The organism is Streptomyces sp. NPDC021012 (assembly GCF_044333355.1).
GTDB lineage: Bacteria > Actinomycetota > Actinomycetes > Streptomycetales > Streptomycetaceae > Streptomyces.
The window spans coordinates 392,314-501,446 of sequence record NZ_JBIRQU010000004.1; the positions used below are offsets into that span (position 1 = coordinate 392,314).

The following is a 109,133-nucleotide window of genomic DNA, read 5'->3' on the forward strand; positions in this document are numbered from 1 at the left end:
GGACACGCTCGCCGTGCTCGACATCAAGATCGGCCATTACGGGACCGCAAGCGGAGGAACACCTTCATGACCAGCGTGACCAGGATCGACACCGTACGCCTCGGCCAGGGCGGACCCGAGATCGGCGTCCAGGGCTTCGGCGCCATGGGCATCAGCGAGTTCTACGGGGACACCGACGAGGCGGCGGCCCGCGACACCCTCGACGCGGCCCTGGAGGCCGGCGTCACCCTGATCGACACCGCCGACATCTACGGCAGCGGCGCCAACGAGGAGTTCCTCGCCCCCTTCCTCGCCGCCCACCGCGACGAGGTCACCCTCGCCACCAAGTTCGCCATAGAGCGCCGCGCCGACGACCCCACGTACCGCGGCGTCCGCAACGACCCGGCGTACATCAAGAAGGCCGCCGAGGACAGCCTGCGCCGCCTCGGCATCGAGACCATCGACCTCTACTACATGCACCGCCGCGACCCGGAGATCCCCTTCGCCGAGTCCGTCGGCGCGATGGCCGAGCTCGTCCAGGAGGGCAAGGTCCGCTTCCTGGGCCTGAGCGAGGTCACCGGGCCCGAGCTGCGCGAGGCCCACGCGGTGCACCCCATCGCCGCCCTCCAGTCGGAGTGGTCGCTCTTCTCCCGGGACGTGGAGCGCAGCGCCGTCGGCGCCGCCGCCGAGCTCGGCGTGACCTTCGTGCCGTACTCGCCGCTCGGCCGGGGCTTCCTGACCGGCGCGTTCGCGGACGCGGGCAAGGACCTGTCGGGCGGCGACTTCCGCAAGTACCAGCCCCGCTTCACCGGCGAGAACGCCGAGCGGAACGCCGTCCTCCTCGACCCGGTCCGGAAGATCGCCGCCGCCCACGGCGCGACCCCGGCCCAGATCGCCCTCGCCTGGGTGCAGCAGCGCGCCGCCGTCCACGGCCTCACCGTCGTCCCCATCCCCGGCACCCGCAAGCGCTCCCGCCTCCTGGAGAACGCGGCCGCCACCCGCATCACCCTCACCGCCGCCGAACTCGCCGAACTGGAGCCGATCGCGGGCCTCGTGGCGGGCGACCGCTACCCGGACATGAGCTCCACGTCGGCGGCCCGGGAGGTCTGACATCTAGGCCAGTCCCAGGGCGAAGACCGCGAACCCCGCCGCCAGGACACCCGCCAGGGCGCGCCTGGCGGTGCCGGTCTTCGCCCACGGGGACTCGAAGACGCGCGCGTACCGGCCGATCAGGACGAGGAGCCCGGCGAAGACCGGCATCCAGGCCAGCCGGGCGAGGATCCAGCCGACCGAGTCCGGCGCGCCGACCAGGCCGGCGACCCCACCGGCGTACGAGGCGGGGATCGCGGCGGTCAGCATCGCCGTCTGGTGCCAGCACAGGACCGTCATCGCGGACAGGTTGATCACGACGACCGGCGCCCACAGCGCGGGCCGCTTCAGGAGCCGGCCGAGCCGGTCGCGGAGCAGGATCGCCGCACCGCTCTGCGCGGCGGCCAGGGCGAGGACGAGCAGCGACGGCGGGTGCGAGTTGGTGCGGGCCTCGCCGGGCACGCCGACCATCGACGCCGGGTAGCCGAAGACGAGGAGCAGGGCCGCGAAGAGCGCGGCGCCGCCGAGCAGCAGCCCCCACGCGTGACGCCGGCCGACCCGGCCCTCGCCCCAGGAGACGCCGAGCTGGTACGCGAACAGCCAGCCGGGCAGGATGTTCAGCAGGCTCAGCCAGGACGGCACGGCGTCCGCGTACGGCCCGTACCGCAGGAAGTCGACGACGGCGACCGAACCGAGCAGCGGCGCCGCGGCCCACACCCCGAGACGGCGGGCCGCCCGCACGCACAGCGGGGTCAGCGCGGTGACCACCGTGTACACCCCGACGAACCACAGCGGCTGGATCACCAGCGTGGAAGCCGTCCGCAGCGTGTCCACGGGCACCCCGAGACCGAGGTGCAGCACGGGCAGCAGCGCCGCCCACACGGCGGTCACCCCGAGCACCGGACGCCCGAGCCGGGCGAGCCGGCCCCCGAGCCACGCGCGCGTGGAGCCCTTCCGCCGCCGGTACGACAGCACCGACGCGTACCCGCCGACCAGGAAGAAGATCCCCAGCATCTGGAGGACCCAGCTGACGGGCGCGAGCCCCGCGAAGGCGCTCAGCGGGCTCGCGTTGTGGATCGCGCCGTCGGCGGAGAGCGTGAACCCCCCGAGCAGCCAGTGCCCGGTCGGCACGGCGAGCAGGGCGAGGGCGCGCAGCCCGTCGACCGCCCGGTCGCGATGGGCGGGCGTGGACGCCTCGATCTTCCGGACCAGGGCCTTCATCGGACGTCCCCCTCGGCGATGCGGGCGAACGCGCGGAGCGAGGAGGTGCCGGGCGCGAAGTAGCCGCCGTGCCCGGCGGCGTCCCCGGCCGGGATCCGGCGCGCCCCGAAGGCCGGGTCGGTGGGGTCGGCGCCGTGCCCGAGCCCCGCGAACTCGACGTTCGGGACCCGGTCGATCCAGTCGGTGGGATCCTTCGCCGCCCAGACCCGGGCGGAGGTCCCCAGCTCGGAGACGTTCTCGGCGCGCATCCCGGGGGAGCCGAAGACCACCAGGTCCTTGGCCTTCAGCCGGTGGGCGGCGAGCCCGCAGACGACGGAGCCGTAGCTGTGGCAGAACAGGGACGGCTCGGCGGCCCCCACGGCCGCCAGCCCCTCGGTGAACCGGGTCAGGCGCTCCGCCCCGGCCTCGGCGAGCCGGCCGGTGGCCGCGTCCAGGCCGACGCCGACGGGCGTCGTGTACCCGGCCCAGGCGACGACCGCCGTACGCCCGCCGGTCGCCCGCCGCAGCTCGCCCGCCATGTCGGCGAGCGGCTTCACGTGGTCCGCGTCGACGTCGGAGCCGGGCACGATCACGGCCACGTGCTCGGCCCGCGCCAGGTCCCCGTACACCAGGGCCACCTGCCCCCGGCCGCGCGGATCGTGGGCGAGGACCCGAGCCCCGCCGAACTGCCCCCGCACGGACCGCGCGTTGGCCTCGTACCGCAGCTCCAGGGGCGCCCCGTCGAGGTTCCCGACGACCGTCGGGTGCGTCCGGGCCAGCTCCTCCCGCCGTACGGGACCCAGCCCGGCGAAGAACCGCGCGACCCCGGCCGGGTCCATCCGCCCCGGGTCCGGCAGCCCCGCGGCGAGCCACGCCGCGGTCCCCGCCGGCGCCCCGGTCACGGCCTCCTGGCCGCTCCCGGACGCCCATCCGGCCGTCCCGGCGATCACACCGGCCACCACGGCCGCGGTGGTCAGGGTCCTCGAAATGCGGCGCATCGGCCCGCCCTCCCTCGCTCTCGTCGTCAGCGGGAGGAAGGTAGGAAGACGAGGGGTGACGGCACGTCACGCCGGGGAGCCAACTCTCCCCTGATACCCGGGTAGGGGGTGGAGGAGCAGACAACCCGAGGGAGGGGGTGGGGTTTTCCCCCGGGGGCCGGCGGGAGTGCTCGCTCTAGGCGCCGGGCGTGACCAGGCCCGACTCGTACGCGAAGACCACCGCCTGCGCCCGGTCGCGCAGGTCCAGCTTGGCGAGGACCCGGCCGATGTGGGTCTTCACCGTCTGCTCGGCGAGGACCAGGCTGTCGGCGATCTCCTGGTTGGACAGGCCCCGGGCGATCAGCTCCAGGACCTCCGTCTCGCGCGGGGTGAGCCCGTTGAGGCGCAGCGCCGTGGTGTCCCGGCGGGGAGCGGGCCGAGAGGCCGCGAAGTCGGCGATGAGACGGCGGGTCACGGACGGGGCGAGCAGCGCCTCGCCCGCCGCCACCACCCGTACCGCCGCGATGAGATCGGCCGGCGGCGCGTCCTTGAGGAGGAAACCGGAGGCGCCCGCGCGCAGCGCCTCGTACACGTAGTCGTCGACGTCGAAGGTGGTCAGCATCAGCACCTTCGGCAGGTGCGTGACCCCGATCGGCGGGTGCAGGATCTCCCGGGCGGCGGCGAGCCCGTCCAGCTCCGGCATCCGTACGTCCATCAGGACCACGTCCGGGTGCGCCGAGCGCGCCACCTCCACGCCCTGCCGCCCGTCCGCCGCCTCGCCGACCACGTCGATGTCGGGCTGCGCGGCGAGGAGCGCGGCGAAACCGGCCCGCACCATGGCCTGGTCGTCGACGATGATCACGCGGATGGTCACTCGGTGTCCTTCGTACGCAGGGGGAGCCTGGCCGCGACCCGGAAGCCGCCGTCCGGCAGCGGCCCGGTGTCCAGCGAGCCGCCGGTCAACCGTACGCGCTCCCGCATCCCGACGAGCCCGTGGCCGGTGCCGGGGACGCCCCGCTCGACGGAGGAACGCTCCTCCAGGGAGGGCCCGTTGACGACGAGAACGGTCAGCCACCCCTCCTCGGCGCGCACGGAGACACGGGTCGAGGCCCCGGGCGCGTGCCGCACGACATTGGCCAGGGCCTCCTGCACGATCCGGTACGCGGACAGGTCCACCGCCTGCGGCACGTCCCCGAGGTCGGCGGCGAGCCGCAGTTCGGCCGGCACGCCCGCGCGTACCGTCGCCTCGACGAGCTGCTGCACCCGGTCGAGGCCCGGCTGCGGGGCCCGCTCGCCCTCACTGCCGTCACTGCGGAGGACGGAGAGCAGCCGCCGCATCTCGGCGAGCGACTCGCGGGCACTCGCCGCGATCGAGGTGAACTCCTCGCGGGCGGCCTCGGGCAGTTCGGGAATGCGATACGGGGCGGAATCCGCCTGCACGGTGATCACGGACATGTGATGCGCCACGACGTCGTGCAGCTCGCGCGCGATCCTGGCCCGCTCCTCCAGGAGCGTCCGGCGGGCCCGCTCCGCCTCGCTGATGGTCTCCTGCTCGGCCAGCCTCCGCTGCGCGTCGCCGCGGGCGCGGATCGCCGAGGTCAGCAGCAGCAGCACCCCGCTCAGGACGAGCAGCAGCAGGTGCAGGCTGGTGAACCGGGCGGGCCGGAACGCCTCCAGCGCGAACCCGGCCGCACCGGTGGTCAGCCACACCCCGAACAGCGCCCGCCGGGACTCCCGCAGCCCCAGCGCGACCATCAGGGCGCAGTAGCCGATGACCACCGGCGGCGTCCACGGCCACATCTCCGCCTTCGGTCCGTCCGAGCCGAGCAGCACGAGCGCCCCGAAGACATCGGCGGCGAAGACGATCCACCAGGCCTGGAGCGGCCGGGTCACGGCGAGCAGCATCGGCGCGGCCTGCGCGGTGCCGAGCGCCCCGGCAAGGGCCCCGTTGACCCCGTAGTCATTGATCAGCAGCAGCACCGTGGAGGGCAGCAACGCCGCCCCGAACGCCACCGCGACCACATACGGCAACAGCCGCACCCACCGCCCCGACGCCCCCGCCAACAGCGCCTCCCCAGGCCTGCTCGGCGTCGTCAGCGCCGCCCCCACCCCCTGAACCATCCCCCCGACCCGACGCCGGACCCCCGACCACAACTCAGCAAGCGACCCCAGCCGCGATACCCCAGCCATGATCCCTCACCCTAAGCACCCCCTCCCCCTCAGCCGTCACACCGAGGACCGGACTGCCCTGTACTACCGGGGTATGACCCCCCACCCCCGCTCTGGGCCCGCGCCCGCTGGGGCGGTACCCACCCGCCGCCCCCGTTGTGGGCAATCGTTCCGCCGGGGCGGTGCCCACCCTCAACGGCCACCGCCCCCCGTTGTGGGCAATCGTTCCGCTGGGGCGGAACGGGTGGGCACAACGGACCCGCGCCCTGCCGGCGCCAGAGGCTTACGCGCCTGAACCCGCACCCGGTGCACAGCGCACAACGGGTGCGGGTCCAGGCAACGGAACGCGGAGGCGCCGCTAGAGGGCGCCGTCCCGTGTGCCCACCCGTCCCGCCCCAGCGGGACGATTGCCCACACGGCAGCGGGGGCGAAGCCCCAGGCGGGTGCGGCCCCCACACGGGCGCGGGGGCGAAGCCCGGGGGAAGCGCACCGCCCCGGAAGGGCGCGGGACCGCTCAGAGCTCCGCCAGCAACTCCGCCTTCTTCGCCGAGAACTCCGCATCCGTAACCAACCCCGCCCGATGCAACTCCCCCAAATGCCGAATCCTTTCAGCCACCACCCCCGGCTCCCGCCGCCCCGCCGCAACGGACACGGACACAGGCACCGGCGCCGGGACGGGCACCGGCACCCGATCCCTGTCCCGGATCGCCGCAAGCACCGCCGCCGCGAAGGTCAGCGACTCGTACACCGGCCCGTAGCGCCCGAAGACGACGCACGCCGGGTCCTGATCGGGCCGCTCGACGGGGGACGGGGGCCCGCCCCGGGACACCAGCCGCAGGTACCCGTCGACCCCGTCCGGCGAGCGCCATTCGACCCCGCAGAGGTCCCGTACGGGAAAGACCTGGTCGCCGGCCTTCCACTTCTCGGAGGACGCCCCCGTCCGGGACCAGCGGAACGCGACCTCGGAGGTCCCGTCGAAGCAGGCCTTCCCGTCGTACGCCTTGAAGGACTGCGGCCCCGACGGCGGCGCCACCAGGAACCGGTCGGCGGGCGCGACGCCCTCGAAGGCCCCGTCGTACCCGGCGGCCCCCGCGGCCCCCGGGCGCGACGCGAGGAGCGCCTCCAGCTCGTCCCGGTAGCGCCCGGCGAGCGTCTCGCGTTCCGCCGGAAGCACCAGGCGGTACGGATCGCTGCCCTCCTTGAGCTGCCCCGCGGCCGCGTCCATCAGCGGATCGGCACCCGGTCTCGGCACGGCGTGCAGCACGACGGTGCCCCGCTTGCCGGGCGTGAGCGTCACCGACGCCAGCGCCTCGTGCGGTACCCGTCTCTCGCGCAGCGCGGAGTACAGCTTCGGTGTACGGATCCCCCGGTCGAAGCGGATGACGAGGGCGTCGCTCTCGAGCTCCCAGGTGGCATGAATTCCGGCCAGCACATCACCCATACGCCTCATCGTAAGCGGCGTGTGCTCGTGCGTCGCCCCTGTGAAAGGTCCCGAAATTGCGTGATCTACGCGCGTCAGGGCCCTTCCGCGCCGGATATTCCGTCGTGGCAAGCGCTGTCGGCACGTGCGCAGACCAGCCGCGGGTAGTCCCCGACGCCTATCGCGGCGAAGTTGCCGAGGCTCTCCGTCCCGGGCTCGAAGTAGCCGCTGTGGCCGAGCGCCCCGCGCGCGGAGAGCAGCCGGGCGCCGAACTCCGGCGCGACCGGGTCCGCGCCGTGCCCGACCCCGCCCACCTCCAGGTGCGGCACGTCCGCGATCCAGTCGTCGGCGTCCCGCATGGCCCACACGCGCGCGGGGCTGTCGAGTTGGGCCGCCCGCTCGACCCGCATCCCGGGGCTGCCGGCCACGGCGACGTCGGTCACCCGGTCGGGCAGCCGCGGGGCGGCGACGCCGCAGAGCACGGAGCCGTAGCTGTGGCAGAAGAGCGCCACGCGCGCGCGTGGGGGCAGCGATTCGGTGAGGCCCACCAGGCGTACGGCTCCTTCCTCGGCCAGTCGGCCGGTCATGGCGTCGATGCCGACCCCGACGGGCGCGGTGTAGTCGGCCCAGGCGATCACGGCCACGCGCGCGCGGGGCGCGGTCCGCCGCTCGGCCGCGTAGAGGGCCTGGGCCATGCCGGCGGGGGCGCCGTACCGGCCGTGGGTCTTCTGGAAGGTGAGCAGGTTGGTGTCGACGCCGGGCACGATCACCGAGACGCGCCGGGCGTGCTCCAGGTCCCCGAGGACCTCGGCGGTCCGTCCCGCACCGGACGGGTCGAAGGCGAGGACCTGGCGCCCGGGCCGCAGCAGCGAGGCGAAGCGGTCGACCCGGCGCCGTGCCTCGTGCCGGCCCTCGGGGGAGAGCCTGGTGTCGTCGACCCGGCCGCGCTCGGCGGCGTACGCGCGCGTGAGGGTGATCCGGTTGGCGCGGTAGCGCAGGGCGACCGGGGCGCCGTTGAGGTTGCCGACGACGAGCGGGTGCCGGGCGGCGAGCAGGGCGGAGTCCGCCGGGCCGAGTCCGGCGAAGAAGGCGGCGACGGTACGGGCCGGGGCGGCGGGGTCGGGCAGCGGCCGGTGGTCGATCCGGTCCCGCGCCCAGGCGGCGAGTGCGGCCTCCCGGGACGGCCAGGGCATGGGCCGGTGCCGGATCGTGGTCCACCCGGTGGTCGCGAGGAGGACGAGCACCACGGCGAGCACGAGGAGCGTGCGCGTGGCGACGAGGGAGGGCGAGGCATCGGCGGAGGTCACGGGCGGCCACCCTACGGGGCGGGGGTGACGGCACCGGACCTGCGGGGGGTATTAGCGCTCCCGGTCCCGCCAGTACGGGGCGAGCGCCGGGCCGAGGTGGTCGAGGTACTCCTCGGTGAGCGCGCGGATGGCCTCCAGGCTCTGGTCCGTGCCCCGGCCCCACATCTGGCCGGTCACCCGCATCACGCCGCTGAACGCCGCCACCGCGATCCGGGGGCGCGGGTCCTCGTCGACGTCGAGGCCCTCGCGCGCGGCGATGATCCGGGCGATGGTCTCCTCCGTCTCGGTGGAGCGGCGCAGATGGACGGCGAGCAGCGCCGGAGTCGACTCGATCATGCGGTACGCGCGCAGGTACAGCTCGACGGGGACGACCTCGGCGATCGCCTCGCCGATGGTGTCCCAGGCGCTCAGGACGGCGTTGCGCATCGCGTCGAGGGGGGCCTCGTCCGGGGGCCGCCGCCCGAGGGCGCTCACGAAGCGCTCCTCCACCATCTGCTGGACGGCGAAGGCGACCTCCTCCTTGGAGGAGAAGTACCGGAAGAAGGTGCGCTGGGAGACCTCCACGGCGTCGACGATCTCGTCGACGGTGGTCCGCTCGTACCCGTGCTCGGTGAAGAGCTCCAGAGCGACCCGGGTCAACGCGTCGCGCGTGCGCTGCTTCTTCCGCTCGCGCAGTCCGGGCGGGGACACGGGCACGGTCACGTAGGGGTCCTCTTTTCCGGCATTTCGTCCTGCTCAGCGTACCTGTGAGTTACGTGACAGTTACCGACGCATGAATGGCTTTGTCAATTGTCAGTGACTGTCATTAGCCTCGTTCCATGACTAGTCAGACCACCGTGGAAAAGGCCCCGCAGGGTCAGGGGGACGCCCGGGAACCCGCACCGGTCCCGGCGAAGGGACTGCGCGGCCACCCGTGGTTGACGCTCTTCGCCGTTGCCGTGGGCGTGATGATGGTCGCGCTCGACGGCACGATCGTCGCCATCGCCAACCCCGCCATCAAGGACGAGCTCGACGCCAGCCTCGCCCAGGTCCAGTGGATCACCAACGGCTACCTGCTCGCGCTCGCCGTCGCCCTGATCACCGCCGGCAAGCTCGGCGACCGCTTCGGCCACCGGCAGACCTTCCTCATCGGCATCGCCGGCTTCGCCGGAGCCTCCGGCGCGATCGGCCTCTCCCACTCCATCGGGGCCGTGATCGCCTTCCGCGTCCTGCAGGGCGTCTTCGGCGCGCTGCTGATGCCGGCCGCGCTCGGCCTGCTGCGCGCGACCTTCCCCGCCGAGAAGCTGAACATGGCGATCGGCATCTGGGGCATGGTCATCGGCGCCTCCACGGCGGGCGGCCCGATCCTCGGCGGCTTCCTCGTGGAGCACGTCAACTGGCAGTCCGTCTTCTTCATCAACGTGCCGGTGGGCGTCGTCGCGCTCCTCCTCGGCCTGCTGATCCTCAAGGACCACCGCGCCGAGAACGCGCCGCGCTCCTTCGACGTCCTCGGCATCCTGCTGCTCTCCGGCGCCATGGCCTCCCTCGTCTGGAGCCTCATCAAGGCCGGCGAGTCCTGGGGCTGGTCCAGCGGCAAGACCTGGGGCTGCCTGATCGGCGCGCTGGTCCTCTTCGCGGTCTTCGCCTTCTGGGAGACCAAGGTCGAGGAGCCGCTGATCCCGCTGGGCATGTTCCGCTCCGTGCCGCTCTCGGCCGGCGTGGTCCTGATGGTCCTGATGGCCTTCGCGTTCATGGGCGGCCTCTTCTTCGTGACCTTCTACCTCCAGGGCGTGAAGGGGCTCGGCCCGGTCGACGCCGGTCTCCACCTGCTGCCGCTGACCGCGATGATGATCGTCTCCTCGCCGCTGGCCGGCGCGCTGATCACCAGGTTCGGGCCGCGCGTGCCGCTCGTCGGCGGCATGGTCTGCACGGCCGTCGCGATGTTCGGCATGATCTCGCTCACCGCCGGGACCGGCACGCTCACCATGTCCCTCTGGTTCGCCCTGCTCGGCCTCGGCCTCGCCCCGGTCATGGTCGGCGCCACCGAGGTCATCGTCGGCAACGCGCCGCTCGAACTCTCCGGCGTGGCCGGCGGTCTGCAGCAGGCCGCCATGCAGGTCGGCGGCGCGCTCGGCACTGCGGTCCTCGGCGCCGTCATGTCCTCCAAGGTCTCCGACTCCTTCGCGGGGAACTGGAAGGCGGCCGGTATCCCGGTCCCGGCCGACCCGCGCCTGGAGCAGGCCGCCGAGTTCGGCATGGCCCCGCCGGAGCTGGCCCAGGCGCCGGGGATGACCCCCGACCTCCTCCAGGTGATCACCAAGGTCATCCACGACACCTTCCTCGACGGCATGGGCCTCGCCTTCGCCGTCGCCGGTGGCGTCGCCGTCGTCGCGGCCCTCGTCGCCACGCTCACCAAGCGCGGCGAGAACGCGGAGGCGGGCGGCATGGGCGGCCACATCTGACGCTCGTCGGGCCGGCGCCCGTCAGGGTTCCCGTAGGGGGCCGTCACCCGTTCGCGTGAACGGGGGCGGCCCCTCTTCCGTCGCCGGGATACCTCCGCCATTCTTTTGATTACAGAGAGTGACGAAACGGGGGTTCATCAGCATGTATACGAAGACCGTCCTCACCGGCGCGGCCATCACGGCCCTCCTCCTGACCGCCCTCACGGCGGCACCGGCGGCACCGGCGGCACCGGCCGCGCCGACCGCACCGGCGGCCGCGACCGCCGGGGGTACCGCGCTCGGGGCCTGCGGGCCCGGCCGGCTCTGCCTCTGGCCCAAGCCCGACTTCAAGGGCAGGCCGTGGACGCACGAGCTGGCGACCACCGACATCGACAGCTGCGTCCCCCTGCCGCCCGGCACCTCGGCCCAGTCCCTCGCGAACCGCACGGGGCGGCCGGTGACCACCTACCAGTCGGCCGAGTGCGGGGAGACGGGGGAGTTCGAGACCTACCCGGGGCGGGGGACCTGGGTGCCGCAGATGCCCTACGAGGTCAGAGCGTTCAAGCTCTGGGAGCGGTAGGCGAGGGGACCTCGTGCGGGCCGTCCGGCCCGGGCGGCCCATACGGGCCCGGCGGCTCGTGCGGGCCAGGGCCCGGCGCGGCCGAGAGCCGGGCCACCTCGGCGCGCAGCTCCCGGACCTCCAGGGTGAGCGCCTCCAGGAGCTCCGTCTGCCGGCGCTCCACCGCGTCGTCGCGGTCGAAGCGGGAGATGAACCAGGCCGCGATGTTGGCCGTGACGACACCGAGCAGGGCGATGCCCGAGAGCATCAGGCCCACCGCGAGGATCCGGCCGAGGCCCGTGGTCGGGGCGTGGTCGCCGTAGCCGACGGTGGTCATCGTGGTGAACGACCACCACACCGCGTCCCCGAGCGTCTTGATGTTGCCGTTCGGGGCGTCCCGCTCCACGTGCAGCACGGCCAGCGAGCCGAACATCATCAGTCCGACCACCGCGCCCGCCACATAGGTGGTGAGCGTTATCTGCGGGGCCATCCGGGCCCGCCGGCCCACGAGGAGGAGCGTGGAGACGACCCGCAGCAGCCGCAGCGGCTGCACCATCGGAAGTATCACCGCGAGCAGGTCCAGCGGATGGCCGCGCACGAACTGCCAGCGGTCCCGGGCGAGGCCGAGACGGACGAGGTAGTCGAGCGCGAAGGCGCCCCAGACGACCCACTCGACGTGGGTGCACAGCCGGTGCACCCACGGCTCGGCGCCGGGAGCCACGATCGGCACCGCGTAGGCGACGCCGAAGGCGACCGCCAGCACCAGGAGCGGTGTCTGGGTGCGCTCCTCCCAGCGGATCTTCATGACGGGCATGACTGGCATCGTAAGGAACGGAGGAAACGCCGAAGGGCGGCGGGACCACGTCCCACCGCCCTCACCAGCCGAAACGGACTACCGGCTGAAGCGACCCATCAACCGTCGCCGTCAACCGCCGCCGTCGGCCCTCGCCGTCGGCCCTCGCCGTCAGGCGTCGCCGCCCGCGGCGCCCGGGTCGGCGGCCGCCACGTCGAGCAGCTGGTAGCGGTCCACGGCCTGCTTCAGGGCCGAGCGCTCGACCTTGCCCTCGCGGGCGAGCTCGGTCAGCACGGCGAGCACGATCGACTGCGCGTCGATGTGGAAGTAGCGGCGGGCCGCACCGCGCGTGTCCGCGAAGCCGAAGCCGTCCGCGCCCAGCGAGGTGTACGAGCCGGGCACCCAGCGGGAGATCTGGTCCGGCACCGTGCGCATCCAGTCCGAGACCGCGACGAACGGGCCCTGGGCGCCCTGGAGCTTGCGCGTCACGTACGGGACGCGCTGCTCCTCGTCCGGGTGGAGCAGGTTGTGCTCCTCGACGGCCACGGCCTCGCGGCGCAGCTCGGTCCAGGAGGTCGCGGACCAGACGTCAGCCCTGACGTTCCACTCCTCGGCGAGGATCCGCTGCGCCTCGATCGCCCACGGCACGGCGACGCCCGAGGCCATGATCTGCGCCGGGATCGTGCCGGCCTCGGCCGCCTTCAGGCGGTGGATGCCCTGGAGGATGCCGTCGACGTCCACGTTCTCGGGCTCGGCCGGGTGCTGGATCGGCTCGTTGTAGACGGTCAGGTAGTAGAAGACGTCCTCGGCCTCGGGGCCGTACATCCGGCGCAGACCGTCCTTGACGATGTGCGCGATCTCGAAGCCGAACGCCGGGTCGTAGGCGATGCAGGCCGGGTTGGTGGAAGCGAGGAGGTGGGAGTGACCGTCCGCGTGCTGGAGGCCCTCACCGGTCAGCGTCGTGCGGCCGGCGGTGGCGCCGAGCACGAAGCCGCGCGCCAGCTGGTCGGACATCTGCCAGAACTGGTCGCCGGTCCGCTGGAAACCGAACATCGAGTAGAAGACGTACACCGGGATCAGCGGCTCGCCGTGCGTGGCGTACGCCGAACCGGCGGCGATCAGCGAGGCCGTGCAGCCGGCCTCGGAGATGCCGTCGTGCAGCATCTGGCCGGTCGGCGACTCCTTGTAGGCGAGGAGGAGTTCGCGGTCCACCGCCTCGTACTGCTGGCCCAGCGGGTTGTAGATCTTGGCGCTCGGGAAGAACGCGTCCATGCCGAAGGTGCGGTACTCGTCGGGGGCGATCAGCACGAAGCGCTTGCCGATCTCCTTGTCCCGCATGAGGTCCTTCAGGATGCGGACGAAGGCCATCGTGGTGGCGATCGACTGCTGCCCCGAGCCCTTCTTGGCCGCCGCGTAGGCCTTGTCGTCGGGGAGGGCCAGCGGCTTCGCCCGCACGACGCGGGTGGGGACGTACCCGCCCAGCGCCTTGCGGCGGTCGTGCATGTACTGGATCTCCTCGGAGTCCCGGCCCGGGTGGTAGTACGGCGGCAGGCCCTCCTCCAACTGCTTGTCCGTCACCGGGATGTGCAGCCGGTCGCGGAAGCGCTTGAGGTCGTCGACCGTCAGCTTCTTCATCTGGTGGGTCGCGTTGCGGCCCTCGAAGTTCGGGCCCAGCGTCCAGCCCTTGACGGTCTGCGCGAGGATCACGGTCGGCTGGCCGGCGTGGGCCTTCGCCGCCGCGTAGGCCGCGTAGATCTTCTTGTGGTCGTGGCCGCCGCGGCCCAGGTGCAGGACCTGCTGGTCCGACATGCCCTCGACCATGGCCCGCAGCCGGTGGTCGTCGCCGAAGAAGTGGTCCCGGATGTAGCCGCCGGTCTCCGTGGCGTACGTCTGGAACTGGCCGTCCGGGGTGGTGTTCAGCTTGTTGACCAGGATGCCGTCGCGGTCCTGGGCGAGCAGCGGGTCCCAGGAGCGGTCCCAGATCAGCTTGATGACGTTCCAGCCGTTGCCCCGGAAGATCGACTCCAGCTCCTGGATGATCTTGCCGTTGCCGCGGACCGGGCCGTCGAGCCGCTGGAGGTTGCAGTTGACGACGAAGGTCAGGTTGTCCAGTCCCTCTCGGGCGGCGATGGAGAGCTGGCCGAGCGACTCGACCTCGTCCATCTCGCCGTCGCCGAGGAAGGCCCAGACGTGCGACTTGGAGGTGTCGGCGATGCCGCGCGCCTCCATGTAGCGGTTCATCCGCGCCTGGTAGATCGCGCCGAGCGGGCCGAGGCCCATCGACACGGTCGGGAACTCCCAGAAGTCCGGCATCAGCCGCGGGTGCGGGTACGACGAAAGGCCGTTGGGGAACTTCGACTTCTCCTGGCGGAAGGCGTCGAGCTGCGTCGCGTTCAGCCGGTCGAGGAGGTACGCGCGGGCGTAGATGCCGGGGGAGGCGTGCCCCTGGAAGAAGATCTGGTCGCCGCCGTCGCCCTCGTCCTTGCCGCGGAAGAAGTGGTTGAAGCCGACGTCGTACAGCGAGGCCGAGGAGGCGAAGGTCGCGATGTGACCACCGACGCCGATGCCCGGGCGCTGGGCGCGCGAGACCATCACGGCCGCGTTCCACCGGGTGGCGTTGAGGACCTTGCGCTCGATCTCCTCGTTGCCGGGGAAGAAGGGCTCGTCCTTGGTGGCGATGGTGTTGACGTAGTCCGTGCTGCGCATCTCGGGCACGGCCACGCGCTTCTCGCGGGCCCGCTCGATCAGGCGGAGCATGAGGTAGCGGGCCCGCTCACGGCCCCGCTCGTCGACGGCCGCGTCGAGGGAGTCGAGCCATTCCTGGGTCTCTTCCGGGTCGAAATCCGGGACCTGGCTGGGAAGGCCGCCAATGATGATCGGGTTGCGATCGGATCCGGGAGCCACGCTCTTCCTTCGCTGTTCGGTGGTGCCCACGGGGCGGCCACGGGCTGGTCGGGGTGTCCATCGTGTACCCCGCCGACGTCAGACGTCACATTTACCGGGGAGTAACCCCCGGGGTGCCTCGCCCGCCTTCCAGGTGTCGGAGTGTGGTCAAATCGCAACCTTACGCCCAACCCGCGCATGCGTTTCGTGCGGGCGTTCGGCAGACTGAAACCGCAGAAGCCAATGAACCGGGACGAATCATGTGTGCCTGATCACCGAGGAGGGTCCGACAGTGCCGGAAGTTGCGGCGAGACGGCCCCAAACGTCACCGTTTCGGCGGTCTCGGGGGCCGGGTACTTGCGCGATCCGCCCCGGCACGTGTGGACTACGGCCAGCGCCACGCGCATACGCGTGGCCCACAAGCATTTTCCGAATGAGCAGGAGGCAAGCCGTGAGCGCGACCGCGGACCACGCGGAGGAGCGGACCAACCCGGCCGTCAGGCTGGGGTTCGAGCCCGGACAGGTGGTCCAGGAGATCGGCTACGACGACGACGTCGACCACGATCTCCGTGAAGGCATCGAGTCCATCATCGGCCAGGACCTCGTGGACGAGGACTACGACGACGTCGCCGACGCCGTCGTGCTCTGGTTCCGTGACGAGGACGGCGATCTCACCGACGCCCTGGTGGACTCCATCGGTCTTCTGGAGGACGGCGGCGTGATCTGGCTGCTGACGCCGAAGACGGGCCGTGACGGCTACATCGAGCCGTCCGACATCAACGATGCCGCGCAGACCGCTGGTCTCTCCCAGACCAAGAGCATCAGCGTCGCCAAGGACTGGGCGGGCGCCCGCCTGGTCGCCCCCAAGCGCTGATCACCACGCTGCGAGAAGCCCCCGCCGGCCCGCCGGCGGGGGCTTTCGTGCGCAGGCCGTAGGGTGGGGTCCACCCGGGTTCACCGAGACGGCCCAAGGCGAGACGGCCAAGGCCCGGGGCCCGTCGGAAGGGACGCGTACGCGATGGCGATCGAGGTCGGCACCCAGGCCCCGGATTTCGAGCTCAAGGACAACCACGGGCGGACCGTGCGGCTCTCCGGCTTCCGCGGCGAGAAGAACGTGGTCCTGCTCTTCTACCCCTTCGCCTTCACCGGGGTCTGCACGGGTGAACTGCGCGAGCTCCGCGACAACCTCCCGGCGTTCGTCAACGACGACACCCAGCTCCTCGCCGTCTCCAACGACTCCATCCACACCCTCCGCGTCTTCGGCGACCAGGAGGACCTGGAGTTCCCGCTGCTCTCCGACTTCTGGCCGCACGGCGAGGCCTCCCGCGCCTACGGCGTCTTCGACGAGGAGAAGGGCTGCGCGGTCCGCGGCACCTTCGTCATCGACAAGGAGGGCGTCGTCCGCTGGACCGTCGTGAACGCCCTGTCGGACGCCCGTGACCTCGGCGATTACCTCAAGGCCCTCGAAGCCCTCTGAGCTCCGCGGGACCGGGACGGGATCGACACCCCGGGAATCACCGGGCGAATCGACTGTTTCGACCGGGAACCCGTCACTAGGATCCAGACGTTGATCCGATGCCAACGCACGACTGGGGGCGCTGCCCCTGGAAACCTATGGAGGGACTCGTGGGAGTCAGCCTCAGCAAGGGCGGCAACGTCTCGCTGACCAAGGAGGCCCCTGGCCTCACCGCCGTGACCGTCGGTCTGGGCTGGGACGTCCGCACCACCACCGGTACGGACTTCGACCTCGACGCCAGCGCCATCCTGGTGAGCGAGGCGGGCAAGGTCCGCAACGACCAGGACTTCGTCTTCTTCAACAACCTGAAGAGCGCCGACGGCTCGGTCGAGCACACCGGTGACAACCTCACCGGTGAGGGCGAGGGTGACGACGAGCAGGTCAAGGTCAACCTCGCCGGTGTCCCGGCCGACGTGGCCAAGATCGTCTTCCCGGTCTCGATCTACGACGCCGAGAACCGCCAGCAGTCCTTCGGCCAGGTGCGCAACGCGTTCATCCGCGTCGTGAACCAGGCCGGCGGCGCCGAGATCGCCCGGTACGACCTCTCCGAGGACGCCTCGACCGAGACCGCGATGGTCTTCGGCGAGCTGTACCGTCACGGTGCGGAGTGGAAGTTCCGCGCCGTCGGCCAGGGCTACGCCTCGGGTCTGCGCGGCATCGCGCAGGACTTCGGCGTCAACGTCTGAGTCGAACCGTTCGAACCGTCCGGCGCCGCACCTCACGTGCGGCGCCGGACGTGCCTCATCACCACCGGGGAGGAACCGAATCATGGGCGTCACGCTCGCCAAGGGGGGCAACGTCTCCCTGTCCAAGGCCGCACCCAACCTCACACAGGTCCTCGTGGGACTCGGCTGGGACGCGCGCTCCACCACCGGAGCCCCCTTCGACCTCGACGCCAGCGCCCTGCTGTGCCAGGCCGGCCGGGTACTCGGGGACGAGTACTTCGTCTTCTACAACCAGCTCCGCAGCCCCGAGGGCTCCGTCGAACACACCGGCGACAACCTCACCGGCGAGGGTGACGGGGACGACGAGTCCCTCATCGTGGACCTCACCAAGGTGCCGGCCCACTGCGACAAGATCGTCTTCCCGGTGTCGATCCACGACGCCGACAACCGTGGCCAGAGCTTCGGCCAGGTCAGCAACGCGTTCATCCGCGTCGTGAACCAGACGGACGGTCAGGAACTCGCCCGGTACGACCTCTCGGAGGACGCCTCCACGGAGACCGCGATGATCTTCGGCGAGCTCTACCGCTACAACGGCGAATGGAAGTTCCGGGCGGTGGGACAGGGGTATGCGTCCGGTCTCCGGGGCATCGCTCTAGACTTCGGGGTCAACGTTTCGTAAAGCCATGTAATTTCACGATGGGGTAGACAGTGATTCTGAAAACCTTCGGCTGGTCGTTCGCGATCACTGTGATCGGCTTGGCCGTGGCCGTGCTCTACGGGGGGTGGGAGGCGTTCGGGATCGTCGCGATCCTCTGCGTCCTCGAGATCTCCCTCTCGTTCGACAACGCGGTGGTCAACGCCGGAATCCTGCAGAAGATGAACGCCTTCTGGCAGAAGATCTTCCTCACGGTCGGTGTGCTCATCGCCGTCTTCGGCATGCGCCTCGTCTTCCCCGTCGTGATCGTCGCCATCAGCGCGAAGATCGGCCCCATCGAGGCCGTCAATCTTGCGCTCAACGACGCGGACCGGTACCAGGAGCTGGTGACCGACGCGCACCCGTCGATCGCCGCCTTCGGTGGCATGTTCCTGCTGATGATCTTCCTCGACTTCATCTTCGAGGAGCGTGACATCCAGTGGCTGCGCTGGATCGAGCGCCCGCTGGCCAAGCTCGGCAAGGTCGACATGCTGTCGGTCTGCATCGCCCTCATCGTCCTGCTGATCACCTCGATGACCTTCGCGACCCACGCCCACCAGCACGGCGGCGCGCACGTCGACAAGGCGCAGACGGTCCTGGTCTCCGGCATCGCCGGCCTCATCACGTACCTCGTCGTCGGCGGTCTCTCCGGCTACTTCGAGAACAAGCTGGAGGAGGAAGAGGAGCGCGAGCACGAGGCCGAGGAAGAGGCCAAGCGCACCGGCAAGAAGGTCACCGTGATCCAGCTCGCGGGCAAGGCCGCCTTCTTCATGTTCCTCTACCTGGAGGTCCTCGACGCCTCCTTCTCCTTCGACGGCGTCATCGGCGCCTTCGCCATCACCAACGACATCGTCCTGATGGCCCTCGGCCTCGGCGTCGGCGCCATGTACGTCCGTTCGCTGACGGTCTACCTGGTCCGCCAGGGCACCCTCGACGACTACGTCTACCTGGAGCACGGCGCCCACTACGCGATCGGCGCCCTGGCCGTGGTCCTCATGGTCACCATCCAGTACGAGATCCCCGAGATCGTCACCGGCAGCATCGGCGTCCTCCTCATCGCCTGGTCCTTCTGGTCCTCCGTCCGCCGCAACAAGGCGCTCGCGGCGGCCGAGGGCAGCTCCGGCTCCTCGGGCGACAAGACCGAGGTGCCGTCCGGGGTGTGACACCCCCGGCAGCGAGGAATGCTTCACTGCGGGGCGGCCGGTGCACCGGCCGCCCCGCAGGCATGTGCGCGGTGTGGGACGAGCAGTGGGGGGTGAAGGCGACATGGCCTTCTGGGACAACCTGTTTCCGGGGAGGGCGGCGCATTTCGACTCGGGCAGCGCCGCTTCGAACGCGATCGACCTGACGAAACGGCGTCCGACCGTCTCGCTCACCAAGCAGGGCGCCGCCACCGGCAACCTCCGGGTGAACCTCTCCTGGCGGATGCGGACCTCCGACATCGAGGGCCGCTCCCGCCAGAGCGGACGGCTGCTCCGCAACCCCTCCCAGCTCTTCAAGCCCGAGGTCGTCCAGGCCCACACCCAGGGCATGGTCAACGTCGACCTCGACCTGGGCTGCCTCTACGAGCTCACCGACGGCAGCAAGGGCGTCGTCCAGCCGCTCGGCGGCTTCTTCGGCGACCTCAACGCCGCCCCGTACGTGAAGCTGAGCGGCGACGACCGCTTCGGGGGCTCCTCGGGCGAGACGCTCTTCGTCAATCTGGACCACCGGGACGAGATCAAGCGACTGCTGTTCTTCGTGTACATCTACGACCAGACGCCGGCCTTCGACCGCACCCACGCCAAGGTCACGCTCTACCCGAGCAACGGGCCCCGGATCGAGATCGAGCTCGACGAGCGCGCCCCGCAGGCCCGCTCCTGCGCCGTCTTCTCCATGGAGAACGTCAAGGGCGAGCTGACCGTCCGCCGCGAGGTGCGGTTCGTGTACGGCTTCCAGGCCGAACTGGACCGGCTGTACGGCTGGGGACTCCAGTGGGGGCGCGGCTACAAGACGAAGGCGTAGCCCTCGCCCGTGGGCCGAGCCCACGGCCTCGGCCCACGGGCTCGGCCCACGGTCTCAGCTCCGGACGAACTGGGGGCCCATCGGCGGCATGCGGAACTCCGGTGCCGGGTTCTGCTCGGGGGCGCCCACCGGCTGCGGATAGCCGTACGCGGGGGCCGGGGCGTTCGCCGGCGGCTGCGGGTGGCCGTAGGAGGGCGCCCGGTCCGGCATGGGCGGCACCGCCGGCTGCGGGGGTACGGGGGTGTGGACCACGGTCGCGTCGAGATCGGGGCTGTGGGAGCCGGTCGCGGCGGCGGGCGCCCCGGCGGCCTCCTGGGTCCCGGAGCCGCCGTCGACGCCCTGAGCGGCGCCCTGGGCGGTGTCCTGCGCCGCGTCCTCGTCGACCGAGATGCCGAAGTCCGTGGCGAGCCCCACGAGCCCCGTCGGATAGCCCTGGCCCACCGCGCGGAACTTCCAGCCGTCCCCGCGCCGGTACAGCTCGCCGCAGATGACCGCCGTCTCCTCGCCGGTCTCCGCCATCACGTCGAACAGCGCCAGCGGCTCGCGGTCCGCCCCGGCCACCGCGTCGTACAGCAGGATCCGCAGGTCGGAGACGGACCGGAAGGTGCCGCCGTCGGAGGAGGCCGCGATCACCACCCGGTCGACCGAGGCGTCCAGACCGGCGAGATCGGCCTCCACGGTGTCCGTCAGGCCCTCGGAGACCCGCTTCTTCGGCAGCCGCCGCACCAGGCCCGAGGGGTGGCGCGGCTGGTTGTAGAAGACGAAGTCCTCGTCGGACCGCACGCGCCCGGACGGCCCGAGGAGCAGGGCGGAGGCGTCCACGTCGGGGACCCCGGAGCCCGGGGTCCAGCGGAGCACGGCCCGTACGGCCGCGGTGTCGAGAGGGACGTTGGAGCCCTTCAGCATCGCGTGCGTCATGACCGCAATCCTGCCCTCCCGCCCGACCCGCGGACAACGCGGGGGCGCCACCGATACCGGGAAGGGGTGACGGATGCTGACGAGTTACCTGAATTTCATGCGGAGAGGGAACTAAGGACACCCGTACCTACGTACTATTACCGGCCACATGTCATCAGGGCCGGAGAGGCAGACGGGGGACTCACATGCGTCATTTCGGGCACATCCCGTCCGCGGTGCGGACCGGGCTGTTCCACCGCGAGCCGGCCGACTTCACGCCCGACTCGCCCGCCCGCCTGCTCGCCGTGGCCCTGGGCGCCACGCTCTACAGCCCCGCCACCCGGCCGCGGCTCGCCGACGCCGTGCGCAAACAGGCCGCCCGCGGAGTGGTCTCCATGGTCCTCTGCCTGGAGGACTCCATCAGCGACGCCGAGGTCGAGGCGGGCGAGGCCAACCTCGTCGAAACCTTCGCCGACCTCGCCGCCGACGGCTCCGGCGTCCCCCTGCTCTTCATCCGGGTCCGCGAACCGCGCCAGATCACCGACCTCGTCGACCGCCTCGGCGCCTCCGTGAGCCTGCTGTCCGGATTCGTACTGCCCAAATTCACCGAGGCCCGCGGCCACGGCTTCCTCGAAGCGCTCACCCAGGCCGAGCGGACGAGCGGCAGGCGGCTTTTCGCCATGCCCGTCCTGGAGTCCCCCGAGCTCCTCCACCTGGAGACCCGGGCCGAGACCCTCGCCGGGATCGCCTCGATCACCGACAAGTACCGCGACCGCGTCCTCGCCCTCCGCCTCGGCGTCACCGACTTCTGCTCCGCCTACGGGCTGCGCCGCTCGCCCGACATGACCGCCTACGACATCAAGATCGTCGCGAACGTCATCGCCGACGTCGTCAACGTCCTCGGCCGCTCCGACGGCACCGGCTTCACCGTCACCGGACCCGTCTGGGAGTACTTCCGGCCCGGCGAGCGCATGTTCAAGCCCCAGCTGCGCCGCAGCCCCTTCCTGGAGGGCCGCGCCGAGGACCTGCGCACCGCGCTCATCGAGCACGACCTCGACGGCCTGCTGCGCGAGATCGAACTCGACCGGGCCAACGGCCTGCTCGGCAAGACCTGCATCCACCCCACCCACGTGGTGCCGGTGCACGCCCTCTCCGTCGTCAGCCACGAGGAGTGGAGCGACGCCCAGGACATCCTGCGGCCCGAGCGGGACGGCGGCGGAGTGCTCCGCTCCGCCTACACGAACAAGATGAACGAGGTGAAGCCGCATCGCTCGTGGGCCGAGCGCACCCTCCTGCGCGCCGAGGTCTTCGGCGTCGCCAACGAGGACGTCGGCTTCGTGGATCTGCTCACCGCCGGCCTGGCCGGCAGCTGACGAAGGGACGTCGATGACGTGGTGTGGACCGGAACGTGGGTCGCGGAGCGGCTGGGCGTCGAATTGATCGGCGACGAGGAGCTGCCGGCCCTGCTGGGCCTCGCACTGCGTCGCAACCCCAAGCGCGCGCACCTGCTGGTCTCCAACGTGCTCGGCAAGCACGTGCCGCAGCGCCCCTCCGTCGTGTACGGCTCGGGCTTCGGCCTCGGCCTGCGCGTCCGGGAGCTCCTCGGTGACGCGGAGGCCGCCCGGTCCGTCGTCCTCGGCTACGCGGAGACCGCCACCGCCCTCGGGCACGCCGTCGCCGACGGCCTCGGCCTCGCCCCGTACCTCCATTCCACCCGCCGCCCGGTGACCGGCGTCGCCCGCGCGGGCGGCTTCGAGGAGTCCCACTCCCACGCCACCTCGCACCTCCTGCTCCCCGAGGACCCGAAGCTCCTCGCCGGCGACGGCCCGCTGGTCCTCGTCGACGACGAGTTCTCCACCGGCAACACCGTCCTCAACACCGTCCGCGCCCTCCACGAGCGCTACCCGCGCGAGCGGTACGTCGTCGTCGCCCTCGTCGACATGCGCTCCGCCGCCGACCTCGGCCGCCTGGACGCCTTCGCGGCCGAGATCGGCGCCCGCGTCGACCTGATCACCGCCGCCACCGGAACGGTCCACCTCCCGCCCGGCGTCCTCCAGAAGGGCCAGGCCCTGGTCGCGCGACACGAGACCCCGCCCCCCGTCCCCCGCGCCCCTCACCAGGCGCCGGTACGAGTCGAGCTCACCTGGCCGACAGGCCTCCCCGACGGCGGCCGACACGGCTTCACCCCCGACCACCGGGCGCTCCTGGAGACGGCCCTCCCGGGCATGGCGGACGCGATCGCGGAGGCGCTCCCCGCACCGGCCGCCGCGGAACGGCCCACCACCCCCGCACCGACCCACGAGGCTCCAGAGGCCAGGGAGGCCAGGGAGGCCAGGGAGGCCAGGGAGGCCAGGGAGGCCAGGGAGGCCAGGGAGGCCAGGGAGACGCGGGAGGCCCCGGCCGCCCCGGAGTCCCCCGCCCAGCCGCCCGCAGGGGCCCAGCCGCTCGCAGGGGCCCAGCCGCCCGCAGGGGCCGGGCCGAGGCCCGGGCCCCGCATCCTCGTCCTCGGTTTCGAGGAGCTGATGTACGCGCCGCTGCGTCTCGGCACCGCCCTGGAGGACGCCGGGCACGACGTCTCGTACTCCACCACCACCCGCTCGCCCGTCCTCGCCGTCGACGACCCCGGCTATGCGATCCGCACCCGGCTCGTCTTCCCGGCCCACGACGACCCCGCCGACGGGCCCGGCGAGCGCTACGCCTACAACGTCGCGGGCGCGGGCTTCGACGCCGTCGTCCTCGTCGTCGACTCCGCCGCCGACACCCCGGCCCTGCACGCCCCGGACGGCCTGCTCGCCCAGCTCGCCGCGCACATCCCGCGCGTCGTGCTCGCGGTGGTCCCGTCCTACACCCCCACGGCCTCCGCCATCGAAGCTCCCGAAAGGAGCTCCATGCTGCCCGAGCCCCTCCGCGGCCCCGCCTTCTCCTCGTACGCGCCCGAAGAGGTCGGCTGGCTGCTCCAGGACCTCTCGGACGTCGAACTCGAAGCCCCCACCGAGGAACGCGAGGAGGCCATCCAGAGCGGCGGCGCCCACTACGCCGAGTCGCTCCCCGTCGAGTACCAGCCCAGCGAGCGCTACCAGCAGCTCTTCCAGACCGCGCTGGAGAGCTCCGCCGACCGCATCGCCCGCGCCGTCGGCACGGTCACCGAGACCGTCCTCGCCGAGCGGTCCGCGCGCCCCGTCCTGGTCTCCCTGGCCCGGGCCGGCACCCCCGTCGGCGTCCTCATGCGCCGCTGGGCGCAGGCCCGCCACGGCCTCGACCTCCCGCACTACGCCGTCTCCATCGTGCGCGGCCGCGGCATCGACGCCAACGCGCTGCGCTGGCTCGCCGCCCACCACGACCCCGCCGACGTCGTCTTCGTCGACGGCTGGACCGGCAAGGGCGCCATCACCCGCGAACTCGCGGAAGCCCTCAAGGAGTTCGACGGCTTCGACCCGGAGATCGCGGTCCTCGCCGACCCCGGCTCCTGCGTCCGCACCTACGGCACCCGCGAGGACTTCCTCATCCCCTCCGCCTGCCTCAACTCCACGGTCTCCGGCCTGATATCGCGTACGGTCCTCCGCGCCGACCTCGTCGGACCCGACGACTTCCACGGCGCCAAGTTCTACCGGGAACTGGCCGACGCCGACGTCTCCGAGGCCTTCCTCGACGCCGTCACGGCCCGCTTCGACGAGGTCGCCGCGAGCGTCGACACGGACGTCAAGGAGCTCCTCGCCGCCGACCGCACCCCCACCTGGGAGGGCTGGGCGGCCGTGGAGCGGATCAGCGAGGAGTACGGCATCCACGACGTCAACCTGGTCAAGCCGGGCGTCGGCGAGACCACCCGCGTCCTGCTCCGCCGCGTCCCCTGGAAGATCCTCGCCAAGCGGGGCGCCGACGCCGACCTCGCGCACGTCCGGCTGCTCGCCGAGCAGCGCGGCGTACCGGTCGAGGAGGTCGACGAACTCCCGTACAGCTGCGTGGGCCTGATCCACCCCCAGTACACGAGGGGCGCGACAGGCGCCGACGGAAAGGCGGTGGTGTCCCAGTGACCACGCCCGCGAGCACGAAGACGCTGGTCGCGAGCGACCTCGACCGCACCCTCATCTACTCGACCGCGGCCCTCGCCCTCGGCATGCCGGACGCCCAGGCGCCCCGGCTGCTCTGCGTCGAGGTCCACGAGTCCAAGCCGCTCTCGTACATGACCGAGGACGCGGCCGACCTCCTCGCGCGGCTGACCGCCGAAACGGTCTTCGTACCCACCACGACACGGACGCGCAAGCAGTACCAGCGCATCCAGCTCCCGGGCACCGCACCGGCGTACGCGATCTGCGCCAACGGCGGGCACATCCTCGTCGACGGCGTCTCCGACCGCGACTGGCACGAGTCCGTCGTCCGCAGGCTCGCCGACGAATGCGCGCCGCTCTCCGAGATCCGCGCCTACCTCACCGCCACCACGGACCTGTCCTGGGTGCGCAAGCACCGGGTGGCCGAGGACCTCTTCGCGTACCTCGTCGTCGAGCGGGAGCGGCTCCCCGAGGACTGGCTCGACCGCTTCGCCGGCTGGGCGGGCGACCGCGGCTGGACCGTCTCGCTCCAGGGCCGCAAGGTGTACGCCGTACCGAAGCCGCTCACCAAGAGCGCGGCCGTCCGCGAGGTCGCCCGCCGCACCGGCACCACGCTCACCCTGGCCGCGGGGGACTCCCTCCTCGACGCCGACCTGCTGCTCGCCGCGGACCGGGCCTGGCGCCCGGGCCACGGCGAACTGGCCGACAGCGACTGGACGGCCCCTCACCTCGACGTCCTCGCCGAGCGCGGGGTGGCGGCGGGTGAGGAGATCCTCCGCCGCTTCAGAGCGGCGGCGGAGGTCCAGGGCTCAGCGGCGGCGGAGGCCTAGGGACCAGCCACAGCTGTCCAGGGATCAGCCGCAGCGGTCCAGAGATCAGCCGCCGCGGTCCATGGATCAGCCGCAGCAACCCCCGCCACAGCAGCCGCCACCGCCGCCACCGCCCTGAGCGGGGGCGGCGGAGCCGCTTCCGCCCACGGCGACAGCGGACAGCAGCTTCACGGTGTCGTCGTGCCCGGCGGGGCAGGCGGCGGGAGCGGAGGACTCGGCCATGGGGCGGCTGAGCTCGAAGGTGTCACCACAGGTGCGGCAGCGGTATTCGTAACGAGGCATGGCACCAGGCTAACGGCGGGACGAGCCGTACCTCAGTGCCCGCCGCCCCGCTCCTCCCGGATCCGACCGACGACGTGCGCGGCGGCGGACCGGACGGCCTCCAGCTCGGTGAGGAAGTGCCAGTAGTCAGGGTGGCGACCTTCCAGTCCCTCCACCGCCCGGTCGAGGCGGGCGACGGCCTCGTCGAGGGGCCGGGCGTGCCGGGGGTCGGGCGTGCTCCGCCCCGCCATCGCGAGCCGCTGGGCGTCCCGTACGGCGAACCGGGTCCGCTCGATCTCCGCCTTCGGGTCCTTCGCGACGGCGTCCAGGCGGCGCAGCCGCTCCCCGGCGGCCGAGACGGCCTCGTCGGTGGAGTCGAGCAGCGCACGGGCCGTGGAGAGCAGCGAGGTCGCGTCGGGCCACTGTTGCTCGGCCCGCGCCTTCCCGGCCTCGGCGAGCCGCTCCCCGGCCTGCCGCAAGGTCGCGGCGGCCTGCTCGGGCACGTGCTGGAGGTCCTGCCAGCAGGCGGCCGAGTACCGCCGCCGCAGCTCGGAGAGGACGGGTTCGACGCCCCCGGCGCGGGTGGTGAGCGCTTCGATGCGAGTACGCAGCGACACCAGGCGCTTGTCGATCTCGGCGGCCCGCTCGGGCAGCCGCTCGGCCTCGGCGCGTACGGCCTCGGCGTCCCGCAGCACCCGGTCGGCGCGCTGGAGCGTCTCGGCGACGCCGTGCCGCCCCGCGCCCTCGTTGAGCAGGGTCAGCTCGGGCCCGAGCCGGGCGAGCCGTACAGCGAGGTCATCGGCGCGCAGCCCACCCTCCCGGGCGCCGTCCAGCGCGCCGCTCGCACCCCGCAGCGCCTGCCGGGCCCGCTCGACGGCGGGCGCGAGGCGGGCGAGCTGCGTCTCGGCGCGCCCGAGGAGCGGGGCGAGCCCCTCCTCGAACCGGTCCAACTCGCCCTTGACGCGGTCGAGCTCCTCCTTGGCACGGGTGAGATCGGCACGCGCGCGCGAGGCACTGCCCGCGTCCAACTCGTCCCGATCGAGATCATGCGCGTCAACAGCACCGATGTATACATGGCTGACCTCGTCGATCCGCCGCCCGAGCGCCTCGAACCCCTCGACGGCACGACGCGCCTCCGGGGAACCGTCCACTGCGGTGATCGTCTCGATGGAGATGCGCAGCCCGCGCTGGGCGGTGTCGAGCTCGTAGAAAGCGGCCGCGGCGGCGTCCTTGGCGGCCTGGGCCTCGGCCCGCTGCCCCTCTCCGCGCCCGCCGAACCAGCGGCGCGTCCCCCCACCAGCGAAGGCGCCCGGCAGCAGCGCGCCCACGAGCAGAGGCAGCGCGAAGGCCAACCGGAACGCGGACGGAGGCCTGGGCGCCGAAGCACCCCTCACATCACTCGCCGCCACGTACTTCTCCCCGTGCTGTGTCCGCCGTGCCCGGTCAGGCTTCATTCTCCCACCGGGCAAAGACGAACACACGGCCCGGTCAGTTCACCGTCCGCGCGACGACGTCCCCGTCGTCACTGCGCAGGCTCACGACGTGCCCGCTGCCGGCACGCAGAGGCACGTCGATACGAACGTCCCCGTCATCACTGACACCGGACGCCTCGTACTCGCCCTTCGGCACGGTCACGGCGACGTCGCCGTCCTCGGTGACGACGTCGACCCTGCGGGGAACGGCGGCGAGACTGACCCGTACGTCCCCGTCATCGGCCCGGACCACGACAGAGGGCGAGCGAACGGAGTCGTCCACGCTCACATCCCCGTCCTCGCTCGCGAGATCGAGCTCCCCACTCGCCTTCCGCACCCGCACGTCCCCGTCGTCGGTCCGCACCTTGAGAGGCGTGGCGAAGCCCTCGGCGGTGACGTCCCCGTTGCCGTCCTCGACGGTGACGGCGACCCCACGGGGCACCTGGATCCGGTGCACCGCCCCACAACTGGCCGCCACGGCGTCACAACCCACCCGCAACGTGAGCCGCCCCTCCACCAGCTTCCAGCTCGCCTCGGGCCCGGACCCCATCACCACCCACCCGTCGACCTGCCGCTCCACCCGCACCCCGTCGACATCAGCCGGCGTGATCACCAGATCCGAGTCATCCGCGTCGACAACCAGCGCCTCCCCCTCGAACGCAAACGTCCTCCGCTCCACCGGCGCCCCCTCGACATCAACACCCCCACACCCCGCAAGCACCACCACGGCAACCCCAGCCGCACCCACCACCCGCAACCCACGCCCCACACCCACGCCACTCACTCCCCAGCCCCAGCGCCCCACCGACCCCCCGACGCTACGCCCCCACTACCCCCCGTCACGATCCGGCAACCCACCCTCCCCACCCTGGGGCTACCCCCCACCCCCCCCATCCGTTTGCCGCACCCACCCCCCGGCCATGTAGGCTGTTGCCTCTTCCACGGGTGCGTAGCTCAGGGGTAGAGCGCTGCTCTTACAAAGCAGATGTCGGCGGTTCGAAACCGTCCGTGCCCACCAGTACGAAGGCCCCTTGCCGATCATGGCGAGGGGCCTTCGGTATTTGCATCTGATGTCGGCGCCCATGGTCGTCAGGGCGCCCGCTATGCGCAGCACGCGTGGCTGGGAGCTGTGTGCTCGTAGTGCCTGCCTGTCGCGGAGCGCGCCCGGTTGTTTTCGGCTTGTTCAGGGGAGGGCGGTAGTCGGGGTGTGGCCAGGAGTGACGGGCGTGGGAAGCGGGCGCCCCGGTGTGCGAGCCAGGAGTGGTCGTGCTTCGGGGTGCGCCTTCCAGGCGTCTCCGGTTGTTGGGAGGCTTGCTTGGTGTGAGGGCTCAGCGGCGCTGAGGGGGAAGCGTGGCGACGACGCAGTCCAGGTGTGGAGCGCTGACGGAGAAGGGGGCCGGGTGTCGGCGGCTTGCCGTGGTCGGGGCCTCTCGGTGCGATCGCCATCGGGGGGCTGGTCCTCTTGCACGATTCAGAAGCGCAAGGAAGCCGAGGGGAAGGCGAAGGCGGAGCGGTGGAAGTGACGCTGCTGGGGCGTCGGCGGGTTGTGTGAGGGCATACAGCGGTGATCGGCGCCGATAATCGATGACCGCCGCTGGCCGGCTCGTGTGACTTGTCCGGTATGTGTAGAAGGTGTTCGTTGTCGTGTTCGGTGAAGGTGTACGGGGCGAGCCTGTCGGCGTTGGCGAAGATGTTCTCTCGCGCGGTTCGGCCTGTGGTTATGGCGGCGCAGCGTGCGTACAGGAGCACGTCGGGCGGTTGCGGGGCTGGAGCCGGCCGGGGGTTTCGTGGGTGCCGTGGTGTCGGATCCGTGGGTTCGGTTGTGATGGTTCCCGTCCACCAGTCTGGTTCGTCGTTCGCTTCCCAGGAGATCGTCAGAGGTCGGTCGGCCAGGTTCTCGGCCTTGCTGTGTGCGGCTGTCTGGGCTTCGTCCGGTTCGCTGTCGGCGCTGGGTTGGGAGAGGTGGCCGTCGACGACGACGCCGGAGAAGTGCATGGCGAAGCGCCACGCGTCAGGTGTGCGGTACAGGACGGACGCCTTCGGTGATCCGAGCCCGTCCCGCCAGTGCTTTCGTCCGCGCGTCAGGCCCGCACGGTAGTGGTGACGGTTCAGGAGTCGCCCGCGTGTTTCGGCCCGGGTGGCGGCTGACCTGGTCGATCAGTCGGGGAGGGCGGGCTGGAGGGGTGGCGGGGTGGGTGTGGTCGGATGAGGGGATGAGCACCTTGTACTTGTTTGCGGGCGCGGCAGAGCCCGTTTTTGATATCGCCCGGGTCATCGAGGAGGCGCAGGCCGATGGCTGGGATGTGTGTCTTGGGCTTACGCCGACGGCGGCGCGGTGGCTTGCCGGGTCGCTTGAGGGGTTGGGGGTGCTGACGGGGCATCCGGTGAGGTGGGACTACGCGTTTCCCGGGGAGGGGGAGGTGTGGCCGGAGGCGGCGGCGGTTCTTGTGGCGCCGGCCACGTTCAATACGGTCAATCAGTGGGCGCTGGGGATCGTGGACAAGTTCGTGGTGGGGGTGGTCGCGGAGGGGATCGGGAAGGGGGTGCCGATGGTTGCGGTGCCCTGTCTGAGCGCGGCCCAGGCCCGGCATCCGCAGTTCGAGCGGTCGGTGGAGACCCTGCGGGGGGTTGGGGTCTCCGTGCTTCATGGGGAGGGAGAGGTGGAGGAGGGTGATTCCGCGCTGTTTCCGTGGCGGGCGGCGCTGGATGCCGTGCGTGGGGTGGTCGCGGTCGGTTGAGGGGAAGGGAGGGGAGGGGAGAGTTGACGTGGACTTGTCGTTGACGGTGTACTCCCGGCATGGCTGAGGTGGGGGACGCGCCCGAACCAGGGGTGCAGGGTGGCGAGATGACGCCGCAGCGGTACATCGAGACCAGGCTCGCGCAGTACCAGGGCTGGTACGACGTCAAGGCGACCCGGATGAAGGCGATGCACCTGCGGATGCGGACCGTGTCCGTCGTCGGTGGGGCGCTCGTGCCGGTGTTCGTCAATCTCGACCTGGGGTTCGCGCGGGTCACCGCGACCGTGCTGAGCGTGGTCGTCGTCGCCGCCGTATCGCTGGAGAGCGTGTACCGGTACCGGGAGCAGTGGAAGAACTACCGGTCCACCGAGCAGCTGCTCGGGCACGAGCGCGTCTATTTCGAGACCAAGGTCGGGCCGTACCACAACCTGGGCAAGCGCGAGGCGTTCTCCGTCCTCGTCGCCCGCGTCGAGAAGGCCATCGCCAACGAGAACTCCGCGACGTTGAATGTCATGACCCTCGGCGGGCAGGTCAACTCCGATGTGCAGCAGCATGGGGTTTCCGCGTCCGCGTCCGCGTCCGAGTCCGAGTCCGCGTCCGAGTCCGCGCCCGTTCCCGCTGCCCGGGGTGGGGCGGAGGCCTCCTGAGGGCTTCCGTGGGCCCCGTCGCGGGGCCCACGGAGCGTCAGATGGCCGTCAGCACCACTTGTAGTCGACCCGCGTCGAGTTGTACGAGCAGGTGTCGACGCTCGTGCCGTTCGACTTGCGTAGCGTCGCCGTGTCCCTGTCGTTGTTCCAGACGTACGCGGCGCGGTTCTGGTACACGTTCGCGGCGGTGTTCGTGCCGCGGCCCGTGCGGACCGTGACGATCTTGCCCGCGCCGAGCGTGTAGCTGCCGAAGGTGTACTTGTGGCTCGACGCGTCCGTCAGCGTCCAGCCCCGCAGGTTGACCGCGGCGCCGGTCGTGTTGCGTATCTGGACGTACTCGGCGTTGAGGCTGCTGTTGGACCGGTTGTCCGTGCCCGGGCTGTCGTAGTAGATCTTGTACAGGTGGACCGAGCCGGCGGCCTGCGCCTGCGAAGGCAGCAGCAGGATGCCGGAGGCGGCGGCCGCGGTCACGGCCGCGAGCGTGCGTGCGCGAAGCATGAATGTCCCTCAGTTCTCTGCCGGACGCCCGCCGATGGGGTCCGGCGAGCACACAGGATACGCACGGCCTTCACTTGTTCTGCACGGCTTTCGGCCATCCGTTCGTATCCCGAGTAGTGCCGAGTGGTGCCGAGTAGTGTCGAGTGATCCCGTGTATTCCGTGCATCCCGTGTACTCCGGCCTAGACTCGGTTCATGGGCAGCGAATCGCTGCGGATCACCGTCCTCGGGTCCGCCACCCCCTTCCCCCGGCCCGGCAACGCCTGCTCCGGCTATCTCGTCGAGGGCGGCGGCGTCCGCCTGTGGGTGGATGCCGGTACCGGAACCCTTGCCGAGCTCCAGCGGTACGTGACGCTCGGCGAGGTCGACGCCGTGTGGATCTCCCACCTCCACGCCGACCACAGTGCCGATCTGCTCACCGCGTACTACGCGCTGCTGTACGCGGGGCTCGACGTGCCCCTGCCCGTACCCCTCTTCGGTCCGCCCGGCATCGCCGACCGCCTTGCCGGCTTTCTGACGAACGGACCCGATCGCAGTCCCGTGGAGAAGGCCTTCGGCGTGGAGGAGTTGTACGACGGGCACGTCGTCCGCGTCGGCGGACTCACCCTTCGGTCGCGTGCCGTCGAGCACGGCGGTCTGCCCGCCTTCGCCCTCCGGGTGGAGGCGGAGGGAGGGGCTTCCCTCGTGTACTCCGGGGACTGCGAGCCGTGTCCCGGGCTTGTCGAACTCGCCCGCGAGTGCGATCTGTTGATCTGTGAGGCCGATGGGGATGTGCCCGGGCACCACTCGGCGGCGCAGGCGGGGCGGAGCGCCGCCGAAGCCCGTGTCGGGCGGCTGGTCGTGACCCACGTCGGGCCGGGGGTCGGGCCGGCCGATGCCGTCGCCCGGGCCGCCGCCGAGTTCGCCGGCGACGTCGTCCACGCCGACCCCGGGGCGCGGTTCGAGGTCGACGTCGTCACGGTCGTCACGCGTCGAAGTCGTACTCCAGGACGTACGACGACGAGTCCAGCGTCATCTCGTTGAGCTCCACCGCCACCCCCGGCTCCGTGAACGCCGTGCGCCCGATGAGCACCACCGGCGTCCCCGACTCCAGCGACAGCCGGTCCGACTCGTCCGCCGTCGGCATCCGGCAGCGGATCTCCTCCCGGAACCGCACCGGCCGGTGCCCCAGCTCCGTGAGCCGCGCGTAGGTGCCGCCGGGGCCCGTGTCCGGCTCGGTGATCGGCGTACCCCGTACCAGCTCGGCGGAGAGGTAGGAGACCGAGAGCAGGACCGGCTTGGCGTCCAGGACGAAGCGGCGGCTGCGGACGCAGACCGGCGCTCCCGGCGCCAGGTTCAGCACCCCCGCGACCCGGTCGCCGGCCTCCGTCTCGCCCACCTCGATCTGGTCGACGACCAGTTCCCGGTCCTCGACGTCCGCCGACCACACCGAGCGGCCGTTGCCCCAGCGGTCCCCGGCGAGGCGGGGGATGCCCCGGCGCCGCAGCGGACGGAAGGCCCGGACGAAGACCCCGGCACCCCTGCGCGCCTCGGTGAGCCCCTCCGAACGCAGCACGGACAGGGCCTGGCGGGCCGTCATGCGGGCCACCGTGTAGGTCGTCATGAGGTCGTTCTCGCCGGGGAGCCGGTCGCCCGGCGCGAAGGCACCCGACTGGATCGCGGTTCTCAACTCATCTGCGATCCGCTGGTACTTGGGCCGACGAGCGCTGTCCTGGTCAGTCACGGGTGGACCACTCCCTTCCATTGCGGGACACCCTACGGCGCACTCCTCGGCCCGGGTGCACACCTGTACGCCGTCCCGCCCGGTCGATCCATCCATCGGGGGACATCTCTAGAGATGCGTTGACAGAGCGGGGTCGCCGCGCTTCCCTGAGTGTCCCCATGCTTCAGGATTCGGGACGGAGGGGATGCGTGCAGCCACTGCCCGAGGTCGGTGACCTCGTCCGCGACACCGCCACGGGGCGGGTCGGTTTCTACGTGGAGAGCGTCTCCGGGCGCTTTCTGATCCGCGCCGTCCAGGGCGGTACCGAGTGGGAGGCGGAGCCCGTCGACGTCCAGCCCGCCACCCCCCTGCACGAGCTGCGCGCCCGTACCGCCGAGATCAACGCGCGGAGCAGACGCGGGCTGGGTGGGTGAGGGCGGGGGTGAGGCGAGGGTGAGGGGGGCGGTCCGGGGCGTTGTCAGTGGGGCGCGCCACACTGGAGACATGTGCCGCAGCATCAAGACGCTCCGCCCGCCCGTACTGCCCGAGGAGGCGACCGAGGACGACGTCCGCGCCGCCGCCCTGCAGTACGTCCGCAAGGTTTCCGGCTTCCGCGCCCCCGCCGCCCACAACCGCGAGGTGTTCGAGCGGGCCGTGGACGAGATCGCCGAGGCGACCGCGAGACTCCTCGACGGCCTGGAGGTACGGGGCTCCCGCCCCGCTGCCGCCGTCAGGGAGCGGTGACCCCGGTCCGTTGTCGTGGGGGTGCGGGGCCCTCACCTCGCTGCCGCTGTCGGGGCGTGGGGGTCTCGGCCCGGTGCCGTCGTCAGGAAGCCGGCGTCTTGGCGTGCCGCCGTCCTCAGGAAGCCGGCGTCTTGGCGTGCCGCCGTCGTCAGGGAGCCGGCGTCTTGGCGTGCCGCCGTCGTCAGGAAGCCGGCGTCTTGGCGCGCCGCCGCCGTCAGGAAGCTGGTGTCTCGGTCCGCCGCCCCCAAGGAGTGGGGGGCTCGGCTTGCCGCTGTCAGGGTGGGGGCTCGGCCCGCCGCTGTTGGGGAGTGGAGTCTCGGCCCGCCGTCGTCAGGACGCGGGGGCGGGAGCCGCGGCCGGGCGCCGTATGAGGTAGGCGGCGAGGCCGCCCGCGAGGAAGAGCGCGAGGGTCGACACCCCCGCGCTGAACCAGGTCGCGCCCAGCCACTGACCGCCCAGCCAGCCGAGCCCCACGCTGTACGAGGCCCAGGTCACGCCCGCCAGCGCCGACCACGGCAGGAACTCCTCCACCCGTCGCTTCGCCGCGCCCGCTCCCAGGGAGACCACGGAGCGTCCGGCCGGCGCGAAGCGCGCGAGCACCACGAGCAGCCCGCCGCCCCGGGCGAGCGCGGTGCCGAGACGTTCCTGCGCCAGTGAGAGGCGGCGCGAGCGGGCGATCACCCGGTCCAGCCTGGCCCCGCCGCGCAGTGCCAGGCGGTACGCGAGGAAGTCGCCGAGGGTCGAGGCGCTCGCCGCGCAGAGGAGCAGCGGGAGGAGCGACAGCACGCCGGGGGAGGCCCCGGTGGCCGTCGCCGCCGCCGTGGCTGCGGTGATCACCAGGAAACCGCTCGGCAGCACGGGCAGGAAGACGTCGAGCAGGATCGACGTCGCCACCACCGGGTAGATCCACGGACCCGCGGTGAGCGACCGCAGCGAGCCCAGGCTGTCGAGCAGATTCACAGGGCCAGAGCCTACGCGGGGGCGGGGGACCGACTGTCGGTGGGGCGGGAGGCGCGCTTTCGGGCCCCTCGGGGCTCTCTGAGGACCTCTGGGGCGGGGGGTGCCCCCTGAGGGCGAGCCCCGTTGGGGAACCCGGTCGAGAGGAAGCCGCTCGGGGGTGTAGGTGGTGCCCGTAGTGAGAAGGGCCGGAAAGCGCGCTGCGGTTTCCGGGCCCTTCTCTCAGGTGTGTCCGTGTGTCACGCGGTGACCGGCGTGCCCTGCTGCTCGCGGGTGTTCGGGTCCGTCGTCTTGCCGGCGCCGAAGAGCCGGTCGAGGGACAGGGCGCCGGGGCCGGTGAAGACGAGGAGGGCGAAGGCCCAGCAGAACATGGCCGAGTTCTCGCCGCCGTTCTGGAGGGGGAAGAGCGACTCGGGCTGGTGGACGTTGAAGTACGCGTACGCCATCGAGCCGGAGGCGAGGAAGGCGGCGCTCCGGGTGCCGAGCCCGGCCAGGACCAGGAGGCCGGCGACGAGCTGGATGACGGCCGCGTACCAGAACGGCCAGGTGCCGGCCGGTACCACGGTGCCGCCGATGAGGCCGAAGAGCGAGGCGACGCCGTGGCAGGCGAAGAGCAGGCCGACCACGATGCGGAAGAGGCCGAGCGCGTAGGGCTGGGCGTGGTTCAGGCGGGCGGTGAGGTTCGGGGGAGTGCTCGTGGGGGTGGTGTTCTGAGCGGTGGCCATGGGGGACTCCTTCGGCCTGGCCCCGGCCGGGGTGGGCGCGGGGTGGGGGGACGGAAACCGATGAGGCCGTAAGGTTAGGCATCCCTCAGTAGTGCTTGCAAGTTCAACATTCGGCCATCGGGGAGTGTGTGGTGAGCCTCACTCCCCGATGGCCGCTGCTGACGCGAGCTCAGGGGGTGGCCTGTCAGCAGCCGTTCAGGACGGACTGGAGGGCGCTCTTCTCGGCGGGGTCGACGCTGAGGTTGTAGTAGTGCTTCACGTCCACCCAGGCCCGGACGTACGTGCAGCGGTAGGACGTCACCGGGGGCAGCCACTTCGCCGGGTCCAGGTCGCCCTTGGCCTGGTTGACGTTGTCGGTGACGGCTATGAGCTGCGGCCGGGTGAGGTCGTTCGCGAAGGCCTGGCGCTGGGCGGTGGTCCAGGAGTTCGCGCCCGAACGCCAGGCCTCGGCGAGCGGGACCATGTGGTCGATGTCGAGGTCGGAGGCGGCGGTCCAGGTGGCGCCGTCGTACTCCGAGTACCAGCTGCCGCTGATCGCGGCGCAGCTGGAGTCGGTGACGACGTTCACGCCGTCGCGCTTGAGGACGGTCTCGCGCGTGTTGCAGGTGCCGGACTGGGTGATCCAGTGCGGGAAGAGGGTTCGGCTGTAACCCGAGGTGGAGCCTTCCGTCTCGACCGTGAGGGCGGCGAGGTAGGTGCGCGCGGTCGCCGCGCTGACCGGGGTCGGCATGGCGGCCTGCGCGGCCGGAGCCGTGGCGAGGAGGCCGGTGACGGTGAGGGCGGCGGAGGTGGCGAGTACGGCGAGTCGACGCGCGTAGACCATGCCGACGGGCATGTGAACTCCCTTGATGTGGGGGGACCTTGGCTGCTGCCGTCCCCGCGGGGCGCCGGGGGGTGGGCCCGGTCATCGTGGCGGCGCCAGGTTTCCGTGGGGGGTGCGCCAGGTAACAGGGTGGCGACATGAGCACGTCACATCAAGGGGTGTGCGGGTCCTGACGGAGTGACAGATTCCGCCCGGCGCCCAGGGGTTCGGGGGCAGGGGGGCGGGGGCAGGGGTGAGGTGGTCGTGGAAACGCCTCGCGCGCGGCCGGAAGGTCCGGCCGCGCGCGAGGGAGTAGGGGGAGGGGTGTGGCGTCTACGTCAGGACGGTCAGCGTGATCGAGCCGTCCGCCGCGGGCTCCACCCGCAGCCGGGTGAGGTCGGCGACGTGCACGTCCGGCGCGAACGCCGCCGCGCGCGGGCCCACGCCCACGACGCGCATGCCGGCCGCGCGGCCCGCCTGGATGCCGGCCTCGGAGTCCTCGAAGACCACGCAGTCCGCCGGGTCGAAGCCCAGCGCCGCCGCGCCCTTGAGGAAGCCCTCGGGGTCCGGCTTGCTCGCGCCGACGCTCTCGGCCGTCACCCGGACCTCCGGCATCCGGAGCGCCGCCGCGCCCATCCGGGCCTGCGCCAGGCCCTCGTCCGCCGAGGTCACCAGGGCATGCGGGAGGTCCGCGATCGCGGCCATGAAGGCAGGGGCGCCGGGGACGGGCACGACCCCGTCGAGGTCGGCGGTCTCCTCGGCCAGCATCACCCGGTTGTCGGCGTGGTTCTCCGCCATCGGGCGGTCCGGCAGGAGGACGGCCATCGTCGCGAAGCCCTGGCGGCCGTGGACCACCTTGAGCACCTCGTCCCCGTCGAGCCCCTGGCGGTCCGCCCAGCGGCGCCAGCAGCGTTCGACGACGGCGTCCGAGTTGACGAGGGTGCCGTCCATGTCGAGGAGGAGGGCGCGGGCGGTGAGCGTGGCCGGGGTGGCGGCGGGCATCGGGTCTCCCGTGGGGACGGCGCGGAGAACGAAGCGGTCCCGCCCGCCGGTCAGGGAGTGCGGGCGGGGCCACTTTGTTCTTTCACGATACAAAACCGTGGGCGGTCTTGGCCAACCGGTCCGCCCGGCCTCCGTCAGAGCCAGGTGCTCCGCTCCAGGGCCTCGCGCGTGTGGGGGCCGTACACGCCCTTCGGGTCCCCCTTGATGTACATCCAGGACTGGTAGCTCTTCACCGCGCGATAGACCTCCTGGTCGTACTCCCCGTCGATGTCGCCGTGGTACGCCCCCGCGAGGGTCAGCCGCGTCTGGAGCTCCATCACCTCGTCGCCCGAGGAGCCGAGGCTCAGCGTCACCGCCGCCTCCTCCGTCGGCCGGGGCGGCGTCGAGGACGGCGCGGCCGTCGTCGGTGCGGCGGTCGTCGGCGACGCGGAGGGGGTGACGGCCGGAGGAGCCGCCGACGTGCTCGGGCTCGCGGTGGTGCGGGTCGGGGAGGGCGTCGGGGACGGCGACGCGGACGTCTCGTGCGGGGTCGGGGAGGACGTCGTCGGCTCGGGGGTCTCGGAGGAGGGGGAGGGCGCCTCCGACACGGCGACGTTCAGGGACGCGCTCGTGGTTACCTCGGGTACGGCCGCGCGGTCGGCGGTGTCGTCCGCGCCGCCGAGGACGGCCGCCGCCAGGGCCGCGGTGCCCGCCACGGCGACCGCGGCCACCACCGCGACCACCGTGCCGCGCCTGCGCCCCCGCGACTGCCCGTGCCCGGGCGGAGGCGGCACCTCGCCGATGCCGCGCAGCAGCAGCGGCATCGTCTCGGAGGCGTCGCCCATGGCGCCGGGGTGGCCCTGCGGGGGGTACGCCTCGGAGCCGGAGCCGGAGCCGGAGCCGGAGCCGTACGCCGCAGGTCCCGGGGTGCCCGGGTACGCCCCCGAGTCCGAGCCGTCGCCGTACGCCGCAGGTGTCGGGCCGCCCGGGTACGCCTCCGAGGTCGGGCCGCCCGGGTACGCCTCCGAGGTTGGGTCGCCCGGGTGCGCATCCGAGGCCGGGCCGCCCGGGTACGCCTCCGGGCCCGGACCGCCCGGGTGAACCCCCGAGTCCGCGCCGCCGGGGTGCGCCGCAGCTCCCGAGCCGTCCGGGTGCGTGCCCGGCTGTCCCCCCGTCGGGTGCACCACCGGTATCGGTGCGGTGAGGTCGGTGTCCTGGCGGATCGCCGTCAGCTGGGCCGTCGGCGGGTCCTCCGTCGTGTACGCCGGCAGGTGAGCGGTCGGCTGCCCGTCCGGCCCCGCCGCGAAGCCCCCCACCACGCCAGGCCCCGCCGTGTCGTTCCCCGTCCCGTCCAGGTTCACGTACGGCCTGATGCGCAGGGGGTCGAAGTCCTCGGCGGCGGCCGCCTCCGCCGCGCGGGCGCAGGCGCAGCCAGGTCTGTGTGCACCGCATTCAGGACAGACGTGTCCGGTCATGATGGGTCCCCTCCCCGATACCAATGCGAGCGATTATGCAGCCCGACCCTGTCGGGCGGGCGAACGGCTGTACCCTTCCGCAGGCCATAACGGCATATTCCGACCAGGATGAAGGGGCCCGCCGCGACACGGAGACGGAGACCCCATGGCCCAGGACACACGCCCGTCCGAGCTCGGTGACGTCCCCGTGCCCGGGGAGGGGCAGAGCCGCAGCACCGTCCTCGTCGCGATCGGCGCGCTGCTGCTCGGCATGTTGCTCGCCGCCCTCGACCAGACCATCGTGTCCACGGCCCTGCCGACCATCGTCAGCGAGCTCGGCGGCATGGAGCACCTCTCCTGGGTGGTCACCGCGTACCTGCTGGCGTCCACGGCCGGGACGCCCCTCTGGGGCAAGCTGGGGGACCAGTACGGGCGCAAGAAGCTCTTCCAGGGCGCGATCGTCCTCTTCCTGGTCGGCTCCGCCCTCTGCGGCATCGCCCAGAACATGCCGCAGCTCATCGCCTTCCGCGCGGTCCAGGGCCTCGGCGGCGGCGGTCTCATCGTCCTGGCCATGGCGATCGTCGGCGACCTCGTCCCGCCCCGGGAACGCGGCAGGTACCAGGGCCTCTTCGGCGCCGTCTTCGGCGGCACCAGCGTCCTCGGCCCGCTGCTCGGCGGGATCTTCACCCAGCACCTCTCCTGGCGCTGGGTGTTCTACATCAACCTCCCCATCGGGATCGTCGCCCTCTTCGTCATCGCCGCCGTCCTGCACATCCCGGCCCGCTCCACCCGCCACACGATCGACTACCTCGGCACCTTCCTCATCGCCTCGGTCGCCACCTGCCTGGTCCTGGTGACCTCCCTCGGCGGCACCACCTGGGCGTGGGGATCGGCGCAGATCATCGGACTCGCCGTCCTCGGAGCCGTACTCCTCGTCTGGTTCCTGTACGTCGAACGGCGGGCCGCCGAACCCGTGCTGCCGCTCAAGCTGTTCCGGATCCGGACCTTCAGCCTCGTCTCGGTCATCAGCTTCATCGTCGGCTTCGCCATGTTCGGCGCGATGACCTACCTGCCGACCTTCCTCCAGGTGGTCCATGGCGTCACCCCGACGATGTCCGGCGTCCACATGCTGCCCATGGTCCTCGGCATCTTCATCGCCTCGACCGGCTCCGGCCAGATCGTCTCGCGCACCGGCCGCTGGAAGGTCTTCCCCCTCGCCGGCACCTTCCTCACCGGACTCGGCCTGCTCCTCCTCCACGGGCTGACGGAGACCAGCTCGACCTGGTCGATGAGCGTCTGCTTCTTCGTCTTCGGCGCCGGACTGGGCCTCGTCATGCAGGTCCTCGTCCTGGTCGTGCAGAACGCCGTCTCCTACGAGGACCTCGGCGTCGCCACCTCCGGAGCCACCTTCTTCCGCTCCATCGGCGCCTCCTTCGGCGTCGCCGTCTTCGGCACGATCTTCACCAACCGGCTCACCGCCACGCTCGGCGACGTGTTCGCGGGCGCGGGTACGGAGCTCCCGCCCGGCACCGGCGCCGCCCGGGTCGCCGCCGACCCGCGCGCCATCGAGGCCCTCCCGCCCGAGCTGCGCCCGCAGGTCCTGCACGCCTACGCCACGTCCATCACGGACGTCTTCCTGTACGCGGCGCCCGTCGTCCTCGTCGCCTTCGTCATCGCCTGGTTCCTCAAGGAGGACAAGCTGCGCGCCTCGGTCACCGCGCCCGACACCGGCCAGACCCTCGCCCCCCACCCGGTCGGGCGCTCCTCGTACGACGAGTGCGCCCGCGCCCTGTCCGTCCTCGACTCCCGGGAGGGCCGCAAGGAGATCTACGCGAAGATCACCGCGCGCGCCGGGCTCGACCTGCTGCCCGCTTCGAGCTGGCTGCTGCTGCGCATCCGCCGCCACGGGACCGTCGAGCCCTCCCGGCTCGCCGAGACCACCCCCGTACCCCTGCGGGTCATCACGGAGGCGTCCCGGCAGGTGGAGGAGCGGCGGCTGGCGACCCGGGAAGGCGTCCAGCTGACCCTCACCGAGGAGGGGGTGCGGGCGGCGACGGTACTGGCCGAGGCCCGGGAGGCGTCACTCGCCGAACTCCTCGGCGACTGGTGGGGACCCGACCGGCCCACCGACCTCGTCCAGCTGGTGGGGGAGCTGACGGCCGAACTGCGCGGCTCGGACGGGGACCGGCCCCACACGCCCGAGCCGCCCGGCGACCACCACGGGTAGACCGGCCCCCTGTGCGCCCGAGCCGCCCCGCGACCACCACGCGTGAACCCGGCCCCGCGCGCCCGAGCCGCCCGGCGACCACCGCGCGTGGTCCGGCCCCCCGGTGCGCCTGAGCCCGCCCTCGCTCGTCTTCGTCCGTCCTCGTGCGGGCTCAGATTTCCTTGCCGTACCAGATGTCCATGTACGGCCCGGTGCAGTACGCGGGGATCTCCTCGTACCCGTGCCGCGTGTACAGGCCGCGTGCCTCGACCAGGTCGAGGCGCGTGTTGAGGACCATCCGGCGGGCGCCGAGGCCGCGCGCCTCGTCCTCCAGCCTGCGCAGCAGGGCGCCCGCGCCGCCCGCGCCGCGGAAGGCGTGCCGCAGGAAGACCCGGGTCAGCTCGGCGCGTTCCCCGTCCAGCATCAGGACCCCGCCGCAGCCGGCCGGCTTCCCCTCGAACCGGGCCACCAGGAACTGCCCGGTCGGCGGGGTCAGCTTCTCGACCCCGTCGTCCGTCAGCCCCTCGTCGATCTCCGCCTCGGTCGCGTGCCGCTTCCAGTAGCGGCCTGCCACATCGCCGTAGTAGTCGCGGCGCAGGGCGGTGGCGTCCGGGGTGTCGACGCGCTCGGGAGAGAAGGTCCAGGTCATGCGGGCCATTCTGTGACCCGCACGGCCACGCCCGCCGCTGAATTACGACGGCTTGCTTCGGCTTACTTCGGCGACGCCTGCTGGACGACCTCGAACGACCACAGGGTCGAGCCGGACGCGGCGGGCTTCGGGCGCTCGCCGCCCTCGCCCCCGCCCTGGTGGGCGGCCTTCATGGAGCCGTTCATCCAGTTCTGGAAGTCCTCCTCGCTGCGCCACCGCGTGTACACCAGGTACTGGTCGGTGCCCTCCACCGGGCGCAGCAGCTCGAACCACTCGAATCCGTCGGACCCCTCGACGGCTCCGGCCCGGGAGGCGAACCGCTGCTCCAGCACCTCGCGCTGCTCGGCCGGCACGGTCAGGACGTTGATCTTCACGATGCTCATGGGGAGCAGGATATGACCCGCGGCCCCCACGGCTCCGGCGGCTCCGGTTGACGATTCCGGGCGGTCGGCGTAGTCCGGAATAAGGGGATGCATCCCGGTTTACCGGGAGGGGGGCGGAGAGGAGTCCCATCATGCTCGGCGAGCAGCTGGGAACGGTTTCTGGAGAGGTGACGGGGCTGCGCGTGCTGTCCACGGACGGCGGTCATGCCGTCACGGAGTCCTCGTTCTCGGGTACGGGCACGCTGCTCGGCGTGGCCGTCAAGGACATGGGGACGTACGAGGCGGTCGTGCAGGCCGACGGCACGCTCTTCGGCGAGGGCCACGGCATCAGCATGACCCAGGCCGGAGAGACGATCACCTGGCACGGCTCCGGTGTCGGCCGCTTCAACGAGTCCGGTGGCGTGAGCTGGCGGGGCGCCCTCTTCTACGAGACCGCCGCCGCCCAGTTCGCCCGGCTCAACGGCACCGCCACCGTGTTCGAGTTCGACACCGAGGAGAGCGGGAAGGTCTCGGGCGCGCTGTACGAGTGGAAGTAGTCCTCATCCGACGACCCGGGCGAGCAGCAGGCCGTCGTAGCCCTTCGCGCCCACCGTCTGGAGCGCCGTCGCGTCCAGGCGCGGTTCGCGGGCGACCAGGTCGAACATCTCGCGGGTGCCGGTGATCGCCGGGTCGTCCGGGTGGGGGGTGGCGACCCGGCCGTTCCGCACCACGTTGTCGACGATGATCAGCGTGCCCGGCCGGGAGAGCTTCAGGGCCCAGGTCACGTAGTGCGGGTTGTTGACCTTGTCGGCGTCGATGAAGACGAGGTCGAAGGGGCCCGCGCCCTCCGCCTCCAGCTGCGGCAGGGTGTCCAGGGCCGCGCCCGTCCGGACCTCGACGGTCTTGTCGAGGCCGGCGCGGGCGATGTTGGCGCGGGCGACGTCCGCGTGGGCGGGGTCGTACTCCAGGGTGATCAGCCGGCCGTCCTCGGGCAGCGCGCGGGCCAGCCAGATCGTGCTGTAGCCGCCGAGGGTGCCGATCTCCAGGACGGTGCGCGCGCCCTGCGTCCGGGCGAGCAGCTGGAGCAGCTTGCCCTGGTTGGGGGCGACGGCGATCTCCGGCAGGCCCGCCGCCTTCGAGTCGGCGAGCGCGGCCGTGAGCGCCTCGTCGGCGGGGGCGATCGTGTCGGTGAAGTACTGGTCCACTTCGGTCCACTGAGGGTTCGTCATGCGGTCGAACGTATACCGGGGACACGGCGTGGGCGGTGCCTTTTCACCCGTACGACGAGCAGCGCCACGAGCAGCGGAACGGCGACGACCGTCAGGAGCCAGGCCGGGACGCCGCCGAGGGTGAGCAGCCGGTCGGTGTACTCGACCTCGCGGTACGGGGTGTCCGCGACGGCCCGCAGGTGGTGGTCGTCGTCGATGCGTCCGGGGTGGGGGAAGTGCTGTTCCAGGACCGTCAGACGGACGGGCGCGTCGCCCGCGAGGCCCGCCACCGCTCCCTCCGGCCGCTCGATCCGGCCCGCGAAGGTGACCTCGGGGCGGTCGCCGCCGATGGGGGAGCGGGGCTCCATCCGGTGCTCGGCGAGGACGTACAGGCCGAGGGTCTGCGGCGTCTGCGCGAGGCGGGAGAGCCGCATGGGGTAGACGAGTTCGGGAGAGGCGAAGCCGATGCGCAGCGGGGTCAGTTCGCCGTAGAGGGCCGCGCCCTTCTCCTGCGGGGCGAGGCGGACGGCGACGTACTCCCACTTCCGGTCGACGTACGGCCGGAGTGCGCCGGTGAGCCGTTCGGGCAGCTCGAAGCCGTTGGCGTGCAGCCAGTCGCCGAGGGCCTCGGGGTCGGTGGCGGTGAGCCGGGCCACGTCGAAGGGGCCGAGCCGTTCGCGGCCGACGACGCCGACGCCTCCCGCGGTGGGCGGTGCGGCGGCGGCCCCGTCCCCGTACGTGGCGTCGAAGGGCCAGTCGCCCTCGCGCGGCCAGAAGTAGTGCCGGTCGCGCTGCTCGGGCTCGGCGAGCCGGTCGAGCTCGTCGAAGAGCGCCGGGTCGCCGAGGGTGACGTCGGCGCGGCCCGGCACCGGCATGATCCAGGCCGCCCGACGGGCGTTGCCGTGCACGTGGAAGCGCATGACGACGGTCTCGGCGCGGCCGTCCCAGCGGACGGCCGACTCCTCCCGGTCGACGCCGATGCGCTCGGACCTGTCCGGGATCATCGCGCCGCAGCCGCAGGCGTAGGCGGGTGCGACGAGCGAGCCGAGCTGGAGCGCCAGCAGCGCGATGACGATGGTCAGGATGTTTCTCTGTGTCCCCCGCATGTGGGGTCGGACGCGGTCGACCGCATTCCGGTTCCGCGCGTGCCGCGCTTTCCGGTTCCGTACGGGCGTGTCACGCCGAGGCGCGGACCCGGAGTTCCTTCACCCCGTTCAGCCAGGCCGCCCGCAGCCGGCGTGGTGCGCCGGCGAGGGTGAGGTCGGGCAGGGCGTCGGCGAGGGCGTTGAAGATCAGTTCGATCTCCTTGATCGCGAGGGACTTGCCGAGGCAGAAGTGGGGTCCGCCGCCGCCGAAGCCGAGGTGGGGGTTGGGGTCGCGGGTGACGTCGAAGCGTTCGGGGTCGGTGAAGACCTCGGGGTCGTTGTTGGCGGAGGAGTAGAAGAGGCCGATGCGGTCGCCCTTGCGGATCTTCTGCCCGCCGAGTTCGGTGTCCTGGGTCGCGGTCCGCTGGAAGGAGACGACCGGGGTCGCCCAGCGGACGATCTCCTCGGCGGCGGTCGCGGGCCGCTCGCGCTTGAAGAGTTCCCACTGGTCGGGGTGGGTGAGGAAGGCGTGCATGCCGTGGCTGATGGCGTTGCGCGTGGTCTCGTTGCCGGCGACGGCGAGCAGCAGCACGAAGAAGCCGAACTCGTCGGAGGAGAGGTTCCCCTGTCCCTCGGCGGCGACGAGCTGCGACACGATGTCCTGGGCCGGGCACTCCTTGCGGGCGGCGGCCATGTTCATCGAGTAGCCGATGAGTTCCATGGCGGCCTCGGCGCCGATCTCCTCGGTGATGGCGTACTCGGGGTCGTCGTACGCGACCATCTTGTTCGACCAGTCGAAGATCCTGGAGCGGTCCTCCTGGGGGACGCCGATGAGTTCGGCGATGGCCTGGAGGGGGAGTTCGACGGCGACCCGGGTGACGAAGTCGAAGGTGCCGTCGGCGCCCGCGCCGCGCTTCGCCTCGTCGACGATGGCCCGCGCGCGCTCGCGCAGGGCGGTCTCCAGACTCCGGATCGCGCGGGGGGTGAAGCCGCGCTGGACGATCTGGCGGACCCGGGTGTGCTCGGGCGGGTCCATGTTCAGCATGATCAGTTTCTGGACCTCGATCTGGTCCCGGGTGATGTGCTCGTTGAAGCGGATGACGGCGGTGTTCTCGTTCGAGGAGAACAGCTCGGGGTGGGTGGAGACGTACTTGACGTCGGCGTGGCGCGTGACCGCCCAGTACCCGCCGTCCGCGAAGCCGGTGACGCCGGCCGGCTGGGGGCACCACCAGACGGGCGCGGTCTGCCGCAGCCGGGCGAACTCCGGGAAGGGGACCCGGTCCTGGAGCAGGTCGGGGTCGGTGGCGTCGAACCCCGCGGGAAGCCCTTCGGGGAGACCTTCGGGGGTTCCTGCGGGGAGTCCTTCGGGGAGATGGGGGCAGGCCATCGGCAACACTCTCCATATCTGATGGACCATCAGAAGTTGCCGCGAAAGTTAGTAACGAGTTCTACAAGTAGCAAGGGTCGGGGCGGGAACTGTTGCCTCCCGGACCCTTGCGTACCGGCGGTAGCAGTCATAAGACTGCACTCAGAACTAGAACGCGTACTAGTTCCCCCGTGACGCCGACCGGACGAGGTGCCGGGACACCCCGTCCGGTCGAGGAGAGGACGAGCTCATGGCCGCGGAACCCGTCATCGTCGAAGCCGTACGCACCCCCATCGGCAAGCGCGGAGGCGCGCTCGCCAACCTCCACCCCGCCTACCTCCTGGGCGAGACCTACCGCGAACTCCTCGGCCGCACCGGCATCCACGCCGACTGCGTCGAGCAGATCGTCGGCGGTACGGTCACCCACGCCGGCGAGCAGTCCATGAACCCGGCGCGCACGGCCTGGCTCACCATGGGCCTGCCCTACGAGACGGCCGCCACCACCGTCGACTGCCAGTGCGGCTCCTCGCAGCAGGCCAGCCACATGGTCGCCAACATGGTCGCCGCCGGAGTCATCGACATCGGCATCTCCTGCGGCGTCGAGGCCATGTCGCGCGTCCCGCTCGGCTCCGGCTCCAAGCACGGGCCCGGCAAGCCGTTCCCCGACGAGTGGAACGTCGACCTGCCCAACCAGTTCGAGGCCGCCGAGCGCATCGCCCGCCGCCGCGGCCTCACCCGCGAGCGCGTCGACTCCCTCGGCCTGCTCTCCCAGGAGCGCGCCGCGACCGCCTGGGCCGAGGAGCGCTTCAAGCGCGAGACCTTCGCCGTCCAGGTCCCCACGACGGAGGCCGAACAGGCCGCGGGGCAGGGCATGTGGCGGCTCGTCGACCGCGACGAGGGCCTGCGCGACACCACCATGGAGGGCCTGTCCCGCCTCAAGCCCGTCATGCCCACCGCGATCCACACCGCCGGGAACTCCTCCCAGATCTCCGACGGCGCCTCCGCCCTCATGTGGGCCTCCAAGCGCATGGCCCGCGCCCTGAAGCTGAAGCCCCGCGCCCGGATCGTCGCCCAGGCCCTCGTCGGCGCCGACCCCCACTTCCACCTCGACGGGCCGATCGACGCGACCCGGGCGGTGCTCGGCAAGGCCGGGATGTCGCTCAAGGACATCGACCTCGTCGAGATCAACGAGGCCTTCGCGTCCGTGGTGCTGAGCTGGGCGCAGGTCTTCGACCAGGACCTGGAGAAGGTCAACGTCAACGGCGGCGCCATCGCCCTCGGCCACCCCGTCGGCGCCACCGGCGCCCGGCTCATCGCCACCGCCCTGCACGAACTGGAGCGCACGGACAAGGAGTTCGCACTCATCACCATGTGTGCGGGCGGGGCACTCGCGACCGGCACGATCATCCAGCGGCTCTGACCGTCATCCGGCGCCTCTGACCGTCATCCGGCGGCTCCGACCGCTTCCTCGACGAGCGAGGCGAGGTACGCGGCGGCCTTCGGCGCCTCCTGCGCCAGGGCCGCCGCCTGGCCGGCCCAGAGGTTCACGTACTCGGGCCGGTCCTGCGCGGCCGCCGCCCGGCGGATCGGCTGCATCAGCGCGTTCTGCACGGGATACGGCGGCACGAGCTCCTCGTGGGCCGCCATGTCCCGGACGAAGCCGTTCGGGATGCCGCGCGCCGTGCGCCCCGAGAAGAGGCGGGTGAGCACGGTCGTCCGGGCCTCCGGGGTGCCGAGGACCCGCCGGTGCGCCTCGCTCGCCCCCGACTCGCGCGCCACCAGGAAGCCCGTCCCGACCTGGACGGCGTCCGCGCCGAGCGCGAGCGCGGCGGCGACCCCGCGCCCGTCGGCGATCCCGCCGGCCGCGACCACCGGGACCGACACCGCGTCCGCCACCTGCGGGACCAGGGAGAAGGTGCCGACCAGGGACTCCCGTACGGGACGGAGGAAGGCGCCCCGGTGGCCGCCCGCGTCGCTGCCGGAGGCGACGATCGCGTCCACCCCGGCCGCCTCCAGGGCCACGGCCTCCTCGACGGTCGTGGCCGTGCCGATGACGACGGTCCCGCGCCGCCGGGCCCCGGCGACCAGGCGGCCCGGCGGCAGGCCCATGACCAGGCTGATCACCGGAGGGGCGGCCGCGATCAGGGCGTCCAGCTGCGCGTCGAAGTCGGGCTGTGCCTCGACGTCCCGGGCGCTCGGCGGGCGCACGCCCAGCTCCTCGTAGTACGGGCGGAGCCGCTCGACGTGCCCGGCGAGCTCGGACGCCGGGAGGCCGGCCCGCTCGCCCTCCTGCGGCACCCACAGGTTCACCGCGAAGGGGCGGCCGGTCGCGGCGCGGAGCTCGGCCACGAGCGCGGTGATCTCCTCGGGGGTGTGGATGTGCGCCCCGTACGAGCCGAGGCCGCCGCCCTCGGAGACCGCCGCGGCCAGCTCGACGGAGGACAGGCCCCCGCCGAAGGGGCCCTGGACGACGGGGAGCGGGATGCCGACGAGCTCGCCGAAGCGGCCGGGCGGGAGGGTGGGGCGTGCGGGCATGGGCCACCTCCGGTGTCGCGGCGGGTCCTCGTCCTTGTGGGGTCCGCCGATGCCGGGAAGACTAGACGAAGCTAGACGACCGGTCTACTAAATCGGGCCACGCGGAAAACGCCGCAGGCCCCGCCCCTCCGTGAGGAGGGCGGGGCCTTGCGGATGCGCGGTGCGGCAGGGCTGCTGGGTGCTTCTTAGTACCAGCCGTTGGCCTGCCAGAACGCCCACGCGGCGTTCGGGGAGCCGTAGCGCTCGTTCATGTAGTTGAGGCCCCACTTGATCTGGGTGGCCGCGTTGGTCTTCCAGTCGGAACCGGCCGAGGCCATCTTCGCGCCCGGCAGGGCCTGGACCAGGCCGTAGGCGCCGCTGGACGAGTTGGTGGCGCTGGGGTTCCAGCCGGACTCGTGCTCGACGATCTTGCTGAACGACGCGTACTGCGAGGCGGGGACGATCTGACGAGCGAGCTCCTGCGGGCTGGAGGCCGAAGCCGAGCCCGTCGTGCCCAGCACCGCACCCGACGCGCCCAGCAGCACGGCTGCGGACACGGCGATCTTCTTGTTGCGGGCAGAGACACGAGTGGTGAGCGAGCGGATCAAGGTATCGACCTAACGTCGGGGACAAGGGGCGCGCCAGGCGTTTTCGGCAAGCCGGAACCAGAGCCCGGGAGGCCCGGGAGCTGGGGGGATCCGGCCGGCCGTGGTGCTGCGAGGAGCACCGGCTGCCTGGCGACGTCCACCAGAGAAGCAGGGCCGGAACGCCGACGCAATGACCCCCTGTACGAGGCAGGTTCGGACCCGGGGGGTGGCGGGGGACGGGTGGGTGTGCGGCGTTTCCGCAGGTCGTGCGGGTGTGTGGGGTGATTTGGCGTGGTCTGCCGGTCTACTATTTCGGCTCGTACGTGACGTAGGTCCTATGGGGCGCCTCACTCGGAGAGGGCCCTTCCGGCGCCTCGAATGTGACCTGGGCCTCGAAGTTCGCCCGCCGCGTGGCCCGCCGCAGCGCCCTCAGGAGCGTGCCGCCGACGGTGAGGGTGAGGACGACCGTGAGGGCGGCGCGGCCGAGGTCCCAGCCGAGGGAGGTGGCGAGGACGTAGGCGAGGAAACGGACCAGGTTCTCGTGCAGCGGGGCGCCCGGCTCGAAGGAGATCCCGCCGCTCAGACCCTGGAGCAGGACCCAGCCCTGCAGGTTCATGACCGTTCCGTACGCGAACGCCGCCACGAACCCGTACGCGGACAGCATCAGCAGCTCGGCCCGCCCCCGCAGGTGGTCCGGGCCCGGCAGCAGCCCCGCGCCCATCGTGAACCAGCCCATCGACAGCATCTGGAACGGCATCCACGGGCCCACCCCGCCCGTGAGCAGCGCCGACGCGAACATCGTCACCGAGCCCAGGACGAAGCCGAAACCCGGGCCCAGGACCCGGCCGCTCAGCACCATCAGGAAGAACATCGGCTCCAGACCGGCCGTCCCCGCCCCCAGCGGGCGCAGTGCCGCCCCCACCGCGGCGAGGACCCCCAGCATCGCCACCGCCTTCGCGTCCATCCCGCGGTCCGCGATCGTCGCCACCACCACCGCCACCAGGAGCGGAAGCAGCGCGGCGAACAGCCACGGCGCGTCCCCGGCGTGCGAGGTGACGGCGGAATCGGCGTCCGCGAAGAGGGGCCAGCAGAAGGCGAGGACCCCGACGAGGGAGACGAGGGCGAGCGCGGCGACGGAACGGGGGCCCAGGCGGACCGGGCGGGACGTCCTGGCCGTGCTCGGCGTGGTCGTGCTCACAGGGCCGCCTCCACCTGCTCCACCGTGAGCCACGGCTGCGGGGCCAGGATCTTCGCGACCTGCGGCGAGAACGCCGGCGAGGACACGACGACCTCGGCCGTCGGGCCGTCCGCGACGACCTCGCCGTCCGCGATGATCACCACCCGGTGCGCCAGCTCCGCCGCCAGCTCCACGTCGTGCGTCGCCAGTACGATCGCGTGCCCGTCCGCCGCGAGGGTCCGGAGGTGCGCCACCAGACGGGCCTTCGCCGCGTAGTCCAGGCCACGGGTCGGCTCGTCGAGCAGGAGCAGCGGCGGGCGGCCCGTCAGGACCACGGCCAGCGCGAGCGCGAGCCGCTGGCCCTCGGACAGGTCGCGGGGGTGCGTGTCGTCCGCGACCCCCGGCAGCAGCTCCTCCACCAGCGCCCGGCAGGTCCCCCGCGCCGCGCCCGCGTCCGCGTCCGCCGCCGCGCACTCGGCGGCGACCGTGTCCGCGTACAGCAGGTCCCGCGGCTCCTGCGGCACCAGGCCGACCTGGCGGATCAGCTCACGGGGCGCGGTGCCGTGCGGGGCCCGCCCCGCGACCCGGACCGTGCCGGTCGTCGGCTCGATCATGCCCACGAGCGTGGAGAGCAGGGTGGACTTCCCGGCGCCGTTCCGGCCCATGAGCGCGACGGTCTCGCCGGGGGCGACCCGGAGGTCGACGCGCCGGAGGGCCTCGACGCGGCCGCGGCGGACGCCGAGGCCTTCGGCGAGGAGCAGGGGGGTGAGGGTGGGGGCGGAGGGTTCGGTGCGGCGCCGTAGGAACGGGAGGATTCCCCCACCCCGCCCCTTCCCGACTGTGACGTCTGCGGCTCCGCCGCGTGGGGAGGCTCCGCCCCCGGGCCCCCGCGCCTCGAACGCCGGCGGGGCTGGAGATTCAGCACGTACGGGGTCCGGGGCGGAGCCCCTGTTACGGGAAGGGGCGGGGTGGGGGAGAAGCCCCGCAGGGCTCCGGCCCTCCAGCCTCGCCTTCAGCGGCGCCGCCCGCCGCCGCGCGTCCCGCACCGTCAGCGGCAGCGGGTCCCAGCCCGCCAGTCGGCCCAGCCCCACCACCGGCGGGTGGACCGGCGAGACGGACATGATCTCGGCAGGGGGTCCCATCACGGCGTCCGGAAGGAGGAGGACCTGGTCGGCGTACTGGACGACCCGCTCCAGGCGGTGCTCGGCGAGGAGGACCGTCGTGCCGAGGTCGTGGACCAGGCGCTGGAGGACCGCGAGGACGTCCTCCGCGGCCGAGGGGTCGAGGGCGGAGGTGGGTTCGTCGAGGACGAGGACCTTGGGGTGGGGGGTGAGGACGGAGCCGATGGCGACCCGCTGGCGCTGGCCGCCGGAGAGCGTGGCGATCGGGCGGTCGCGGAGCTCCGCGAGGCCCAGCAGGTCCAGGGTCTCCTCCACGCGGCGGCGCATCACGCCCGGCGCGAGGCCCAGGGACTCCATGCCGTACGCGAGCTCGTCCTCGACCGTGTCGGTGACGAAGTGCGCGGACGGGTCCTGGCCCACCGTGCCCACCAGGTCCGCGAGCTCGCGCGGCGGATGCGTGCGGGTGTCGCGGCCGTCGACCGTGACCCGCCCGGTCAGGGTGCCGCCGGTGAAGTGGGGGACGAGGCCCGAGACCGCGCCCAGGAGGGTCGACTTGCCCACGCCCGAAGGGCCCACCAGGAGTACGAGCTCGCCCTCCGGGACCGTGAGGTCCACGTTCCGCAGGGTCGGCTCGGCGTCCTCCTCGTAGCGCACCGAGACGTTCTCGAAGCGGATCACAGGTTCTCCTCGGGGACGGGGGCCACGAACGCCGGGACCAGGCCCACGAGCACCGACACCGCCGGCCACAGCGGCAGCTCCGGCGCCTCCAGGGGGACGACGCCGGGGTGCAGCGCCTCCGGGGCGTACGCGTTCGCCCAGATCATCAGGGTCGCGACGGCCACCCCGGAGCACGCGACCAGCCAGGCCCGCGCGCCCCAGCGGTCGGGCCGGTAGCGGGTGCGGACGGTCCGGCGGCCGCCGAGCCGGAGCCCGGCCATCGCGGCGAGCAGCCCGGCGCCGAGGAGCGGAAGCCCGTACCCCGCGCCCTCCGCCGCCAGCAGTCCGTACGAACCGGCGCAGACGCCGAGGAGACCCCCCAGCGTCAGGAGGTTCGTGGTGCGGCGTACCGACGCCGGGACCCGGGCCGTGCGGCCGTAGCCCCGGGCGTCCATCGAGGCCGCCACCGCGATCGACCGCTCAAGGGCTCCCTCCAGGACCGGCAGGCCGATCTGGAGCACCGCCCGGACCCCGCCCGTGGGCCGCCCCCGCAGCCGGCGGGCGGTCCGCAGCCGGGCCACGTCGGCGACCATGTTCGGCGCGAAGGTCATCGCCACGACGACGGCGACCCCGGCCTCGTACAGCGCCCCCGGCAGCGACTTGAGGAGCCGCGCCGGGTTGGCCAGCGCGTTCGCGGCGCCCACGCAGATGAGCAGGGTGGCCAGCTTGGCGCCGTCGTACAGCGCGAAGACCAGCTGCTCGGCCGTCACCCGGCCCCCGATCCGTACCCCCTGCGCCCAGTCGGGCAGCGGCACCTCGGGGAGGGTGAACAGTTCGTGCTCGCCCGGGACGGGGGAGCCGAGGAGCAGGGAGAAGACCACGCGCAGTGCCACGACGAACAGGCCCAGCTTCACGAACGCGCCGTACGAACGGGCCCAGGGCGCGTCCGTGCGCCGGGCCGCCACCACGTAACCGGCCACCCCGACGAGCAGTCCGAGCAGCAGCGGGTTCGTGGTCCGGGAGGCGGCGACGGCCAGGCCGAGCGCCCACAGCCACCACGCGCCCGCGTGCAGGGCGTTGGCCCGGCTCGCCGCGGGCGCCGCGAACACGCTCCGGGCCGTACTGATCCGCCTCATCCGCGCCGGCGGGCCTTCCAGATCGCCGCCCCGCCGAGGGCCAGCACGCCCGCCCCGCCCGCGAGCAGGCCGAAGGACGGGCCGCCGGCCCCGGGGGATTCCTGTGAAGCGGCCTTCGGAGGAGCCGACGCCGTCGGCTTCTCCTCGACCTGCTCGCCGCAGCCCCGCGCCGGGTAACCCGCGATCCCGCACAGCATGGCCACGCTGTCGTACCGCAGCGGCTTCGCCACCACGGCCAGCGCCTCCGCGGCCGTCGCGTCCTCGCGGACCTCCGCGCAGCCGGTCTCGACGGGCTTCTTCGGCGGGGTCTCCCCGGGCGGCGCGTCGGCGGGGCCGCCGAAGTCGACGGCGACCGCGATCCGCTTGGTGCCGTCCTTCTTCTCCACGCCCCCGCAGATCCCCGCGAAGCCGGGGGCGACGGAGGGCCGGGAGGTGTCGTCCGTGCCGTTGCTGACCGCGAAGCGGAAGCCGATCGCGTCGCCGTCGGCGGGCCGGGCGCTCGCCGGGCCCAGCGTGGCGTACGTCCAGGGCTTGCCGCCGTCGCTCTCCCAGAAGGACCAGTAGCGGTAGCCGGCCGCCTGCGCCGGAGCCGCCGCGGCCACGGCCAGGAGCGCCCCCGCCGCGGCGCCCGCGATCCTTCCCCGAGCTCTCGACTGCGCTCGAGTAGGGGACACCCCGTCCCGCGTGCGCTTGCGGCTCACTTCTTGCGGCCGCTGACGAGGAAGCCGATGCCGACGCCGACGACCGTGCCGATGCCGATGATCCACCAGACGTCGAAGCCGGACTCGTCGTCGCTGGTGGAGACGGCGGAGGTGTCGGGGGCCTTGGGCGCGGGGCCGGTGGCGTTGAGCTGCTCGACCAGGTCCGTCGTGCCGAACTCGCGCGGGTCGGTCTCCGTCGCGCGGGCGGCCAGGATCAGCTGCGCGTAGGCGGCCGGGCCGTTCTCCTTCGCCCAGGCGGTGGAGTTCTTCTCCAGCCACGCGAGCGCCGGCTCGGCCTCCTTCGCGGCGCCGGCGGCGGCGAGCGCGACGACGGCGTCGGCGGTGTTGCCGATGTCGGGCTGCTCGGTGGTGTCGGTGGCGCCCGGCATCGGCGGCAGGGTGAGGTGGCCGGTCTTCGCGAGGGCCTTCGCCAGGTAGGAGGCGCCGTTCAGCGCGGCCCGCTCGACGGTCGGCTTCGACAGGTCGTGGCAGGTCGGCGGCTGCTCGGGGGAGGCCTTGGTGGCGACGACGCTCTTGCCGAGCGCGGCGAGGGTGGCCGCGGCGGTGGCGTCGGCGTTGGCGAGGAGCTTGCCGGTCTTGTCCGGCTGGTACGCGAACGCCCCGGCGCCGTCCCTGTCGGAGCAGGGCAGCGCGAAGGAGAGGAGCGCGTCGTACGGGGTGCGGCCCTCGGCGGAGGTGAACGAGGCGGGCCGCACGCCGATCGCGGCGAGCGCGCCGACGACGACCGAGGTGGAGTTGGCGTCGCTCGCGCCGCCGGCGCCGTAGCCCCAGCCGCCGTCCTTGTTCTGCACGGTCCGCAGCCAGTCGGAGCCGGAGGTGACGGCCTCGTCGATCTTCTCCGGGACGGCGGCCTGCCCGCGCGCGGCGCGCAGCGCCTGGACGGCGACGGCGGTGGCGTTGGTGTCCCGCATCGTCTTCGCATCGCAGGGCTTCGACACGTCCGCGCGGTACGAGGCGAACGAGCCGTCGGCGCACTGCTGGCCGAGCAGCCAGTCCACGGCCTGGTCCGAGGGCTGGTAGCCGGTGGCCCGCTGGGCGAGGAAGGCGAGCGACTGCCGCCAGACGCCGTCGTACGTCGGGTCCTTCGTGCCGTACAGGCCGCTCCCGGAGCCGCCGGCGGAGGCCGAGGCGGACGGGGAGGGCGCGGCGACGGCCGGAACGGCTGCTGCGGTGCCGAGCGCGACTGCGGCGGCGGCGAGCGCGGCGGCGCCGCGGCGGACGGTGTTCATGGGGCCCTCTCCTGCGGCCGGGCACCGGCACGCCTCGGGGGCACCAGGCTCCGGCTCCGTGTTCCTCGACGGTGCCGGCGGTCATGTCCCGGGCGAAGCCGAGAGCTCGGGGCGGGGTCGGTGCCGGATTTCCACCGGATTCCCCCCGTACGGGCATGATGACGACACGCCCACTCTACCGGCCCGTATGCCCGCCGCTCCGGGGGTGGGGGGTGCCTCACACCGCCGCGTACGTGACCGGGTCCGAGCCCGCCACGGGCTCCGCGCGGCCGAGTTTCACCAGGCGGCGGAGGTGGGCCTCGGCCTCGCTGACGGCGATGTTGCGGGAGCCGTAGGGGATCTGTTCCCAGGGGCGGTTCCACTCCATGCGCTCGGCGAGCTGCCAGGGGGTGAGGGGGGTGGCGAGGAGGGCGAGGAGGCCGGTGAGGCGTTCCTCGTGGTGGTCGAGGAGTTCGCGGACCCGGCCGGCGGCGTCGGTGAAGGCGTACTGGTGGGCGGGGAGGACCTCGGCGACGCCGAGGCGGCCGATGCGTTCGAGGGAGTCCAGGTAGTCGCCGAGGGGGTCGGTCTCCATGACCTCGTCGGGGTCCTCGTACAGGCCGATGTGGGGGGAGATCCCGGGCAGCAGGTGGTCGCCGGAGAAGAGCCGGCCGTGGCCGGGCAGCCGGGAGGGGTGCTCCTCCTCCAGGTGGAGGCAGACGTGCCCGGGGGTGTGGCCGGGGGTCCAGATCGCGCGGAGGCGCCGTCCGGCCAGGTCGAGGAGTTCGCCGGGGACGATCTCGCGGTCGGGGAGGGCCGAGCGGAGGCCGGGCAGGGTCCGCGTCCGTCCGGCGGCGCGGGCGGCGCGCAGCGGGGTGATGTGGTCCTCGGGGGCGCCGACGGCGGCGAGTTTGCGGGCGAGGTAGTCGAACCAGGTGCCGGGCTCGGCCTCGCGGGTGCGGCGGACGACGGCCGTGTCGGCGGCATGCATGGCGATCCAGGCCCCGGACTCCTCGCGGACGCGGCCGGAGAGGCCGTGGTGGTCGGGGTGGTGGTGGGTGATGACGACCCCGTGGATCTCCGTGACGGAGAGGCCCAGGGCGCCCAGGCCGCCGGTGAGTTCGCTCCAGGAGGCCGGGTCGTCCCAGCCCGTGTCGACGAGGACCGGGCCGCGGTCGGTGTCGAGGACGTGGACCAGGGTGTGGCCCAGCGGATTGTCCGGGATGGGCACCCGCAGGGACCAGACGCCTCCGCCGTGCTCGGTCACCTGGGGCACCTGTGTCATGAGCGTCCTCGTCTCTGCGTACCGGTACGACCATTGCCCACCATAACTAGAACTGGTATCAGTTCTGAAGCACCGTCAGGAACATCGTCGGAACTTCAACGGGCAATTCCATCTCCTCGGGAGGCAGCGGTCATGACCGAGCTTGTGGAGCACGGAAAGCTGTTCATCGGCGGGGAGTTGACCGACCCGCTCGGCAGCGAGGTCATCGAGGTGATCTCCCCGCACACCGAGCAGGTCATCGGCCGCGTCCCGCATGCCTCCGAGGCCGATGTGGACCGGGCCGTGGCCGCCGCCCGCGCGGCCTTCGACCACGGGCCGTGGCCCAGGATGACCGTCGAGGAGCGGATCGCGGTCGTCTCCCGCATCAAGGACGCCATCGCCGTCCGGTACGAGGAGATCGGCCGCGTCATCAGCTCCCAGAACGGCTCCCCCTACTCCTGGTCCGTCCTCGCGCAGGCGCTCGGCGCGATGATGGTCTGGGACGCGGCGATCACGGTCGCGCGGGACTTCCCGTACGAGGAGCGGCGTGGCGGGGTCCTCGGGCCGCTGCTCGTACGGCGGGAGCCGGTGGGGGTGGTGGCGGCCGTCGTCCCGTGGAACGTGCCGCAGTTCACCGCCGCCGCCAAGTTGGGGCCCGCGCTGCTCGCGGGCTGCACGGTGGTGCTCAAGCCCTCGCCGGAGTCGCCGCTCGACTCGTACCTCCTCGGTGAGATCGCGGCGGAGGCCGGGCTCCCGGAGGGGGTGCTGTCGATCCTGCCCGCCGACCGGGAGGTCAGCGAGTACCTCGTCGGCCACCCCGGCGTCGACAAGGTGTCCTTCACCGGTTCGGTCGCCGCCGGCAAGCGGGTCATGGAGGTCGCCTCCCGCAACCTCACCCGCGTCACCCTCGAACTGGGCGGCAAGTCGGCCGCCGTGATCCTGCCGGACGCCGACCTGGGGACCGCCGTCGCCGGGATCGTCCCGGCGGCCTGGATGAACAACGGGCAGGCCTGCGTGGCCCAGACCCGCATCCTCGCGCCGCGCTCGCGGTACGAGGAGATCGCCGAGGCCCTCGCGGCGGCGGCCGGCGCGCTCGTCGTCGGCGACCCGCTCGACCCGGCCACCCAGGTCGGCCCGCTCGTCGCCCGGCGCCAGCAGCAGCGCTCCCTCGACTACATCGCCATCGGCCAGGCCGAGGGGGCCAAGGTCCTCACCGGCGGCGGACGCCCGGCCGGCCTGGAGCGCGGCTGGTACGTCGAGCCGACCCTCTTCGGCGACGTCGACAACTCCATGCGGATCGCCCGCGAGGAGATCTTCGGCCCGGTCATCTGCCTCCTGCCGTACGGGGACGAGGCCGAGGCCCGGCGGATCGCGAACGACTCCGACTTCGGGCTCAGCGGCAGCGTCTGGACCGGGGACGTGGAGCACGGCATCGACTTCGCCCGCTCCGTGCGCACCGGCACCTTCAACGTCAACACCTTCAGCCTCGACATGCTCGGCCCCTTCGGCGGCTACAAGAACTCCGGCCTGGGGCGGGAGTTCGGCCCCGAGGGCTTCGGCGAGTACCTGGAGCACAAGATGATCCACCTGCCGGCCGGCTACGAGGGCGGCGCGTGATGGGGGACCGCTGGCGCGTCGAGGTCGACCGGAGCGTCTGCATCGGCTCCGGCATGTGCGTCAACCACGCCCCGGACGGTTTCCGCCTCGACACGGCCCGCCAGTCCCACCCGGTGGCGCCGGAGGCAGACGCGGGGGAACGCCTCCTCGCGGCGGCCGAGGGCTGCCCGGTGGAGGCGATCCTCATCACCCTGGCGGACGGCGGGGAGCCGGTGTACCCGCCGGAGGAGTGACCGGGCGCCTGCGCCGGGCCGTCGTTCCCGCATGCAAAACTGGGCCCCTTGATCACGGGGGCAAGGGGCCTTCGTGCGCGTGGAATTGGGAGTGTTGTGCGCAAGGCGATGTGGGTGGCCGCGGCCGCCGGTGTGGCGCTGCTGGTCTCGGGCTGCGGCAGCGAGGGCGGTGCGGACAAGGGCGGTTCGTCCTCGGCCGGCTCCTCCTCGGCCGGGTCGGCCGCGACGGGCGGTTCGGGCGGCGGCTCGGAGGCGGACGGCGGGACGCTGACCGCCGACGCGGTGAGCAAGGAGATCGAGGACGCGGCGACCGCCGCCGGCTTCACCGAGGACCCCAGCGGCGACCCGGTGGCGCCCGAGCTGAAGAAGTGCATGGTCACCTGGGACGCCGACGCCGAGAAGGCGGCCGACCCGAAGAAGTCCTACGACGGCACGGTCACGACCCTCGCCAAGGGCGGCTGGGCCGAGGGCAAGGGCTTCGCGCAGGCCGGTTCGGAGATCAAGACCTTCACCAAGAGCGGCTGGCAGCTCAAGGCCAGCAACCACTCCACGGGGCCGCTGAAGATGGTGATGTTCATCGCCACCGACACCGGCCCGGAGTGCGAGGCGCTCTTCGCGGCCGACCTGAAGAAGAACAAGAAGTCCTAGGCAGCCCGGAAGTCCTGGGTCACTCGCCCCCGGGAGCGGCGCCGGCCCCGGGGGCGGTCAGGTCGATCAGCCGGCAGACCGTCTCGATGTCGATCTTCACCTGTGCGATCGAGGCGCGCCCGGACAGCCAGGTGATCAGCGCCGAGTGCCAGGTGTGCTCGATCACCCGGACCACCGAGAGCTGCCCCGGGCTCGGATGCTCCGCCCCCATCGCGTCGAGGATGATCGCGGTCGTCAGCCGGGAGACCGTGTCCACCTCGGGGCTCACGCTGCGGTCCGCGAAGGTCAGCGCCCGCACCATCGCGTCGGCCAGCTGCGGTTCCCGCTGGAGCGCCCGGAAGGCGCGCATCAGCGTCTCGGCGACGCGCTGCGCCGGGTCCGCGCCGGCGGGCGGCCGCTTCCGCAGCGTGGTGTGCATGTGCTGGAGCTGGTCCTGCATGGTCGCCACGAGGAGGTGGATCTTGGACGGGAAGTACCGGTACAGGGTGCCGAGGGCGACCCCCGCCGCCTCGGCGACCTCCCGCATCTGCACGGCGTCGAAGCCGCCCCTGGCCGCGAGCTGGGCGCTGGCGTTCAGGATGCGGCGGCGCCGCGCCTCCTGGCGCTCCGTGAGGGGCGGCGACGCGGGTCGGTGGTCCGCTCTGCTCTCTGCGGTCATGGGGTCCCGTTCCGTGCGAGGGGGAGCGACAGTATGGCGCTTCGGCCGCCGTGGCGTGAATCACCCGTTCCGGCTCTCACCACGGAGCTACCTGCCGGTAGATTCTGTGCTCCTTGAAGGATCAAGAACGATCAAGTCTGTAACTTGTTCTAGATTAGCGCGAGCGGTTACGCTCCGGCTCAACGCACGCTCGAAGGGGGTCGCGCATGACCGCTGAGGCCATAGAGGCAAGCCCCCGACAGGGCGTCACCGCGGCCGGTGACCGTCCGTTGCGGATCGCTCTCCTCACGTACAAGGGGAACCCGTTCTGCGGGGGCCAGGGCGTCTACGTCCGGCACCTCTCCCGCGAGCTGGCCCGCCTCGGCCACAGCGTCGAGGTCATCGGCTCCCAGCCGTACCCCGTCCTCGACGAGGGCGAGGACCTGGAGGGCCTCAAGCTCACCGAGATAGCCAGCCTCGACCTCTACCGCTCGCCGGACCCCTTCCGGACCCCGAAGCGCGAGGAGTACCGGGACTGGATCGACGCCCTCGAAGTCGCCACCATGTGGACCGGCGGCTTCCCCGAGCCCCTCACCTTCTCCCTGCGGGCCCGGCGGATGCTCGCCGCCCGCCGCGGCGACTTCGACGTCGTCCACGACAACCAGACCCTCGGCTACGGGCTCCTCGGCGGCCCGCGCGCGATCGGCGCGCCGCTCGTCACCACGATCCACCACCCCATCACCGTCGACCGGCAGCTCGAACTCGACGCCGCCGCCGACTGGAAGCGCCGCGCCTCCGTCCGCCGCTGGTACGCCTTCACCGGGATGCAGAAGAAGGTCGCCCGCCGGCTGCCCTCCGTCCTCACCGTCTCCGGCACCTCCCGCCAGGAGATCGTCGAGCACCTCGGCGTCCGCGAGGACCGCATCCGCGTCGTCCACATCGGCGCCGACACGGACCTGTGGTCGCCGGACCCGTCCGTGGCCGAGATCCCCGGGCGGATCGTCACCACGTCGAGCGCCGACGTCCCCCTCAAGGGCCTGGTCTTCCTCGTCGAGGCGCTCGCCAAGCTCCGTACCGAGAACCCCGAGGCGCACCTCGTCGTCGTCGGCAAGCGCGCCGAGGACGGGCCGGTGGCCGCGGCGATCGAGCGGTACGGGCTCGACGGGGCCGTCTCGTTCGTCAAGGGCATCAGCGATGCCGAGCTCGTGGACCTCTACCGGTCCGCGCAGGTCGCGTGTGTGCCGTCGCTGTACGAGGGGTTCTCGCTGCCGGCGGCGGAGGGGATGGCGACCGGGACTCCGCTGGTCGCGACGACCGGCGGGGCGATTCCCGAGGTCGCGGGACCCGACGGGGAGACCTGCCTCGCGGTGCCGACCGGTGACGCGGGCGCGCTGGCCGCGGCGCTCGGCCGGATGCTCGGCGACGCGGAGCTGCGGGCGCGGCTGGGCGCCGCCGGGCGTGAGCGGGTCCTGGCCAACTTCACCTGGGCCAGGGCCGCGCAGGGGACGGCCGAGCTGTACCGCGAGGCCGTTGCCCGTCAGGGTGCCGGAGTCCGTCGGTGAGGCCTCGCCTTGTTCCCCGGGTGCAGCCCGGTGGTGGGGTTGTGCCCACCCTCCCCCAAGCTCTCGGCTTCGCTCGAGCAGGGGGGACCCCCTCGCCCTGCGGAACGCCTGCCCACAACCAGGCGGCGGCGACTGCCCACAACCACTCTCCAACCGTGAAAGGCAGACCTCGTGCTGACCGTCGACTTCACTCGTTTTCCGCTTGCTCCCGGTGATCGGGTGCTCGATCTGGGCTGTGGGGCCGGGCGGCATGCCTTCGAGTGCTACCGGCGCGGTGCGCAGGTCGTGGCGCTCGACCAGAACGGGGAGGAGATCCGCGAGGTCGCGAAGTGGTTCGCGGCGATGAAGGAGGCCGGTGAGGCCCCCGCCGGTGCGAGCGCTACCGCGATGGAGGGGGACGCGCTCAACCTGCCGTTCCCCGACGAGTCCTTCGACGTCGTCATCATCTCCGAGGTGATGGAGCACATCCCGGACGACAAGGGGGTGCTCGCCGAGATGGTGCGCGTCCTCAAGCCGGGCGGGCGGATCGCGATCACCGTGCCCCGGTACGGCCCCGAGAAGGTCTGCTGGGCGCTCTCCGACGCGTACCACGAGGTCGAGGGCGGACACATCCGCATCTACAAGGCCGACGAGCTGCTCGCCAAGATCCGGCAGGCCGGCCTCAAGCCGTACGGCACCCACCACGCGCACGCGCTGCACTCGCCGTACTGGTGGCTGAAGTGCGCCTTCGGCGTGGACAACGACAAGGCGCTGCCGGTCCGCGCGTACCACAAGCTGCTCGTCTGGGACATCATGAAGAAGCCCGCCCTGACCCGGGTCGCCGAGCAGCTGCTCAACCCGGTCGTCGGCAAGAGCTTCGTGGCGTACGCGACCAAGCCGCACCTCCCGAAGGCCGACGTCAAGTGACGTCTCCCGAGCGGAGTGCGGAGCACCTCGTCCTGCCCGGGGTGCTCACCGCCGAGCAGGCCGCCGAGACGGTGGCCGGGATACTCGCGGTGCAGCGCGGGGACGGCGCCATCCCCTGGTTCCGCGGCCACCACCTGGACCCGTGGGACCACACCGAGGCGGCCATGGCCCTGGACGCGGCCGGCGAGCACGAGGCGGCGGCCCGCGCCTACGAGTGGCTCGCCCGCCACCAGAACGGCGACGGCTCCTGGTACGCGGCCTACCACGACGGCGACCCGGACGACGTCACCGACCGCAGCCGCGAGTCCAACTTCGTCGCGTACATAGCCGTCGGCGTCTGGCACCACTACCTGTCCACCGGGGACGACGCCTTCCTCGACCGGATGTGGCCCGTCGTCTACGCGGCCGTCGAGTTCGTCCTCGGGCTCCAGCAGCCCGGCGGCCAGATCGGCTGGAAGCGCGAGCCCGACGGGACGCCCGTGGACGACGCGCTGCTGACCGGCAGCTCGTCGATCCACCAGGCGCTGCGCTGCGCGCTCGCCATCGCCGAGGCACGCGAGGAGGCGCAGCCCGACTGGGAGCTGGCGGCCGGGGCCCTCGGCCACGCGATCCGCCGGCACCCCGAGCGCTTCCTCGACAAGTCCCGCTACTCGATGGACTGGTACTACCCGGTCCTCGGCGGCGCGGTCACCGGGGCCGACGCCAAGGAGCGGATCGAGGCCTCCTGGGACGCCTTCGTCGTCCCCGGCCTCGGCGTGCGCTGCGTCGTCCCCAACCCGTGGGTCACCGGCGGCGAGAGCTGCGAACTGGCCCTCGCCCTCTGGGCGATGGGGGAGTCCGACCGGGCCCTCACGATCCTCCAGGACATCCAGCACCTGCGTGCCGGGAACGGCATGTACTGGACGGGGTACGTCTTCGAGGGCGCCACGGACGGCGACAAGGCCGTCTGGCCCGAGGAGCAGACCAGCTGGACCGCCGGCTCCCTCCTCCTCGCGGTGGCCGCCCTCGGCGGCGAGCAGGCGACCGTCGCCGTCTTCGGCGGCGACCGGCTCCCCGCGGGCCTTGAACCGGACTGCTGCTGAGCACGTTTTCCCGCGCTCTAGGATGTGCGCGTTCATGAGTGGCATGAACATGCGCAAGGTGCGGGAGAACAGAGTCAAGTGGACCGTCAAGGGTCTGTGAGCGGGAGATCCACGGCCTCGGCCGAGGAGCTGGCGAGCGAACTGCTCGCCCTGAAGAAGGCGTCGGGGCTGAGCTTCGCCCAGCTCGGCGAGAAGACCCACTACGCGAAGTCGTCCTGGGAGCGGTGGGTCAACGGGAAGCAGTTCCCGCCGCGGGCCGCCGTGGAGAGCATCGCCCGGCTCGACGGGAAGGACCCGGCGGTCCTGCTCGCCCTCTGGGACCGGGCGGACGAGGAACGGGCGTCGGCGGACGAGGCCTCCGACGGGGCCTCCGACGAGGCGCCCGTGCCCGCGCCCGCTCAGGACGCCGCGCCCGCGCGGCCCGGGCGCAGGCGCGCGCTGTGGATCTCGGCCGTGGCCGGACTCCTCGTCGCCGCGGCGGTCGCCGTGGCCGCCGTGATGTTCTCCGGCGAGGAGCCGGAGTCCCGCCCCACCCGCCCCGTGCAGGTCGCGGGCCCGGCGACGGGCTGCACCGGCACCGCGTGCGAGGGCCGGGACCCGAAGAAGATGAACTGCGGCGCCGACGCGGTCACGGAACGGACCGGCTCCATCCCCAAGGACCTGGTGATCGAGCTCCGGTACAGCAAGGCCTGCCAGGCGGCGTGGGGTCGTATCTCCTTCGCCCAGATCGGCGCCACGGTGGTCGTCAACAACTCCGACGGCGCCGCGCAGGCCGACGTCGTGCACTACGACCGGGACGTCTACACGCCGCTGATCGCGGCCCCGGACGACGGCTCGGTGTGGGTCTGCGCGGCCCTGCCGAAGGACGGGCAGCGCAGCTGCACCGGCCGCTTCATCCCGAGCGAGGAGAAGTAGCGGAGGCGGACAGGACCTCGCGCGACTCCCGCTCCTGGCGGCCCGTCAGGGTCTTCCAGTCCCTGGCGACGGCCGGATTCCGGTCCAGCCACCGCTGCTGGACGGCGGCGAGCCGGGTGTACGCGGTGTCGAGGTAGCCCGTCTCGTCCTTGCAGCGCAGATCCGTCGCCAGGGCGGTGCTGGACGCCCGGGCCTCGGGGGTGTGCAGGGAGGCGAGGAGCTGTGCGGGATCGGGCCCGGTGAACCCGGCCCGGTCCATGCACGTCCGCCACCGCGCCGTCACGGCCTTGAACGCGGGATCCTTCTCCACGTCCTTACGGGCCTGCTCCTGCGCCTCGAAGAGCATGATGCGCACCTGGAGCCACCGCATCCGGCCGTCGCCGAGGACCCTGGTCTCGGCCTCGGCGAGACAGCCGTTGCCCGGGCGGGACACGCTCATACGGACGCCCTTGGCCGTGACCCGCTTGCTCTGGTCCCCGAACAGGGCCCGCGCGTACGTCTCCGTGCTCTCCGGGCTGCCCGGCTTCGGAGGCGTGTCGGGCGCCGGCGGGGCGGACTCCGGGGTCGGCGTGGCCGGCATGGCCGACTCCAGACCGAACGGCTGCGGCAGCTGGTCGTCGCTCCCTGTCTCCTCCGTCTTGGCGACGGGGGCATAACGGAACCCCTGCTTGGCCATGCAGGCGATGGCGAACTGCCGCTGCGCCTCGTGGCTGCGGGCGTTCGGGGTGAACAGGAGCTCGGTGACCGGAGGCCGCCGGTGCAGCTCCGCCGTGTCGATCCGGGTGGCGGAGGTGGTCCGGTGGTCCGGTTCCGGCGTCGTGCCGCACCCGGAGAGCGCCGCCGCACCGACGGCGAGGCCGAGCGCGAGTATGAGCGTGTTCCGCATCAGAAGCAGGGAATGGTGGTCGTGGGCCGGAGTCGCAGGGAGCTGGCCTGGTTCCGCTGCGACCAGTCCAGCTGGTCCCAGTTGACCTGGCTGCCGGGGTTGACGCAGAAGATCAGGCCGCCGCCGTAGTTGATGTCCTTGTAGTAGTGGCTCTCGTAGCCGCCGTTGCTGGAGTTGCTGGCCGCCATCACCTGGTCGTTCACGGGCGTGCCGGTGTCCTGGAAGTAGTCGTTGGTGAAGTCGGCGTCGCTGTTGAAGAACGACTTGTACCCGGTGCTGCCGAGGGAACCCTGGAAGACGCAGTGGTAGCCCGACGGGCAGTAGGCTCCGGCGGCCGCCGGTCCCGCCGTGGCGATGCCGCCCCCGAGGAGGAGCGCGGTCGCGCCGGCCACGGAGGCGATCCGCTTGCCGAGTCCGGTGATCCGGTTGTTCTTGGTCATCTGTGAGCTGCCTTTCGGATGCGTGGAGGGGGACGGGGCCCGGCACACCCCCGTGTTGCCGGGCCCCGGATCGCGCCGGTCGGTCAGAAGCAGGGGATGGAGGTCGTGGAGCGGACCCGCAGGGAGCTGGCCTCGCCCGCCTTGCTGCCACTGTCGCCGTTGCCGTCGACGCCGTCGTCCGGCAGCTGCCAGGAGTCGACCGAGCTGCCCGGGTTCACGCAGAACAGCAGCCCGCCGCCGTAGTTGATGTCCCGGTAGTAGTGGCTCTCGTAGCCGCTGTTGCTGGAGTTGCTGGCGGCGTGGACGTCGTCGTTCACGACGTTGCCGTAGACGTCGAAGTAGTCGTTGGTGAAGTCGGTGTCACTGTTGAAGTACGCGTGCTTGTTGTTGTTCGCGATGGAGGCCGAGAACACGCAGTGGTAGCCGGACGGGCAGTTGGGGCCGGCCACCGCCTGGCCCGCCGTCGCCACACCGCCCGCGACGATCAGCGCCGTCGCGCCGAGGGCGGCCGCGGCCCGCTTGCGGAACCCAGTGATGCTGCTCATTCTCTGATCCACCTTCATGTCGTGAGCTGGTGAGCGACCCGGCGGGTCGCGCGCGCAGACAGGCTGACACCCGCCGCACGGCTCCGTATTGGACAAAAACGCACCGCGCGGAATGGCCGGTTTCAACCGGCCAGCCATGCGCTGGCCCCGCTCCTGGCCGCCAGGAAGCGGCCCGGCGGCATTCCCGTCATCGCCGTGAACTCGCGGCTGAGATGGGACTGGTCGTAGAACCCGCAGTCGGCCGCGACGCCGGCGGCCCCGCCGCCCGTGGCGAGGAGCCGGATCGCCCGGTTCAGCCGCAGGACGCGGGCCAGGCGCTTCGGGGTGAGACCGATCTGCTCGCGGAAGCGGTTCTCCAGGTGCCGCAGGCTCCAGCCGGTCCTGGTGGCGAGCTCCCCGATCGGCAGGCGGCCCGCCGTACGGTCGAGGAGCCGCCAGGCCTCCAGGACGGCGGGGGACGGCTCGTGGGACGGTGCGGCATCGGCCGTCCAGCGCAGCAGGGTCTCGTCGAGCAGGGCGAACCGTTCCCGCCATCCCGGGGCCGCCTCCAGGGCCGCGCCGAGGTCACGGACCCGGCCGCCCAGGACGTCCGCCGGGTCCGTGACCGTGTCCGCGAGCTCCCCGAGGGTGGCGCCGAAGAGGCGGTACGCCGCCCAGGGCGCGAGGGTGAGCTCCACCCCGTGGAGGTCGCCCTGGTGGCCGAGGACCCTGGCCCGGGTGTGCAGACCGGACACCACGGAGGTGTGCGCCGGCGCCGCGGCCCCCGCCGCCCCGCGCCCCGTCCGGCCGAGCCGCAGCTCGCTGCCGAACCCGATGAGCAGCGACACCCTCCCGGTCGGCACCACGAGCCGCTCCTGCGGCAGGCCCGCCGTCGACCGGAATCCGCGGTACGCGCCGATGCCCGGCCGGAGCCGGGCGTCGGGCCTCGCGTAGAACCACTGGCAGTTTCCCGCTGCGCAGACGCGGCGTCTCACCGTCACACCCTTCCGGGTCCGGAACCGTCCCGGACCGACCTTCGTGACCACTGTCCGATCGGGCCGGACGGGGGGCCAGAGGCAGCGGCGTCCCAGGGACGCGGAGGGACGTCCCACGCCCCTGACCTGCGAGGACGCCATCAGGGAGGGATGCGGGGACCGGCTGCGGCCACCCGTTCGGGGTCGCCCGGGTGGTCGCGCGAAGGGCCCCGGGCGAGGCTGGCGCCACCGTCACCAGGGAGGTCCGTCTTGCCCAGAACCGTTTCGCGCGGAGTCGTGGCGCTGCTGCTGTCCTGCGCGCTGCTGCTGACCACCGCCGCGTGCAACGACGACACGAAGAGCGCGAGCGGTGCCGCGACCCCGACGGCCTCCGCGAGCTTCGAGCAGCAGAAGCTGGCGAAGACGCGGTTCGTGGCCAACGCCGGTCTCGCCGCGGGCGCCACGTACCAGTGGATCGTGAAGCCGTACCGCGCGGGCAAGTTCCAGAAGGGCGCGGACGGCCGGACCTTCGCCCTGGTGAAGGCGGGGCTCGCGGGAGCGTTCACGTACAACCGGCTCAAGGCGGCGGTGAACAACGCCAAGGGCGACCCGCTGCTCTCGAAGGCGGTCGCGCCGCTCTCCGCCGGGATCGAGTCGATCAAGGACCTGGGGACGAAGTTCCGCAAGGGCGAGGCGGGCGACGCGGACGTCAGCACCTTCGAGAACCTCATCAACAACGTGAAGGACGCGGGCAGGAGCGCCGGCGCCGAGGTCGTGGACAAGGTCCCCAGCACCTCGGAACTCGGCGGCTAGGGCTACGAGTTGAGCTCCGCCAGGAGGCGGAGGGTGGCCGGGTCCGGGGCCGTGACCAGCAGGTCCGTCACCGGGCCCCGCCGCCATTCCTCCAGGCGTCCGGCGATCCGCTCCCGGGGGCCGACGAGTGAGATCTCGTCCGCGAAGGCGTCGGGCACGGCGAGCACCGCCTCCTCGCGCCGCCCCGCCGCGAACAGCTCCTGGATGCGACGGGCCTCCTTCTCGTACCCCATGCGCCCCATCAGGTCGGCGTGGAAGTTGCGGGCCGCGTGCCCCATGCCGCCGATGTAGAAGCCGAGCATCGCCTTGACCGGCAGCAGCCCGGTCGCGACGTCCTCGCAGAGCCGCGCCCGGACCATGGGCGCCACGAGGAAGCCCTCGGGCAGCGCGTCCGGGAGGGCGTACACCTCGGCCCAGCGGTCGGGCGTCCAGTAGAGGGGCAGCCAGCCGTCGGCGATGGCGAGGGTCTGCGCGATGTTCTTCGGCCCTTCGGCGCCGAGCAGGACGGGCACGTCGGCGCGCAGCGGGTGCGTGATCGGCTTGAGGGCCTTGCCGAGGCCGGTGCCGTCCGGGCCGGCGTACGGGTGGGAGTGGTGGCGCCCGTCGAGCCGTACGGGGGCCTCGCGGCGCAGGACCTGCCGGACCACGTCCACGTACTCGCGGGTCGCGGTCAGCGGGGAGCGGGGGAAGGGGCGACCGTACCAGCCCTCGACGACCTGCGGCCCGGAGAGCCCGAGCCCGAGGAGCAGGCGCCCGCCGGAGAGGTGGTCGAGCGTGAGGGCGTGCATGGCGGTGGTGGTGGGGGCGCGGGCCGCCATCTGCGCGACGGCGGTGCCCAGCCTGATGCGGCTGGTGTGCGCGGCGATCCAGGTCAGCGCGGTGAAGGCGTCGGAGCCCCAGGCCTCGGCGGTCCACACCGAGTCGTAGCCGAGCCGCTCGGCCTCGCGGGCGAGGTCGAGGTGGGCGGGGGAGGGGCCGCGGCCCCAGTAGCCGAGGGCGAGTCCGAGTCGCATGCCCCGCATCCTTTCTGACGCTCCGTCAGGTGTGGTGGGGGGACTGTACGGCAACGGCCCCCCGCCCGGAAGGGATTCCGGGCGGGGGGCCGTCGAGTACGGGTGTCAGCCGCGCTGGATGCCCGTCGTGTCCTGGAGGACGCCACGGCGGCCGTCCTGCGTCTGGGCCACCAGGCCCGGACCGCGCTGCTCGACCGCCAGGTACCAGGTGCCCGGCGCCAGCTCGGCGATCGGCGCCTGCGAGCCGTCCTCCGCGTACAGCGGACGCGCGACCGGGACCGCGAACCAGAACGGCGCGAAGTCCGCCGCCGGCTGCGGGGCCGGAGCGGCCGCCTGCGGCTCGGGCTGGTGCGCGGCCTGCGGCTGCGGGGCGGCGGCGGCCTGCGCGCCGAACGGCTGGCCCGCGCCCTGCGAGGGGTCGTGCGGGGCGCCGTACGGCTGCTGCTGCGCACCCGGGTAGCCGTAGCCGCCCGGGACGCCCGGCTGACCCGGCTGGCCGGGCTGCATCCCGTACGGCTGCGGGGCCTGCGGCTTGGGCGCGCCGACGAGCGGGGCCTTCAGGGCGGGGACCAGCGGGCCGGCGACGGCGGCACCGGCCACGGCCAGCGCGGCGATGAGGCCGAGGATCAGGCCCGCGCCGGCGTTCTCCGCCTCGAAGATCCACATGAGGAGGGTCCAGGCGGACGCGATGGTGAACGCGGCACCGACCTGCCCGAGGTCCAGGCCCACCACCTTGCGGGGCTCCGGCAGGGCGCGGGAGACGACGACGAGGGCGGCGCCCGCGATCCCGACGAAGAAGGAGCCCCAGCCGAGGTACGAGAGCTCCCACGAGTTCACGGTGGGGACCTTGTCGCAGATGTCGGCGGCGGCGTCGCAGCCGGCGATGTCGAGGAACGAGGCGATGAACAGCAGCACCGCTGCACCGATCAGCACGCCGTCGCCTCGGGTGAGGGAGCGGATATTCACGTAAGAGTCCTTCGTCAGGTCGTCGGTCGTCGCGTCGGGGGGTGGCGCTCAGGGTGGCGCTCGGGGGTGCCACTCGGGGTTTCACGGCACGGTTCACGGCACGTTTCGCGGCACGGGGGCCGCCCCATCGTACGGAGCGAATCTATCGCCCGCCGGTTCTACCCCTTGAGGTAGGTCGCGATGCCGTCCGCAAGACCCTGCGCCGCTTTCTGCCGCCACGCCGCCGACGTGAGCAGTCGCGCGTCCTTCGGATCGCGCATGTTGCCGCACTCGACGAAGACCTTGGGAACGGTCGAGAGGTTGAGGCCGCCGAGGTCGTCCCGCACGTCCAACCCCGTACCGTCACCGATGTAGTTGGCGGGCGAGGTGCCGGTGGCGTGTGCGAACCGGTCCGCGATCCGCTCACCGAGGGTACGGGAGGGGCCGACGATCTTCGTGGTGTCGGCGGTGCCCGCCCGCACCTTTGCGGGGAGGATCACATGGAAGCCGCGGTGGCCGACGGCCGAACCGTCCGCGTGGACGGAGACCACGGCGTCGGCACGGGCGCCGTTGCCGATCTTCGCCCGCTCGTCGATGCACGGCCCCCAGGGGCGCTCGCCGTCGTGGGTGAGGACCACCTTGGCGCCGCGCGCCGCGAGCAGGTCCCGCAGGCGGTGGGAGACGTCGAGGGTGAAGGCGGCCTCGGTGTAACCGGCGTTCGTGGACGTCCCCGTGGTGTCGCACTCCTTGCGGTTGGTCCCGATGTCGACCTTCTGGTTGATTTCGGTGGAATGGCGGAAATTGCCGGAGTTGTGGCCGGGGTCGATGACGATCGTCCTCCCGGCGAGCGAGCCGTTCCCCTGCGCCGGCGCCGACGAGCGGCCGGGTCCGGGGACGGCGGAGGGAGAGGCGAACGGCGGGCGGGACTCCGCCCCGCTCTCGCCCTGGGTGGCCGGGGACGTCCCCCGGGCCTTCCCGCTCGGCGGCGAGGCCTGTGAGCTCGCGCACCCGGCGAGCACGGCGCAGCAGCCCGTGGCGGCGAGGGCGAGGGCGAGGGTACGGCGGGCGGTCTTCCGGTGGTCGTACGGCACCCCGCGACTGTAGGCCCTGCGCGGGGCGAAACGCCGTACCGGGTACGTCGCAGCTTGGTCACCGCCCTTTCGAAACGGTGGACGCGTGTGGGCGAACCGTGAAGGGTAAGTGGGAAGAGGCGACGGTGGGGTGTCACCGCGCATGGACCCACGAGGGGGAACCGTGGTGGGGGAAGAACCGAACGACGCACGTCCCGAGCCGAACGACAGACCTCCGGGCGAGGTCGGTTTAACCAAGAGGGAGCAGACGGATTCCGGAACGGCTTCCGGACCGTCTTACGGGGCGGCTTCCGGACCGTCCTCAGGGCCGGCTTCCGCGCCGCCTTCGGGTGCGGCTTCCAGGCCGTCCTCCGGGACGGCTCTCGGGGCGTCTGAGCCGCCCTGGGCCGCTCCGACCCCGGCGACACCGCCGACTCCGGCCGCGCCTGCGGCGCCGGCCCCGACGGATGCCGCTCCGGCTGCCCAGGCAGCCCCCGATCCGGCCGTCCCGGCGGCTCCGGCCGCCCCGGTGGCTCCCGCAGCTCCGGCGGCTCCCGCCGCCCCGGTCGGCGGAACGCCCACGCTCGCCTTCGGCCCGCCGCCCGGCGCGGGGGCCGGGGCCCCGCTCGCGGCCACGGCCGCCACCCCGTCCGGTGGCGCACCCGACCCGGCCCCCGTCCCGCAGGGCGCGGCCGCCACCCCGTCCGGCGCTCCGGCCGGGCCCGCGACCGCGCCCGGCTGGGCGGGGGCCGGGACCGTGCCGCCGCCGCCCGGGGCGCCGCCCGGCTTCGGGCCGCCGCCGGGGTACGGGCCGCCCGGGTACGGTCCGCCGTCCGGGCAGGGGCCCGCGCAGCCCCGGGGCGACGCGAACCCGGCGCAGGCGGCCGCGATCGGGCTGCTCAACCTCTCGGGCCTCGGCCTGGGTTACGTCCTGCTGAGGAACTGGGTCGGAGCGGCGCTCTGCTGGCTCGCGACCGGCGCGCTGCTCGTGGCGGCGCTTCCCGCCGACGTCGACGGGGTGCCCTTCGGTCTGCTCGTGGGCTACGGCGTGTTCCTGCTCGCCGTGGCGGCCGACGGCGCCCGGCGCGGGCTGAGGGCCACGCTCGGGGTCGGCGGCTCCGTCCGGCGCCTGGCGCTGCCGCTCGCGCTCGTGCTGCTCGCCGTGCCCGCCGGAGGCTCCCTCGCGTACGGCGCCGCCCGCGACGAGGCGAAGGAGCAGGCGATGCTGGACCTGCTCGCGGCGGCGGACGCGCTGGTGAAGTCCACCGACGGCCTCGCCTTCGACAAGGCCGAGCCCATCTTCCGCCAGGCGCTCAGCGCCTACGAGGACCTCGGCACGAAGCACGCCGGCTCGCGGGCCGGGAAGCTCGTCCCCGACCGCCTCGACGCGTACTACAAGACGGTCTCCGCCCCGTACGCGAAGAAGGAGTACTGCGCGGCCGTGGCGCCGCTCACGTACCTGCGGGAGCTCCCCGCCACCGTGGACAAGGGCCTCCTCGGCTCCCGGCCCGCCAAGACCGACGAGCCGCTGGCCGAGTCGCTCTACGAGTGCGGCACGGCGGCGCTCGGCGTGCGGACGGCGAACCCGCCGGCGAGCGAGAGCCTCAACAAGCTCCTCGACACCTTCCCGAAGTCCGCCCAGGCGGCCGAGGTCGAACCGGCCGTCCGCGCGGCGATCAAGACCCGCACGACCGCCCTCGCCGGCGGCTCCGCGCCCTGCGACACGACCGAGGAGCTGCGCGCGCTGCGCTCCTCCCTCGACAACATGCCGGACCCGTCCCTCGAAGGCGCCTCGAAGGAGGCGGCGGACGCGGTCCAGACGGGCGACTTCGCCTGCGGGACCTCCCAGTTCAAGAACAAGGAGTTCGACAGCGCGGTCACGACCATGACCGACTACGCCAAGACGTACCCGAACAGCCCGAAGGCCGCCCACGCCCGCTCGATCGCCATCGCCGCCGAGATCGCCGAGGAGGAGCCCGCGGCCGGCAAGAGCCTGCCCTCGGCCGACGTCCCCGGCGGCCCCCGGATGGTCATGGTGATCAGCAACGACGGCCCCGGCGAGGTCGAGGTGCTCTACACGGGCCCGATGACCGGCAGGGTCACCCTCAAGGCATGCGGGACCTGCACGAAGTACCAGGCCCCGCTGCTCGTGAACTCCCCGAAGATCAAGGCCTGCTCGGGGCCGTCCTCGAAGTACCCGAAGGCGACCCTGCTGCTGCCCGCCGGCGACTACCAGTTCCTCCAGAAGCGGGCGGCGAGCGGCACCTCGAAGGGGGACACCAAGAGCAGCAAGACGAAGATCGAACCGGGCTACAGCTATACGAACTGCCTGTACGTGACCTCGCTGTTCTGACCGCCACCACGCGGAAGTGATGTTCATCCGGGCGGCCGTCACCTTTCGGGGCGACGGCCGTTGGACTCTCGGTGATCTTGGGCCTTCCGGGATCGCCGGACCCTCCCAGTCCCCAGGACGGAAACAGACGGATGAACAGCACGGCGGTCCTGGACCGCGACACCGGGCGCCCGCCCACCCCGGGCCGCCCGGCCACCCCTTTAACCTGGTCCGACTTCGGCTGCGAGGTGAACGCGCAGCCCCCGGCGGAGCTCTTCGAGCGGTACGAGCGCTCCCGGTTCCTCTACCCCGCCAAGCGGGCCAGGCTCGCCCCCTACCGGTCGCTGATCCTGGAGAACTGGGAGCGGGCCCGCCGCGCCGGTGAACTCCTGCACCTCGTGGTCAGTCACGAGGAGCCCGACGGCGGCTGAGCCTCCCTCTCCTCCTGGCGGTCCACCCACGCGGGCTGGCAGACCCAGCACCTGGTGAGCTCCGGCACCCTCCTCGGCGGCCGGGCCGTGATGCTGGCGGCGCAGGCCGTGCGGATGGGGGAGTGGCGGGACGTCGCCCAGCAGAACTGGTTCAGCCCGAGCAACCGTTTCGCCGCCCTCGCCTTCGGCGGCATGACCGAGACCGTCGGCCCCGAGCGCTCCACCACCGTCCCCGGCGAGTACGTGATGGTGCCGTCGGCCCTCGCCGAGACGCTCGGACGGGGCGGCGACCGGGACCGGCCGGTCGTCGAGCTCGACGGCGGGGCCTGTCCCGAGCTCGCCGAGCTCGCCCGCGCCTGCCGGGGCGAGGTGTTCGTCCGCGCCGAGGGCCTCGACCGGGACGACCTGCTGCTCGACGACGTCGACCGGCTCTACCGGCTCGTCGGACTCCGCCGCCACCGGCGGATCTTCGTCCAGTACGACGCCACCGGCCGGCTCCGGGCCGCCGCGCTCGCCTACCGGGGCCCGCTCGGCCTCAACTTCTCCTTCCTGGAGAACCGTTGCGACGTGCTCGTCTCGCCCGAGCTCGACGCGACCGAGGCGCAGCGGGCGCTGGACGCGCTGATCGCCGCCGCGAGCACCGCCTACGAGGACTTCGAACCCGGCTGCGTCCCCGTGGCCGGGGAGACACCGATGGACCGGCTGGTCCGGGCGGGCGCCGAAGCCGTCCGGCCGTACACCCGCGCCATCTGGCTCGCCGAGGCGTACCCCGACGTCCACCGGCACATCGACCGTCTCTACGCGAGCCGCCTGCGCGGCCGGGGGCAGCACCCGAGGAGGAACCCGTGAGCGTCCCGTACCTGATGGAGGACCGGCGCGAGGCCGGCCGGCTCGTCGCGAAGGTCGACGCCGACGTCTGGGTACGGGAGTACCTGGGCCCGGTCCTGCCCGCCGGAGCGGGGCGCGTCCTCGACGTCGGCGCGGGCCCCGGGCACATCGCGGAGGCCGTCCACCGCGCCCGGCCGGAGGCGGAGGTCACGGCCTTCGACGGCAACCCCGACCGGCTCGCCGCCGGTACCGGGAACCCGGCGGGCGACGCCCTGGTCCGCCGCACCGGGGACGCCCGCGCGCTCCCCTTCGAGGACGGCTCCTTCGACCTGGTCTACACGCGGCTCATGCTCCAGTACGTCGCCGAGCGAGAGAAGGCCGTCGCCGAGATGGCCCGCGTCACCCGCCCCGGCGGCCGGGTCGTGCTCTTCGACCTCGACGGGCAGCTCGTCTGGCACGACCCCGTCGGGCCCGAACTGCGCGCGCTCCTCGACCCGGTGACCGAGGCCCTCGGGGCGGCCGGGTTCGACCCGCACACCGGGCGCCGCCTCTTCGCCCTCGCCCGCCGGGCCGGCCTCACCGACCTGGACGTGCGGGTGGACCCGTACCACCTGATCGCCGGCCGGATCGACCCGGTGGAGCGCGAGCAGTGGGCGCTCAAGCTCGACATCGCCCGCCCGCTGATCGCCCGCGCGCTCGGCTCTGCGCAGGCGGCCGAGGAGGCCGTGGGGGTCTTCCTCGCCCACCTGGACAGCGAGGAGACGCTGACCTACTCGGTCGCCTTCACGGTGACCGGAACGGCCCCCGAGGTCGTCAGCGGCGGCGCAGCACCCGCAGCGAGTCGGTGACGGAGACCTCCTCGAAGTCACCCGACTCAAGGGCGCGGAGGTAGATCCGGTACGGCGCCTGGCCGCCGTCCTCCGGGTTCGGGAAGACGTCGTGGATGACGAGCAGGCCCCCGGGGGCGACCTTGGGGGCCCAGCCCTCGTAGTCGTTCGTGGCGTGCTCGTCGGTGTGCCCGCCGTCGATGAACACGAACCCGAGCTGCCCGCCCCAGGTCCTGGCGACCAGCGGCGAACGCCCGACGATCGCGATCACGTGCTCCTCGAGCCCCGCCTTGTGGAGCGTCCGCCGGAACGTCGGCAGGGTGTCCATCAGCCCCACCTCCGGGTCCACCACGCTCTCGTCGTGGTACTCCCACCCCGGCTGCTGCTCCTCGCTGCCCCGGTGGTGGTCCACGGTCACCGCGACCGTCCCCGCCTGCCGGGCCGCGTCCGCGAGCAGGATCGTCGACCGCCCGCAGTACGTCCCCACCTCAAGCAGCGGCAGCCCCAGCTTCGCCGCCTCGACGGCCGCCCCGTACAGAGCGAGCCCCTCCCCGACGGGCATGAACCCCTTCGCGGCCTCGAAGGCGGCAAGGATCTCGGGCGAGGGCTCGGACATGGTCACTCCTACGGGCCTACTGGCGGGTACGCGTCTACGGGCGCCCATCGTGCCCTACTCCTCGCACCCGAACCACACCGTCCTCCTCCCACCCCTCTCCAGGGGTCGCTCCGTTACGCTCGCCTCCGAGCGGCCGCGTCATGGAGGAACACCATGGAGACCCACCAGAGCCCGGCGGGAACACGCCGGCGCAAGTCCCCGTACAGCGGCGACGGCGACCGCTGACCGTGGCGACCCTCATAGGGATGGTGGTCCTCGCCCTCGTCCTGCCGACGTGGGCGGCGATCACGTACGTGGGGCTGGTCCGGGCCCGGCGGGAGAACGCCGCGCTGCCCCCGCCGCCCCGGCCCCGCCGTACCCCCGCGAAGAAGGCAGCCTGGGCCGCCGGGCTCGCCTACCTCGCGGGCGGGGCGCTGCACGTGTACGGCCTGTCGTACCTGCCGTCCCTCTTCCCGGAGGACGCGTGCTGGTTCAACGCGGGGGCGAAGGTCATGCCGGACTCCAGCAGCGCCCTGCCGGTCAGCCTGGTGTGCCGGGGCGAGGAGGTCGTCCCGTGGTGGGTGAACCCGGGGCTGCTGGTCCTGGCCGTCACCGCCGTCGCCGCGACCGTCGCCGCGGTCGTCCTCCGGTTCAGGCGCCGGTAGAGGACAGGCGGAGGGTCCAGGTGTCGACGGTGTACTTCGCCGGGTCGGCCGGGTGCGGCTCCGCGATGCTGGCGACGATCCTGCCTTCCCGGTCCTGGTGGAGGGTCCGTATCGCCCGGCTGTCGCCGCCGTCCTTCAGCTCCGCGAGGACGGTCGTGCCGAGGTCCCGCCCCACCGCCCGGAGCACCCCGCCGTCGAGCACCAGGACGGTGCCGTCCGGGAGGACGACCGGCTTCGGCGGCTGCGGGTCGGACAGTTCGGGGCCGGGGGTGACGGCGCCGCCGGGCAGGAGCCGTACGACCCGGTTCTTCGTCGGGACGTTCCGGTCGGCCTCCACGACCCGGACGCCGCTGCCGACGACGTAGTGCCCGTACGAGGGCCACCGGTCGGTCTCGTTGCCGTCGCGGTCGTACTCCCGCGTCTCGAAGATGCCGTAGCCCTCCAGGCCCAGCAGGAACCGGCCGCCGCCGCGTGCCGCCCCGCGCGCCCCGCGCAGCTCGGCGACCAGCCGCCCGTCGGCGAGGTCGAGGAGGAACGCCGGGCCGAGGTGGCCCCACGCCGTGTACTCCAGCGAGTCGGTGGTGACGAGGACCCGGCCGCCCGAGATGTGCGCCGCGTTCGGCCGCCCGGAGAAGGAGTGCGTCCACAGGGTGCGGCCGTCGGCGCCGACGCCGGTGACCGCACGGGTCCGGCCGTGGACGGCGGTGCCGTCCCGGCGGGCGAGCGGCGTGCCGGGGCGGGGCCGCTCGTACGGAGGCAGGCCGTCGGCCCGCCGATGCTCCAGGACCACCGCACGGATGCTCGACATGGCGGGAGCGTAGCCCCCCGCCGGCCGCCCGTCCTCAGGGCAGGTCGTCGCGGCCCAGCCACGCCGGTCTGACCGGCACCCCGTCCGCGTACCGCTCGACGTCCGGCCCGGGTTCCGGCTCGACGTCCGGCCCGGGCCCCGGTTCGGGTTCCGGTTCCACCGCCTCGGACTCCGTTTCCGGAGCCGGAGGTTCGGGCGCGGACTTCGGCGCGGCGGAGTCCTCCAGCAGCTCCGCCACCGTGAACCGGGTGACGTACGACTGCCACGCCCCGTCCACGACGAGCAGGAACCCGTCGTCCTTCCGGAGGAGCCGACGGCGCTTGGGACTTCGGGGATGCTCCGGTGTGAAGCTCCGCGCCCGGCGCTCCAGCTCCTCCAACGCGTCCTCGCGCGACCCGGAGACGTGCGCCATCACATGGGCCTCCATGTGCTTGCGCTCCCCGAGCCCCACGGTCATCTCCATGACCAGCCCCCACGTCCGCACGTCCATGGAACCCCCCGTTCTCGTACGTGTGTCTCCCTTCCACAGTAGGCGGACGGGGGGCGGACGCTCAGCCCCCGGCCAGCACGCCCCGCAGTCTCAGCACCCCCGCCTTCCACTCCTCGCCGTCCGACTCCTCCCAGAGCTCCAGGAGTTCGGACGGCTCGGTGAGGACCCGGTCCAGAGCCTCCACGGCCGCCGGACGCAACTCCGCCGGAAGCGCGGGCAGCGGCTTCTTCGGGCCGTACGAGGTGGTGACCGGCTCGCCACCGGGGCACTGCGCCGCGAGCAGGGCGGCCGAGGCGATCGCCTCCACCGCCAGGTCCGAGTCGAGGTAGTCGCCGCCGGTCTCGATCACCTCGCGGAAGGCCGTGCGCAGCACCTCCGCCTTCTTCTCCTCCGGCGCCTCGTCGACCCGGTACGAGAAGTCCGCGGCGGTGTCGTTGTCGAAGGGGCCGATGTCCCAGGTACCCATGGCGTGCTCGCTCTCTCCGCTGTCGTTCGGCTGTCCCGACAGAGTGACAGCCACCACTGACAACGCCCCCCGCCCGCCGGACTAGGCTCTTCCGGGCCGCCGGAACGGGCGGTACGGGACGGGACGCGGGGGTCAGGGCGATGAGCGAGCAGACCGAGGCGGCACAGGAGACGGCGGAGGCGGTGGAGCCGGGCGGTGGCGGGCGGATGTCGCCGCTGCGGCGGGCGTTCCGGAGCCGTACCGCCCGCACGGCGGTGGTCGCCGGGCTCGTCGGTGCGCTGCTCGGCGCCGGGGCCGTCGCCTGGCGCACCGACACGCTGCCCCTGGTCGATGGGGCCGCGCCCTGCTGGGACTCGCTGGGTGAGGGGACCGTGACCGCGCTCTTCGGCGAGGACCGCGAGGTCCGTTCCGAGGAACAGCGCCTGGGAGGCAGCAGCGGTCTCAGGAACGGGATCTGCCGGGTGACGAGCTTCCAGGACGGGCGCCCGCGCCGCGCGGTGGACATCCGCGTCCATGAACTCGACGGTCTGTACGGCGCGGACGGCGACCGCTGGCCCGCGGACTACCTGGACCCGGACATGGTGTCCCTGGGCAAGGGACTGCCCGGCATGGTCTCCGGCGCGCGGGCCTGGATCGCCCTTCCCGAGAAGTGCACGGGCAAGCCGGGCGACTTCGAGGCCGCGACCGTCGTCGACGTGTCCCTGGGGCGTGCGGGGGTCGACTACGAACCCGGGCTCCGGGGGTGGGAGGAGGACCGTGCCGCCCTGGCCCGGGCGGCTGTCGACGCGGCCAACGGGGCGATCCGCGCCCTCGGTTGCTCGCAGTCCTATGCGGCGCCCGGCGCCCTCGCGAAGGCGGGGGACTGGGAGGAGGCGGACCAGGACGCGCTGTGCGGAACCAAGGGCTTCGCCCTGCCCGCCGGCTTCTCCCGCGAGCGCCGTGAGGCGCTCACGCGGGAACGCTTCGGCGGTTTCGGCGGCCCGGCCCGCAGCTGCGAGGTGGGCGGCCCGGCCCCCAACACGTACCTCAGGTTCACGACGGTGGAGACCCCGTCGCTGACCGCGATCTTCAACAAGGCCGTGCTGCACGGCGGCACGCGGGTGGAGGGCCCCCGGGGCTACGGCTCCCTGAGCGAGACGCGCGCCGCCTACAAGGCGAAGTGTCCGAAGGGTTCGGTGGTCTTCCTCGTGGAGCAGAAGCGGGCGATCGACGACGTCGCCTTCGACCTGACGCGCTCGCTGCTCCCCGCCTACGTGGCGGCGGAGGCGGAGCGGATCGGCTGTGGCCCGGAGAAGGTGAGGATCATGCGCGGCTGACCGCCGCGGTCCTTCGCCTTCAGGGCCGGGTGTCTTCGAGGTTCCCGATCATGCGCTCCAGGACGCGGACGGCGGTGCCGTACTCCTCGGGGGTGATGCCGTCGACGGAGCGGGCGCGGAACGCCTTCACGCGGTCCGCCACCTCGGCCAGGCGGGCGGCGCCGTCCGGGGTGAGGGTGAGGCGGCCGGGGGCCGGGCGGGACGTCCAGCCTCCGGCGAGGGTCGTCTCGACGGCGGCGGTCAGGGTGGGGGCGTCGGCGTTGACCGAGAGGATCCTCAGGACCTCGGCGTCGGTGATTCCGTCTTCCTTCCTGACCATGTTCAGGACCTGCCAGACGACGCGGGTGAGGCCGAACTCCCCGAGCGTGCCGTCCATGACACGCGTGAGGGCCTTGTCGGTGCGGTTCAGCAGGAAGCCGATGGGGGGCATGGCGTTGGGCTCGTGCTCCATGCGGGGCTCTCCAAACGGTGAGGAGGGGTGTCAGCGGTCGGACGGTTCCGGCGCCAGTATCGACGTCCAGTCCTGGGCCCGCGCCCAGTCGTCGAAGCCGCGCCAGCCGACCTCGGGGAACTCCCTGCGCAGTGCGGTGACGTCGACGTCGAGGCCGGTCGTGGTGAAGTACGAGAACATCGCGGCCAGGTCCGTGGAGCGGGTGCGCACGTACGCGAGCGGGACCTCCTGGTGGGTGATCGGGCGGCCGAGGGCGGCGGCGAGGATCGCGGTCATCTCCGCCGGGGTGCGCTCGTCGGCGGCGATGTCGATCCGGCGGCCCGTGAAGTCCTCGCGGCGCCCGAGGGCGAGCGCGCCGAACGCGCCGATGTCCTGTGCGGAGATGAGGGCGAGGGGTCGGTCGGCCGGCATCGGCCAGGCGAAGGTGCCCGCGCGCAGTCCGTCGGCGGTCCAGCCGCCGGCGTAGTTGTCCATGAAGGCCGCCGGGCCGATCACCGTCCAGGGCGTGCCGGAGGCGTGGAGGTGGTGCTCGACCGCGCGCTTGCTCTCGTAGTGCGGCACGCGGGTGTCGCGGTCGGCGTGGGCGACGGAGGTGAGGACGACGTGGCCGAGGCGGGCGGCCGCCGCCGCGTCGACGAGGGCCCTGCCCTGCCGGACCTCGGCTTCGACCCCGGCTTCGAAGGTGGTGACGGCGAACAGGGAGTCGGCGCCCGCGAGGGCGGCGTCGAGGGAGGAGCGGTCGTCGAAGTCCGCGTGCCGCACCTCGGCGCCGAGGGCGCGCAGGGCGGCGGCGGCGGGCGAGCCGGGGCGGCGGGTGAGGGCGCGGACCCGGTGGCCGGCGGCGAGCAGGGCGCGGGCGGTGGCCCCGCCCTGGGCGCCGGTGGCGCCGGTGACGGCGACGGTGAGCATGGTTCTCCCCGAGTGAAGTGATGGCTGCACTGTGCATTCTCTGTGTTGTGCAGATAACCCTACTCGGATTTCTCTGTGCCGCGCAGGTTTTCTCGAATCATGTTTCTGACCTTCCGTCAGAATGGAACGTGTTCTAGTCTGCGGCGCATGGGCATCGCCATCACGCACGAACAGCGGGAGCTCGCCCGATCCGTCCGGGGCTGGCTCACCCGCGCCGCACCCCCCGAGGAAGTCCGCAAGCACCTGGACGTCCCCGACACCGCCACCGGACGGCCCTCGTACTGGGACGCCGCCGCCGAGCAGGGACTCCTCGGGCTGCACCTCCCCGAGGAGTACGGCGGCGGGGGCGGCGACCTCGGGGACCTCGCCGTCGTCGTGGAGGAGGCGGCGCGGGCCCTGCTGCCCGGGCCCTACCTGCCCTCCGTCCTCGCCGCCGAGCTCCTCCACCGCGCCGGGCGGCACGAAACGGCCGGCACGCTCGCGCGTGGGGAGCGGATCGGCGCCGTCGCCCTCGGCGGCACCGGCACCCTCACCGCCGTCCGCACCGCGAGCGGTTGGCTCCTCGACGGCACCGCGCCCCCCGTCCTCGGCGGCGCTCAGGCCGACCTGGTGCTCCTCCGGGCCGCCACCGCCGACGGCTCCGTCTGGCTCGCCGCCGACACCGAGAGCCTCGCCGTCCGGCCCCACGAGAGCGCCGACCCCACCCGGCCCACCGCCGAGATCACCGCCCGCGCCGCCCACGTCCCGGCCGGGCGCGAGCTCGCCCTCGAAGCCGGAGCCGTCCAGGACCTCGCCGCCGTCCTCTTCGCCGCCGACGCCTGCGGCACCGCCGCCCGCGCCGTCGAGACCGCCGCCGAACACGCCCGCACCCGCGAGCAGTTCGGCCGCCCGATCGGACGGTTCCAGGGCGTCAAACACCTCTGCGCCGACATGCTCGTCCGGCTCGAACAGGCCCGCGCCCTCACCTGGGACGCAGCCCGCGCCGGCCAGGACAGCCAGGAGGGAGTCCGCTCCCTCACCGCCGCGCTCGCCGCCGCCACCGCCCTCGACGCCGCGTACAGCTGCGCCAAGGACTGCATCCAGATCCTCGGCGGCACCGGCTTCACCTGGGAGCACGACGCCCATCTGCTGCTGCGCCGCGCCCTCGTCGCCCGCCAGCTCCTCGGCACCGGCGACCACCACCGGCTCGCCGCCCTCCGGCACGCCGCCGCCGGCGTCCGGCGCGGCCTCCGCCTCGACCTGCCGCCCGAGGCAGACGCGTACCGCCGCCAGGCCCGCGAGGCCATCGCCCCCGCCGCCGGGCTCGACCCGGCCGCCGCCCGGCGCGCCCTCGCCCCCACCGGCTACGCGGCCCCGCACCTCCCGGAGCCGTACGGGCTCGGCGCGGGCCCCCTCCAGCAGCTCGCCGTCCAACGGGAACTCGACGAGGCCGGGATCAGGCTCTCCGGACTCGGCATCGCCACCTGGGTGGTGCCGTCCCTCCTCGCCCACGGCACCCCCGCCCAGCAGGCCGAGCACCTCGGCCCGACCCTGCGCGGCGAACGCCTCTGGTGCCAGCTCTTCTCCGAGCCCGAAGCCGGCTCCGACCTCGCCTCCCTCCGTACGCGCGCGGAGCGGACGGAGGACGGGCGCTGGCGGATCAACGGGCAGAAGGTGTGGACGAGCGCCGCCCAGTGGGCCCACCACGGCATCCTGCTCGCCCGCACCGACCCCACCGCCCCCAAGCACCAGGGGCTCACCTACTTCCTCGTCGACATGAAGAACACCCCCGGCATCGACATCCGGCCGCTCAAGGAGATCACCGGGGACTCCCTCTTCAACGAGGTCTGGTTCGACGACGTCCTCCTGCCCGCCGACGCCGTCGTCGGCGAGGTGGGCGACGGCTGGCGCGTCGCCCGCAACACCCTCGGCAACGAACGCGTCCACATGGCCGACCAGGTCGCCTTCGACACCGGCCTCGAAGCCGTCATCGACCGGGCGGACCGGGTCGACAGCTCCGTACGCGTACGCATCGGGGCCCTGCTCGCCGAGGCCCACGCGCTCGCGTGCATCGGCCTGCGCACCACCCTGCTCCAGGTGTCCGGCCTCGAACCCGGCGCGGGCGCCAGCGTCCGCAAGCTCGTCCAGACCCTCCACCAGCAGAAACTCGCCGAACTCACCCTCGAACTCCACGGCCCCGAGGGCGCCGTGCGCGAGGGCCCCGGCGAACGGGCCGTCCACGGCCTGCTCATGTCCCGCTGCCTCACCATCGCGGGCGGCACCACGCAAGTGCAGCTCAACGTCGTCGCCGAGCGGCTGCTCGGCCTCCCGAAGGACTGAGGGGGAACTCGGAAATGGGCAAGGCGTATGTCGTCGGCGTCGGCATGACGAAGTTCGAGAAGCCGGAGACCCGGGACTGGCAGTACTGGGACATGGCCGAGGAGGCGGGCACCGCGGCCCTCGCCGACGCGGGCGTCCCCTACGCGCGCGTGGAGCAGGCCGCCGTCGGCTACTGCTTCCAGGCCTCCACCGCCGGCCAGCGCGCCGCGTACGAACTCGGGCTCACCGGCGTCCCCGTCTACAACCTCAACAACAACTGCGCCACCGGCTCCACCGCCCTCATGGTCGCCCGGCAGTTCGTCGAGGGCGGCACCGCCGACTGCGTCCTCGCCCTCGGCTTCGAGAAGATGGCCCGGGGCGCGCTGGGAGGCGGGTCGGGCGCGGGCGACTTCAAGACGTCCCCCGTCGCCCGGCACTACGGCATCATGGCCGCCGCCCACGGCTTCGAGACGTCCCCGCCCACCGCCCAGATCTTCGGCAACGCCGCCCGCGAGCACATGGAGCGGTACGGGACGACCGAGGTGCAGCTCGCCGCCGTCGGCGCCAAGAACCACCAGCACTCCGTCAACAACCCGAACGCCCAGTTCCAGGACGTCTACACCGTCGACGAGATCCTCGCCGCGAAGACCGTCCACCGGCCGCTCACCAAGCTCCAGTGCTCGCCCACCTCCGACGGCGCGGCCGCCGCCGTCGTCGTCTCCGAGCGCTTCGTCGACGAACACGGGCTGCGGGACCGGGCCGTGGAGATCGCCGGACAGGCGATGACCACCGACACCGAGGAGTCCTTCGCCTCCGGCTCCTGCATCGACGCCGTCGGCCGCCCGATGTCCCGGGCCGCCGCCCGCCTCGCGTACGAGCGCTCAGGCCTCGGCATCGAGGACGTGGACGTCGTCGAACTCCACGACTGCTTCTCCATCAACGAGCTGCTCACCTACGAGGCGCTCGGCATGTGCGAGGAGGGCGCCTCCGGCAAACTCGTCCAGTCCGGCGCCACCACCTACGGCGGGCGCTGGGTCGTGAACCCCTCCGGCGGCCTCATCTCCAAGGGCCACCCGCTCGGCGCGACCGGCCTCGCCCAGGCCGCCGAACTGGTCTGGCAGCTCCGGGGCGAGGCCGGGGCCCGGCAGGTGGCGGGGGCGCGGGTCGGCCTCGCCCACAACATCGGCCTGGGCGGTGCGGCGGTGGTGACGCTCCTCCGAAAGGCCTAGGACGGAAACCCCATGTACGGGTGGGACCGAAACCTCATGTACGGGGCGGAGCCGGTCTGCGACCATCACATCCATGCCGCAGACCGACTCCGCCACCACGACCACGCCCTCCACCCCGAAACCCTCGTCCCGCGCCTGGGCGGTCGTCCTGACCGCCTGCGCGGGCCAGTTCCTCGTCGTCCTCGACGTCTCCGTCGTGAACGTGGCGCTGCCGTCGATGCGGTCCGACCTCGGGCTCTCGGCGGCCGGCCTGCAGTGGGTGATCAGCGCGTACGGGATCGCCTTCGCCGGGTTCATGCTGCTCGGCGGGCGGGCCGCCGACCTCTATGGGCGGAAGGCGATGTTCCTCCTCGGGCTCGGTCTCTTCACCGCGGCCTCGGTCGCGGGCGGCCTCGCCCAGGAGGGCTGGCAGCTCGTCGCGGGCCGCGCGGCCCAGGGCCTCGGCGCGGCCGTCCTCTCGCCGGCCACTCTGACCCTGGTCACCGGCGCCGTCGCGGCCGGGCCCGCCAGGACCCGGGCCATCGCCACCTGGACGGCGGTGGGCGCGGCCGGCGGCGCGGCGGGCGGCTTCGTCGGCGGGCTCCTCGTCGACCTGTTCTCCTGGCGCTGGGTCCTCCTCGTCAACGTCCCCGTGGGAGTCCTCGTCCTGGCCGGGGCGGTGTTCGCGCTCCGCGAGAGCCGCACCGGCACCGGCCGCCGCCTCGACCTGCCGGGCGCCGTCCTCGTCACCGCGGGCCTCGCCGTCCTCGCGTACGGCATCGTGCAGACCGAGGCGGCCGGCTGGACCGATCCGGCGACCGTCCTGACGCTCCTCGGCGGCCTCGTGCTCCTTGCCGTCTTCGTGGCCGTCGAGGCCCGCACGGCGGCCCCGCTGATGCCGCTGAAGCTGTTCCGCACGCGGGCGGTGTCGGCGGCCAACGTGGGGATCATGCTGTGCGGTTCGAGCTCGTTCGGCATGTGGTTCTTCATGACGACGTACGCGCAGAGCGTCCTCGACTACTCCCCGCTCCAGGCGGGTCTCGCGCTCGTCCCCAGCTCCCTCAGCGTCATCCTGGGCTCGAAGGCGGCCCCGCGCCTGATGCCGGCCGTCGGCGCCCGGAACCTCGCCGCCACCGGCGCGCTCATCGGGGCCGCCGGCTTCGCCTGGCAGTCCACGATGACCGTCGACGGCGGCTTCCTGACGACGATCCTCGGCCCCGGCGTCCTGATGATGGCCGGCATCGGCCTGGCCACCACCCCGCTGGCCACCCTCGCCACCTCCAGCGCCGCCCCTGGCGACGCGGGCCTCGTCTCCGGCCTCGTCAACACCTCCCGCACCATGGGCGGCGCCCTCGGCCTCGCGATCCTGAGCACCCTCGCGACCGCCGTCACGGGCCCCGCCGCGACCCCCGCCGCCCTCACCGCCGGTTACGCGGCGGCCTTCCGCGTCTCGACGGCCGTCCTCGTCGGCGCGGCCCTGCTGATGCTGATCTGGCTGCCGAGGGCCACGGCGGCGCGTGCCCGGTAGCGCTTTCCCCCCCGCCTTGTCGAGCTGATGGAATGACCACATGATCGGTCTTGCAATCGCGCTGGTGGTCGCACTCCTCGTGAAGTGGCTGCTGCGCGTCCGGAAGCAGCGCCGGATCGCCGCGCAGGCGGCGGACGGGCGAGTCGAGATCTCGTGCGTGATGCGGCGGGAGAACGGGGGCTGGAAGGCCGGCCGGCTCGTCCGGGACGGCGGCGGCCTCAGCTGGAGGCCCGCCCTCAGAGGGGCGGCCGTGAGCCTCCCCGACGATCTCAGGGTGGAGACGAGCCGCCGGGTCTCCGCGCGCGAGGCGATGTCGGTGAATCCCCGGGCGGAGATCCTCGAATGCGGCTCGGCACAGGGGAAGCTGCAGCTGGGAGTCCTGCCCGAGGACCACCGGCGGGTGGCGGACCTCCTCGGGAGGCAGGACGCGCCGGCCTCCCCGCCGGGCGGTCACAGCCAGCCCTGCTGACGGGCCGCCCGGACCGCCTCCATGCGGTTGCGGGTGCCCGTCTTGCCGATGGCGGACGAGAGGTAGTTCCGTACCGTCGACTCCGAGAGGTGGAGGGTCGCGGCGATGTCCGCGATCGTCGCGCCGTCCACCGAGGCGGCCAGGGCGTCCCGCTCACGCCCCGTCAGCGGGTTCGGGCCCGCGCTGAGGGCCGCCGCCGCGAGGGCGGGGTCGATGACCGTCTCGCCCCGCAGCACCTGGCGGACGGCCTCGGCGAGGTCCTCCACGGGGCCGTCCTTGACCAGGAAGCCCGCCGCGCCCGCCTCCATCGCCCGGCGCAGATACCCCGGCCGGCCGAAGGTCGTCAGGATGAGGACCCGGCAGTCGGGGACCTGGTCCCGCAGGTCCGCCGCCGCGTCGAGGCCCGAGCGGCCCGGGAGTTCGATGTCGAGGAGGGCCACGTCCGGGCGGGCGAGGAGCGCCGCGTCGACGATCTCGTCGCCCCGGCCGACCTGCGCGACCACCTCGATGTCGTGCTCCATCCCGAGCAGCAGGGCCAGCGCCCCGCGCATCATGCCCTGGTCCTCGGCGAGCAGAAGTCTGATCATTCCGCGGGCTCCCCCCGGTGCTGTACGGAGGTCTCCACGGGGAGTTCCGCGGTGACCCGGAACCCGCCGCGCGGTGCCGGTCCCGAGTCAAGAGTGCCGCCTGCCGCGGCGACACGCTCGCGCAGGCCGCGCAGTCCGCTCCCCGGCGTGGCGTCCGCCGGGCCGCGGCCGTCGTCCGTGACGGTGAGGCGGACCCGCTCGGCCGTGCCGGAGAGGTCGATCTCGCAGCGGGACGCGCCGCTGTGCCGTACCGCGTTCGTCGCCGACTCCCGCACCACCCAGCTCAGCAGGGCCTCCGTCTGCGGCTCCAGGAGCGGGCCCGAGCGGCGTACGACCGGTTCGATGCCGGCCGTGGAGAGGGCGTCGCGCGCCCGGTCGAGCTCGGTGGCGAGGCTGCCCTCGCGGTAGCCGGTGACCGCCTCGCGGATCTCGGTGAGCGCCTGGCGGCCCACGGACTCGATGTCCGCGACCTGGACGAGGGCCGCGTCCAGGTCGTGCGGGGCGAGGCGCCGTACGACCTCCGACTTCACGACGATCACCGACAGGGTGTGGCCGAGCAGGTCGTGCAGGTCGCGGGAGAAGCGCAGCCGTTCCTTCTCGACGGCCGCCGTGGCCAGCTCCTCCCGGGTCGCCCGCAGCTGGTGGACCGTCTCGTCCAGGGCGAGGATCGCCGCCGTCACCATGATCGAGATGAACGTGCCGTACACGATCCCGATGGAGTCCCAGCCGTCCCGCCAGAAGGTCACCGCCCCGACGGCGAGGACCAGCGGGAACGTGATGATCGGCAGGAGCCTGCCGCGCCGGACCACCGCGCCGACCCCGAGGCCCAGGAGCGGGAAGAGGAGCAGCCACTCCCGGCCGTACCCGATGGCGAGGCCGAAGGTGATCACCCCGAGGCCGATGAGGAGCCCCCAGGTCAGGGGCGTCTCCCGGCTGCGCGGGTCGAAGGCGCGGAACACGATCGCGATGTACACCGAGTTGAAGGCGAGCAGGCCGAGGCCGCCGATCCACGGGTTGGGCGCCTCGCCGCTGATGAGGTGGGAGAGCGCCCCCAGGCCCATCAGCAGCCAGGGGAGGAGGCTCAGTCCGCTGGGTCCCCGTTCACCGCGCCTGTCCGCCCTGGCTCGCAACCTCTGCCGGATCGTCATGTCCGCTCCTCACACCGTCCTCGCCGAACGACGGTACGAGACCGCCGCGTACGTCCCGAACAGTGCCGCCCAGGCGACGATCACCGCCAGGGCCGTCGCCCCCGGGGCGTGCCCGGCCGTGACCGAGACGCCGATCTCGGCGAAGCGGTTGGTCGGGGTGTAGGCGGAGAGGGACTGGAGCCAGCCGGGGAAGAGGCTCACCGGGAACCACAGGCCGCCGAGGACCGCGAGGCCCAGGTTGCAGGCGATGTTCGCGACGCCCGTCGTCTGCGCGGTGAGGCGGTAGCCGTTGCCGATGCCGAGGAGGGTGAAGGGGAGGGAGCCGAGCCAGAGGGCGAGCGTGACCACGGCCCACTGCCAGGCCGCCAGGTGGACGCCGTTGAACAGGCCGCCGGCGAGGAGGACTCCGAGGATCGCCGGGAGCACCACCACCGAGCCGGTGAGGGCGCGGCCGGTGACGACCTGGCGCGGGCTCATCGGGGTGATCCGCAGCTGCCGCAGCCAGCCGGAGCCCTTGTCCTCGGCGACGCCGGTGCCGATCGACAGGGCGGCGCCGAGCGCTCCGTAGGCCGCCATGCCGACCATGGAGGCGGCCTTCCACTCGGGTTCGTTCTGGCCGCCGAGGTTGGTGAAGAGCAGGTACATCATCACCGGGACGGCGATGGTGCCGATGGCGAAGCCGGTGTCGCGCAGGGTCCGGCGGACTTCGAGGCGTACGTACTCGGTGATCATCGGGTCGTCTCCAGGGAGGGGGCCGGCGCGGTCGAGGCGCGCGCGGTGAGGGTGAGGAAGGCGTCGTTGAGGGAGACGGGGCCGACTTCGAGGCCCCGGACGGCGTTCCGGTCGGCGAGCGCGCGGACGGTCGCGTCGGAGTCGTCGGTGTGCAGCCGGGCGCGGTCGCCGCGGATCTCGACGGAGGTCACTCCGGGGAGCAGGTGCAGGCCCTCGGTGGGTCCGCCGGCCAGGTCGAAGGAGACGAGGCTGCCGCCGGCGGCGCGCTTGAGGTCCTCGCTGGTGCCGGCGGCGAGGACGCGGCCGGAGTCGATGACCACGATCCGGTCGGCGCTGGCGTCGGCCTCCTCCAGGTAGTGGGTGGAGAACAGGATGGTGTTGCCGCGCCGGGCGTAGCCGCGCATCGCCTCCCAGAAGACCTCGCGGGCCTCGACGTCGAGGGCGGCGGTGGGCTCGTCGAGGACGATCAGCTCGGGGTTGCCGACGAGGGCCACGGCGAAGCGGACGCGCTGGACCTGGCCGCCGGAGAGCCGGTCGATCCTCCGGCCGGCGAGGTCGGTGAGGTCGGCGAGCGCGAGGGCCTCGGAGACGGGCATGGGCTTCGGGTAGGTCCGGGCGACGAAGGCGACGAGCTCGCGGACGGTGACCCGGGGGATCGGGCGGCCGTCCTGGAGCATCGCGCCGACCCGGCCGGCGGCGACGGCCTGGGCCGGGGTGCCGCCGAAGAGCCGGACCTCGCCGCCGTCGGGTTCGTCGAGGCCGAGGAGCAGGCCGATGGTGGTGGACTTGCCGGCGCCGTTGCGGCCGAGCAGGGCGACGGTCTCGCCGCGGTGGATGGTGAGGTCGATGCCGTCCACGGCGCGGACCGGTCCGAAGGACCGGGTGACTCCGGTGAAGGCGACCGCTGTCTCGTTCTTCATGGGTACGACGCTACGGAGCGGGGGCGGCGGCCCGGCAGGAGTGAATGTACGGACCCGGCCGTGACAAATGTCCCGGGTCACATCTGACGTGTCGTCAGGAGGGGTTCCCAACCCCACGCCCCTCCGCTATACATGGGGCACCGAACTGGAACGCGTTCTAGATCCGGCGCGTGTCAGGGACGGTCCCCGCACGGCCTCGGTGCGGTCGACGGTGCGGACGGCCGCGCCGAGGTCTCCACCCGCCACAAGGAGCTGCAGCCCGATGCCCATCGACCCCGCAAAGGCCGTCGCCGCGGAACCCCGCAGCGCCGAGATCTCCTGGGACCACAAGGACGTCCAGCTCTACCACCTGGGCCTCGGGGCGGGCGTCCCCGCGACCGACCCCGACGAGCTCCGCTACACCCTGGAGTCCCGGCTCCACGTCCTGCCCAGCTTCGCCACCGTCGCGGGCGCCGGCATGGGCGTCGTCGGCGGACTCTCCGCCCCCGGGATCGACATCGACCTCGCCGCCGTCCTGCACGGCGGCCAGTCGATCACCCTCCACCGCCCGCTGCCCACCGGCGGCCGCGCCGTCTCCACCTCCCGCGTCGCCGCCGTGTACGACAAGGGCAAGGCCGCCGTCCTCGTCCTGCGCTCCGAGGCCGCCGACGAGGACGGCCCGCTGTGGACGAGCGACGCCTCGATCTTCGTACGCGGCGAGGGCGGCTGGGGCGGCGACCGCGGGCCCTCCGAGCGCCTCGAACTCCCGGACCGCGCGCCCGACGCCACCGTCGAACGGCCCGTCCGCGAGGAACAGGCCCTGCTCTACCGGCTCTCCGGCGACTGGAACCCGCTCCACGCCGACCCCGAGTTCGCCAAGCTCGCCGGCTTCGACCGGCCGATCCTGCACGGCCTCTGCTCGTACGGCATGACCCTCAAGGCGGTGGTGGACACGCTGCTCGGCGGGGACGTCACCCGGGTCCGCTCGTACCGCACCCGCTTCGCCGGGGTCGTCTTCCCGGGCGAGACCCTGCGCATCCGGATGTGGGCCGGGGACGGCCGCGTCCAGGTGGCGGTGACGGCCGTGGAGCGCGACGACGCCCCGGTCCTCGCGGACACCCTCGTCGAACACTCCTGATCATCCGATTGGAGCCGCACCATGCGCGCAGCCGTACTGCACGAGATCGGCCAGGACAAACTCGAAGTCCTCGACGACGTCGAGGCGGTGGGCTTCGGCCCGGGCAAGGTGAGGATCCGGGTGCGGGCCACCGGCCTGTGCCACTCCGACGTCTCCGCGATGAGCGGCGTCCTCCCGCAGCCCGCCCCCTTCATCCCCGGCCACGAGGGCGCCGGCGAGATCCTCGACGTCGGCGACGGCGTCACCGGACTCAGCCAGGGGCAGCGCGTCCTGCTCTGCTGGCTGCCCGCCTGCGGCAGCTGTCCGTCCTGCAGGCGCGGCCAGACCCAGCTGTGCCTGGCCGGCTTCATGAACGCCGGCATCCCCAACTTCAAGCGCCCCGGCGGTGACGTCTTCGGCTTCGCCGGCACCGGCACCTTCACCGAGGAGGTCGTCGTCGACGCGGGCTGCGCCGTCCCGATCCCCGACGACGTGCCCTTCGACATCGCCGCCCTCATCGGCTGCGGCGTGACGACGGGCCTCGGCGCCGCCATCAACACGGCCAAGGTGGAGGCCGGTTCGTCGGTCGCCGTCATCGGCTGCGGCGGCGTCGGCATCTCCGCGATCCAGGGCGCCAAGCTCCAGGGCGCCGCCCAGATCGTCGCCGTCGACCCCGTCGAGTCCCGCCGCGAGGCCGCCCTGAGGTTCGGCGCCACGGAGGCGGTCGCCCCGGAGGCGCTCGCCGACGCCAAGCAGCGGATCACCGGCGGCGAGGGCTTCGACTACGTCTTCGAGGTCGTCGGCAAGTCCGCCACCGCCCGCACCGCGTACGAGACGACCCGCCGCGGCGGCACCCTCTGCGTCGTCGGCGCGGGCGCCCTCGACGACCACCTCCAGCTCAACATGTTCGAGCTGTTCTTCGACGAGAAGCGGATCCTGCCCTCGATGTACGGCGGCGGGGACGTGCTCCGTTCGTACGAGCGGGCCATCGCGCTCTGGCGGGCCGGCCGCATCGACCTGGAGTCGCTCATCACCCACCGGGTGCCGCTGGCGGGCATCAACGAGGCCCTGGAGCAGATGCGGACCGGCGCGGCCCTCCGTACCTGCATCGAGATCTGAGAGACCCGCATCGCGAGCTGAGAGGACTTCTGCGAGATGTCACTCCCTCTTGAGGGTTTGAGCGCGATCGTCACCGGCGCCGGGCGCGGTCTCGGCCGCGCCGAGGCCCTGGAACTGGCCCGGCTCGGCGCCGCCGTCGTCGTCAACGACTACGGGCAGCCCGGCCGCGACGGCTCGGGCGAGGCCTCCGCCGCACCCGCCGAGGAGGTCGCGGCCGAGATCCGCGCGGCGGGCGGCCGGGCGGTCGCCCACCTCGGCGACGTCTCCGACTTCGAGACGGCGCGGGCCCTGGTGGACCTGGCGGTCTCCGAGTTCGGGAAGCTGGACGTCCTGGTCAACAACGCGGGCATCCTGCGCGACCGGATGGTCTTCTCGATGAGCGAGGACGAGTGGGACTCGGTCGTACGGGTCCATCTCAAGGGCCACTTCAACACCACCCACTTCGCGGCCGTGCACTGGCGGGGCCGCGCCAAGGCGGGCGAGGCCGGCGTCTACGGCCGGATCGTCAACACCTCCTCCGAGGCCTTCCTCGCGGGCTCGGCCGGCCAGCCCAACTACGCGGCGGCCAAGGGCGGCATCGTGGGCCTGACCACCTCGTCGGCGCTCGCGCTCGCCCGGTACGGGGTGACGGTGAACGCGATCTGCCCGCGGGCCAGGACCCGGATGACCGAGGACGTCTTCGCGGGCTTCGGGGAGCCGGGGGAGGGCGAACTCGACCCGCTGTCCCCGGACCACGTGGCGCCGCTCGTCGGCTATCTGGCCTCCCCGGCGGCGGCCGGGGTCAACGGGCAGCTGCTCGTCGTGCACGGCGGGATGGTCGCGGTCGTGGACCGGCCCAGGGTCTCGGCCAAGTTCGACACGGCCAAGGAGGTCTTCACCTACGAGGAGCTGGACTCCCTTCTGACCCCGCACTACGCGTCCCGCCCGGCGGGCGAGACCTTCGCGGCGGCGGAGGTGCTGGGGCTGAAGAAGGGCTGAGCCACGGGGGTGCCGGTGGGGAAAGGCGAAGGGCCCCGGGGGTCACCCCCGGGGCCCTTCGTTTCCTCCGTCAGTGCGCGTGGGCCTCGGCCTCGCGGCGGTGCCGGCCGTGCGGGGAGGACGTGGAGTCCTCCGCCGGGGACGCCTGACCGCGGTGCTTCCCGGAGCCGGTCGACTCCGCACCCTGCGTGCTTGCTTCGGACATGCTGGAACTCACCCCGTTGGTCGTGCTCTTGCTGTGCGGCGGAGAGTCTAGCCAGCCGGTTTGCGGTCCGTCAGAGGAGCCTGCTGCAAAGGCACCGGACGGCACACCCGGGGCTCCTCGACGGCCACCGGGCCGGGCTCGGGCTCCGGCTCCGGGGGGACCTCCAGGGCGGCGAGACCGCACGGAGCCCCGGCCGTCGCGTACGGCAGCCGCAGCACGCCCCCGGCCGTCCACAGGCCCGCCCCGGCCAGCCAGCCCTGGGGCGCCGCCAGCTGGGCCATCCGGCGGGACGAGGGCTGCCAGGCGCCCACCCAGCTGCCGCCCGCCGCGTCGATCCGCAGCGCCACCGCACAGCTCTCCGGCATCAGCACCTGCCCCGGCTGCACCGCGAACGGCGTCACCGCCGCGTCGTCGAGCCGCAGGCACTCGGGGAACCGCACCGGCAGCAGGCTCCCGAGCACGCCCCAGCCGAGCCGGTCGTGACCCGGGGACGGGGCGTCGGAGCGGATCAGGAGCAGCCCGCTGTCCGGGTCCGCGAGCAGCAGCCGGTCGTCGCTCTCCTCGGTGATCTGGAGCAGCGGCGTCACCTCCCCGCCCCGCTCCAGGTCGACGGCGACCGCCTTCACCGGACCGCCGTCGAGCCGCCGGTCGAGCGCGAGCATCCGGCCCGTGCGGTCCAGCCAGACCCCGCCCGAGCAGCGGCCCCTGACCTCCGCCACCTTCTCCGGGCCGAAGGCCCCGCCCGCCACCAGCCACAGCGTCGTGGTGCCGGGGCCGACGCACATCGCGTACGCGCAGATGCCGTCCGGCGAGGGCGGGAGCAGCACCAGGTGCTCGGAGCCGGGCGCCTCCACGGCGCCGAGCTGGAGCTCGCCGGTGGCCGGTCCCGTGGGGTAGAGCAGGGAGAACGTGTTCCGCCGCCCGTCGACGCGGCGGGCGACGAGGACCCGCCCGTCGGCGAGGGGCAGCAGCTGGGCGCCCGGATCCTCCGGCTGGCCGAGGGGGAGCGGCACGGCGTACGGCTCCGGGCCGTCGAGGGTCCACCTCTCCACGTACAGGGCGTCGCCCTCGCCCGCGAGCCTGGCCGCGTACGCGCCGTTGGCCGTGATCGTGAACCCCGTCGGCCGGCCGCCGTCGCCGCCGGGAAGTCCGGCGCGGTCGTCGTCCTCGGCCGTGGTCTCGATGGCACACGCTGTCATCGACTCGTCACCTCCGGCAACGAAGCTAGTTTTCGCACTTCCAGCCGAACAACACGAGTGGGGTCACTTCACACATAAGGGTGGCCCTGCGGCGGTTCGGCTGAGGGGGAGGGGGTGGGTGTGCTGAAGTGACCCATGGTGAGTAAGGTAAGGCGAACCTAAGTGGAACCTGGGGCTCCGTCAGGGTGCGCCAGGACGACCCGTACAGGAGCCCTCCCATGTCCTTCCGCCGCCGTGGCACCGCCACCGCCCTCGCCCTCGCCGCCGCGCTCTCGCTCGCGGCCTGCGGAGGCGGCGACGGGTCCTCCGACCCCGCGAAGAAGGAGGACACGTCCAAGAAGAAGGACGTCGCCACCGGCGGCAAGGACTTCGGCGACGCCGCCGCCAGGACCGCCGCCATGGGCACCGACGCCAAGCCCGGCCAGTTCCCGCGCACCCTCACCCACGCCCTCGGCAGGACCGAGCTCAAGACCGCCCCCAAGCGGGTCGTCGTCCTCGACGTCGGCGAGCTCGACAACGTCGTCTCCCTCGGCGTCAAGCCCGTCGGCTACGCCCCCTCCGAGGGCGACGACGGCATCCCCGGCTACCTCGCGAAGGACGCCGGCACCCCGAAGTCCGTCGGCACCATCAACAACCTCAACCTGGAGGCCATCGCCAACCTCCAGCCCGACCTCATCCTCGGCAGCCAGCTGCGTGCCGCCGACAAGTACGACGAACTGTCGAAGATCGCGCCCACCGTCTTCTCCCTCCGCCCGGGCTTCACCTGGAAGGAGAACTACCTCCTCAACGCCGCCGCGCTCGACAGGACCGCCGAGGCGAAGGCGAAGCTCGCCGCGTACGAGACGAAGGCGAAGCAGCTCGGCGCGGACATCGGCCCCCACAAGCCGACCGTCTCGATGGTCCGCTACCTCCCCGGCAAGATCCGCCTCTACGCCAAGGCCTCCTTCATCGGCACGATCCTGGAGGACGTCGGCCTGCCCCGGCCGAAGAACCAGCAGATCGACGAGCTGGCGGCCGAGGTCAGCCCCGAGCGGATCGACGAGGCCGACGCCGACTGGATCTTCACCGGCGTGTACGGCGACGCCAAGGCCACCAAGAAGGACACCGCCCAGGCCAACCCGCTCTGGAAGAACCTCAAGGCCGTCAAGGCGGGACAGGCCAAGGACGTCCCGGACGAGACCTGGTACCTCGGCCTCGGCGTCACGGCCGCGGACAGCGTCCTCGACGACCTGCGCGGATACCTCGTGAAGAAGTAGCACCCCGGCGGTGGGCCGTCCGGCCGGGCCGCCCGGCCGGGTTGTCCACAGGTCCGGACGGCGGGGCGCGGGGGCCAGGTAGCCTTTCCCTCGTGCCCCGTCTGTCTGAAGTCATCGCCGCGCTCGACGCCCTCTGGCCGCCAGAGCGAGCCGAGTCGTGGGACGCCGTCGGCACCGTCTGCGGCGACCCCGACGCCGAGATCACCCGCGTCCTCTTCGCCGTCGACCCCGTCCAGGACATCGCCGACGAGGCGATCGCCCTCGGCGCCGACCTGATCGTCACCCACCACCCGCTCTACCTGCGCGGCACGACGACGGTCGCCGCCGGCCACTTCAAGGGCCGCGTCGTGCACACCCTCATCAAGCACGACATCGCCCTCCACGTGGCGCACACCAACGCCGACACCGCCGACCCCGGCGTCTCCGACGCCCTCGCCGGCGCGCTCGACCTCCGGATCACCGGCCCCCTCGTCCCCGAGAACAACCTCGGCCGGATCTGCGAGCTCGACCACCCCGAGACCCTCGCCGAGTTCGCCGCCCGCGCCGCCGAGCGGCTGCCCGCCACCGCGCAGGGCATCCGCGTCGCCGGCGACCCCGGCATGATCCTGCGCCGCGTCGCCGTCAGCGGCGGCTCCGGCGACAGCCTCTTCGGCGCCGTACGGGCCGCGGGCGTCGACGCCTTCCTCACCGCCGACCTGCGCCACCACCCGGTCTCCGAGGCGACCCAGCAGTCGCCCCTGGGCCTGGTCGACGCCGCCCACTGGGCCACCGAATGGCCCTGGTGCGAGCAGGCCGCCGCGCAGCTCGACTCGATCTCCGACCGCCACGGCTGGGACCTCCGCGTCCACGTCTCGAAGACGGTCACCGACCCCTGGTCCTCCCACCACACTTCCTCTGGAGCCCCCAACTGAACGCCGCGCCCGCCGACCAGATCCGCCTCCTCGACGTCCAGGCCCTGGACGTCCGCCTCCAGCAGCTCGCCCACAAGCGCAGGTCGCTGCCCGAGCACGCCGAGATCGAGGCGCTGACCAAGGACCTCAACCAGCTGCGCGACCTGCTCGTCGCCGCGCAGACCGAGGAGAGCGACTGCGGCCGCGAGCAGACCAAGGCCGAGCAGGACGTCGACCAGGTCCGCCAGCGCGCCGCGCGCGACCAGCAGCGCCTCGACTCCGGCGCCGTCTCCTCCCCGAAGGACCTGGAGAACCTCCAGCGCGAGATCGTCTCCCTCGCCAAGCGCCAGGGCGACCTGGAGGAGATCGTCCTGGAGGTCATGGAGCGCCGCGAGTCCGCCCAGGAGCGCCTCACCGAGCTGACCGAGCGGGTCGCCGCCGTGCAGGGCAAGGTGGACGACGCCACCGCGCGCCGCGACGCCGCCCAGGCCGAGCTGGACGCCGAGGCGGCCTCCGTCGCCAAGGACCGCGAGGTCGTCGCCGGTCCCCTCCCGGAGGACCTGCTCAAGCTGTACGACCGCCTGCGCGAGAAGCAGGGCGGCGTCGGCGCGGCCCGCCTCCACCAGCGCCGCTGCGAGGGCTGCCGCCTGGAGCTCGACATCACCGAGGTGAACGAGATCCGCGCCGCCGCGCCCGACAAGGTCGTCCGCTGCGAGAACTGCAGCCGCATCCTGGTCCGCACCGCGGAGTCCGGCCTGTAATGACCTCTTCACGCGAGCTGATCGTCGAGGCGGACGGCGGCTCCCGGGGCAACCCGGGGCCCGCCGGTTACGGCGCCGTGGTCCTGGATCCGGTGACGGGCGAGACGCTCGCGGAGGCCGCCGAGTACATCGGCGTGGCGACGAACAACGTCGCCGAGTACAAGGGCCTGGTCGCGGGCCTCAAGGCGGCCCGGGAGCTGTTCCCGGACGCCGCCGTCCACGTCCGCATGGACTCCAAGCTCGTCGTCGAGCAGATGTCCGGCCGCTGGAAGATCAAGCACCCGGACATGAAGCCGCTCGCCGCCGAGGCCGCCCGCGTCTTCCCGCCGGGACAGGTCCGCTACGAGTGGATCCCCCGCGAGCGGAACAAGCACGCGGACCGGCTCGCGAACGAGGCGATGGACGCCGGCAAGCACGGCCGCCAGTGGCAGCCCTCCGCCTCCACCGCCGCCCTCGACACCTCGGCCGCCCGCAACGCCGCCACCCCGCCCCCCTCGGGCCCGCCCGGCGACGCGACCGCGGGCGCGGCCCGCGCGCGTGCGGCGCTGGCGACGTCGTCCTCCGGGCCTGCGGGCGCCTCGGGCGGTACGGGAACGGGTACAGGCACGGGCGCTTGGCCGAGCGCCGTGGCGCGCCCGGCGAGCTCCGCCGAGACGCTGGACGACGGCCTGTTCGCCGCCGAGGAGGCCGTCGCGGCCTCGGTGGCCTCCGGCGACTTCGAGGCCGAGGCGGGCGTGCTGGCCCCGACGGGCCACGCGGCCCGCACCCACGTCCCGGCGGCAGGGCACCTCGGGGCCGCGCATGCGAGTGCCGAGGCGGCCGCAGGCACCGCCGGTCCGGGCGCGCCCGCGCAGGGCGGCACCACCGCCCCGGCGGCGGCTGCCCCCGCAGCGGCCCCCGCGGCGGGCAGCACGCTCGCTCAGGGCGGCACTTCCGCGCAAGCCGGTGCTGCAGGCGTACCGACCGCCCCCGCGCAGGCCGCTGCCGCAGCGGCGCCCGCGGTGGGCAGCACCCTCACGGAGGGCGGCGCCGCTGTGGCCCAGGCCGGTCCCGCAGCCGCTCCCGCGCAGGCCCCCGCCCCCCGCCAGGGCTGGGCCGCCCCCGACATGGGCGCGCCCGCGACCTTCGTCCTCCTCCGGCACGGGGAGACCGCGCTGACGCCCGAGAAGCGGTTCTCGGGGAGCGGGGGCAGTGACCCCGAGCTGTCGGCGGCCGGGTTGCGGCAGGCCGAGGCCGTCGCCGAGGCGCTCGCCGCGCGCGGCACGATCCAGGAGATCGTGAGCTCGCCGCTCACGCGCTGCCGGCAGACCGCCGGGGCCGTCGCGGCCCGTCTCGGGCTCGACGTGCGGATCGAGCAGGGGCTGCGGGAGACGGACTTCGGCGCGTGGGAGGGCCTGACGTTCGGGGAGGTCCGGGAGCGGTACCCGGAGGACCTCGACGCCTGGCTGGCCTCGGCGAAGGCCGAGCCGACCGGCGGGGGCGAGAGCTTCGCGACCGTCGCCCGGCGCGTGGCCGCCGCACGGGACCGGCTGGCCGCCGTGTACGCGGGCCGCACGGTCCTCCTGGTCACCCACGTCACGCCGATCAAGACGCTGGTCCGGCTCGCGCTCGGCGCCCCGCCGGAGTCGCTGTTCCGGATGGAGCTGTCGGCCGCCTCGATCTCGGCCGTGGCGTACTACGCCGACGGCAACGCGTCCGTACGGCTCCTCAACGACACCTCGCACCTGCGGTAGCGGGCCGGGCAGCGCGCAAACCGATGGCGGCGGGCCCCGTCCCCGTACCACCATCACCCGCATGACCTGGTCCTCCACCGACAGCCCCGCCGTCTTCCGGGCGGCCGCCGCGGAGCATCTCGCCGCCGACCCCGCCCGCAACACCGCCGTGCTCACGCTCATGGACACGGCCGGGCGGCTCGGCTGGTGGACGGAGGCGGACGGCCGGGTCACCGGCGTCCTGGCGGAGGCGCCGCCCGGCGTGACCTCCTTCGGGGCCATGACGGAGGAGGCGGCCCGCGCGCTGGCGTTCCCCGGAGGGCTCCCCGGCGGTGAGCAGCCGACCGAGGTGCGCGGCGAGACCGCCGCCGTCGAGGCGTACGCGGAGGCCACCGGCCGCCCCTGGGCGCCCACCGTCCGCATGAGGCTCTTCCGGCTCGGCGAGCTGACCCCGCCGGACCCGGCCCCGGCCGGCGGGGAACGGCTCGCGACCGAGGCCGACGTCCCGCTCGTCGCCGCGTGGACGAGGGAGTTCGCGGTGGCCATCGGCGACGAACCCGCCGAGGACTACACCGGCTTCGTCGCCGAGCGGATCTCCGAGGGACGGCTGTGGCTCTGGGAGGCCCCCGACGGCCGCCCGGTCTCCATGGCCGCCGTCTCCCGCACGATCGAGGGCCAGGCCCGCGTCCACCTCGTCCACACCCCGCCCGCCGAGCGCCGCCGGGGGTACGCGGCCGGCGCCACCGCGGCGGTCAGCCGCGCCGCCCGGGAAGCCGGAGTCGCGCAGGTCCTCCTCTTCACGGACCTGTCCAACCTCACCAGCAACGCCCTCTACCAGCGCCTCGGCTACCGCCCCGTCACCGATCACCTCGGCGTGCGGTTCAGGGGCTGACCGGCGTCCGCAGCGCCGCCGCCCCGCGCGCCAGCTCCTCCACCCGCGCCCAGTCGCGGGCCGCGAGGGCGTCCGGCGGCAGCATCCACGTACCGCCGACGCAGCCGACGTTCGGGAGGGCGAGGTAGGCGGGGGCGGAGGCGGGGGAGACGCCGCCCGTGGGGCAGAAGCGGGCCCGGGGGAGCGGGCCCGCGAGGGACTTCAGATACGGGATGCCGCCCGCCGCCTCGGCCGGGAAGAACTTCATGTCCCGCACCCCGCGTTCCAGGAGGGCCACGACCTCCGAGGCCGTCGACACCCCCGGCAGGAACGGCACGCCCGAGTCCCGCATCGCGCCGAGCAGCCGCTCGGTCCACCCCGGGCTGACCAGGAACCGCGCCCCGGCGCCCACCGCGTCGACGACCCCGGCCGCCGAGACGACGGTCCCCGCGCCGACGACCGCCTCCGGCACCTCGGCCGTGATCGCGCGGAGGGCGTCGAGCGCGGCCGGGGTCCGCAGGGTGACCTCGATCAGCGGCAGCCCGCCCGCCACCAGGGCCCGCGCCAGCGGCACGGCGTCGGCGGCGTCGTCGATCACGACGACGGGGACCACGGGGACGGTCGGGGCAAGGCCGAACACGCTCGTCATGGGCGCCATCCTGCCCAGGGCGAGCGTCACCCGCAACGAGCGTTGCGGAGGGTGCAACGGGTGGCGGCTAGTGGATTTCGTCCACCAGGACGTCCAGCGCCCCCGCCTTCCCGCCCTCCTCCACCACGTACCCCAGCCCCCGCAGCGCCTCCACCAGCTCCGCCGGCGAACCCGGCTCCGCGCCCGCCTCCAGGAGGCTCCGCACGATCCGGCCCTTCGTCGCCTTGTTGAAGTGGCTGACCACCTTCCGGGTCGGCGCATGCAGCACCCGCACCGTCGCCGTCCGGGCCGCGAGCTCCCCCTTCGGCTTCCACGCCGACGCGTACGCCGAGGAGCGCAGGTCCAGGACGAGCCCGTCCCCGGCCGCCTCCGGCATCACCGAGGCCATCGCGCCCCGCCAGTGCGCGCCCAGCGCCCCGAGGCCCGGCAGCTTCACGCCCATCGAGCAGCGGTAGGACGGAATCCGGTCCGTCACCTTCACCGCGCCCCACAGCCCGGAGAACACGAGCAGCGAGTCCCCCGCCCGCTTCCGCGCCGCCTCGTCCAGCGTCGCCAGACCCAGCGCGTCGTACAGCACGCCCGTGTAGATCTCCCCGGCCGGACGCGCGCCCGCCGTCCGCAGCTCCGTGTTCTTCGCGACCTCGCCGCGCAGCCCCTCGCTCAGGCCCAGCACCTCGCGCGCCTTCTCCTCGTCGGCGGCGCACAGCTCGACCAGCTCGTCCAGGACCGCCGCCCGCGCCTCCGCGAGCCCCGGCAGGGACAGCGACTCCGGCTTCAGCGGCGCCCCCCGTCCCGAGGAGGCCTTGCCTTCGGAGGGCGGCAGCAGCACGAGCACGGTGGTTCTCCTTCGTACGTACGGGGGTGGGGGTGCGGCCCCGACGCTCCAGCGTACGAGGCCCCTCCCCACTCCGCGTACAGGCGCCGGGCCCCACCCCGCGTACGAGGCACCGGACCACCCCGCCCACCTACGAGGTGCCGGGCCCCACCCCGCGCCATACGCTCGGTCCATGCCCCGCCGCCACATCCACGTGACCGGCGCAGCCGAGGCTCCGCTGCGGGCCGCCCTGCGCGCACTCCGTACCGAGCTGGCGATCCCGGAGGACTTCCCGCCCGCGGTCCTCGCCGAGGCCGAAGTCGCGGCCAAGAACCCCCGGCTCCCCTCGTACGACGCCACCGACCTCCCCTTCTTCACCATCGACCCGCCCGCCTCCACCGACCTGGACCAGGCCATGCACCTGGCCCGCCGGGCCGACGGCGGCTACCGCGTGCACTACGCCATCGCCGACGTCGCCGCCTTCGTCACGCCCGGCGGCGCGATCGACGCGGAGGCCCACCGGCGGGTCCTCACCCTGTACTTCCCCGACGGGAAGGTCCCCCTCCACCCGCCGGTGCTCTCCGAGGGCGCCGCCAGCCTCCTCCCCGGCGAGCCCCGCCCCGCCCTCCTCTGGCGCATCGACCTCGACGCCGAGGGCCGGCGGGTCGCCACCGACGTCCGCCGCGCCCTCGTCCGCAGCCGGGCCAAGCTCGACTACGCGGGCGTGCAGCGGCAGATCGACGACGGAACCGCCGAGGAACCCCTCGCCCTCCTCCGGGACATCGGCCGGCTCCGCGAGGCCCTCGAAGCCGAACGCGGCGGGATCTCCCTCAACGTCCCCGAACAGGAGATCGTCGAGCGGGACCACACCTACACCCTCGAATACCGCGCCCCGCTCCCCGCCGACGCCTGGAACGCCCAGGTCTCCCTGCTCACCGGCATGGCCGCCGCCGACCTCATGACCGCCGCCGGCACCGGCATCCTGCGCACCCTGCCCACCGCCCCCGACGGTGCCGTCGCCCGGCTGCGCCGCTCCGCCCAGGCCCTCGGCGTCGACTGGCCGCACCACGTCTCGTACGCGGACGTCGTCCGCTCCGCCGACCCCGCCAACCCGCGCCACGCCGCCTTCCTCCAGGAGTGCACCACCCTCCTGCGCGGCGCCGGCTACACCGTCTTCACCGACGGACACGTCCCCACCCCCGCCGTCCACGCCGCCGTCGCCGACGAGTACACCCACTGCACCGCGCCGCTGCGCCGCCTCGTCGACCGGTACGCGGGCGAGCTGTGCGTGGCGGCGGTCGCCGGGAACGAGCCGCCCGAGTGGGTGCGGGCCGCGCTGCCCGCCCTCCCCGACGAGATGGCCGGCGGCGCCCGCCGCGCCAACACCGTCGAACGCGAGAGCGTCGACATCGTCGAGGCGGCCCTCCTGAAGGAACGGATCGGCGAGATCTTCGACGCGTACGTCATCGACGTGAAGGAACACGAACCGGCCGTCGGCACCGTCCACCTGGAGGACCCGGCGGTCGTCGCCCGCATCGAGGGCGGCGGGTCGAAGCTGCCGCTGGGGGAGTGGCTGCGGGTCAGGCTGTCGGAAGCGGACCCGGGGACGGCGAAGGTCCTGTTCGCGCCCGCGTGAGCGCGTCGTACAGGGCCTTCGGCTCGTCGGCGTGCAGCCGGATCAGCCGCACGGGGCGGGGCGCGCCGAGCAGCCGGGGCGCGTCGACCGGCTCGGTCAGCTCGATGGTGACGGAGGTCCGGGAGCCGACGGCGAGGTTCAGCTCGCCCTCCTTCTTCTCGTGCGAGAAGAGGGACTCGCGCCGGACGGCGGCGATCCGCCCGACCGGGACGCGCACGTCGACGTGCGCGGCCTGCCGGACCCGCAGGACGTCCCCGGTGAGCGTGTGAGGCCGGGTCGCCGAGGCGGCGTGCAGCCCGAGCACGAACAGCACGGTGTAGACGTCGAGGACGAGGAAGACCGCGTGGACGAGGGGCCAGTCGGCCAGCAGGTACGACATGCCGACCGTCTCGACCGCGCACACGAACGCGAAGCCGTACATCAGCGCCGCCTGGTCCCGGGCGTACGGGAACACCCCGCCCGTCCCCGCCACCCCGTCCGCCCGCCGCCCGACCCACCGCACGAGGCTCACCAGGAGCCGCAGCTCGTGCCCGACCAGCCGCAGGACGACCCCGGGCACCAGCTCGCCCAAGGCCTCCCGGGCGGAGAGCCCGCGCCGCCGCAGCCGGAGGAAGACACCGAGCTCGACGCCGAGGACCCCCAGCACGAGCAGCTCCCCGGCGAGAAGCGCGCCCTCGGGTATCCGCACCCCGGCGAGCAGAAGGACGAAGAGCACGCACTCGGCGGGGAGCGCGGCGTAGGCGACACCACGCAGGAGCCGCAGCGGACGGGCGCGGGGCGCGCCGTCCCCGTCCGGCTCGTGGGGCGCGTGGCCCTCGTCCGGTCTGCGGGGCGCGTCGTCCTCGTCCGGTTTGTGGGGTGCGCCGTCCTGGTCCGGCTCGTAGGGCGCGCTGTCCCCGTCCGGCCTGCGAGGTGCGTGCCCCTCGTCCGGCTTGTGGGGTGCGCCGTCCTCGTCCGGCCTGCGGATGGTGTTCGTCATCGGTCCGCTTCCCCTCTCCCCGTTCTCTCCGCCTGTCGTGCCGCCACCAGCTCCACCGCCCGCCGCACCGCCGCCGACTGGGCCGGGGCGAGGTCCGCGAAGAGCGTGTCGGCGAGACCCCCGGCGCCCTCCGGCGGCAGGTCCACCGCCATCTCGTCCGGCAGGGCGGCGGCCATGGCGCGGGCGGCCACCTCCACCCGGGGGTCGTCCGGCGCCGCGTCGGCGAGGGAGTCCAGGAGCTCGTACAGCTCCCGCGCGCCGTCCGCCGCCCCGTGCATCAGCTCGATCAGCCGGACCCGCTCCGCCTCGGGGAGGACGGTGTCGAGGAGGGTCAGGATCTCCCGGTCCTTCGCCGCCATCGGGGACTCGGGCTGCTCACCGAGACCCACGAGCAGCGCGGTCAGCTCCGGCGAGAGGGGACCCTCGGCGGGCAGCCGCCCGGCGCGGGCCTCGGCGAGGAGCGGGGCGAGGCGCTCCCGGCGCTCCCGGATCACCGCCTCCTGCCGGGCCAGGTCGTCCGCCAGCTCCTCCAGGACCTCCACGAGCCCCCGCCCCTCGTCGTCCGCCAGCACGTCCCGCACCTCGTCGAGGCCGAGCCCCAGCTCGGTCAGCCGCCGGATCCGGGCGAGGAGCACGGCCTCCCGGATCCCGTACTCCCGGTACCCGTTCGCCCGCCGCCCGGGCTCGGGCAGCAGCCCCGACTGGTGGTAGTGCCGCACGGCCCGGGGAGTGACCCCGACGAGCGCGGCGATCTCGCCGATCCTCATGCGCCCAGTAGAAACCCTGACGCTGCGGCAAGGTCAAGCGCCGTCCGTCCCGCCAGGTAGCATGGTCGGCACGGCAGACGAGCCGGGCGGACGGCCGCGTGGAGATCCTCGGATCTCCCCGAGGAACGTCCGGGCTCCACAGAGCAGGGTGGTGGCTAACGGCCACCCGGGGTGACCCGCGGGACAGTGCCACAGAAAACAGACCGCCGGGGACCTCGGTCCTCGGTAAGGGTGAAACGGTGGTGTAAGAGACCACCAGCGCCTGAGGTGACTCAGGCGGCTAGGTAAACCCCACCCGGAGCAAGGTCAAGAGGGGACACCCCGGTGTCCCTGCGCGGATGTTCGAGGGCTGCTCGCCCGAGTCCGCGGGTAGACCGCACGAGGCCGGCGGCAACGCCGGTCCTAGATGGATGGCCGTCGCCCCGACGACCGCGAGGTCCCGGGGCACAGAACCCGGCGTACAGCCCGACTCGTCTGTCGGCCCACGTGGGAAGGGCCCCTGAACAGGTTTCCGCCTGATCAGGGGCCCTTCTCGCTTCCTCGAACCCGAGGGCCCGGGTCTCCTCCCGTGCGACGGGGGGTGCGGCGGGCCTCGCCTCCGAGGATGCCAGGACGCGAGCGGCCGAGCCGGATACACTCAAGTCGCCCAAAAATTCCTGTAGTTCGTGAAGAGAGATCGGCCCTTACAAGGCGATGCCGGTTCGACCGCCCCTGCGTCGGGGGGCCGGGCGGTCAGCTCGGCGCCTTCGCCGAGCCCTCTCTGAAAGGAGCTACATGGAGCTGGCGGGATGGGTGACTGTGGGGACGGCTGCGGTCGTAGGGGGCTTCACCGTGGTGGGGCACCTCTTCGATCAGGTTCCCGCGCTCGCCCAGAAGATGATCACGGCGATTCGGTCCGTTCGCGCGGTGCGCGACGAAGTCATGGCCAAGCGCGAGTGATCAGGGGTCCCGCTGGAGAGAGCCCCGAGTCTCCAGCGGGACGCCGTCCCGGAACCCGAGTCGCCTCCTGCGGTCGGCGACGGCGGCGATCGCTTCCCGGGCTCGACGCGCACGCGGCGCCGGTCGCCCTCGGGATCGTCCCCGGCCGCATCCGCGAAGTCGCCGAGACCGGGTGCGCGGGGAGCTGGCCGGTGAGCGCGGTGACGGTCTCCTGAGCGCGCGGGAGCGGAGTCCGGGCGCCCCCCGGCGGGAGTCTCCGCGCATGCCGTCAGCGCCTTGGCCTCCCGCTCTCGTCCGCCCCTCTCCGGTCGCTCAGCCGGACTCCGGGCCGCCGTGGTGGCGGAGCCAGGCCAGGACGGCGCGGACGCGGCGGTGGCCGCTGTCGCCGGTCGAGAGGCCGAGTTTGAGGAAGACGCCGCCGATGTGCTTGTGGACGGCGTTGTCGGTGACGAAGAGGCGCCGGGCGATGCCGGCGTTGTCGTGCCCTTCGGCCATGAGGGCGAGGACCTCGCGTTCGCGGGGGGTGAGGGACTCGACGGGGTCGCCGCGGACGGCGAGGAGCTGGGCGATGACCTCGGGGTCCATCGCGGTGCCGCCGGAGGCCACGCGGCGCAGGGCGTCGGTGAACTCCGTGATGCGGCTCACCCGGTCCTTGAGGAGGTAGCCGATGCCGCCGCGGGGGTCGGAGAGGAGACGGCCGGCGTACTCCTGCTCGACGTACTGGGACAGGACCAGGACGGGAAGCCCGGGGTGGTCGCGGCGGGCCTGGAGGGCGGCGCGGATCCCCTCGTCGCGGAAGGCCGGGGGCAGCCGCACGTCGACGATGGTGACGTCCGGACGGTGGGTCTCGACGGCGGCGAGGAAGCCGGGGGCGTCCCCCGCGATCGCGGCGACCTCGAAGCCCTGGGAGCCCAGGAGGAGTTCGAGTCCGGAGGCCAGCAGGACGTTGTCCTCGGCGATGACTACGCGCACGGCAGCTCCACGGTGACGACGGTCGGCCCGCCCGGCGGGCTGCTGATCTTCATGGTGCCGTCCAGGGCGGCCGCGCGGCGGCGGATTCCGTCCAGACCGCTGCCCCGTGACGCGTCCGCCCCGCCGGCCCCGTCGTCGGTGATCCGCGCGGACAGCCTCGTACCGTCGCGGGCGACGCGGACGGCGGCCCTGCCGGCTCCGCTGTGCCGGGCGATGTTCGCCAGGGCCTCGGTGACGGCGAAGTAGACGACCACCTCGACCGCGGCGGGGACCTCGCCGAGCTCGCCGACGTCGATGCGGGTCGGCACACCGGCCCGGGGGCCCAGGGCGCCGAGCGCGCCGGCGAGGCCCTGGTCGGCCAGGACCGGAGGGTAGACGGTGCGGATGACGGAGCGCAGCTCGGTCATGGCCTCCTCGGTCTCGGCCCGCGCCTGCCGTACGAGGACGGCGGCCGCGTCCGGGTCACGGGGGAGCACCTCCCCGGCCACGGCAAGCCGCATCGCGATGGCCACGAGCCGGGCCTGGGTGCCGTCGTGCAGGTCGCGTTCGATCCGGCGGAGTTCCGCGCCGTGCGCCTGGAGGACGTCCGCACGGGTCCGGGTCAGTTCGCCGACCCGCGCGGCCAGCCGGTCCGCCGGGGACGGCGCCAGGACCGCCAGGCAGCACCGCGCGTGCGCCCGCGCGAGCGGCGGCAGGACGACGGCCGCCAGCACCGCGAGCAGCAGGAACTGCGCCAGGTTGAGGGTCAGCGCCGGGTCCCAGCCGTCGACGCGCACCCCGGACAGCAGCAGCCGGGGCGGATCCGCCGGGGGGAAGGCCCACCACCCCACGGTGACGACGAGCGTGAGGAGCAGATTGCCCAGGCACAGCAGCGCGAAGGCCCCCGCGGGCAGCCCGAAGGCCACCTGCGTCACCAGCCACGCGAGGTCACGGCGGGAGGCGCGCGGACGCGGCTCCACCGGCCGGCCGAGCAGCGCCCCGGCCCGCCGCCGCTGACGCTCCGCCCAGGGCGCCGCCGCCGACGGCACGCACAGCAGCAGCGGCACCGCGACGAGCGAGACCACCGCCGTCACCAGGGTGCCGAGCAGGTAGCGTCCGCCGCGCCCGGTGTCGGCCGACCGTGCGCGGACCTCGCCGATCACAGGGTGCACCGGTCCGTCCTCACTGTCGTACGGGAGTTGGACTAGGGGAGTCCCGTACGGGAGTTGCCGTACGAAATCTGTTCTGCGGGGCCGGGAGCGGTCCCTCGGCGCGTCACTGTACGGGCCGGTCACCGGCGCGGCACTACAGCCAGCTGTAGGCCGGGAGCGGCCACGCGCGGTAACGACGCGCGCCCCGGCGCCTTCCTAGCGTGGCGTTCATGACATCCAGGACCCCGGCCTCCGTGCCGCAGCATCACCCGTCCCCGCAGCGCCACCGCCGGATCGGCCGGAAGTGGGCGGCCGTCGCGGCGGTCGCACTCGCCGCGGTGGGCGCGGCCGTCGCCCTCCAGCCCGCCGACGGCGCGTCGGCGCCGCCCGCGTCCGGCTACCGGCAGCAGGACCTGCGCCGGGACGCCGAGGCCCTGCGGGCGCTGGGGGTCACCGGTGTCCAGGCGCGGGTGACCGCCGCCCCCGGGCGGGACCTGGTCGCGACCGCCGGTGTCGCGGAGGCCGGCACGGAGCGCCCGGTGCCCCGCGAGGGCTACTTCCGGATCGCCAGCACCGGCAAGGCGCTCATGGCCACGGTGGTCCTGCAACTGGTCGACGAGGGAAGGCTGTCGCTGGACGACACGGTGGACCGCCGGCTGCCCGGAGTGATCGCCGGAAACGGCAACGACGGACGGAAGACGACCGTCCGTCAGCTGCTCCAGAACACCAGTGGCCTCCACGACGACCTCCCCGGCTTCGACACTCCGCAGCAGTACCGCGAGCACCGCTACGACACCTACACGCCCGAACAGATCGTCGCCCGCGCGCTGAAGCACCACCCGGACTTCGCACCCGGCGCGGGCTGGGGCTACTCCAACACCGGCTACGTCGTCCTCGGCATGATCGTCGACAGGGTCGCCGGCCGCCCGTGGCAGGAGGAGGTCGAGAGCCGGATCCTGAAGCCGCTCGGCATGAGGCGCACGTACCTCTCGGGCACGGCGTCGACCCTCCGCGGCCCGCACGCCGAGGGCTACCAGGTCTTCGCCTCCGGCGAGCGCGTCGACGTCACCGAGCAGATCGTCCCCGACCTCGGCGGCTACGTCTCCACGACGGCCGACGTGAACCGCTTCCTCCGGGGACTCCTGGGCGGCAGGCTGCTCTCCGGGGCGCGGATGGCCGAGATGAAGCACACCGTCCCCGTCCCCAAGCCCTTCGACACGTTCTGGCCCGGCGGAGGCTACGGCCTCGGCCTGGTCGAACGGCCCCTGAGCTGCGGCGGAAGCTACTGGAGCCACGAAGGGGGCGAGGCCGGCTACATCACCCTGAACGGCGCCACCCCCGACGGCCGCCGCGCCGTCACCGTCTCCCTGACCACCAGCTTCAACGACATGGACAGGACGGTCCGGCAGCAGAAGGCCGCCGGCGACCTCGTCGACCGCGCGCTGTGCGGACGGGGCGAGTAGCCCTCGGGATTCAGGGGCGCCGGACCTCGAACTGGAAGCAGCCGTACTCGACGGCCCGGACGTGCACCAGGGCGACGGCCGGGTCCGCGAAGGCCTCGGCGAAGGCCCGGTCGAAGCCCTCGGCGGGGGTCCCGGGCAGCTCCAGGAGGCGGCCGCCGACGATCCGCCCGGCCGCGTCGTAGCGGCGGAGGGTGCGGAGCGCCCCCGTACGGGAGAAGGGGTACGCCTCCGAGGACGCGGGCCCGCCGCAGTCCTCGGCGTGGACGAAGACGGGACCCTGCTCGTCGTACGCGCCGGGCTCGGCCCCGGTCTCGGCGGCCCAGCGGCGGAGCGGCGCGTACGAGACGAGGGCGATCCGCTCGCCGGGCTCGGACAGCCGCAGGCAGCAGCGGAGGGGATGGCCGCCGTCGGCGGCGGTGTACGGCACGCAGGCACGGCCGGCGTCGTCGGTGACGCGCAGCCGGGCGAGGGCGGAGGGGGCGATGGGGCGGGCGGAGTACGTGGTCATGCCGTCAGGATCACGGGGGAGGGCGCCGCACCGCTGGCGCGATTCGGACATCGAGCTCGGTTGTCAGTGGGCTTCGGTACGGTCGCATCGCGAACCGCTGCGAACAGTCACGAACCGAACGGAGCCGTCCGATGAGCCGTCAGTTCCAGGTCACCTTCGATGCCCACGACCCCCGGGCCCTGTCCTCCTTCTGGCGCGACGCGCTGAGGTACGTCCATCCCGGGCC

At 73.1% G+C, this 109,133-nt stretch carries 111 protein-coding genes, 1 tRNA gene and 1 other RNA gene (2 of these 113 only partly in view); 53 read left to right on the top strand and 60 right to left on the bottom strand.

From position 1 onward, the window contains the following. Both ACH4TP_RS15960 and ACH4TP_RS15965 read left to right on the top strand, forming a co-directional pair. Positions 1-70: the 3' portion of a MerR family transcriptional regulator gene (locus ACH4TP_RS15960; RefSeq protein WP_398178236.1), read on the top strand. The gene continues 341 nt to the left of window position 1, outside the view; 70 of the gene's 411 nt are visible here — the last part of the coding sequence; its start codon lies off the left edge, out of view; the stop codon is at positions 68-70. Beyond that, entirely contained in the window at positions 67-1,089 is a 1,023-nt protein-coding gene (locus ACH4TP_RS15965) for an aldo/keto reductase (RefSeq protein WP_398438211.1), read from the top strand. The genes ACH4TP_RS15960 and ACH4TP_RS15965 overlap by 4 nt, the downstream gene beginning before the upstream one ends. A 3-nt stretch (positions 1,090-1,092) precedes the next feature. Here ACH4TP_RS15965 and ACH4TP_RS15970 read toward each other — a convergent pair whose 3' ends face one another. The 7 genes from ACH4TP_RS15970 to ACH4TP_RS16000 form a co-directional block, all read right to left on the bottom strand. Further along, a complete protein-coding gene (locus ACH4TP_RS15970) occupies positions 1,093-2,289 on the bottom strand; it encodes an acyltransferase (RefSeq protein ID WP_398178232.1) in 1,197 nt (398 codons plus the stop codon). Then, positions 2,286-3,266 carry an alpha/beta hydrolase gene (locus ACH4TP_RS15975; protein WP_398438214.1) on the bottom strand — a complete coding sequence of 327 codons (981 nt, stop codon included), beginning with the start codon at positions 3,264-3,266 and terminating at the stop codon, positions 2,286-2,288. The genes ACH4TP_RS15970 and ACH4TP_RS15975 overlap by 4 nt, the downstream gene beginning before the upstream one ends. A 175-nt stretch (positions 3,267-3,441) precedes the next feature. Further along, positions 3,442-4,119 carry a response regulator gene (locus tag ACH4TP_RS15980; protein WP_389238798.1) on the bottom strand — a complete coding sequence of 226 codons (678 nt, stop codon included), beginning with the start codon at positions 4,117-4,119 and terminating at the stop codon, positions 3,442-3,444. Then, on the bottom strand, positions 4,116-5,435 hold the full coding sequence (locus ACH4TP_RS15985; protein ID WP_398438216.1) for a sensor histidine kinase: 1,320 nt from the start codon (positions 5,433-5,435) through the stop codon (positions 4,116-4,118). Before ACH4TP_RS15985 ends, ACH4TP_RS15980 begins: the two co-directional genes overlap by 4 nt. Positions 5,436-5,928: 493 nt before the next feature. After that, positions 5,929-6,855 carry a DUF4429 domain-containing protein gene (locus ACH4TP_RS15990; RefSeq protein ID WP_398438217.1) on the bottom strand — a complete coding sequence of 309 codons (927 nt, stop codon included), beginning with the start codon at positions 6,853-6,855 and terminating at the stop codon, positions 5,929-5,931. Positions 6,856-6,929: 74 nt separating this feature from the next. Further along, positions 6,930-8,141, bottom strand: a complete 1,212-nt coding sequence (locus ACH4TP_RS15995; RefSeq protein ID WP_389230513.1) for an alpha/beta hydrolase — start codon at positions 8,139-8,141, stop codon at positions 6,930-6,932. A gap of 51 nt (positions 8,142-8,192) precedes the next feature. Then, the gene (locus ACH4TP_RS16000) at positions 8,193-8,831 is read right to left on the bottom strand and encodes a TetR family transcriptional regulator (protein ID WP_389230553.1); all 639 of its coding nucleotides are present in this window, start codon (positions 8,829-8,831) and stop codon (positions 8,193-8,195) included. A gap of 128 nt (positions 8,832-8,959) precedes the next feature. Here ACH4TP_RS16000 and ACH4TP_RS16005 point away from each other — a divergent pair, with 128 nt between their 5' ends. Both ACH4TP_RS16005 and ACH4TP_RS16010 read left to right on the top strand, forming a co-directional pair. Then, a complete protein-coding gene (locus tag ACH4TP_RS16005) occupies positions 8,960-10,582 on the top strand; it encodes an MFS transporter (protein ID WP_398178219.1) in 1,623 nt (540 codons plus the stop codon). Positions 10,583-10,724: 142 nt separating this feature from the next. After that, on the top strand, positions 10,725-11,141 hold the full coding sequence (locus tag ACH4TP_RS16010) for a peptidase inhibitor family I36 protein (RefSeq protein ID WP_398438219.1): 417 nt from the start codon (positions 10,725-10,727) through the stop codon (positions 11,139-11,141). Here ACH4TP_RS16010 and ACH4TP_RS16015 read toward each other — a convergent pair. Together ACH4TP_RS16015 and aceE are read right to left on the bottom strand one after the other, a co-directional pair. Next, on the bottom strand, positions 11,122-11,925 hold the full coding sequence (locus ACH4TP_RS16015) for a potassium channel family protein (protein WP_398438453.1): 804 nt from the start codon (positions 11,923-11,925) through the stop codon (positions 11,122-11,124). The two genes, ACH4TP_RS16010 and ACH4TP_RS16015, sit on opposite strands and share 20 nt — an antisense overlap. A 159-nt stretch (positions 11,926-12,084) precedes the next feature. Beyond that, positions 12,085-14,817 (bottom strand): pyruvate dehydrogenase (acetyl-transferring), homodimeric type, encoded by a 2,733-nt coding sequence (aceE, locus tag ACH4TP_RS16020; RefSeq protein ID WP_398178210.1) that lies wholly within the window; start codon positions 14,815-14,817, stop codon positions 12,085-12,087. Positions 14,818-15,247: 430 nt separating this feature from the next. On the opposite strand from aceE, the gene ACH4TP_RS16025 reads away from it, so the two are divergent. From ACH4TP_RS16025 to ACH4TP_RS16050, 6 genes are all read left to right on the top strand, one after another. After that, positions 15,248-15,670, top strand: coding sequence for a DUF3052 domain-containing protein (locus tag ACH4TP_RS16025; protein WP_041129060.1), 423 nt, complete (start codon positions 15,248-15,250; stop codon positions 15,668-15,670). 144 nt (positions 15,671-15,814) lie between these two features. Continuing rightward, on the top strand, positions 15,815-16,273 hold the full coding sequence (locus ACH4TP_RS16030; RefSeq protein ID WP_389230500.1) for a peroxiredoxin: 459 nt from the start codon (positions 15,815-15,817) through the stop codon (positions 16,271-16,273). A 149-nt stretch (positions 16,274-16,422) separates the two neighbouring features. Further along, positions 16,423-16,998 (top strand): TerD family protein, encoded by a 576-nt coding sequence (locus tag ACH4TP_RS16035; protein WP_030495317.1) that lies wholly within the window; start codon positions 16,423-16,425, stop codon positions 16,996-16,998. 82 nt (positions 16,999-17,080) lie between these two features. Beyond that, the gene (locus tag ACH4TP_RS16040) at positions 17,081-17,656 is read left to right on the top strand and encodes a TerD family protein (protein ID WP_125663907.1); all 576 of its coding nucleotides are present in this window, start codon (positions 17,081-17,083) and stop codon (positions 17,654-17,656) included. A gap of 29 nt (positions 17,657-17,685) precedes the next feature. Next, entirely contained in the window at positions 17,686-18,834 is a 1,149-nt protein-coding gene (locus ACH4TP_RS16045; protein WP_389230497.1) for a DUF475 domain-containing protein, read from the top strand. Between the two features lie 103 nt (positions 18,835-18,937). Continuing rightward, entirely contained in the window at positions 18,938-19,675 is a 738-nt protein-coding gene (locus tag ACH4TP_RS16050) for a Tellurium resistance (protein WP_398178201.1), read from the top strand. A gap of 54 nt (positions 19,676-19,729) precedes the next feature. Here the strand turns inward: ACH4TP_RS16050 and ACH4TP_RS16055 are convergent, their stop codons facing one another. Continuing rightward, positions 19,730-20,602 carry a TerD family protein gene (locus ACH4TP_RS16055; protein ID WP_398438454.1) on the bottom strand — a complete coding sequence of 291 codons (873 nt, stop codon included), beginning with the start codon at positions 20,600-20,602 and terminating at the stop codon, positions 19,730-19,732. A gap of 176 nt (positions 20,603-20,778) precedes the next feature. On the opposite strand from ACH4TP_RS16055, the gene ACH4TP_RS16060 reads away from it, so the two are divergent. The 3 genes from ACH4TP_RS16060 to ACH4TP_RS16070 are packed head-to-tail and all read left to right on the top strand — an operon-like array spanning position 20,779 to position 25,448. Further along, the gene (locus ACH4TP_RS16060) at positions 20,779-21,945 is read left to right on the top strand and encodes an HpcH/HpaI aldolase/citrate lyase family protein (RefSeq protein WP_398438222.1); all 1,167 of its coding nucleotides are present in this window, start codon (positions 20,779-20,781) and stop codon (positions 21,943-21,945) included. 18 nt (positions 21,946-21,963) lie between these two features. After that, on the top strand, positions 21,964-24,603 hold the full coding sequence (locus ACH4TP_RS16065) for a phosphoribosyltransferase (RefSeq protein WP_398438224.1): 2,640 nt from the start codon (positions 21,964-21,966) through the stop codon (positions 24,601-24,603). After that, positions 24,600-25,448 carry an HAD family hydrolase gene (locus tag ACH4TP_RS16070; RefSeq protein ID WP_389230486.1) on the top strand — a complete coding sequence of 283 codons (849 nt, stop codon included), beginning with the start codon at positions 24,600-24,602 and terminating at the stop codon, positions 25,446-25,448. The genes ACH4TP_RS16065 and ACH4TP_RS16070 overlap by 4 nt, the downstream gene beginning before the upstream one ends. 66 nt (positions 25,449-25,514) lie before the next feature. Here the strand turns inward: ACH4TP_RS16070 and ACH4TP_RS16075 are convergent, their stop codons facing one another. The 3 genes from ACH4TP_RS16075 to ACH4TP_RS16085 are packed head-to-tail and all read right to left on the bottom strand — an operon-like array spanning position 25,515 to position 27,860. After that, the gene (locus tag ACH4TP_RS16075) at positions 25,515-25,730 is read right to left on the bottom strand and encodes a zinc ribbon domain-containing protein (RefSeq protein WP_389230483.1); all 216 of its coding nucleotides are present in this window, start codon (positions 25,728-25,730) and stop codon (positions 25,515-25,517) included. A gap of 32 nt (positions 25,731-25,762) precedes the next feature. Next, the gene (locus ACH4TP_RS16080; RefSeq protein WP_398438226.1) at positions 25,763-27,163 is read right to left on the bottom strand and encodes a hypothetical protein; all 1,401 of its coding nucleotides are present in this window, start codon (positions 27,161-27,163) and stop codon (positions 25,763-25,765) included. A 34-nt stretch (positions 27,164-27,197) separates the two neighbouring features. Then, positions 27,198-27,860, bottom strand: a complete 663-nt coding sequence (locus ACH4TP_RS16085) for a DUF4097 family beta strand repeat-containing protein (RefSeq protein WP_398438227.1) — start codon at positions 27,858-27,860, stop codon at positions 27,198-27,200. A gap of 264 nt (positions 27,861-28,124) precedes the next feature. Between ACH4TP_RS16085 and ACH4TP_RS16090 the strand changes: the two genes are divergently transcribed. The 3 genes from ACH4TP_RS16090 to ACH4TP_RS16100 all read left to right on the top strand — a co-directional run bounded on the left by ACH4TP_RS16090 (position 28,125) and on the right by ACH4TP_RS16100 (position 30,566). Continuing rightward, positions 28,125-28,199: transfer RNA gene (locus ACH4TP_RS16090), tRNA-Val, on the top strand. A 1,195-nt stretch (positions 28,200-29,394) separates the two neighbouring features. Next, a complete protein-coding gene (locus ACH4TP_RS16095; RefSeq protein WP_398438229.1) occupies positions 29,395-29,919 on the top strand; it encodes a flavoprotein in 525 nt (174 codons plus the stop codon). Between the two features lie 59 nt (positions 29,920-29,978). Continuing rightward, positions 29,979-30,566: a DUF4231 domain-containing protein gene (locus ACH4TP_RS16100; RefSeq protein ID WP_398438231.1), complete on the top strand. Its 588-nt coding sequence runs from the start codon at positions 29,979-29,981 to the stop codon at positions 30,564-30,566. A gap of 48 nt (positions 30,567-30,614) precedes the next feature. On the opposite strand, the gene ACH4TP_RS16105 is transcribed toward ACH4TP_RS16100, so the two are convergent. Beyond that, on the bottom strand, positions 30,615-31,064 hold the full coding sequence (locus ACH4TP_RS16105) for a lamin tail domain-containing protein (RefSeq protein ID WP_398178146.1): 450 nt from the start codon (positions 31,062-31,064) through the stop codon (positions 30,615-30,617). A gap of 194 nt (positions 31,065-31,258) precedes the next feature. On the opposite strand from ACH4TP_RS16105, the gene ACH4TP_RS16110 reads away from it, so the two are divergent. Next, the gene (locus tag ACH4TP_RS16110; protein WP_398438233.1) at positions 31,259-32,086 is read left to right on the top strand and encodes an MBL fold metallo-hydrolase; all 828 of its coding nucleotides are present in this window, start codon (positions 31,259-31,261) and stop codon (positions 32,084-32,086) included. Here the strand turns inward: ACH4TP_RS16110 and ACH4TP_RS16115 are convergent. Then, positions 32,028-32,786, bottom strand: a complete 759-nt coding sequence (locus ACH4TP_RS16115) for a GntR family transcriptional regulator (protein WP_389230268.1) — start codon at positions 32,784-32,786, stop codon at positions 32,028-32,030. The genes ACH4TP_RS16110 and ACH4TP_RS16115 overlap by 59 nt on opposite strands. Before the next feature lie 188 nt (positions 32,787-32,974). Here ACH4TP_RS16115 and ACH4TP_RS16120 point away from each other — a divergent pair, with 188 nt between their 5' ends. Together ACH4TP_RS16120 and ACH4TP_RS16125 are read left to right on the top strand one after the other, a co-directional pair. Continuing rightward, on the top strand, positions 32,975-33,199 hold the full coding sequence (locus ACH4TP_RS16120; protein WP_389230265.1) for a hypothetical protein: 225 nt from the start codon (positions 32,975-32,977) through the stop codon (positions 33,197-33,199). A 70-nt stretch (positions 33,200-33,269) separates the two neighbouring features. Next, on the top strand, positions 33,270-33,509 hold the full coding sequence (locus ACH4TP_RS16125) for a DUF2277 domain-containing protein (protein WP_389230262.1): 240 nt from the start codon (positions 33,270-33,272) through the stop codon (positions 33,507-33,509). Positions 33,510-33,839: 330 nt separating this feature from the next. Here the strand turns inward: ACH4TP_RS16125 and ACH4TP_RS16130 are convergent, their stop codons facing one another. From ACH4TP_RS16130 to ACH4TP_RS16150, 5 genes are all read right to left on the bottom strand, one after another. After that, the gene (locus ACH4TP_RS16130) at positions 33,840-34,469 is read right to left on the bottom strand and encodes a DedA family protein (RefSeq protein ID WP_389230259.1); all 630 of its coding nucleotides are present in this window, start codon (positions 34,467-34,469) and stop codon (positions 33,840-33,842) included. 236 nt (positions 34,470-34,705) lie between these two features. Beyond that, on the bottom strand, positions 34,706-35,191 hold the full coding sequence (locus ACH4TP_RS16135) for a DoxX family protein (RefSeq protein ID WP_389230256.1): 486 nt from the start codon (positions 35,189-35,191) through the stop codon (positions 34,706-34,708). Positions 35,192-35,375: 184 nt separating this feature from the next. Continuing rightward, a complete protein-coding gene (locus tag ACH4TP_RS16140) occupies positions 35,376-36,026 on the bottom strand; it encodes an HNH endonuclease family protein (RefSeq protein WP_398438236.1) in 651 nt (216 codons plus the stop codon). Positions 36,027-36,326: 300 nt separating this feature from the next. Further along, complete coding sequence (locus tag ACH4TP_RS16145; RefSeq protein WP_398438238.1) at positions 36,327-36,995, bottom strand: HAD-IA family hydrolase; 669 nt, start codon at positions 36,993-36,995, stop codon at positions 36,327-36,329. 134 nt (positions 36,996-37,129) lie between these two features. After that, entirely contained in the window at positions 37,130-38,449 is a 1,320-nt protein-coding gene (locus ACH4TP_RS16150) for a peptidoglycan-binding protein (RefSeq protein ID WP_398438239.1), read from the bottom strand. Between the two features lie 145 nt (positions 38,450-38,594). On the opposite strand from ACH4TP_RS16150, the gene ACH4TP_RS16155 reads away from it, so the two are divergent. Then, entirely contained in the window at positions 38,595-40,655 is a 2,061-nt protein-coding gene (locus ACH4TP_RS16155; protein WP_398438241.1) for a DHA2 family efflux MFS transporter permease subunit, read from the top strand. Between the two features lie 151 nt (positions 40,656-40,806). Here the strand turns inward: ACH4TP_RS16155 and ACH4TP_RS16160 are convergent, their stop codons facing one another. Together ACH4TP_RS16160 and ACH4TP_RS16165 are read right to left on the bottom strand one after the other, a co-directional pair. Beyond that, positions 40,807-41,292: a GNAT family N-acetyltransferase gene (locus ACH4TP_RS16160; RefSeq protein WP_398438242.1), complete on the bottom strand. Its 486-nt coding sequence runs from the start codon at positions 41,290-41,292 to the stop codon at positions 40,807-40,809. Positions 41,293-41,345: 53 nt separating this feature from the next. Beyond that, positions 41,346-41,666 carry an antibiotic biosynthesis monooxygenase gene (locus tag ACH4TP_RS16165; RefSeq protein ID WP_030688139.1) on the bottom strand — a complete coding sequence of 107 codons (321 nt, stop codon included), beginning with the start codon at positions 41,664-41,666 and terminating at the stop codon, positions 41,346-41,348. Positions 41,667-41,797: 131 nt separating this feature from the next. On the opposite strand from ACH4TP_RS16165, the gene ACH4TP_RS16170 reads away from it, so the two are divergent. Beyond that, on the top strand, positions 41,798-42,202 hold the full coding sequence (locus tag ACH4TP_RS16170) for a hypothetical protein (RefSeq protein WP_398178120.1): 405 nt from the start codon (positions 41,798-41,800) through the stop codon (positions 42,200-42,202). 3 nt (positions 42,203-42,205) lie between these two features. Here the strand turns inward: ACH4TP_RS16170 and ACH4TP_RS16175 are convergent, their stop codons facing one another. The 3 genes from ACH4TP_RS16175 to ACH4TP_RS16185 all read right to left on the bottom strand — a co-directional run bounded on the left by ACH4TP_RS16175 (position 42,206) and on the right by ACH4TP_RS16185 (position 45,325). Next, on the bottom strand, positions 42,206-42,874 hold the full coding sequence (locus ACH4TP_RS16175) for an O-methyltransferase (RefSeq protein ID WP_389230232.1): 669 nt from the start codon (positions 42,872-42,874) through the stop codon (positions 42,206-42,208). Continuing rightward, positions 42,871-43,959, bottom strand: coding sequence for a DUF2330 domain-containing protein (locus ACH4TP_RS16180; protein ID WP_398178117.1), 1,089 nt, complete (start codon positions 43,957-43,959; stop codon positions 42,871-42,873). Before ACH4TP_RS16180 ends, ACH4TP_RS16175 begins: the two co-directional genes overlap by 4 nt. 70 nt (positions 43,960-44,029) lie before the next feature. Continuing rightward, a complete protein-coding gene (locus tag ACH4TP_RS16185; RefSeq protein ID WP_398178114.1) occupies positions 44,030-45,325 on the bottom strand; it encodes a cytochrome P450 in 1,296 nt (431 codons plus the stop codon). Positions 45,326-45,554: 229 nt separating this feature from the next. Here ACH4TP_RS16185 and ACH4TP_RS16190 point away from each other — a divergent pair, with 229 nt between their 5' ends. Beyond that, positions 45,555-46,724, top strand: a complete 1,170-nt coding sequence (locus ACH4TP_RS16190) for a steroid 3-ketoacyl-CoA thiolase (RefSeq protein WP_398178111.1) — start codon at positions 45,555-45,557, stop codon at positions 46,722-46,724. Positions 46,725-46,747: 23 nt separating this feature from the next. On the opposite strand, the gene ACH4TP_RS16195 is transcribed toward ACH4TP_RS16190, so the two are convergent. The 8 genes from ACH4TP_RS16195 to ACH4TP_RS16230 form a co-directional block, all read right to left on the bottom strand. Continuing rightward, entirely contained in the window at positions 46,748-47,839 is a 1,092-nt protein-coding gene (locus ACH4TP_RS16195) for an NAD(P)H-dependent flavin oxidoreductase (protein ID WP_398438245.1), read from the bottom strand. Positions 47,840-48,024: 185 nt separating this feature from the next. Beyond that, positions 48,025-48,426, bottom strand: coding sequence for a transglycosylase SLT domain-containing protein (locus ACH4TP_RS16200; RefSeq protein ID WP_389230217.1), 402 nt, complete (start codon positions 48,424-48,426; stop codon positions 48,025-48,027). A 286-nt stretch (positions 48,427-48,712) separates the two neighbouring features. Next, complete coding sequence (locus ACH4TP_RS16205; RefSeq protein WP_389230214.1) at positions 48,713-49,603, bottom strand: ECF transporter S component; 891 nt, start codon at positions 49,601-49,603, stop codon at positions 48,713-48,715. Then, positions 49,600-51,381 carry an ABC transporter ATP-binding protein gene (locus ACH4TP_RS16210; protein WP_398438248.1) on the bottom strand — a complete coding sequence of 594 codons (1,782 nt, stop codon included), beginning with the start codon at positions 51,379-51,381 and terminating at the stop codon, positions 49,600-49,602. The genes ACH4TP_RS16205 and ACH4TP_RS16210 overlap by 4 nt, the downstream gene beginning before the upstream one ends. After that, the gene (locus ACH4TP_RS16215) at positions 51,378-52,496 is read right to left on the bottom strand and encodes an energy-coupling factor transporter transmembrane protein EcfT (RefSeq protein ID WP_398438249.1); all 1,119 of its coding nucleotides are present in this window, start codon (positions 52,494-52,496) and stop codon (positions 51,378-51,380) included. The genes ACH4TP_RS16210 and ACH4TP_RS16215 overlap by 4 nt, the downstream gene beginning before the upstream one ends. Beyond that, a complete protein-coding gene (locus tag ACH4TP_RS16220; protein WP_398438251.1) occupies positions 52,493-53,098 on the bottom strand; it encodes an SCO2322 family protein in 606 nt (201 codons plus the stop codon). Before ACH4TP_RS16220 ends, ACH4TP_RS16215 begins: the two co-directional genes overlap by 4 nt. Positions 53,099-53,193: 95 nt before the next feature. Beyond that, positions 53,194-54,447, bottom strand: coding sequence for a prenyltransferase/squalene oxidase repeat-containing protein (locus ACH4TP_RS16225; protein WP_398438253.1), 1,254 nt, complete (start codon positions 54,445-54,447; stop codon positions 53,194-53,196). Between the two features lie 217 nt (positions 54,448-54,664). After that, entirely contained in the window at positions 54,665-55,711 is a 1,047-nt protein-coding gene (locus ACH4TP_RS16230) for an MBL fold metallo-hydrolase (RefSeq protein ID WP_389230201.1), read from the bottom strand. Between the two features lie 132 nt (positions 55,712-55,843). Between ACH4TP_RS16230 and ACH4TP_RS16235 the strand changes: the two genes are divergently transcribed. The 3 genes from ACH4TP_RS16235 to ACH4TP_RS16245 all read left to right on the top strand — a co-directional run bounded on the left by ACH4TP_RS16235 (position 55,844) and on the right by ACH4TP_RS16245 (position 58,188). Then, on the top strand, positions 55,844-57,307 hold the full coding sequence (locus ACH4TP_RS16235; RefSeq protein WP_398438255.1) for an aldehyde dehydrogenase: 1,464 nt from the start codon (positions 55,844-55,846) through the stop codon (positions 57,305-57,307). Continuing rightward, on the top strand, positions 57,307-57,540 hold the full coding sequence (locus ACH4TP_RS16240; protein ID WP_389230196.1) for a ferredoxin: 234 nt from the start codon (positions 57,307-57,309) through the stop codon (positions 57,538-57,540). Before ACH4TP_RS16235 ends, ACH4TP_RS16240 begins: the two co-directional genes overlap by 1 nt. Before the next feature lie 96 nt (positions 57,541-57,636). Continuing rightward, positions 57,637-58,188 (top strand): hypothetical protein, encoded by a 552-nt coding sequence (locus ACH4TP_RS16245; RefSeq protein ID WP_389230194.1) that lies wholly within the window; start codon positions 57,637-57,639, stop codon positions 58,186-58,188. A 19-nt stretch (positions 58,189-58,207) separates the two neighbouring features. Here the strand turns inward: ACH4TP_RS16245 and ACH4TP_RS16250 are convergent, their stop codons facing one another. Continuing rightward, positions 58,208-58,846 (bottom strand): TetR family transcriptional regulator, encoded by a 639-nt coding sequence (locus tag ACH4TP_RS16250; protein ID WP_389230191.1) that lies wholly within the window; start codon positions 58,844-58,846, stop codon positions 58,208-58,210. 206 nt (positions 58,847-59,052) lie between these two features. Here ACH4TP_RS16250 and ACH4TP_RS16255 point away from each other — a divergent pair, with 206 nt between their 5' ends. The 4 genes from ACH4TP_RS16255 to ACH4TP_RS16270 all read left to right on the top strand — a co-directional run bounded on the left by ACH4TP_RS16255 (position 59,053) and on the right by ACH4TP_RS16270 (position 63,290). Beyond that, the gene (locus ACH4TP_RS16255; protein WP_398438258.1) at positions 59,053-60,387 is read left to right on the top strand and encodes a glycosyltransferase family 4 protein; all 1,335 of its coding nucleotides are present in this window, start codon (positions 59,053-59,055) and stop codon (positions 60,385-60,387) included. 171 nt (positions 60,388-60,558) lie between these two features. Beyond that, positions 60,559-61,293, top strand: coding sequence for a class I SAM-dependent methyltransferase (locus ACH4TP_RS16260; protein ID WP_389230185.1), 735 nt, complete (start codon positions 60,559-60,561; stop codon positions 61,291-61,293). Continuing rightward, on the top strand, positions 61,290-62,375 hold the full coding sequence (locus ACH4TP_RS16265) for a prenyltransferase (protein ID WP_398438260.1): 1,086 nt from the start codon (positions 61,290-61,292) through the stop codon (positions 62,373-62,375). The genes ACH4TP_RS16260 and ACH4TP_RS16265 overlap by 4 nt, the downstream gene beginning before the upstream one ends. A 96-nt stretch (positions 62,376-62,471) precedes the next feature. Further along, on the top strand, positions 62,472-63,290 hold the full coding sequence (locus tag ACH4TP_RS16270) for a DUF2690 domain-containing protein (RefSeq protein ID WP_398438261.1): 819 nt from the start codon (positions 62,472-62,474) through the stop codon (positions 63,288-63,290). Here the strand turns inward: ACH4TP_RS16270 and ACH4TP_RS16275 are convergent. The 4 genes from ACH4TP_RS16275 to ACH4TP_RS16290 all read right to left on the bottom strand — a co-directional run bounded on the left by ACH4TP_RS16275 (position 63,268) and on the right by ACH4TP_RS16290 (position 66,135). After that, complete coding sequence (locus tag ACH4TP_RS16275; protein ID WP_389230176.1) at positions 63,268-64,176, bottom strand: hypothetical protein; 909 nt, start codon at positions 64,174-64,176, stop codon at positions 63,268-63,270. The two genes, ACH4TP_RS16270 and ACH4TP_RS16275, sit on opposite strands and share 23 nt — an antisense overlap. Beyond that, positions 64,176-64,616 (bottom strand): peptidase inhibitor family I36 protein, encoded by a 441-nt coding sequence (locus ACH4TP_RS16280; RefSeq protein WP_398178071.1) that lies wholly within the window; start codon positions 64,614-64,616, stop codon positions 64,176-64,178. The genes ACH4TP_RS16275 and ACH4TP_RS16280 overlap by 1 nt, the downstream gene beginning before the upstream one ends. An 83-nt stretch (positions 64,617-64,699) precedes the next feature. After that, on the bottom strand, positions 64,700-65,161 hold the full coding sequence (locus ACH4TP_RS16285; RefSeq protein WP_389230170.1) for a hypothetical protein: 462 nt from the start codon (positions 65,159-65,161) through the stop codon (positions 64,700-64,702). A 122-nt stretch (positions 65,162-65,283) separates the two neighbouring features. Next, positions 65,284-66,135: a helix-turn-helix domain-containing protein gene (locus ACH4TP_RS16290; RefSeq protein ID WP_398178068.1), complete on the bottom strand. Its 852-nt coding sequence runs from the start codon at positions 66,133-66,135 to the stop codon at positions 65,284-65,286. 249 nt (positions 66,136-66,384) lie between these two features. On the opposite strand from ACH4TP_RS16290, the gene ACH4TP_RS16295 reads away from it, so the two are divergent. Next, entirely contained in the window at positions 66,385-66,927 is a 543-nt protein-coding gene (locus tag ACH4TP_RS16295) for a hypothetical protein (protein ID WP_398438264.1), read from the top strand. 2 nt (positions 66,928-66,929) lie between these two features. Here the strand turns inward: ACH4TP_RS16295 and ACH4TP_RS16300 are convergent, their stop codons facing one another. From ACH4TP_RS16300 to ACH4TP_RS16310, 3 genes are all read right to left on the bottom strand, one after another. Further along, complete coding sequence (locus ACH4TP_RS16300; RefSeq protein WP_398178062.1) at positions 66,930-67,940, bottom strand: LLM class F420-dependent oxidoreductase; 1,011 nt, start codon at positions 67,938-67,940, stop codon at positions 66,930-66,932. 105 nt (positions 67,941-68,045) lie between these two features. Beyond that, positions 68,046-68,906 (bottom strand): hypothetical protein, encoded by an 861-nt coding sequence (locus ACH4TP_RS16305; RefSeq protein ID WP_398178059.1) that lies wholly within the window; start codon positions 68,904-68,906, stop codon positions 68,046-68,048. Between the two features lie 158 nt (positions 68,907-69,064). Next, entirely contained in the window at positions 69,065-69,976 is a 912-nt protein-coding gene (locus ACH4TP_RS16310) for an N-acetylmuramoyl-L-alanine amidase (protein WP_398438266.1), read from the bottom strand. A 508-nt stretch (positions 69,977-70,484) separates the two neighbouring features. Here ACH4TP_RS16310 and ACH4TP_RS16315 point away from each other — a divergent pair. The 4 genes from ACH4TP_RS16315 (at position 70,485) to ACH4TP_RS16330 (ending at position 74,394) form a co-directional block, all read left to right on the top strand. Continuing rightward, on the top strand, positions 70,485-72,308 hold the full coding sequence (locus ACH4TP_RS16315) for a hypothetical protein (protein ID WP_398438268.1): 1,824 nt from the start codon (positions 70,485-70,487) through the stop codon (positions 72,306-72,308). A gap of 227 nt (positions 72,309-72,535) precedes the next feature. Further along, the gene (locus ACH4TP_RS16320; protein ID WP_398438270.1) at positions 72,536-72,718 is read left to right on the top strand and encodes a hypothetical protein; all 183 of its coding nucleotides are present in this window, start codon (positions 72,536-72,538) and stop codon (positions 72,716-72,718) included. 54 nt (positions 72,719-72,772) lie between these two features. Beyond that, positions 72,773-73,567 carry a hypothetical protein gene (locus tag ACH4TP_RS16325; protein ID WP_398438271.1) on the top strand — a complete coding sequence of 265 codons (795 nt, stop codon included), beginning with the start codon at positions 72,773-72,775 and terminating at the stop codon, positions 73,565-73,567. Beyond that, positions 73,564-74,394, top strand: coding sequence for a methyltransferase domain-containing protein (locus tag ACH4TP_RS16330; RefSeq protein WP_398178048.1), 831 nt, complete (start codon positions 73,564-73,566; stop codon positions 74,392-74,394). The genes ACH4TP_RS16325 and ACH4TP_RS16330 overlap by 4 nt, the downstream gene beginning before the upstream one ends. Here ACH4TP_RS16330 and ACH4TP_RS16335 read toward each other — a convergent pair. Beyond that, positions 74,360-74,989 (bottom strand): class I SAM-dependent methyltransferase, encoded by a 630-nt coding sequence (locus ACH4TP_RS16335; RefSeq protein WP_389230143.1) that lies wholly within the window; start codon positions 74,987-74,989, stop codon positions 74,360-74,362. The genes ACH4TP_RS16330 and ACH4TP_RS16335 overlap by 35 nt on opposite strands. Before the next feature lie 245 nt (positions 74,990-75,234). Between ACH4TP_RS16335 and ACH4TP_RS16340 the strand changes: the two genes are divergently transcribed. Beyond that, a complete protein-coding gene (locus ACH4TP_RS16340; RefSeq protein ID WP_398438274.1) occupies positions 75,235-75,633 on the top strand; it encodes a hypothetical protein in 399 nt (132 codons plus the stop codon). Here ACH4TP_RS16340 and ACH4TP_RS16345 read toward each other — a convergent pair. The 3 genes from ACH4TP_RS16345 to ACH4TP_RS16355 all read right to left on the bottom strand — a co-directional run bounded on the left by ACH4TP_RS16345 (position 75,620) and on the right by ACH4TP_RS16355 (position 77,397). Beyond that, positions 75,620-76,441 carry a hypothetical protein gene (locus tag ACH4TP_RS16345; protein WP_398438276.1) on the bottom strand — a complete coding sequence of 274 codons (822 nt, stop codon included), beginning with the start codon at positions 76,439-76,441 and terminating at the stop codon, positions 75,620-75,622. The two genes, ACH4TP_RS16340 and ACH4TP_RS16345, sit on opposite strands and share 14 nt — an antisense overlap. Before the next feature lie 34 nt (positions 76,442-76,475). Next, positions 76,476-76,931 carry a hypothetical protein gene (locus ACH4TP_RS16350; protein WP_389230134.1) on the bottom strand — a complete coding sequence of 152 codons (456 nt, stop codon included), beginning with the start codon at positions 76,929-76,931 and terminating at the stop codon, positions 76,476-76,478. 61 nt (positions 76,932-76,992) lie between these two features. Then, on the bottom strand, positions 76,993-77,397 hold the full coding sequence (locus tag ACH4TP_RS16355) for a DUF4259 domain-containing protein (protein WP_389230131.1): 405 nt from the start codon (positions 77,395-77,397) through the stop codon (positions 76,993-76,995). A 140-nt stretch (positions 77,398-77,537) separates the two neighbouring features. Between ACH4TP_RS16355 and ACH4TP_RS16360 the strand changes: the two genes are divergently transcribed. Beyond that, entirely contained in the window at positions 77,538-78,713 is a 1,176-nt protein-coding gene (locus ACH4TP_RS16360) for a hypothetical protein (protein WP_398438278.1), read from the top strand. A gap of 19 nt (positions 78,714-78,732) precedes the next feature. On the opposite strand, the gene ACH4TP_RS16365 is transcribed toward ACH4TP_RS16360, so the two are convergent. Together ACH4TP_RS16365 and ACH4TP_RS16370 are read right to left on the bottom strand one after the other, a co-directional pair. Then, on the bottom strand, positions 78,733-79,164 hold the full coding sequence (locus ACH4TP_RS16365; protein ID WP_398438280.1) for a MarR family winged helix-turn-helix transcriptional regulator: 432 nt from the start codon (positions 79,162-79,164) through the stop codon (positions 78,733-78,735). Between the two features lie 30 nt (positions 79,165-79,194). Continuing rightward, positions 79,195-80,073 carry an NmrA/HSCARG family protein gene (locus tag ACH4TP_RS16370; protein WP_398438282.1) on the bottom strand — a complete coding sequence of 293 codons (879 nt, stop codon included), beginning with the start codon at positions 80,071-80,073 and terminating at the stop codon, positions 79,195-79,197. Between the two features lie 147 nt (positions 80,074-80,220). On the opposite strand from ACH4TP_RS16370, the gene ACH4TP_RS16375 reads away from it, so the two are divergent. From ACH4TP_RS16375 to ACH4TP_RS16390, 4 genes are all read left to right on the top strand, one after another. Beyond that, complete coding sequence (locus ACH4TP_RS16375) at positions 80,221-82,392, top strand: acyl-CoA dehydrogenase (protein WP_398178027.1); 2,172 nt, start codon at positions 80,221-80,223, stop codon at positions 82,390-82,392. 14 nt (positions 82,393-82,406) lie between these two features. Beyond that, the gene (locus ACH4TP_RS16380) at positions 82,407-83,600 is read left to right on the top strand and encodes a lipid-transfer protein (RefSeq protein WP_398438284.1); all 1,194 of its coding nucleotides are present in this window, start codon (positions 82,407-82,409) and stop codon (positions 83,598-83,600) included. A 73-nt stretch (positions 83,601-83,673) separates the two neighbouring features. Beyond that, a complete protein-coding gene (locus ACH4TP_RS16385) occupies positions 83,674-85,107 on the top strand; it encodes an MFS transporter (RefSeq protein WP_398438286.1) in 1,434 nt (477 codons plus the stop codon). Between the two features lie 40 nt (positions 85,108-85,147). Beyond that, positions 85,148-85,576, top strand: coding sequence for a hypothetical protein (locus tag ACH4TP_RS16390; RefSeq protein WP_398438287.1), 429 nt, complete (start codon positions 85,148-85,150; stop codon positions 85,574-85,576). On the opposite strand, the gene ACH4TP_RS16395 is transcribed toward ACH4TP_RS16390, so the two are convergent. The 4 genes from ACH4TP_RS16395 to ACH4TP_RS16410 are packed head-to-tail and all read right to left on the bottom strand — an operon-like array spanning position 85,558 to position 88,963. Next, a complete protein-coding gene (locus ACH4TP_RS16395) occupies positions 85,558-86,163 on the bottom strand; it encodes a response regulator (protein WP_389230109.1) in 606 nt (201 codons plus the stop codon). The two genes, ACH4TP_RS16390 and ACH4TP_RS16395, sit on opposite strands and share 19 nt — an antisense overlap. Then, a complete protein-coding gene (locus ACH4TP_RS16400) occupies positions 86,160-87,311 on the bottom strand; it encodes a sensor histidine kinase (protein ID WP_398178012.1) in 1,152 nt (383 codons plus the stop codon). The genes ACH4TP_RS16395 and ACH4TP_RS16400 overlap by 4 nt, the downstream gene beginning before the upstream one ends. Before the next feature lie 9 nt (positions 87,312-87,320). Then, a complete protein-coding gene (locus ACH4TP_RS16405; RefSeq protein ID WP_398178009.1) occupies positions 87,321-88,043 on the bottom strand; it encodes an ABC transporter permease in 723 nt (240 codons plus the stop codon). Continuing rightward, entirely contained in the window at positions 88,040-88,963 is a 924-nt protein-coding gene (locus ACH4TP_RS16410; protein ID WP_389230103.1) for an ABC transporter ATP-binding protein, read from the bottom strand. Before ACH4TP_RS16410 ends, ACH4TP_RS16405 begins: the two co-directional genes overlap by 4 nt. Positions 88,964-89,225: 262 nt before the next feature. Here ACH4TP_RS16410 and ACH4TP_RS16415 point away from each other — a divergent pair, with 262 nt between their 5' ends. From ACH4TP_RS16415 to ACH4TP_RS16425, 3 genes are read left to right on the top strand one after another with little or no spacing between them, the layout of a single operon-like run. Beyond that, the gene (locus ACH4TP_RS16415; protein WP_389230100.1) at positions 89,226-90,080 is read left to right on the top strand and encodes a MaoC/PaaZ C-terminal domain-containing protein; all 855 of its coding nucleotides are present in this window, start codon (positions 89,226-89,228) and stop codon (positions 90,078-90,080) included. Positions 90,081-90,101: 21 nt separating this feature from the next. Further along, entirely contained in the window at positions 90,102-91,178 is a 1,077-nt protein-coding gene (locus ACH4TP_RS16420; protein ID WP_398178005.1) for a Zn-dependent alcohol dehydrogenase, read from the top strand. Positions 91,179-91,214: 36 nt separating this feature from the next. After that, on the top strand, positions 91,215-92,156 hold the full coding sequence (locus ACH4TP_RS16425; protein WP_389230094.1) for a 3-oxoacyl-ACP reductase: 942 nt from the start codon (positions 91,215-91,217) through the stop codon (positions 92,154-92,156). Positions 92,157-92,226: 70 nt separating this feature from the next. On the opposite strand, the gene ACH4TP_RS16430 is transcribed toward ACH4TP_RS16425, so the two are convergent. Beyond that, positions 92,227-92,361 (bottom strand): hypothetical protein, encoded by a 135-nt coding sequence (locus ACH4TP_RS16430; protein ID WP_389230091.1) that lies wholly within the window; start codon positions 92,359-92,361, stop codon positions 92,227-92,229. Positions 92,362-92,408: 47 nt separating this feature from the next. Then, a complete protein-coding gene (locus ACH4TP_RS16435; protein WP_389230088.1) occupies positions 92,409-93,560 on the bottom strand; it encodes a hypothetical protein in 1,152 nt (383 codons plus the stop codon). Positions 93,561-93,778: 218 nt separating this feature from the next. Here ACH4TP_RS16435 and ACH4TP_RS16440 point away from each other — a divergent pair, with 218 nt between their 5' ends. The 5 genes from ACH4TP_RS16440 to ACH4TP_RS16460 all read left to right on the top strand — a co-directional run bounded on the left by ACH4TP_RS16440 (position 93,779) and on the right by ACH4TP_RS16460 (position 99,071). Next, positions 93,779-94,816: an ABC transporter substrate-binding protein gene (locus ACH4TP_RS16440; protein WP_398177995.1), complete on the top strand. Its 1,038-nt coding sequence runs from the start codon at positions 93,779-93,781 to the stop codon at positions 94,814-94,816. A gap of 92 nt (positions 94,817-94,908) precedes the next feature. Further along, on the top strand, positions 94,909-95,727 hold the full coding sequence (locus ACH4TP_RS16445) for a Nif3-like dinuclear metal center hexameric protein (protein WP_398177992.1): 819 nt from the start codon (positions 94,909-94,911) through the stop codon (positions 95,725-95,727). Beyond that, positions 95,724-96,467, top strand: coding sequence for a zinc ribbon domain-containing protein (locus ACH4TP_RS16450; protein ID WP_398438455.1), 744 nt, complete (start codon positions 95,724-95,726; stop codon positions 96,465-96,467). The genes ACH4TP_RS16445 and ACH4TP_RS16450 overlap by 4 nt, the downstream gene beginning before the upstream one ends. Continuing rightward, positions 96,467-98,200 (top strand): bifunctional RNase H/acid phosphatase, encoded by a 1,734-nt coding sequence (locus tag ACH4TP_RS16455; protein ID WP_398438291.1) that lies wholly within the window; start codon positions 96,467-96,469, stop codon positions 98,198-98,200. The genes ACH4TP_RS16450 and ACH4TP_RS16455 overlap by 1 nt, the downstream gene beginning before the upstream one ends. A gap of 61 nt (positions 98,201-98,261) precedes the next feature. Further along, positions 98,262-99,071 (top strand): GNAT family N-acetyltransferase, encoded by an 810-nt coding sequence (locus tag ACH4TP_RS16460; protein WP_398438293.1) that lies wholly within the window; start codon positions 98,262-98,264, stop codon positions 99,069-99,071. Here ACH4TP_RS16460 and eda read toward each other — a convergent pair. Next, entirely contained in the window at positions 99,061-99,699 is a 639-nt protein-coding gene (gene eda / locus ACH4TP_RS16465) for a bifunctional 4-hydroxy-2-oxoglutarate aldolase/2-dehydro-3-deoxy-phosphogluconate aldolase (protein ID WP_398177983.1), read from the bottom strand. The two genes, ACH4TP_RS16460 and eda, sit on opposite strands and share 11 nt — an antisense overlap. Positions 99,700-99,766: 67 nt before the next feature. After that, positions 99,767-100,534: a peroxide stress protein YaaA gene (yaaA, locus tag ACH4TP_RS16470; RefSeq protein WP_398177980.1), complete on the bottom strand. Its 768-nt coding sequence runs from the start codon at positions 100,532-100,534 to the stop codon at positions 99,767-99,769. A 172-nt stretch (positions 100,535-100,706) separates the two neighbouring features. On the opposite strand from yaaA, the gene ACH4TP_RS16475 reads away from it, so the two are divergent. Beyond that, positions 100,707-102,149: an RNB domain-containing ribonuclease gene (locus ACH4TP_RS16475; RefSeq protein ID WP_398438295.1), complete on the top strand. Its 1,443-nt coding sequence runs from the start codon at positions 100,707-100,709 to the stop codon at positions 102,147-102,149. Here ACH4TP_RS16475 and ACH4TP_RS16480 read toward each other — a convergent pair. Together ACH4TP_RS16480 and ACH4TP_RS16485 are read right to left on the bottom strand one after the other, a co-directional pair. Continuing rightward, on the bottom strand, positions 102,094-103,128 hold the full coding sequence (locus ACH4TP_RS16480) for a hypothetical protein (RefSeq protein ID WP_398438297.1): 1,035 nt from the start codon (positions 103,126-103,128) through the stop codon (positions 102,094-102,096). The genes ACH4TP_RS16475 and ACH4TP_RS16480 overlap by 56 nt on opposite strands. After that, the gene (locus ACH4TP_RS16485; RefSeq protein ID WP_398438299.1) at positions 103,125-103,895 is read right to left on the bottom strand and encodes a MerR family transcriptional regulator; all 771 of its coding nucleotides are present in this window, start codon (positions 103,893-103,895) and stop codon (positions 103,125-103,127) included. The genes ACH4TP_RS16480 and ACH4TP_RS16485 overlap by 4 nt, the downstream gene beginning before the upstream one ends. Before the next feature lie 78 nt (positions 103,896-103,973). Here ACH4TP_RS16485 and rnpB point away from each other — a divergent pair. Continuing rightward, positions 103,974-104,372: RNase P RNA component class A (gene rnpB / locus ACH4TP_RS16490), an RNA gene on the top strand. A gap of 297 nt (positions 104,373-104,669) precedes the next feature. Next, positions 104,670-104,834, top strand: a complete 165-nt coding sequence (locus tag ACH4TP_RS16495) for a hypothetical protein (protein WP_389230058.1) — start codon at positions 104,670-104,672, stop codon at positions 104,832-104,834. Between the two features lie 312 nt (positions 104,835-105,146). Here the strand turns inward: ACH4TP_RS16495 and ACH4TP_RS16500 are convergent, their stop codons facing one another. Beyond that, entirely contained in the window at positions 105,147-105,806 is a 660-nt protein-coding gene (locus ACH4TP_RS16500) for a response regulator (RefSeq protein ID WP_398177968.1), read from the bottom strand. Continuing rightward, a complete protein-coding gene (locus ACH4TP_RS16505; RefSeq protein ID WP_398438301.1) occupies positions 105,797-106,957 on the bottom strand; it encodes a histidine kinase in 1,161 nt (386 codons plus the stop codon). The genes ACH4TP_RS16500 and ACH4TP_RS16505 overlap by 10 nt, the downstream gene beginning before the upstream one ends. 209 nt (positions 106,958-107,166) lie before the next feature. Here ACH4TP_RS16505 and ACH4TP_RS16510 point away from each other — a divergent pair, with 209 nt between their 5' ends. Further along, positions 107,167-108,399 (top strand): serine hydrolase domain-containing protein, encoded by a 1,233-nt coding sequence (locus tag ACH4TP_RS16510; protein WP_398438302.1) that lies wholly within the window; start codon positions 107,167-107,169, stop codon positions 108,397-108,399. A gap of 10 nt (positions 108,400-108,409) precedes the next feature. Here ACH4TP_RS16510 and ACH4TP_RS16515 read toward each other — a convergent pair whose 3' ends face one another. Beyond that, positions 108,410-108,907 carry a DUF1203 domain-containing protein gene (locus ACH4TP_RS16515; protein ID WP_398438304.1) on the bottom strand — a complete coding sequence of 166 codons (498 nt, stop codon included), beginning with the start codon at positions 108,905-108,907 and terminating at the stop codon, positions 108,410-108,412. 131 nt (positions 108,908-109,038) lie between these two features. Between ACH4TP_RS16515 and ACH4TP_RS16520 the strand changes: the two genes are divergently transcribed. Then, positions 109,039-109,133, top strand: the 5' end (the start) of a protein-coding gene (locus ACH4TP_RS16520) for a VOC family protein (RefSeq protein ID WP_398438306.1). It continues 367 nt past the right edge of the window; 95 of the gene's 462 nt are visible here — the first part of the coding sequence; its start codon is at positions 109,039-109,041; its stop codon lies beyond the right edge, outside the window.

Excerpts from the sequence above, each read along its gene's own strand:
- ACH4TP_RS15965 (WP_398438211.1), top strand. The coding sequence starts at position 67 with ATGACCAGCGTGACCAGGATCGACACCGTACGCCTCGGCCAGGGCGGA.
- ACH4TP_RS15970 (WP_398178232.1), bottom strand. The coding sequence starts at position 2,289 with ATGAAGGCCCTGGTCCGGAAGATCGAGGCGTCCACGCCCGCCCATCGC.
- ACH4TP_RS15975 (WP_398438214.1), bottom strand. The coding sequence starts at position 3,266 with ATGCGCCGCATTTCGAGGACCCTGACCACCGCGGCCGTGGTGGCCGGT.
- ACH4TP_RS15985 (WP_398438216.1), bottom strand. The coding sequence starts at position 5,435 with ATGGCTGGGGTATCGCGGCTGGGGTCGCTTGCTGAGTTGTGGTCGGGG.
- ACH4TP_RS15990 (WP_398438217.1), bottom strand. The coding sequence starts at position 6,855 with ATGGGTGATGTGCTGGCCGGAATTCATGCCACCTGGGAGCTCGAGAGC.
- ACH4TP_RS16005 (WP_398178219.1), top strand. The coding sequence starts at position 8,960 with ATGACTAGTCAGACCACCGTGGAAAAGGCCCCGCAGGGTCAGGGGGAC.
- ACH4TP_RS16010 (WP_398438219.1), top strand. The coding sequence starts at position 10,725 with ATGTATACGAAGACCGTCCTCACCGGCGCGGCCATCACGGCCCTCCTC.
- ACH4TP_RS16015 (WP_398438453.1), bottom strand. The coding sequence starts at position 11,925 with ATGAAGATCCGCTGGGAGGAGCGCACCCAGACACCGCTCCTGGTGCTG.
- ACH4TP_RS16030 (WP_389230500.1), top strand. The coding sequence starts at position 15,815 with ATGGCGATCGAGGTCGGCACCCAGGCCCCGGATTTCGAGCTCAAGGAC.
- ACH4TP_RS16040 (WP_125663907.1), top strand. The coding sequence starts at position 17,081 with ATGGGCGTCACGCTCGCCAAGGGGGGCAACGTCTCCCTGTCCAAGGCC.
- ACH4TP_RS16050 (WP_398178201.1), top strand. The coding sequence starts at position 18,938 with ATGGCCTTCTGGGACAACCTGTTTCCGGGGAGGGCGGCGCATTTCGAC.
- ACH4TP_RS16060 (WP_398438222.1), top strand. The coding sequence starts at position 20,779 with ATGCGTCATTTCGGGCACATCCCGTCCGCGGTGCGGACCGGGCTGTTC.
- ACH4TP_RS16075 (WP_389230483.1), bottom strand. The coding sequence starts at position 25,730 with ATGCCTCGTTACGAATACCGCTGCCGCACCTGTGGTGACACCTTCGAG.
- ACH4TP_RS16080 (WP_398438226.1), bottom strand. The coding sequence starts at position 27,163 with ATGAAGCCTGACCGGGCACGGCGGACACAGCACGGGGAGAAGTACGTG.
- ACH4TP_RS16095 (WP_398438229.1), top strand. The coding sequence starts at position 29,395 with ATGAGCACCTTGTACTTGTTTGCGGGCGCGGCAGAGCCCGTTTTTGAT.
- ACH4TP_RS16100 (WP_398438231.1), top strand. The coding sequence starts at position 29,979 with ATGGCTGAGGTGGGGGACGCGCCCGAACCAGGGGTGCAGGGTGGCGAG.
- ACH4TP_RS16105 (WP_398178146.1), bottom strand. The coding sequence starts at position 31,064 with ATGCTTCGCGCACGCACGCTCGCGGCCGTGACCGCGGCCGCCGCCTCC.
- ACH4TP_RS16110 (WP_398438233.1), top strand. The coding sequence starts at position 31,259 with ATGGGCAGCGAATCGCTGCGGATCACCGTCCTCGGGTCCGCCACCCCC.
- ACH4TP_RS16125 (WP_389230262.1), top strand. The coding sequence starts at position 33,270 with ATGTGCCGCAGCATCAAGACGCTCCGCCCGCCCGTACTGCCCGAGGAG.
- ACH4TP_RS16135 (WP_389230256.1), bottom strand. The coding sequence starts at position 35,191 with ATGGCCACCGCTCAGAACACCACCCCCACGAGCACTCCCCCGAACCTC.
- ACH4TP_RS16140 (WP_398438236.1), bottom strand. The coding sequence starts at position 36,026 with ATGCCCGTCGGCATGGTCTACGCGCGTCGACTCGCCGTACTCGCCACC.
- ACH4TP_RS16145 (WP_398438238.1), bottom strand. The coding sequence starts at position 36,995 with ATGCCCGCCGCCACCCCGGCCACGCTCACCGCCCGCGCCCTCCTCCTC.
- ACH4TP_RS16150 (WP_398438239.1), bottom strand. The coding sequence starts at position 38,449 with ATGACCGGACACGTCTGTCCTGAATGCGGTGCACACAGACCTGGCTGC.
- ACH4TP_RS16155 (WP_398438241.1), top strand. The coding sequence starts at position 38,595 with ATGGCCCAGGACACACGCCCGTCCGAGCTCGGTGACGTCCCCGTGCCC.
- ACH4TP_RS16160 (WP_398438242.1), bottom strand. The coding sequence starts at position 41,292 with ATGGCCCGCATGACCTGGACCTTCTCTCCCGAGCGCGTCGACACCCCG.
- ACH4TP_RS16165 (WP_030688139.1), bottom strand. The coding sequence starts at position 41,666 with ATGAGCATCGTGAAGATCAACGTCCTGACCGTGCCGGCCGAGCAGCGC.
- ACH4TP_RS16170 (WP_398178120.1), top strand. The coding sequence starts at position 41,798 with ATGCTCGGCGAGCAGCTGGGAACGGTTTCTGGAGAGGTGACGGGGCTG.
- ACH4TP_RS16175 (WP_389230232.1), bottom strand. The coding sequence starts at position 42,874 with ATGACGAACCCTCAGTGGACCGAAGTGGACCAGTACTTCACCGACACG.
- ACH4TP_RS16180 (WP_398178117.1), bottom strand. The coding sequence starts at position 43,959 with ATGCGGGGGACACAGAGAAACATCCTGACCATCGTCATCGCGCTGCTG.
- ACH4TP_RS16185 (WP_398178114.1), bottom strand. The coding sequence starts at position 45,325 with ATGGCCTGCCCCCATCTCCCCGAAGGACTCCCCGCAGGAACCCCCGAA.
- ACH4TP_RS16190 (WP_398178111.1), top strand. The coding sequence starts at position 45,555 with ATGGCCGCGGAACCCGTCATCGTCGAAGCCGTACGCACCCCCATCGGC.
- ACH4TP_RS16195 (WP_398438245.1), bottom strand. The coding sequence starts at position 47,839 with ATGCCCGCACGCCCCACCCTCCCGCCCGGCCGCTTCGGCGAGCTCGTC.
- ACH4TP_RS16215 (WP_398438249.1), bottom strand. The coding sequence starts at position 52,496 with ATGAGGCGGATCAGTACGGCCCGGAGCGTGTTCGCGGCGCCCGCGGCG.
- ACH4TP_RS16225 (WP_398438253.1), bottom strand. The coding sequence starts at position 54,447 with ATGAACACCGTCCGCCGCGGCGCCGCCGCGCTCGCCGCCGCCGCAGTC.
- ACH4TP_RS16230 (WP_389230201.1), bottom strand. The coding sequence starts at position 55,711 with ATGACACAGGTGCCCCAGGTGACCGAGCACGGCGGAGGCGTCTGGTCC.
- ACH4TP_RS16235 (WP_398438255.1), top strand. The coding sequence starts at position 55,844 with ATGACCGAGCTTGTGGAGCACGGAAAGCTGTTCATCGGCGGGGAGTTG.
- ACH4TP_RS16240 (WP_389230196.1), top strand. The coding sequence starts at position 57,307 with ATGGGGGACCGCTGGCGCGTCGAGGTCGACCGGAGCGTCTGCATCGGC.
- ACH4TP_RS16250 (WP_389230191.1), bottom strand. The coding sequence starts at position 58,846 with ATGACCGCAGAGAGCAGAGCGGACCACCGACCCGCGTCGCCGCCCCTC.
- ACH4TP_RS16255 (WP_398438258.1), top strand. The coding sequence starts at position 59,053 with ATGACCGCTGAGGCCATAGAGGCAAGCCCCCGACAGGGCGTCACCGCG.
- ACH4TP_RS16275 (WP_389230176.1), bottom strand. The coding sequence starts at position 64,176 with ATGCGGAACACGCTCATACTCGCGCTCGGCCTCGCCGTCGGTGCGGCG.
- ACH4TP_RS16280 (WP_398178071.1), bottom strand. The coding sequence starts at position 64,616 with ATGACCAAGAACAACCGGATCACCGGACTCGGCAAGCGGATCGCCTCC.
- ACH4TP_RS16285 (WP_389230170.1), bottom strand. The coding sequence starts at position 65,161 with ATGAGCAGCATCACTGGGTTCCGCAAGCGGGCCGCGGCCGCCCTCGGC.
- ACH4TP_RS16300 (WP_398178062.1), bottom strand. The coding sequence starts at position 67,940 with ATGCGACTCGGACTCGCCCTCGGCTACTGGGGCCGCGGCCCCTCCCCC.
- ACH4TP_RS16335 (WP_389230143.1), bottom strand. The coding sequence starts at position 74,989 with ATGTCCGAGCCCTCGCCCGAGATCCTTGCCGCCTTCGAGGCCGCGAAG.
- ACH4TP_RS16340 (WP_398438274.1), top strand. The coding sequence starts at position 75,235 with ATGGTGGTCCTCGCCCTCGTCCTGCCGACGTGGGCGGCGATCACGTAC.
- ACH4TP_RS16345 (WP_398438276.1), bottom strand. The coding sequence starts at position 76,441 with ATGTCGAGCATCCGTGCGGTGGTCCTGGAGCATCGGCGGGCCGACGGC.
- ACH4TP_RS16350 (WP_389230134.1), bottom strand. The coding sequence starts at position 76,931 with ATGGACGTGCGGACGTGGGGGCTGGTCATGGAGATGACCGTGGGGCTC.
- ACH4TP_RS16355 (WP_389230131.1), bottom strand. The coding sequence starts at position 77,397 with ATGGGTACCTGGGACATCGGCCCCTTCGACAACGACACCGCCGCGGAC.
- ACH4TP_RS16360 (WP_398438278.1), top strand. The coding sequence starts at position 77,538 with ATGAGCGAGCAGACCGAGGCGGCACAGGAGACGGCGGAGGCGGTGGAG.
- ACH4TP_RS16365 (WP_398438280.1), bottom strand. The coding sequence starts at position 79,164 with ATGGAGCACGAGCCCAACGCCATGCCCCCCATCGGCTTCCTGCTGAAC.
- ACH4TP_RS16370 (WP_398438282.1), bottom strand. The coding sequence starts at position 80,073 with ATGCTCACCGTCGCCGTCACCGGCGCCACCGGCGCCCAGGGCGGGGCC.
- ACH4TP_RS16375 (WP_398178027.1), top strand. The coding sequence starts at position 80,221 with ATGGGCATCGCCATCACGCACGAACAGCGGGAGCTCGCCCGATCCGTC.
- ACH4TP_RS16380 (WP_398438284.1), top strand. The coding sequence starts at position 82,407 with ATGGGCAAGGCGTATGTCGTCGGCGTCGGCATGACGAAGTTCGAGAAG.
- ACH4TP_RS16385 (WP_398438286.1), top strand. The coding sequence starts at position 83,674 with ATGCCGCAGACCGACTCCGCCACCACGACCACGCCCTCCACCCCGAAA.
- ACH4TP_RS16390 (WP_398438287.1), top strand. The coding sequence starts at position 85,148 with ATGATCGGTCTTGCAATCGCGCTGGTGGTCGCACTCCTCGTGAAGTGG.
- ACH4TP_RS16395 (WP_389230109.1), bottom strand. The coding sequence starts at position 86,163 with ATGATCAGACTTCTGCTCGCCGAGGACCAGGGCATGATGCGCGGGGCG.
- ACH4TP_RS16400 (WP_398178012.1), bottom strand. The coding sequence starts at position 87,311 with ATGACGATCCGGCAGAGGTTGCGAGCCAGGGCGGACAGGCGCGGTGAA.
- ACH4TP_RS16405 (WP_398178009.1), bottom strand. The coding sequence starts at position 88,043 with ATGATCACCGAGTACGTACGCCTCGAAGTCCGCCGGACCCTGCGCGAC.
- ACH4TP_RS16410 (WP_389230103.1), bottom strand. The coding sequence starts at position 88,963 with ATGAAGAACGAGACAGCGGTCGCCTTCACCGGAGTCACCCGGTCCTTC.
- ACH4TP_RS16415 (WP_389230100.1), top strand. The coding sequence starts at position 89,226 with ATGCCCATCGACCCCGCAAAGGCCGTCGCCGCGGAACCCCGCAGCGCC.
- ACH4TP_RS16420 (WP_398178005.1), top strand. The coding sequence starts at position 90,102 with ATGCGCGCAGCCGTACTGCACGAGATCGGCCAGGACAAACTCGAAGTC.
- ACH4TP_RS16425 (WP_389230094.1), top strand. The coding sequence starts at position 91,215 with ATGTCACTCCCTCTTGAGGGTTTGAGCGCGATCGTCACCGGCGCCGGG.
- ACH4TP_RS16430 (WP_389230091.1), bottom strand. The coding sequence starts at position 92,361 with ATGTCCGAAGCAAGCACGCAGGGTGCGGAGTCGACCGGCTCCGGGAAG.
- ACH4TP_RS16435 (WP_389230088.1), bottom strand. The coding sequence starts at position 93,560 with ATGACAGCGTGTGCCATCGAGACCACGGCCGAGGACGACGACCGCGCC.
- ACH4TP_RS16440 (WP_398177995.1), top strand. The coding sequence starts at position 93,779 with ATGTCCTTCCGCCGCCGTGGCACCGCCACCGCCCTCGCCCTCGCCGCC.
- ACH4TP_RS16455 (WP_398438291.1), top strand. The coding sequence starts at position 96,467 with ATGACCTCTTCACGCGAGCTGATCGTCGAGGCGGACGGCGGCTCCCGG.
- ACH4TP_RS16460 (WP_398438293.1), top strand. The coding sequence starts at position 98,262 with ATGACCTGGTCCTCCACCGACAGCCCCGCCGTCTTCCGGGCGGCCGCC.
- eda (WP_398177983.1), bottom strand. The coding sequence starts at position 99,699 with ATGACGAGCGTGTTCGGCCTTGCCCCGACCGTCCCCGTGGTCCCCGTC.
- ACH4TP_RS16475 (WP_398438295.1), top strand. The coding sequence starts at position 100,707 with ATGCCCCGCCGCCACATCCACGTGACCGGCGCAGCCGAGGCTCCGCTG.
- ACH4TP_RS16480 (WP_398438297.1), bottom strand. The coding sequence starts at position 103,128 with ATGACGAACACCATCCGCAGGCCGGACGAGGACGGCGCACCCCACAAG.
- ACH4TP_RS16485 (WP_398438299.1), bottom strand. The coding sequence starts at position 103,895 with ATGAGGATCGGCGAGATCGCCGCGCTCGTCGGGGTCACTCCCCGGGCC.
- ACH4TP_RS16495 (WP_389230058.1), top strand. The coding sequence starts at position 104,670 with ATGGAGCTGGCGGGATGGGTGACTGTGGGGACGGCTGCGGTCGTAGGG.
- ACH4TP_RS16510 (WP_398438302.1), top strand. The coding sequence starts at position 107,167 with ATGACATCCAGGACCCCGGCCTCCGTGCCGCAGCATCACCCGTCCCCG.
- ACH4TP_RS16515 (WP_398438304.1), bottom strand. The coding sequence starts at position 108,907 with ATGACCACGTACTCCGCCCGCCCCATCGCCCCCTCCGCCCTCGCCCGG.